The organism is Metabacillus crassostreae (assembly GCF_016908395.1).
In the GTDB taxonomy this organism is placed as follows: domain Bacteria; phylum Bacillota; class Bacilli; order Bacillales; family Bacillaceae; genus Metabacillus; species Metabacillus crassostreae.
Genome location: NZ_JAFBDU010000004.1, coordinates 115,343 through 230,685, shown reverse-complemented (window position 1 = coordinate 230,685; position 115,343 = coordinate 115,343). Strand labels below are relative to the sequence as shown.

The window sequence follows — 115,343 nt, the reverse complement described above, 5'->3', positions numbered from 1 at the left end:
ACAAAATTTAATCGATTTCCCTGAAGGAAATTCATATTACGCAAAAATCATATTAAAGAATGGAGAAACATGGTATGGCTTTCTTGAGGAAGAGCACATTCCTGAAGAAATAAAGTGATAATTAAGATGGGGTCTGACCCCATCTTATTTTTTATTCGCTTGCTTACCACTCTTTTTTTGACTTTGATGCTGACTATTACCGATTTGAAAATCGCTACCTAATTCTACTTCATTTTCTCCTTGCTGCTTTGCAATTTGCTTTGCTGTTTGTTCTTTATTTTGCATACCTTGCTTAGACATAACCCATTCCTCCTTCATTCGTGCTTTTTATACTATGCACGTAATAATTCTTTTTTATCCTCAAAACTATTAGGAAACATTCTATTGCTATGTAAATTTAAGCCCGGACAAATTCCTCATTTTTCAGTGATGAATACGATGAAAAAGAAAAAATACGAGGAGGTTGGATTACTTATGTATCAACAGTATCAATATTCTCCACAGTTTCCATATTCAGAACATGCTGCACATCAGCAGTATAATCAGCCAATGAACGCTCAATTAAAGAGCTATACATTACAACAAGTAGAACCGTTTGTTCAATATGGATTAAAGGAAGCTCAAGCTACAACATATCAGCATACTTTAAGAGAAGTTGCAGCAATAGCATATTTGATGGGTAGGGGATATGATCCACAAACAGCTTACAAAACAGTTGAGTCATGGGAATTAAATGAATATTTTTATCGTCGTTAGGGAATAGGTTTAATTTGATGTTTTAGCTTAAAAAACAAAAACACCGATCAAACAGAAATACTGTTTGATCGGTGTTTTTTCAATAAAATTAAGACGCTTGATCTTTATCCTTTTTATATTCTGTTTCCCAATAATCTGCATTTTTAATGCCTAATGCTTTAGGATCAAATACTGGATCAAGTCCTTGTTTTCTTTGCTTCTCATAATCTTTTAATGCTATTAGTGCAGGTTTTGCTAATAGTAATATCGCAATTAAATTCAACCAAACCATTAGCCCTAAACCAACATCACCTAGTGCCCATGCTAATGCCGCTTCGTTTGTCGCACCATAGAAGGTTGCGCCCAAAAGAACAATCTTTAGAACAAGCATTGCCCATTTACTATTTGTAACACGAGTTAAATATGCAACATTTGTTTCAGCAATATAGTAATATGCCATAATTGTTGTGAAAGCGAAGAAGAATAATGAAATTGCTACAAACCCAGCTCCAAATCCAGGAATAACTGACTCAATTGCAGCTTGAGTATATCCAGGACCTGGTTCTACACCTCGAAGGTTATTTGCAAGCATTGTTCCATCAGGTGCTTCTGTATTATACATACCTGTAAATAAAATCATAAATGCTGTTGCTGAACAAACAAATAAAGTATCAATATATACAGAAAATGATTGAACTAATCCTTGCTTAGCTGGATGTGATACTTCTGCAGCTGCTGCAGCATGTGGACCTGTTCCTTGTCCTGCTTCATTTGAGTAGATCCCACGTTTTACTCCCCAAGCAATTGCAGCACCAACAATTCCACCAAAAGTAGAATCTAATGAAAATGCACTACTAAAGATAAGCTTAAGTACACCTGGTAATTCACCAATGTTTGCAAACACGATGATTAATGATACAACTATATAACCAATAGCCATGAAAGGTACAACATATTGTGCAACAGATGCGATACGTTTTACTCCTCCAAAAATAATAACACCAATTAAGGCAATAAGTATAATTCCAGTAATCGTAGTATTCATATTAAATGCGTTTTCTAAGCCAACTGCAATCGAATTTGATTGGATACCTGGCATTAATAAAGCCATCGCTAAAATTGCTGCAACAGCAAATGTTACCGCAAACCATTTCCAGCCAATTCCTTTTTCAATATAGTAAGCAGGACCACCACGATATTCGCCATCCTGTTTTACTTTATAAATTTGAGCAAGTGTTGATTCTATGAATGCACTAGAAGCTCCAATAAAGGCAATTGCCCACATCCAAAATACAGCTCCTGGTCCACCAAATGCAATTGCAGTTGCTGTACCAGCAATATTACCTGTTCCTACACGACCTGATAATGCAAGAGCAAGGGCCTGGAATGAAGATACTCCAGCTTTAGAGCTCTTACCTTCAAACATTAATTTAACCATTTCCTTAATATGCCTTACCTGTAAAAAACGTGTAAGGATCGAAAATAGTAAACCTACCCCTAAACAGATGTAGATAACAGGTGTACTCCATAGCACCCCATTTAAAGCATTCACAAAATTCTCCAAAAACGTAACCCCCTTTATTGAAAAGACTGAATTTTCTTTCTAGAAGAATTATAATCAATCTATTTCGATAAAACAACAAAAATGTGAGATGATCTCACATTTTATTTTTATTCTAGTAAAATATTTAGTTTGATTATTATCTAACTATTCAATGACCTTATTTTCTAAAAAAATTTCAGGATAGTCTGTTATTATAGCAGAAACATTAGATTTTATTAAGTTGTTATATTCATTCATCGTGTTAATGGTAAATACACGTATTGGATATCCACGTTCCTGCACCTTTTTCCCAATAATAGATTGTGCAAAGCTTGCTTCACAGTGGATAGCCTTTACAGGGATATTTTCTACCACTTTTAAAATATCTACTGGAATTCCCTCGATTAGATAAGCTGTTTCAATAGAGTGATTGAGCTCATTTATTTTCTTTAGACTTGCTTTGTTAAAAGAAGACAATATACACTGACTTTGTAAATGATACAAATCAATTAATTGTAGTACCTTTTCCTCAAGCTCCGGATAATCAATAATATCATTTTTTAACTCAACATTAACTAATAAAGGATAATTTAATGTTGTTACCCATTGTAATACCTCTTCTAATAATGGCACCGATTCTCTGGAAAACTTAGGATGAAACCAGCTTCCTGCGTCAAATCTTTTTAATTGATTCCAAACAAAATCTTTTACATATCCAATTCCGTTTGTCGTGCGATCGATTGTTTCATCATGTATAACAACCACCTCACCATCCTTAGTCAACTGCACATCTAATTCGATTCCATGTGCCTTCACTTTTGCAGCAGCTCGAAAAGCAGCCATTGTATTTTCTGGATACTCACCACTAACCCCTCGATGTGCGAAGAATTGTTTAGTTTCTCCCATATCTATCCCTCTTTTCTAATTATCTATCAATCTATGTACAAAATTCTGAATGAAAAAGACCCAAGAAGGTAACTCCTTCAAGGGTCACTATGAAAATGAACATTATATCCTGTACTATCTTATTAATCACCTTCTAGATAGTCATATAACAATGGATTTGCTCAATTACTTACTTTCCTTGCTTTTTATTAGCAACCTCTAGTGCACGATTTGTTTCCTCAGCTGCTTGATCAAGTGCTTCCTGTGGATCCATACCTTGATATAAATTCTCCATTGCTGTCACGACTTTTTGACGTGATTCTGGGAAAACAGAAATCAAAGCACCTTGAGTAGCAGTACCAGGCTTTGTTTCACGTAGCTGATCAACTGTTACCTTTAATTGAGGATATTTTTCCCACTCTTCTTTTACGATATCTTGCTCATATGCAGCAGGATTAATAGCAAAATAACCTGTTTTCACATGCCAATCTGCTTGAACTTCAGGAGTTGTTAAATACTTCATGAATTCCCATGCAGCTTTTTGCTTTTCTTCTTCAATTCCGCTAGACATCCACACTGATGCTCCACCGATAATAACACCTTCACGATCTGCTTCATCTGGAACTGGTAAATATGAAACTCCCACTTCAAAATCTGCATTATCTACAATTGTTTTAACTCCTGCTGAAGAATCTAAATACATCGCCATTTTTCCAGATTGGAATGCTGCACGCATATCATCCCAGTTTTGACCTACATTATAAAACGTTCCTTCATTATACATATCGCTAATTAAGTTAAATACGTTTAAGCCTAGTTCATCATTAAATGTAGCTTTTGTTGCGTTTCCACTTCTTCCATTATCATTATCAACATAATGTCCACCTTGCTCAGCTAACATTTCTTCAAAAAACCAACCATAGTTCAAAATTGAAAATCCGTATTGACTTGTTTCTCCACCTTCTGCTTTTGTTAACTTTTTAGAAGCTTCTTTTAATTCACTATAAGTCATTGGTGCTTTTTCAGGATCTAAACCTGCTTCTTTAAATGCATCTTTGTTATAAATTAATACTGGTGTTGAAGAGTTGAAAGGCATTGAGTACTGTTCACCATCAACTGTGTAATAATTTGAGATATTTTCTTCCCACTGTGATGTATCATAATTATCTTCATCAATAAATTTTTGAACAGGTTGTACATGTCCACTATCAATCATATACTTTGTTCCAACTTCAAAGGTTTGCATAATTGTTGGTGCATCCTTCGTTCCAGCAACTGTGTTGAATTTTGTTAATGCTTCTTCATAAGTACCTTGGAAAACAGGTGTAACTTCAATATTCTCTTGTGAAGCATTAAAATCTGCAACAATATCCTTTAAAACTGTTTCAAGATCTCCACTCATTGCATGCCAAAATACTACCTCTTGTTTGCCAGCAGCTTCTTCTGTTTTTGCACCTTCTGTTCCTTTCCCTTCTTCAGATCCTTTTGAATTTGATTGGGAACTAGAACAAGCACCTAATACTAATAATAAAAGTGCAGATAAAATAATTAGAAATTTATTCTTCATTTGTAATTCCTCCTTGTTTTTTCATACATTCTTTATTCTGTCTTCATCTTATGTATTGTGAAAAGGTTATTTCAGCGCGCCTTGTGTTAATCCTTTTTGCAGGCGTTTTTGACCTAAGAACAAGAGAATGAGCGTCGGAAGTATCACTACAACTACTGCTGCCATTACCACCCCCCATTCAGTAGAAATTTCTTGAGATTGCAGCTGTTTCAAACCAATTTGAACAGTACGAACACTTTCGTTGTTTGTCACAAGCAATGGCCATAGATACATATTCCAAGTCGTTAAAAAGCTATAAATCCCTAACGTAATCAAGCTAGTTTTTGAAACTGGTAAAACAACATTCCAGAAAAAACGAAAACGACTAATTCCAGCAACTTGTGATGCTTCATATAATTCTTTTGGAATTGTTTTAAATTGCTGTCTTAATAGAAAGGTTCCAAAAGCTAAAGCGAAAAATGGAATGGTTAAGCTTGAATAAGAGTTTAGCCATCCTAATTTTTGAATGGTTAAGAAGTTAGGCACCATTGTTGCTTCCCACGGAATCATCATGGTTGAGATAAAAAGAAAGAATATGAATTCTCTTCCTTTAAAGCTAACAAACACAAAAGCAAAAGCAGCTAAACTTGAGACAATAATTTGACCAAGCATGACAACTGTTGAAACATAGAAGCTATTCCATAAATATTGAAAAAGTGGAACCTTTTCAAAAGCAGATTGATAGTTTTCTAATGTTAGTGTTTCAGGGATAATATTTCCTCTTAAAACCTCTCCACCCTGCATAAAGCTAATCATTAATGCATAAAAAATCGGAAACATCATGATTAAAAACGATAGTATTAATAAACTATAAATGACGATTTTCTTTGATATACTCATTGATAATGCACCTTCCGTTCCCCAATTTTGAATTGAAGAATCGTGACAATTAAAATACAGAAAAATAATATTGTCGCTTGAGCACTAGCTGATCCAACATTGTAGTTAATGAACGCTTCTTTATAGATGGAATAAACAATGACATTAGTAGATTCCACTGGCCCACCCTTTGTTAAGATGTCAATTTGCCCAAACGTTTGAAATGAATTGATTAATGAAACCGTAATGATGAAAAACAATGTAGGTGATAGCATCGGAATCGTTATCTTTCTTAACTTATACCAATAACTTACTCCTGCTATATCGGCGTTTTCATATAAATGCTCATCAATATTTTGCAATCCACCTAAAAGAATAAGAAAAGCAAAACCAGTGTTCATCCATACTGTAGAGATAGCAACTGATAGTAGAGCATATTTTGGATCTAACAGCCATTGAGTTTCAGATCCACCTATTGCAACTAGGATTTTATTAAAAATACCGATTGCTGGATTATACATGAACATCCAAATCACTGATGATGCTGCAACACTCATCCCCATTGTTGAAGAAAACATTGTTCGAAAAAAACCAATTCCTTTTACCTTTTCATTTGAAATGACAGCTAAAAATAAGGCCAATATTACACCAACAGGCACTGTATAAATGACAAATAAAATGGTTGCTTTTATACTTTTTTGAAAGCTTGTTGATTGTAAAAGATAGGTGAAATTTTCAAATCCAACAAATGTAATTGGTACACCCTGTCCATCTGTTAAGAAAAAGCTTAAATACAATGTGCGTAGCATTGGATAAAAAAGAAAGACGCTAAATAAAAGGATTGAAGGTAGTAAATACAATAAACCAACTACAAAGCTTGGAAGCTCTCTTTTTCCTTTAAATTCCGTTTGGTTAACATTAATCTGCTCAGTGGATAAGGATGGAGTACTACTCATAACATAGCCTCCTTAAGCGTCCGCTTCTCCTCAACTTTTTCTTTATGCCAAATACATTCACCGTTATCAGCATCAAAAAGAAGCAAATCCTCCTCTTTTATATAAAGTGGCATTCTTTCTCCAATTTCGATATTCCATTGTCCATTCCATTTCGCAATCCATTGCTTAGAACCCACTTCAAAGGTTACCAATGTTTCAGTTCCTAAAACCTCCACATTAATTGCATCTGCAAAAAAGCTCATTTCCCCTTCCTTTGCTAACTGAACACTTTCTGGACGAATACCTATCGTTATATTCGTGGAGTTCGCAGGTAGCTCATCCATCATCTCTTTACTAATTGAAATGGAGCGATTATCTCCTAGAATGAGAGCATGATCAGCTATTTGTCCATTCAATAGATTCATTGGAGGTGCTCCAATAAAGGATGCAACAAATGTATTTGCTGGATGGTTATAGATATCAAGAGGATGACCAATTTGTTGTACATCTCCGTTATGTAAAATCATCATTCGATCAGCCATCGTCATTGCTTCTGTTTGATCATGTGTAACATAGATCATTGTGATTCCTAGTTTTCGTTGAATTTGTCTTATCTCAGATCTCATTTTCGCACGTAGTTTAGCATCTAAATTTGATAGTGGCTCATCCATCAAGCAGATCGGAGATTGTGTCACAATTGCTCTAGCAAGTGCTACCCTTTGTCTTTGCCCACCAGAAAGTTGTCTTGGTTTACGTTTTAATAGTTCAGATAATCCAAGCATACTAGCAGTCTCTAAACATCGTTTCTTTTGTTCAGCTTTTGTTACTTTTTTCGTATGAAGCCCAAATGTGATATTTTGTTCTACATTCAGATGCGGATATAATGCATAGTTTTGAAAAACCATCGATAAATCACGCTGACTAGGAGATCTTTTCGTTGAAAGTAAATCTCCTATATAAAGATCACCGCTGCTAATTTCTTCAAGACCTGCTATCATTCGGAGCATTGTACTTTTTCCACAACCAGAAGGACCTACTAACACAAAAAATTCACCCGGCTCTATTGAAACATCAATACCTTTTATGACATTTGTTTGTCCATCATAGGATTTTGAGACATTTTTCAATTCAACTTTTTTCATCATTGCACTCCCTTTTATTTGTGTTAAAACGTTTTATGAGGTTAATTCGGACTGTGCTACTGTTACAACTTGTCTTTTCCAAAGCCATGGCTTTCCTGTTGAAACAGCAAGAGCACCACTTTGAAGGGCTGAATCTATATGCTCTTGATTTCTTATTAAGCCACCTGTAATAATTGGAAGATTTGTTTCCCTTTTAATCTTAGAAATCATTTCAGGTATAAGCGCTGGCATAATTTCAAGTGCATGTGGCTGAATGTCATTTACAGCCAGCAGCCCATTTTTCACTGCATCTGTATCAACTAAAAATAAGCGTTGAATTGTTAGTAATCCTTCCTTCTTAGCAAGCTGGATCAGTGAGCTTTTAGTCGTAACAATGCCAGTTGGCTTTACGTATTTTGCAATAAACTTGAGTCCTTCACGGTCATAACTAATGCCAGGGATCTTCTCAATATGTAAAAAGACGAACCGATTATGTTGTTTTAATAAATCAACATAACGTTTGATTACACTAATATTTCCTGTTAATAGAAAAGCAGATTGAATGCTAGATTCTAAAAAATGATCTAAGCTTTTTGGATCTTTTATAGAAGCGATTAAACGATCTTCACTTAATCGTTTTGTAAATTCATTTTGAGCCTCGTGGATATCCATACTATTCACTTCCTTATTAATTCTTGAAATCCTTAAGCTGTGATTAGTCATTAATAACCAAAACAAAAAACCATAAAAAAACACAGGAGCTACGTTTTCGTAAAACGCCTATTTCTTTTTATGGTTTCTCATTTTCACAACCTACTATTTATTCACTTGTCCTTCATTACTATCATCTTACTATCAAAGTTTTAAGCTAATATGAAGAAATTGTATTAATTTGTAAATCTAATGTTTACTTCTTGTAAATTAAGAAAAGCGTAAGGCGCCCGCCTATCGGCGACAAGCATAAGACGATCCGGCTGGAAGGTTGTTCTTTAACCTTCTTGACGGATTGGCTTATGACCTAGGAAAAAAGGGGGTTATTTTTTCCCTCGAGCCGATGGCGCCTGGAGCTAGACACCAAAACTACGTGCAGAATTTTATCCTTTCTTATCTTTTTTTAAAAAAGGGGTCAGACCCCCTATAAGGACCTGACCCTATTCTCTGACATATTTCTACAAAACCCGGGGCGTGACAGGCACCTAGCCAACCATTCCAGCGTAGTATCCTTTCATATCCACAAGTTCTTCGTGTGTTCCTTTTTCAAGGATTTTGCCGTCTTTTAGTACGAGAATTTGATCTGCGTTTCGAATCGTGTTTAGGCGATGTGCGATGACAAAGGTTGTTCGCCCTTCCATTAATCGCGCTAATGCTTCTTGGATTTTTAGCTCTGTTATCGTATCAATACTACTAGTTGCTTCATCTAGAATGAGGATTCTCGGATTAGCGAGCATTGCTCTTGCGATTGCAAGTAACTGCTTTTGTCCATGGCTTATTCCATTTCCATCATGATTTATTTCTGTTTGATATTGCTTTGGCAGCTTTCGTATAAACGAATCAGCATTTGCAAGCTTAGCTGCTTCCTCCACTTCCTTATCAGAGGCATCTAGTCTGCCATACCTGATATTTTCCATAATCGTTCCATGAAATAAGAAGGTATCCTGTAAAACAAAAGCCATTTGCTTTCGTAAGCTATCACGACTAACTTCTTTGATGTCTATACCATCAATAGAAATGAAGCCTTCATTTGCTTCATAAAACCTTGAGATAAGATTAATTAATGTTGTTTTCCCTGCTCCGGTAGGACCCACTAAAGCAATTGACTCACCAGCAAAAGCCGTAAAGCTCACATGTTCAATTGTCTGCTTTTCTTCACCTTCTTCATATGAAAAAGAAACATCAGAAAAAACAACTTTACCATCTATAGAGGATAGATCACTTTTGGAATGTGATTTCTCCTCTTCCTGTTCATCAAGAATATCAAACACTCTTTCAGCTCCAGCTATTGCTGATAATAACGTATTAAATTGATTGGCCAAATCATTCAAAGGACGCGTGAATTGTCTCGCATATTCAGCAAAAATCACAATCATCCCTATTGTTACTAAACCATTTAGAGCAAGAATTCCACCTACACCAGCAATAACAGCAAAGCTAAGATTGTTTAACATATTCATTACTTTAGGAATAAACCCAGTAATTGTTTGTGCCCAGAATCCTGATAATTTAAGCTTATTACCTTTCTCAGTAAACGTCTCAATCACGCGGTCTTCCTGAGAGTATGCTTTAATTAATTTTTGCCCAGAAATGATTTCTTCAATATAACCATTTAATTCTCCAATATGCTGTTGCTGTTGTTTAAATAATATACCCGTTCTGCTTGTGATCCATTTCAATCCCAACACCATTAATGGCACAATGATTAATGTGATCGCAGTTAAAAGCGGACTTAGCAGAAGCATCACAGTAACGGTCCCAACTAATGTCAGTACACTTGAAACAACCTGAATTACTGAGCTATTTAATGTAGAACTAACATTTTCAATATCGTTCGTTACACGGCTCATTAATTCTCCATGCTGCCTTTTATCAAAAAAGGCAATAGGCAGCTGATGTAAATGCTGAAATAAATCCTCACGCATTTTGTTAACAGTATATTGAGAATTCCAATCATCCAATAGTTTTGTAAAAAAAGAGAAATCGAATAAAAAACAAAAACAAGTACTAATCCTCCTAATACAAAAAGCAAGCCTTGTTCATCTTTTGTGACAAAATAGTTATCTATTGTTGTTCCAATTAAATATGGACCTAATAAGCCTAAAACAGAGCTTACTACAACCATAATTAAAACCAATGTGAATAAAAGCAGCTTATTCGATAAATAGTTCCACAATTTACCTAATGTGATGAAGGCTTCCTTAAGACTTATCTTTTGCTTCTTTTTGGAAGGAGAATATCTTTCTTTATTTCCTATTCTTTCATATTTAAAAGGATTAGTTAGCTCTCTGAACATTTGCTTCCTCCTCCATTTGAGATTGAAAGATTTTTTCGTATAGAGGAGATGTCTTCCGCAATTCTTCATGACTTCCTTCTGCAATCATTTCTCCATCGTCTAATAGTAAAATTCGATCAACCTGCTCGGCAGTAGATATTTTCTGTGTAATAACTAAGGTTGTTGAAGAATATCCTTCTAATGCCTTTAATAGACTTTTTTCAGTTTTAACATCTAACGCACTCGTACTATCATCCAATAGTAAAAGTTTAGGCTTTCGAACTAAAGCTCTAGCTATGGATAGACGCTGCTTTTGCCCACCAGATAGATTCACACCTTTTTGTCCTATTCTCGTTTCATATTTACCTGGAAGTTGCTGGATTGTTTCCTCAATTTGTGCAGCTTTTGCAGCTCTTTCAATTTCATCCATTGACGCATCCGATTTTCCCCATTCAATATTTTCCCTTACCGTACCGGAAAATAAAACAGCCTCTTGTGGTACATATCCAATTTGATTTCGTAAAACAGCTAAATCAATAGACGTTATTTCTTGATGATCAATATATATTTTTCCAAAATCCACCTCATAAAGCCTTGGAATCAACTGAAATAAAGAAGATTTGCCTGAACCTGTTCCTCCCATTATTGCAACTGTTTCTCCTGCAGAAATAGTAAAGGATACATTCTTTAACACCAGCTCATCAACATCAGGATAGGAAAAAGAAACATCCTCAAATCTTATTTCACCACGTTGAAAGCCATTCTGTGTTCCTTTTATTTCAACCTTCTCCTTCGTATCTAGAACCTCTGATATTCTTAGAGAAGAAGCACGTGAGCGTGATAGGAACATGACAATAAACGAAAACATTGATAGAGCAGCTGTTGTTCTTAATCCATAATTTACGATTGCAACAACTTCCCCTACCTGGGCATTTCCGTTCATTACCTGTGATTGCCCATTCCATAAAATAAATAAAATCGCAATATTCATCACAAATAACAAAATTGGCATAGATGCTTCGATCATCCGTAAGCCAGTAACTGTTGCATTTTTTAAAAAGTTCGTAGATTCTGAAAAACGGTTTATTTCATGATCTCTTCTTACATAAGCTTTAATTAATTTCATACCAATCAAATTTTCCCTAAGCACATCATTAACTGTGTCTAGCTTAGCTTGAACAATTTGAAATAGCTTACTTCCTCGCTTCATGATCATAATAAGAAAAACGATAACAAGTGGAATAACAACAGCAAATATACTTGCTAACATAGGGTTAACAAAGAACGACATAACTACGGACCCTAGAACTAAAAGAGGTGCTCTTAACATAATTCTAAGTCCCATAAAAAGTGTGTTCTGCAGCTGTGTAATGTCATTCGTCATTCTCGTCACAAGAGAGGCAGCTGGAAACTTCGCTAAGCTTTCAAATGAAAAGCTTTGTACCTTCACAAATATGTCCTTCCTAATATCAAAGCCAAAGCTTTGGCTAACATGTGCAGCATAAAATGAGTTGATCATTCCAGAAGCAAAGGCAAGGAAAGACAACCCAACCATGATCCCTCCCCATTTCATAACAAGAGAAAGATCTTCTTGTAGTATCCCCTCATCGATTATCTTTGCCATCAACAATGGAAGTGCAAGCTCAACAGCTAATTCTGTTAACATTAAAAATAGCGCAATTGAAACAGACACTCTGTATGGAGTAAGATAGTAACGAAACTTAAGCATATATGTGTCCCCCTAGCAAAAAACAACAATAAACTATTAAATTGAAATGCTAACCTTTGTATTTAGTGATTTTCCAGATTTTATCATTCTTAATTCCTCTTTACGATTCAATTCATCTGTTTTCGCCATCCAAGGCTCAACACAAACAAATTCTTGACCCTCCTCAGACCATAAAACAATATATGAAAACTCATCATCATACTGAAGCTTCACTTCTTTATTTAACTCTTCAAGTAAAAAGTCGACATGACCAGTTGTACTCTTCAATACATATGCTTCTTTTTGGTCAACATTAATAACATTTTCATATTGCTTGACCAATAAATCATTATAATCAAGATATTCATCACTATCTGCAGTAATTTTCAGCTGTTTGGATTTTGTCTTAAAATACGGATGAAAGCCAGGATATATCGGCATATCTGATGTGGAATGATTTTCATATGATTGTTCAATAATTAATTCATTAGAGCGTAATTTATATGTAAATAGAACAGCAAATTCAAAAGGATAGCTGCTAAATGTACCTTCATTACTTTCTAGCTTTAATGTTATCGAAGCCTCATTCTCCGCTACATCTGTTGTCACAACCGCCCATGGCAGGTCTCTGGCAAAACCATGATTTTTCATTTGATATATTTGCCCTGCCCATTCATATTCCCCATTAGTAAGCTGACCCGAGATCGGGAACAAAATAGGAATGCCACCACGAATATTTTTCCCATTATGATGAAGTGTTTCTTCATTTAAAAATAAAAGTTCTTCTCCTGCAAAACCAAGACTAGTAATAATACCACCACGCTCTGGTACTACCTTTATCCAGCTATTATGGTTACTCAATTCAACAACCGTTAAATTACCTTCTTTGTATTCCTTATATGTATACATAATGTATCAGCTCCATTTTAATAATTCCTAAATTTTACTATACAGATGTTTTAATTACTTATCTAGTGAGATGAATTTCTTATAATAGCGGGACAAAGGAATGAAGTTTTTGGGTAAAGTGTAATTTTCGTTCTAATTATGTTAATGAGTTTATATTATGACCTTTATACTGCACAAATTCTCGCTTAAGGGCTTCATATTGGTGATGACGACCTTTTTACTCACTCATTCTCTCACTTATATCCCTCATAAATGCGGAAGTGAAAAAATAAGATTAATTTGCCCGATATTTCTGTTTCAATTGTCAAGAAGTCAATGCTTGTTATCTAGAAATTAAAAATACAAGCTTAATAGATACAAATATTAATAAGGTAGCTATAAAAATGCTACTTTTCTAGAAAAGGCATCCTGCAACAACTATAAGAAATGTAAAGAAAGCAATAGTAGTTTGAACAATCGGGCATGGTTATTTGTACATTACCATTACTTAAGAAATTTTCGTAGCTAGACTTCAACACCTAAATACTGGAAGTTAATATAGTAAAGAGTTGAGGGAAGGTATACTCACATATTAAAAAATATGATTCTGAAGTTCCAATAGCCTCCACAAATCAAATAAACAAAGCCCTTCTAAGACTTTGTTTATAAGTGAATTTGAATGCTTTTGTTTTTTTCTTTAATTGTATAACTTATTTCTTCCCATGCTTTTTGAAATGGATAATAAGGAAAAGCACATTTTATTTTTTTGGTTAATGTGATATGTATGACTATTTCGCCATTTAATTTTCCAAATTCGCATTTCTCGATGTCAAAAATTGATATTTTATAGCGGTTCCATCCAAATATGGTAAGAATCAAATGATCTTCATTCAGTATTAATTTTTGACTTTTAATCGCCCAATACAAAATAAAGCAGAAAACAAGATAGATTAAACTTGTTTTAGTGAAAAAAGAAAAATTTCTCTGTGTTAACTCTTCTCTTAAGTAAAAAGTAATAGTTCCAACAGAAAATACAAAAAGATAAACCCCTAACATGAATTTTATTATTCCTTGTGTACGTGCTTTATAAAGTAACTTTTGATTTGATTTCATATAATTATGTTCACCTGATTTTTCTAAAGTTATACATGATTACTCGCAGTTATGTATGTAATCACGGTCACACAATGCTTATGGACTTCTCCTCTTTAACAAAAAAATTACTAAAATACTCAAGCACCTTGCCTCTACTAAGCATCCTGTGATAATTTTGTATCTATAATATCGATATTCGTTATTGCTTTTCGATAGCGGAATTTAGGAGGGATAATATATTGGAAGATAAAGTGTTACGAAAGCTTTTTCTTGGATTTATTCACATTCATATTCTTCATCATGCAAAGGAACAACCAATTTTCGGAGTATGGATGCTTGATGAACTTAAGGAACATGGCTATAACTTAAGCGCTGGTACTCTATACCCTATTCTCCACACTATGGAAGCAGATGGTCTTTTAATGAGAGAAGACAAAAATGTTGAGGGGAAAATTAGAAAGTACTATTCCATAACAGAAAAAGGAATCTCCATTTTAGGGGAAGCTAGAAAAAAGGCGTATGAACTATTTAAAGAAATCAATGAATAAAGGAGACCGAAGATGAACCAAAACAACTCAGTGGTCAAGACTTTACTAGAAATACTCATTGTATCAACAAGGCTAGGCTTCACTTCATTTGGTGGACCTGTTGCTCATTTAGGTTATTTCCATGATGAATATGTTAGAAGAAGAAAATGGATGGATGAAAAAAGCTATGCTGATTTGGTTGCCTTATGTCAGTTCCTTCCTGGTCCAGCTAGTAGTCAGGTGGGGATAGGAATAGGTGTGATGAGAGCTGGTGTTTTAGGTGGTATCACATCTTTTATTGGCTTTACCCTTCCATCTGTAATAGCGCTTATAGTATTTGCTATTATTTTACAAGGGCTTGATGTTGCAGATGCTGGTTGGCTTCATGGACTGAAAATTGTTGCTGTTGCAGTAGTAGCTCACGCTATTTTAGGAATGGCTCAAAAATTAACACCCGATTTAAAACGAAAAGCAATTGCACTGTTAGCTCTAGTTGGTACTTTACTTTGGCAAACAGCTTATACTCAAATAGCAGTCATTCTGCTTGCAGGATTCTTAGGTTTTCTAATGTTTAAACAACAAGCAGACGATAAACCTTCTTCATTATCCTTTCCAATCTCACGTCGATTTGCAGTTATTTGTTTAACATTATTTTTTGGCTTACTTATTTTATTACCAGTTTTAAATGCTGCAACTCAAGCTAGTTGGATTGCCCTTTTCGATAGCTTTTATCGATCTGGCTCACTTGTATTTGGTGGAGGTCATGTTGTATTACCTTTACTTGAACGTGAATTTGTTCCAACAGGATTTTTAACAGAAGAGCAATTTCTAACAGGCTATGGTGCGGCTCAAGCAGTTCCAGGTCCTTTGTTCACATTTGCTGCTTATATAGGAGCTGTCATTAACGGCTGGCAAGGTGGCTTACTTGCAACTGTGGCAATTTTCCTACCAGCATTTTTACTTATTTTAGGAACATTACCTTTTTGGCATCAACTTAGAAGCAACTCAAAGGTTAAAGGAGCTCTTATGGGTGTGAATGCTGCTGTTGTTGGAATCTTAATCGCTGCATTTTATCAGCCTATATGGACTAGCTCTATTTTAGATGCTATAGACTTTGCCTTTGCAGCTATTTTATTTAGTATGCTAGTATTCTGGAAGCTTCCACCATGGATTATTGTTTTAACAGGTGCAATTGGTGGTTGGTTGATTTCTTATTTTTAAGCCAAAGATTTTTATGGAGGTCTGCATTCTTTAACAAAGACTAATATTTAAAGGGCGGGTAGTTAATACCCGTCTTTTTTATATCGTCCTATTTTTCCACCCCTTGCTAATAAAAATTTTATAATAGTCGTATACTAAAAGAAAAATCCTAAAACATTCACGAGGTATAGTATGAGCGTTAACATAACTGAAATCTTAAGAAAGCAAGAAGAAGTTTTAACACTACGTTTGGAATATTGGAGAAACGAGGTTGTGTTCACACCTCAATGGTGGTTTCTCCTTGTCTCATTTATCATTCTTGTTATCTTCTGGCTATTCATTCTTGATAAAACAAGAGTGGTAAGCATTCTTCTATTTGGATTTGTAGCATTTAGCATTGTGTCAATTTTAGACACACTAGGTGGAGAGCTACTACTTTGGGAATACCCTAAAATGGTTTTACCCTGGGGACCAAGAATCGTAACAATAGATTTGATGATTTCAATATACTTCATGATTCTTTATCAATTTTTCCAATCATGGAAGATGTACATCATAGCATCCATTTGTTTATCAGCTATCTTTTCTTTTATCCTAGAACCTTTTGCTTCTTATCTAAATATATATATGTCGCTTCACTGGTCCCATTTTTATTCCTTCCCCATATATATTCTGTTAACTATTTTTATTAAATATGTTGTAGATAAGCTTTTGAAAATAGAAAAAACAACAGGATACTAAGAAAAGAAAATCAATTCCTTCATTAGCCTGTTGTTTCTGTATGTAGTTCAGCAGTGACTTTTATTATTGGGAGCTTAATTTTTATAACAAGCTCATTATTACTATATTGATAACTTAGCCGTCCCCGATGGATATCCACTAGATTTTTAATAATATACGTACCAAGTCCCTGATGATCTCCTTCTTTAGCTGTTGAACCAAATTTTTGTTATTTCACTAAACTGCTCCGATAGCGAAAAAGCGACTGTTCTTATTGAACACTCGCACCGGTTAGCTAAACAACGATTAATTTATTCGCAATGAACTACAAAACAGAAATACCCAAAAGGCAAATGGTCTGCTGTTAATTTCATTTCTAATTTTGCAATTTCCATCATTATGGGTAAAATTTCTCTTAAACTCTCATAATATTTCACAAGAGCATTCTTGAATGCATCTACATCTTTAGTTTGACATAAAGGATACCCTAATGGACAGAAACCTCTCGTCACCAGTAAACTCAATATTAGAAAGGTTATGGTGAATAAAACTAAAAGTGACTAATATAAACAAAGTTAATTGTCCTTTTATAGATTTAATCATAAAATCCCCCCTAAAAATAGTTGATTAAATTCTGTATAATAATACAATTTTTCATTTTTTTGTTTAGCTAAACTGCTCCGTTACTACAACAAAGAAAAGCGACTACCCTTGTTTGACATAAGTTCAATTCTTTAAGTCATTTATTAACCTCTCCCCTTTTTAACCAATAAGTTTTTATCATCTAACCTTGTAAGGTTTTTTTGTTCAACAATCCTTCTCCTTTAGTGAAAAAGCGACTGTTCTTATTGATCACTCGCAGTTTGTTTAAGTGTAATTCTTTACAAAGTTGAGAAGTGAATCGTTTATTTTATAGTAAACATTTGCATGAAAAGGATTCAATAATAATGCTTAAATATAGAATTTCATAAGATTTTAGTAAAAAATGCTTGCAGGTTACGTAACGTCACCTTTTACTCTATAAATTAAGGGGGGGAATTTGAATGAATAATTGTGAAATGTTCTATCTTAAATCACCGTGGACATGGAAAGTATTAGTTAAACTACTTATATTGGTCTTAGTGATAGTTCCAATCTTTGTAGAATATCTGTTAAAGGAATATTTGTTAGCTATATTACAAAATGATCTTTATTCAGGCACATTGATAGGACTTATAATGTCAATTATCTTTATGTTAGGGCTGTATTTTATTGCAATAAGGCCAAATAATCTTAGCTGGAAGGAAGTCGGTCTAAAAAGATTTCCTACAAATTATTGGAAAGCAATTATTGGATGGACATCTATATTAATTGTAATAAGCATCGCAATGGTTGTTGTCATAGAGATACTTTTAAGTGTTGGGCCGGATAATAGTAAGACTGATAGCCTACAGTCAAGAATGACCTTTCTTAACTTTTTGATTGGATTTGTATCAGCAGCAATTATTTCGCCGTTATATGAAGAGATATTTTACCGTGGCTTCCTTTATCGGTTCTTACGCAGCAAATTCGGAATAACTATTAGTATGTTAAGTAGTTCATTTATTTTTATGATAGTTCACATTCCAACTTTCAATACTTTACCAATAAATTTTGTTTCCGGTCTTATATTTGCATGGACATACGAAAAATCAGGTTCTATTGTTCCGGCAATTATAATACATGGAATATTTAATGGGATTGCCGTCATCCTTACTGTCCTTGGATGATGGCATAAGCCTCTTCGATAAAATCTATGATTTCCTGCTTTATTGGATATAGATTTAGTTCATTTGAAGATTCTTGAGATCGACGTACCTCCCAAAACTTTGTCATTAGGTTTTGATCCCCCTGAAACGTTTCCTCTGATAGAATCTCTATGTCTTCTATAATAAGCTTAGCCTGTTCAGACCCTGGTGATGTATCTTCCTGTATGCATAATTCAATGCGTTTAACCAGATTAATCCATTTTTTTGTGGATAAGTTATCCTTTTCTAATTTTGGCAAGCTCTGATGTAATTTTTCTTGCTCTTCAATAGAGAAAAACGAGCTCCAAGATTTATTCTTTTCTGGTTGGACTATTAGTGAGATAAGGTCTTCCCAATGAATCGTACCTTCTAAATTAAGAATGTGAAGCAAAGAAGTTGTATGTGCAATTGATGTTTTTATGTTAAATAATTGCTCTTCCAAATATGATTTATGAGCTAATAGAATGGTCTCTGTCGATTGGTCTTTTATAATCCTTTTTATTTCATCGAGTGGAAGATCAAGCGATTTAAGTAGAATAACCTTTTCAAGAATTAAGCAGTCCTCTGCAGAATAGAAACGTTTACCTCCCTCGCCTAGTTTCGATGGACGGACGAGGCCGATTTCATCGTAATATCTAATTGTCCTAATAGACACCTTGAAACGCTTTGCCAATTCCCCACTTGATATATACATTTTTCCTCTCCTTAAATTTAAATTAATTGTATTTTGTCATTTATGCTTATTTGAACCGTTAGATTAAGTTAATAACATCACAATTTCAAAAATATTCCTACTAAAATCATACCAGAAGATAACGAATAGCTGTTATTATTCCACATAAATATTGAAGTGTTTGTTGCACAGTATCTGTCTACTACGTATTAAAGATTGAGTAATTTATTCAAACCATTAATAAAAGGAGCTGCCGCCTTGACAACTCCTTATTACACTATTGCACCTGTTACTTGAAGAAGAGTTTCTACTTATTTTTCGGGTACCCTTACAAATTGTTCATTCTGATAATCTCTCCGATGTTATAGCCTATCCAAGCACCGATAAATGGAAAAGCATCGATAGGAAAGTGCAATCTTACAGTGTCAAAATCCATAACAAAAATGAAACCTGTAAGAAAAACGCTTATAACACTGATGAAGACAATCTCAGTTATTTTTCTTCGCTTCCACCTTTTCTCTCCCAAACGATTTCTGTCAAATGCCCGCACACGTCTACTCGTCTTTGTACCGATAGGTCTTCCTGTCTTTAGGGTGTACAACGTGATAGCTACTATTATCCAAGAAAGTACACAAAATGCTCCAAAGAGGAGTAATGGCTTTCCGTTCTCAGCAAGATAACCAAAAGGCACGAATAACAACAGCATTACAAGATTGCCTTGGACTAATTGCATCTTTTTTAAATACTTAACTTCTTGTATATCCCATTGTGTTTCATCCATTTTATCCCCGCTTTCAATTCGACAACTTGTTAAACTAACCTAGCCCGTTAGTTTAAGTACAAACCTTCACATACTCGTTTTATTTTAATATAAATATCCATTTTTCAATTTGATTTTTTAGGATAGTCACCAAACCACGTTACTATAAATCACCTTTCCCTTTAACTTAGTCTAAAAAAAGACTAACTCAAACCATCGTGAATTAACGACTTATTCGAGTTAGCCTCTGAAACTATCCATTTAGTATGGATTGTTTTTTCTATATAAAATAAACCTTAGATCTTCATTACTCCACCTGTACTTGCTGATGTAACAAGCTTAGAATAGCGAGCTAAATAGCCTTTTTTCACTTTTGGCTCAAAGCCTTTCCAGTTTGCTTTACGTTTTTCCCATTCTTCCTGGGCTACTTGTACATCCATTGTACGATTTTCAATGTCGATAACAACATGATCTCCATTTTCAACGAATGCAAGTGGTCCTCCTTCAGCAGCTTCAGGTGAAGCATGTCCAATTGATAAGCCACGAGATGCACCTGAAAAACGGCCGTCTGTTACTAGTGCTACCTTTGGTCCTAATCCCATACCAACAATCATCGAGGTTGGTGAAAGCATTTCCGGCATACCTGGACCACCTTTTGGTCCTTCATAGCGGATGATCACAACATGTCCTTCTTTTACCTTTCCGTTTGCAATACCGCTCATAGCTTCTTCTTGTGATTCAAACACAATTGCTGGACCTTCATGGCTCGTAATTCCGTTTTGAACTCCACCTGTTTTAATAATTGCACCATCAGGAGCAAGATTACCGAATAAAACAGCTAGTCCACCTTTTTCTGTATGAGGATTATCAATAGGTCGAATGACTTCATAATCTTGTATTTCACAGCCGGCAATGTTTTCACCTAATGTTTTGCCTGTAACTGTTAATGTATCAAGATGAAGAGCACCTTCTTTTTTAGATAGCTCATACAAAGCTGCTGATACCCCACCTGCTTCATGTAAATCTTCAATATGATGATCTGATGCTGGTGCAAGCTTTGATAAATGAGGCACACGAGCTGCTACTTCATTTATACGCTGAATTGGGTATTCAATTTCAGCTTCATGTGCTAAAGCTAATGTGTGGAGAACTGTATTTGTTGAACCACCTAGAGCCATATCAAGAGCGAATGCATTATCAATTGCTTTTTCTGTAACGATATCTCTTGGCTTGATGTCATCTTTGATTAAATTCATTAATTGTTTTGCAGAATCTCTAACGAATTCCTTACGTTTTGGATCTACAGCCAAAATTGTTCCGTTACCAGGCATTGCTAACCCAAGTGCTTCTGCTAAACAGTTCATTGAGTTTGCTGTAAACATACCTGAACATGATCCACAAGTTGGACAACCAAATTGCTCAAGCTCTGTTAAACCTTTTTCATCAAGTTTACCAGATTGGTAAGCACCTACTCCTTCAAAAACAGAAGAAAGCGAGATTTTCTTTCCATCACTTGTTACACCGGCCTTCATTGGGCCTCCACTTACAAATAATGTTGGAATGTTAATACGTAATGCTGCCATCATCATACCTGGAGTGATTTTGTCACAGTTAGGGATACATACCATTCCATCAAACCAGTGTGCAGATACAACCGTTTCAACTGAATCCGCAATGATTTCACGACTTGGTAATGAATAACGCATTCCGATATGTCCCATTGCAATACCGTCGTCTACACCGATTGTATTAAACTCAAACGGAACTCCACCAGCTTCACGAATAGCATCTTTTACGATTTTCCCAAACTCTTGTAAATGTACGTGACCAGGTACAATATCAATATATGAATTACAAACCGCAATAAACGGTTTACCAAAATCCTCTTCTTTTACACCTGCAGCTCGAAGTAAGCTACGATGAGGTGCACGGTCAAAGCCTTTTTTAATCATATCGCTACGTAATTTCATCATTCTAATCTCCCTTCACTAAACATTATTCAAGAATGATAGTAATAGGTTACTTCGAAATTTCTAAATAATCAATATATTCTTTCTTATTTAAATATCCAATTATAAACATGTGTCGTAAATATGTATTCTGTATGGAAGTAACCTATATTTATCCACCATCTATTATTTGAACACTAAGAACTTTATGAACATAATAAAGTAAGGTAAAATTAGAAGTACTATATACGATCTTTATGATTTTAGTTTGGAGGGTTCACCATTACTTTCGGTCCACGGATTTTAAAAACAGGATTAGCTGTATCCTTATCAATATACATATGCTCTTTATTTAATTTTGAACTAGCTGTTTTTGCAGGTGTTGCAGCAATTTTAGCCATACAGCCATCAATTTATCGTACATGGAAACAAATGGTCGACCAAATTATCGCCAATACAATTGGCGCGACCATTTCACTATTTTTCATCTACTTCTTTGGTGAAAATCCAGTAATCACTGGTTTCGTGATTATCATTGTTATATCGATAAGTCTAAAATTAAATATGCAAAGTACCATTCCTTTAACTCTTGTAACTGTCCTGGCAGTTATGAGTGCTGCAGGAAGTGAGGATCTTTACTTTGCCTTAGAAAGATTTTACGTCATTTTAATAGGGACATTTACGGCAATTTTAGTCAATCTACTCATTCTTCCACCAAAATATAAAAAGTCATTTATCCAGTCTGTGGAAAAAACGTTTCAAAATATGTCACTACTTATTAGAACGGCGATTTCCAATGAATTAACAGAAGCAACTTATCAGGAGCATAGCAAAACATTTAAAAAAGACATCAAAAAATTAGAAGATCAATTTCTATTGTTTGATGAAGAAAGAGCAAAGCTTGGAAGAAAAGCTAATCAATTACATGCAAGGGAAATTCTTGTTTTTAGGCAGTTATTTAAAACGTTGCAAGAAGGAGCGCAGTTATTAGAGAATATTGAGGACCACTTTTTTCAAAGTAATAAAATCGAAGAAGAAGCAGAATTTTTTGATGATCAGCTTGAACACTTAATTAAGTATCATGAATTTTTACTGTTAAAGTATCAGGGAAAAATCAAAGAAAATCATTCAGGCTTTGATCAAGAGGATTTTAAAGAAAGCTATGAGCTTAAACTAAAATTATATCTGCAAAATACAGATCAAAATGTTCGCTTACTAATTGTCGCTTCCTCAATTATTGATTATTCGTTTCATTTAAAACGACTAGATAAATTGATAAGCCAGTTGAATAGTCAGTGATTTTCATGAAATTGTAAAAAACATTAAATTACTTTAAATTCTTCTTAATAATTGAAATACTAAAAGTATCTTCTTCATAAGATACTAAAGTTGTTATAACGTTATAGCAAATCTTTTCATGTTAATAAGATCACTTCACATAGTGATCTTTTTTCATGCTGTTTTAAGTTTAAGCTATTATCGTAAACTTTGTTGCTTCATATTAATTGACTTTATCATTCTCTATACTTATATTTATATAGACCGATCTCTATAATACAATTGTAAAGGGCGTTTAGACGTGAAAAACAAAGTAAATACAAGAGATATGATATTAGAAACGGCAAGTCGCTTATTTCAGCGTCAAGGCTATAACGGTACAGGAATCAACCAGATTATTGAGGAGAGTGGTACACCTAAAGGATCTTTGTATTATCATTTTCCAAATGGTAAAGAAGAGATTGCTATAGAAGCAATCAAGCTTGTAAAAGAGAAGATCCTCGAGCATACAAAACTAGATTTAATGGCTGCCGATGATGCCATTGATGCCTTTCAACAGCATATTAACAACATTGCTGATTTTTATGATACGGAGGATTGTACAGAATGGTTAAAGATTGGGCTACTTGCCTCTGAGACTGCTTCTACACATGAAACTCTCCGACTTACATGTGAAACAGCCTTTATGGAAGGACAAATGCTTTATGCCGATACATTGGTAAAGCATGGTTATGAGACTTCTTTAGCTCAAGAGCTGGCCATCACAATCAACTCTTTGCTAGAAGGCGCAACAACGATTTCTTTAACTCGTAAAAGTGGAGATACATTACGTGTTATTGCACAACAAATACCAACATTACTTAGAGGAAAAAATTTGGGAGGAAATATAGAATGAATATAGATAGTCAAAGTAGTAGTAATACAACTCAACAGGAAATGAGCGAATTTAGAGTAGTACCTATCCTTGTTTCTTTCCTAATTGCCGGTTTTATTGGTTTGTTTAGTGAAACAGCCTTAAATATGGCACTAGGTAGTTTAATCAAGGACTTTGGTATTCACGAAACAACTGCTCAATGGCTAACAACAGGTTACCTATTAACTTTAGGTATTCTCGTGCCGGTTTCTGGACTTATTTTACAGTGGTTTACAACAAGACAATTATTTATTGTTTCAATTGCACTTTCGATTATTGGTACGTTAATCGCTGCACTTGCTCCTACTTTTGAATTTTTAATGATTGCACGTGTTGTTCAAGCAATGGGTACGGCTCTAATGCTGCCACTGATGTTTAACACGATTTTACTTATCGTCCCACCTTACAAACGTGGGAAAATTATGGGGTTGTTAGGTCTTGTTATCATGTTTGCTCCTGCTGTTGGACCAACATTATCAGGTCTTATTCTACAGTCACTTTCATGGCATTGGATCTTCTGGATCTCACTACCATTCTTGGTAATTGCACTAATCTTCGGATCAGTTTTCATGCAAAATGTTTCTACACCGACGAAGCCTAAGATCGACATTGTATCGATCGCTCTATCAACAATTGGTTTTGGTGGTGTGGTATATGGATTTAGTAGTGCTGGTGAAGGTGGCGGCTGGGGAGAACCAATCGTAATCATTTCCATAGCTGTTGGTCTTCTTTCATTAGTTCTTTTTAGCATTCGTCAAACAAAAATGAAACAACCAATGCTAAATCTTCGTGCCTTTAAATACCCAATGTTTGTTGTCGGGTTATTATTAGTTCTTGTTAGTATGATGATCATTTTATCTTCAATGATTCTTCTACCATTATATTTACAATCATCTTTAGCTTTAAGTACATTTGCAGCAGGTTTACTGCTTCTTCCTGGTGGTATCATAAACGGTCTTCTTTCTCCTGTTATGGGAAGCTTATTCGACCGTTTCGGACCTAAATGGTTAGTTATTCCAGGTCTTGTGCTTGTGACAGCCGCTTTATTTGGTTTTTCTACAATTGATTTAGAAACAACCTCTGCATTTATTGTGGCTATGCACATTGTCATCATGATTGGTGTTTCAATGATTATGATGCCTGCTCAAACAAATGGCTTGAATCAACTACCACCTGAACTATATCCAGATGGTACAGCAATTATGAACACTTTACAGCAAGTAGCAGGAGCTATTGGTACAGCTGTAGCTATCTCTATCTTATCGTCTGGAACTGAAAAATATCTACAAAATGTCACTGATTTAGCAAACCCAGCAAATCAATTGCTTGCTTTTACATCTGGTGTGCAGGACGCATTTGTTTTTGCAATTGTAGTGGCAATCGTTGGATTTATTATCGGTTTATTTATTAAACGAGTTAAAGTTGAGCAGCAAGCTTCTTAATAGTAGTTCAACTTTAGTAAAAGCTCGTTTGTGAACAGTGTTTTTGAATAAAGTATGATCATCAATGATAGCATTATAAAAACTAGTCTCCTGTTATAGCAGGGGACTAATTTTTATTTCATTTAGACTCTGTTAAACTTTGTTATTGATTTACGTTACAGCAAACATCCTATTATGCTTCTGGATCCAATCAAGACGGTGCTTTATTTAGTTACTGTGGCTGATGTTATCATGAGTTAAGTGGTTCAAATATTGCTGAGCAAGTCAGGATATTGAACCGCATATTAATTCTTTCTTATTTTCAAAAAAAGGGTATGAAACATATATAATAAAGGTGCCTTAGATAAAAAATAACCGAAAAATTGAAGATTGTTAATACGAACTAAGGAATAATACTTTATTTTCTCTGCAAAAAATGAGAATGGAAATGCAATAAAAGCATGTGCTAATGAATTGAGTAGAATAAACCGATTAAAATTTCCGTAAGCCAGTTTAAGTGTCCACAATGCTACCATTAGAAATGGACCAAGTTGAAAAGGGAATTCCCCAAATAAAGATGATTTAGGTTTATTATAAAAAACCCACCATCTTTGTTTTTTTCCATAGCGTTGATGAACCATTTCTATCAGCAAAATAAGGATTGATGCTGGAAGAAATCTCTTTAAATTTCGTAATCCTAATGCGGGTAATGTCAAAAATGACACAACTACCATACCTATATTAAGTAACCATTGATTTTTCGTTGACACCTTTACAACTCCTTTCTATCTTTAGATTTACCTATAGTTATTAAGATATTCTTCCAATTTGACCTGATCGCTTACCATAAATTCAATTGATATTTAACTTGAATTTTCTCCAGTGACTGACAATAATATGAATATTGAACTCTTTACCTTTTAAATTCAATTCCAACAAAGGGAGAATAAATAATGTCAACTGCTTCTGTTTCAAAACAATCGATACCTTCAGAACAACAAACAAAAACCGCTTATAATATTTTATTCATCATTGGTTTTTGCCATCTTTTAAATGACAGTATTCAGTCGGTTATTCCGGCGATGTTTCCAATTTTAGAAAAATCAATGGGGTTAACTTTTACACAGCTTGGTCTGATTGGATTTTCACTTAATATGGTTTCATCTGTTATGCAGCCGGTTGTGGGTTTATATACAGATAAACGCCCTATTCCATATGCATTACCGATTGGGTTAACAAGCTCTATGATTGGTGTGCTTGGGTTAGCCTTTGCACCATCATTTATCACAATCCTACTTTCTGTTATCTTTATTGGGTTAGGTTCAGCGATTTTTCATCCAGAGGGCTCACGTGTTGCCTATTTAGCTGCTGGTAATCGTCGTGGTCTTGCACAATCAATCAATCTACCAGGTTGGCGGAAATAGCGGTCAGGCACTTGCACCTGTAATTACTGCATTAATTCTTGTTCCTCTAGGTCAATTTGGTGCTATTTGGTTTACAGCTGTAGCTGGTGTTGCAGTTGTGTTTCTTTTTTATATTGCTGGGTGGTATTCTAGAAAAATTCAAGCAGCAACACCAATTAATAAAGTGTCAAAAACAACAAATACAAAACAACCTGCCATTTCTAAAGCAGTTCGCAATGCCATTCTTGTCATCATATTCCTAATTTTCGCTCGAACTTGGTACGGTAGTGCTATTGCTAACTTTTACACATTCTTCGCAATTGAGAAGTTTCATTTAACAATCGCAGAATCACAAATGTATATTTTCGTCTTTCTCGTAATGGGTGCAGTTGGTACATTTATTGGTGGTCCTTTAGCAGATCGTTTTGGAAAACGTAATGTGATTATCACTTCTTTACTAGCCACTGCCCCACTCACATTATTACTGCCTTTTACAGGTCCTATTGTTTCTATAGTTTTATTAGCTTTAATTGGAGTTATTCTCATGTCTAGCTTTTCTGTTACGGTTGTTTATGCGCAAGAGCTTGTTCCAGGTAAAATTGGCACAATGTCTGGATTAACTGTCGGACTTGCATTTGGAATGGGAGCAATCGGATCAGTCGCATTAGGAGGAATGATTGATGTTGTTGGTTTAACACCTACAATGATTAGTGTCGCATTTTTGCCACTACTAGGTTTTCTAGCATTTTTGTTACCAACTGATCACACTTTGAGAGAATGGCAACATAATAGATAATTCCACTAGTGGAAAAAGTTACCGAGAATTTTAATCTAATTGTAACCTACGGTACCCCTTTTCTATGTTATAACTATTTAAGTATAGAAAGGGGTTGCTTTATGCGAGCTTTTAAGAGAACCTTTGCCACAACACTTAGTGTACTTCTATTATCTTTATCTATTTCACATGTGGCAAATGCCGAATCTACTAAAAACACTTTAAACAGTGCCAATGAACAGCTAGAGCAAAAACAACAAACCATTCTTCAAAAGGAAAAAGAACAGCAGGCTATTTCTTCAGAAGTTGAAAGCTTACAAAAAAACATACAAGTAATGGATGCTGAAATTACAAAAAACCTAGAATCTCTAGCACATGTTGAAACAAAAATGACAGAAATTAAACAGATTATTGAACAGAAAAAAGAAGAAATTGTTCTATTACAGGACAAGGTTTATGCTCGTGAAGGAATAATGGAAAAGCGTTTAGTTGCTCTTCAGCATAGTGATCATACAACAATTGTTATTGATACTTTAATAAATTCAGAAAGTATTGGTAACTTCTTTGAACGAATTGGTGCTGTTAGCACTCTACTAAATGCAGACAAAAAGATTCTTGATGAGCAAGAAGGAGATATAAAACAAATCGAAGAAGATAAGAAAGAAATAGATAAGCAAGAACAGCTACTAGCTAGTCAACAAGCTGATCTTGAAGGTAAAAGAGCTACGCTTGAGGAAAACCGTACTCAAAGAAATCAAGCACTTATTACGATGCAGGATAAGTACACGAAAATTGCAGCTGAATTAACAGATGCTAAACAAGATAAAACGAAGATCCAAACACAAATAAGCTCGATTCAAGCTGAAATTAAGAAGGAAGAAGCTGCAGCCAAAGCAAGATCAGTTGAACTAGCAAAAGCTAAGAAAGAAGCAGAAACAGCTGTTCAACATACAGTCGCACCACCTTCTAAATCGAGTAAAGATAAACCAGCTTCAAGCAAAACTGCAGGCAAAGAAATGTATGTAACTGCAACAGCTTATAGTCATCAAGATACAAAAAATGATGTTACCTATTTAGGTTATAATATTAAAAAGAATCCACATATGAAGCTTATTGCTGTTGATCCTGGTGTTATTCCACTTGGATCGAGAGTTTGGGTTGAAGGCTATGGTGAAGCAATTGCTGGTGATACGGGTGGAGCCATTATCGGACACAAAATTGATGTATTAATGCCATCAAGTGCTCGTGCTATACAATGGGGCCGTAAAACAGTTAAGATTGTCATTTTAGATTAATCTTACAAAAAAGGGATAGATTAGATTAGTGTGGCGACTAGTTTAATCTATCCTTTTTTAGTGTTTATTAAACCTTACCCTTATGTATGAAAAACAAACGCCATTAATGATTTATCTTCTTTGAAGTTCCAATCAATAAAAATATCTTTAATACTATTGTTAAAAATTTCATCAAATTTTCCATATCGATGGAAATAGCTTTTCTCTAATTCATCCTTTGTTATTTTCAGCTCATTCGAAAATCCCTTCGCAATTAATGCTTTTTCAATTGGAATTAATATACCCTTCCTCTCAACTAAATATATTGTTTGTGATAAAGGGTAAACATGAATGATATCAGGGACTTTTTGAACTAATTCACTTATTCTTGCTATTTCTTTTTCTAATTTTTGTATAAGCATGCTATTTTCATTACAATTCTCTATTATTTCTTCATTTAATACAAAAAAGATTAATCCCGAGTTATTAGGAAAGTTCCAATCATGATAACTCTCTTCTACCTCACGATCTATAGTTACTTTAATAATTCCCTTTAGCTCCTCTATCACATGCTCAATAATCACTGCTCGTGCCTTCTCAACCTGTTCTTGTTGCCCCTGTTGAATCAAAACTTCTTCCATTGGGGAAATAAAGCCCTGTATATAGATAACAAAGTGTTGCTTGCAAATAGTAGCCTGACATGACTGGGGACCCTTACCAAAATTTTTCCTTAGTAACTTACTAGTTAGACTGCTGATCGAATTTAATCTATCCTGGTCCATGCAAATCCACCTTTTCATAAAATAAATATGATTATTCTAGCATGTTACTGTTATTTTGGCATGAATTAGTGCTCTAATGATTTTGTAATAGTATACTCAACCTTCCCTTCAAAAACACAAAAAAGCATATTTTTAAAAAATATGCTTGATAACTGAGCGTTCTGTTTCTATCTAATAAGTTCTTCTAGTAAGTAAGTTAAATACTCTAATTCATAGCTAGTTGTAATCTTAGAGTTCATTGTTATGTCTAAATTGTTCAATGTGACTTTTACATGCTCTATATATTTAGTCATTTCACTTATAATCAACACAATGCTTGAAACAATATTAATTATTAATTCCCGATCAACATCTTCACTACATATTAGCTTCATACTTTGATTTTTTAAATTTAAAAGATCCAGAAAAGAAGTTTTCAAGTGTATGTTAGTAGGTACATTCTTTTCTTCCTTTAAACTCATGGTTTTATTGATACTATTAATTATCACATTAATTTCCTCAATTGTCTGTGACCCTAGATTATTAAGTATCTTTAATGAATATGAGTACTCATATGTTAGATTCATACAACTTTCCTCAGATCTTTTCATTTGAACACCCTTTATTCATTTTGATTCGTTCTATATAAAAAACCAAAACAGCAAGATAGATAAGCTAATTTCTTGCTATTTTGGCATAATGATAGTTTAAAAGATTGCATGTACATTGCTCATTTTACACGTTAATGAAATATCGGTCATTTCTATATGACTATATATTAATAATAGTAAAAAATAGAATTATTGTAAATGAGGTTTTGTCAGGTTATCTTTTTTACCAACTATTTTATAGAAAACGAAATTAAAAAGATCAGGTAATTACAAATGAATAAACAAGAGACTTCTGTCTTTTTCATAATCCCACATTAAATACATTTGATTTATTTTTGTTTCAAAAACACGCTGTAAACTATCCTTATGCTCCAAATAACAATCTTTAATCTCAAATGATCGATCTTGTATGATATTTAAGTGGCCTTTACTAAAGAGTATTTTCTCAACCTGTAATAGTATCCCCTGACTTTCAATCATATACATATTTGGATTAATACTTACAATTTCTAATTTGTTTGGAGCCTTGTGAATCTCTGAACAGATTTGGACCATTTTATCAAAAAGCTTATCTCTTAGAATTGGATTGAGTTGTGTCTCTTCCCACGATAGTGAGCTCATATTTTCCAGCAACAACATTCCACTGTTTTCTTCATAGTTCCAATCATCAAAATACGAATTAAATGTCACACCCAAAACATTTGTTGCTTCATCTGCAAACTCTCTAAATACAGTCTCCATGACAGAAGTACGAAATAAATGTGCTAATCTTAATTGATCATTATGAACTAACACATCTTCAGCTGGAGTAATAAAGTTACGAATATGTACAATTATTTTATTTGAGTGAAAAGTCAGAGAGCAAGCCTCAGGGCCTTTTCCAAATCTTCTTTTGAGCAGCTTACTTAAAGTACTACTAAGTAGGAGGAGTTCTTCCTGGTAGTAACGATCGATTTTTTTCAATATTGTTCCCCCTTTTCAAATAGCAATCGATTTTTTGTAGATATTATATTTTATTTATTATCAAGAAAGGAAAATTTCGTGGTAACTATCTTTTTCCGTTTCATTGTCAATATAAACCTAAAAATGTAAAAAACAAAAAAGGCCTAACTCCTTGTTTAGAAGTTAGGCCATGGACAGACGAGCTATATAAAAAATAGTTTCTCACATTTACCATATTATCTTAAGTATGATTTCATTTAATTTTGTTGCTAGAGTGATCTTTAAGTAACTAATAACAGCAAGAAATTAGTCATTAAATATGATAGCATAATTCATTTACAATGACAATAATGATTGAGTTATTCTCTATCTCTGTATCAATATTTAAGAATATTTTCCTTTATGCTAACTCATCATAAGATGAACACTTTTAATGGAGATGATAGTTGTGGATAGAAGGAACCAAAATTCAGAAGTTACACCACATTCAGATGGTGAAAGAGAATCAATTATCAATGACTCCCTTTCAACAGCAGGTGCTCAAATGGGGATTAAAATGGATAAAGATAATGAATTCCACCAGGAAAAAAATCCATTTTATCACCCTATCGTCACTGATCCCTCAATGGTTGAATTTGAGAAGCTTATGAGAGGAAAAAAGGTAGAAGAAGAATAAACGAAAGGTGTGAAGCTAAGATGTCTGATTGGAATGAACAAGCAGCACCAAATAATAACTTACCTGTTAAAAATCTTCGTGCTATTAATGGAAGACTAAATAAGGAAAGCTCATTTAAAAGTAGCTCTTCTAAACAACGTTCCCAACAAAAAGATTAGAAATGCTAACATGTAACTATCGAGTTTCGTATAAATGTAAAAAATTTCAGTTTCAATAAAGAGGCTGGGACATAAGTAAAGAAGTCATAAAAAAACGAATAAATCTAAATTCAGATAAGCTGAAAGAAACAAGTTCGTTCCATTGCGCTGCAGACACTCGCTTTCCACGGGGAGGAAGCTGTGCTCCACAGCTACTCCTACGGGGTCTCAGCCTTTCCTCTATTCTAAGTAGGTGCCCTAGTGTCTTCCGCTCCATTCCACTAGTTCTTAATTAGTATACAAAGTCAAAAATTCTATTGAAGACTGCAAATAAAAACCCGTACTATTAGGCGAATGATTAATCGAAATATCACCTAATAATTCGGGTTTTTCATTAACTTACATACTTATGTCCCAGCCTCTTTTATTTTTGTCCAACATTCTGTAATAATTTCTAAGCAATTTCTGTGTTATTAAGAAAATTTAAAGGCGCAAACCACATATCTATTGTTCATGCTTTGTCATAAACTCATAAATTTCTGCCTTTGTTGGTAAAGCAGATATTGCACCTTTACCTGTTGTTGTTAAAGCACCACTCGCATTAGCATATGAGAGTATTTCTTGATGATCTGATTGTAGTATTGACTCTAGTTCAGAAAGCGATACGTTCTTCTCGAGAAGCTTATATAAAAATCCACCGATAAAAGCATCGCCAGCTCCTGTCGTATCTTGTACGTCAACTTTATAGCCATTCGATTGATAGCTTTTGTTCTGTACATAAAGCTCAGCACCTTTAGCACCACGTGTGTATATTACTGCCTTAACATCACCGGTAAATAATGAAGATATTGCTTCATCCTCATTTGCTATTCCAGTTATAAATTCCAGCTCTTCATCAGATATTTTCAAAATATGAGCTTCTGGAATAAAAGATAAAATCGTCTCACGACACTCTTCAGGAGAGTTCCATAAGGGCAATCGCACATTAGGATCAAAGCTAATTATTCCACCCTTTTCTTTCGCATATCCCATCGCTTTTTTATGTGCTTGTTTCATCGGACTTTCAACTAAATCAACAGAGCAAAAGTGAAGAATATCTCCCTCTTTAAACCAGCTCTCCTCAATTTCATCCTCTGTTAAAAGTAAATCGGCAGAAGGATTTCGATAAAAGGAAAAATCTCGTTCTCCATCTTCTTTTAAAGAAACAAAAGCTAATGCTGTATTAGCTTCATTTGTTCTAAATACATGGTCTGTGTTCACACCAACATTTTTTAATGTTTCGATAAGGAAATCACCAAATGCATCTTCGCCAAGCTTTGTAATCATTGAGGAATTTGCTCCTGACTTTGCAACGGCAGCGGCTACATTTGCAGGCGCGCCTCCTGGTGCTCTTTCAAAGGAAGTGACATCTTTTAGCGCCATCCCCTTTTGTGCTGGAATAAAATCTATTAACACTTCACCAATTGAAAACAAACTTCCCATGAAAATCATCTCTCCTTATTAAATATCCCATTTCTCAGCATAAAATGTTGTAGATCCACCATTAGAAAAGAAGCGAATTTCATCACTTTCTTTTCTAGGAAAAATTCTACTAGTAAATACCTCTTCACCATCATTTATAAATACCTCAACAGACGAAACATCAACAAATAAATGGAACTTAATTTGACCATTTGTAATCAGACACTTTCTTTGTTCACCATACTCTTTCGCCACAGGTTGTCCAGATTTACTACGATCTACTATAATCTCTTTTTCTATGCTATCAAACATAATGCTTGTATATTCATCATCACTAGCACGTATTTCGATTCCAAACTGATTACTATCAATTTCTATTAATTCACAAATTAATTCGAATGATACTCCTTTAAAAACATTTATTGTTTCATTTGAAATTGTCGCTTCAATAACTTGTTTTGTTTTCCTCAGTTTTTTTAATTCTTCTATAGGCTTTTGAATTAATTTGCCTTCTTTAATTGTTAATTCTCGTGGTAATGTTAAGCAGTGTGCCCAACCATCCTGATCTGTAGGATAATCAATTTCAGGCAATCCCATCCACCCAACTAAAATTCGTCGACCATCCTGAGCTAATGTTGTTTGTGGAGCATAAAAATCAAAGCCGCGATCAAGCTCATAAAATCGCCCATGAGCAAACTCTTTCATTTCTAAATCCAACTTTTGTCCAACCAAATATCCTGATTGATAGATATTTTGAAACTCATCACCAGATTTCTCAATTCCTTGCGGAGAAAAAATGAATATACCATGATCATTATCTTCAAAATAGTCAGGACATTCCCACATATATCCAAACTCATTTAACTGAGTTTTCATTTCCCCTAAAAATGTCCAGTCAAGAAGATTATCCGATTTATATAATACCGCACAGCCTGTTAGATTTTCTCTTTGTGCCCCAATAATCGCATAAAATAAATCACCTGATTTCCATACTTTAGGATCTCTAAAATGATCAGTGTATCCAGAAGGTACTTCAGTAATATTCGCTTGCTGTGGTTTTGTCATCCTACCTTGATTGTTCATTGTCGCAACAACCTGATAAGGATGACGTTCCCAGTTTTCGTCACGAGTATTTCCAGTATACATTAAGTATAACGTATCATTATGCTCGATTGCACTTCCAGAATAGGCACCATGGCTATCATAATCATGATTTGGTTTTATTCCCACACCAACATTCTCCCACGTAACAAGGTCTTGTGACTTTGTATGGTACCAGTATTTGAGTCCGTGAACTGGACCTAGCGGAAACCATTGATAAAACAAATGATATTCACCATTAAAAAAGCAAAAACCATTAGGATCATTTAATAATCCTGTTTCAGGCTGAATGTGAAAGTTCTGTCTCCACTCACTATTATTTACTTTCTTTTTTAATTCTTCCATTTCATTTATATCTATTTCTTCAAGTCGACGATATCTCATCTCTTTTGTCCATTCCATAAAGCTCGTTCCCCTCAAATTGAAAATATCGTGAATAATTTATTTAAGTCTCTAAAAATAAACATAGGAGAATCGTCTAAATGATTGATTCTCCTAAACTATTTGATTAGTTCTGTTCTTTTTTTAGTGCTCTTTTTCCTAAAATAAAGGTTACAGTGAAGGCTACTGCGCATGAAATAATCATACCGATTACGTAGAATGTAATTGAACCTGTTTTAATTGAGATAATTCCAGGAAGTCCTGCTGCCCCTAATGCAATTGCTTTTACTTTGAAAAGCCCTATAAATCCTGATGCTACAGCAGCTCCAACAATTGCCCCAATAAATGGATAGCGAAGCTTTAAGTTAACCCCAAACATTGCTGGCTCAGTAATACCTAGTAATGATGAAATACCAGCTGCTGATGCTATACCTTTTATTTTTGCATCACGAGTAATTAATAAAACAGCTAGTGTTGCTGCACCTTGGGCAACATTTGACATAGCTGCAACAGGGAAAATAAATGAACCACCTGTTTTCGCAATATCAGCAAGTAACTGTGTTTCAACAGCAATAAAGCTATGATGCATTCCTGTAATAACAACTGGTGCATACGCTAAACCAAATAGTGCTGCACCAATAAATCCTGTTGTATCATATAACCAAATCAAACCATCTGATAAAAGATTTCCTGCTGTTCTTGTTAGTGGACCAACTAATGTAAACGTCAATAAACCTGTAATAAAAATTGATAATAACGGTGTTAATAGGTTATCTAATGAAGACGGTGTAATCTTACGTAAATTTGTTTCAATTTTAGCTAAAATAAATGATGCTACTAATACTGGTAAAACTGTTCCTTGATAACCGATCTTTGCAATCTCATAACCTAGTATATTCCAATACGGAATTTCCCCACTTGTTAAAGCTGCACCGTAATTATATCCATTTAATAAATCTGGATGAACCATTAACATTCCAAGTGTTGCACCTAAGTATGGATTACCACCAAAACGCTTTGTAGCTGAAAATCCAATTAAGATTGGTAGAAAAACAAATGCCGCATTTGCAAATGTATTTATAAGTGCTGCTAAATCAGCTATTCCTGGATTAGCTTCTACAAGTGACATCCCATCTACAAATAAATCAGAAGCAGTTAATAGATTGTTAAGTCCCATTAATAATCCACCGGCAACAATTGCTGGAATAATCGGGACAAATATATCAGACAACATCTTAACGAAACGTTGAAGTGGATTCATTTTCTTTGAGCCTGCACTACTAACGTCCTTTGTTGACATTTCTTCCATTCCAGTAAGCTTTGATAGCTCATTATAGACATTGTTGACAGTACCTGATCCTATAATAATTTGATATTGTCCTCCAGTTGAAAATGTCCCTTTAACAATATCCATTTCATCTAATTTCTCTTGATCTACCTTTTCTTCATCATGCAAAACAAGTCGTAATCTTGTCGCACAGTGTGCAGCAGCAGAAACGTTTTCTTTTCCGCCTATTGCAGCTAAAATTTCTTGTGCTATTTGTGGATAGTTCATTTATCCTCACCCTTTACTAGTTTTAGTATGTCGCACGGAACCGGTTCCTTAAACAAATAAAAAAATATTATTGGTACCGGTTCCATTCCTATTTAAAATAAAAACCGATAAAATGGAACCGGTTTCGAATAAATTATATATCGCTTACATTCGATTGTCAACACTTTCTCTTTCAACCATTTTGACATTAGAAACAGTCAGTTTTTCTACAGCTTCTCCATTAATGAGACGAATCATTTTTTCAGCAGCAAGCTCTCCAGCATCTTTATAAAAAAACTTAACTGTTGTTATACTAGGGTGGATAATCTCGGTTACTTCATAGCCTCCAAAGCCTGTAATCGACAAATCAGTTGGTATGGATAATCCTCTAATTTGAGCAGCCTTTAAAATGCCAAGTGCAATATTATCTGTCGCACAAGCGATAATTGTTGGTGCGTGCTGATCCACAATTTCACTGAATTTCTCGGTTGCATCTTTCACACTAAAGCTTGTTTCAAAATACATCACATCAATATTGCTTGCTTCTTTTATAGCCTGTTGGAAACCTCGTTTTCTCTTAACACCAACTGCTATATCCTTCTCTGTTACACCCAAATAAGCAATCTTTTCGTGACCGTTAGTTAAAACATGTTTACCAAGTAGGAAACCTGCTTCTTCATCATTATGTATTAAGCTATAGCAATGCTCACTTTCCTGTCCAACAAGTAACACAGGCACATCTACTTTTTCAAATGCTTCTAGATGCTGATCTGTGACTTGTGTAGCAAGCAAAATAATACCGGCTATCTTTTGATTCGCTAAATTATAAATGCTCTCAATTTCCCGTTCTAAATCCTGACTTGTATTTGATATAAGTAATTGATAGTTTTTCTCTCGTAGTCTTTCATCAATTCCAATTAAGGTCTCTGCTGTAGCATACGAATTTAATCTTGGTACAATTGTCCCTATGATATTCGTTTTCTTTGCCTTTAAACTACGGGCAAATGTGTTTGGAACATAACCAGTCTCACTTATCACTCTTTCTATTTTCAAACGTGTTTCTTTTCCAACAGATCCCCCATTAAGAAATCTAGAAACAGTGCTTTTCGCAACCCCTGCAAGCTTGGCAATTTCACCAATTGTCATATTCATACAACTCCACATTCATGTACTTTGCTTTATAGTATACACCAAATTGTTGGGGGAGTTAAAATAAGTATTATTGAGTTTGTTATGTTAAATTTAGTTTAATAAACAATTTGATTTAATTTCTTTTAATTAAGCTCTTTTCTGAAAGATTGTTGCTAATTGACGTCTTTATCTGTTAGAACCAGTGTATTATCGTATAAAAGGTTCGATTTGCAGAAGAAAAGTTGCCACTAGACTTTATACAGAGTTCTTTCTATCAGGTTTCTAAAAGCAACAAAGTTTACGAAACAGCCTTTAATTAAGACTATATTCATAAACTTTGATGCTAAATAAAAAGTCTAGGGAAGGTTGATTTGCACTACAGGATGCTCGCTTTCCGCGGGGTGGGCTGTGAGCCTCCTCGGTGCACAGCACCTGCGGGGTCTCACCTGTCCCACTACTCCCGCTGGAGTCTCGTACCTTTCGTTCCAATCAATCTTAATTAGTTCAGTACGTAAGAACTATAAAAACTACAACCTTTGGAAAAACAACTTGTAAAATAGAATCTACACATACTTCTAAAATAAATGAATCCTGGAGTTAGAGAAATGTTACTAACAGGTTAATTTGTGTACACTGTTATAAATGTCCTCATACTCATATGTTTCATCGAGCGATAAACTCTTTCTCCAGTGATATTTCATGTATGAAAATTCTACCAGTTACACCTTGAATCGAACACACTCTCCCCACTCGGTATGACTTTCTAGATAATGTAAATCAAAGATTTTTTCCCAACTCTTTATTATTGATTCTGATGTTAATGTAAGTTCAGCTTCTTCTCTAGCTTCAATATTGCAGTATACTCCGTCTAATACAAAATGCCATGCTTGAAAATCTGATAAAAGAACCCTATCTTCATCAATATTGATTTTCAGCAGCACTCCCTTCTCTTTCTTATTTAAATGTCCACTTCTTCTTAAATCAGGCCTAATCATCCATAGCCATATAGGGTAATTATTTTGATCATAATTTTTTAATTTTGAATTCATTTGATTCATCATCCAAAGATAAGGCTCAATAAACTCCGGCCAGATATATTTCCTTTCACCCTCAAGATAACCTAGCCTTTTTATCTGCTCCCATTTTCCAGCTGATTGGATCGTCCAATAAATACCCATAAACACCTCTTATTTGAAACAATTATGTTAATAGACTATTAATACTAGTTCATTTTCGATAAGAACCAGAAAAAAGTAAAGTTACTGAAAATGAACTAATGAAGTTGATTACTTGCTTCACATTCCCTCACAAGTTTGTGGAAGAGTGTTAGTGATAAGTAAACTGTTGTATAATTATGACAAATGTATATGCATTATTAATTATATACAATATCTATTTACTTGAGTAATAACATTCTCGAAGTATCACTTTGATTTTATTTTCAGATTGATTTCTACATGTACATTTAACACTAAGAATAGTTAAGTAGGATAATAGGAGAATTCATATAATAATTGGGGTGTGATGATTGGAGATTAATTTGGATTTTGAATGGAATATTATCCAGGTGGTTTGCACAATCCTTGCCTGGGGATTACTTGCTTTCCTTGGGTGGCGCATATATCGTTCACAGCATGTTGATAAGCAGCCGCAGCTTTGGAAAATAATTATCATCGTGTTTATTGGAATTTTTTCTTTTTCTATTAATCTTCCATTGTTTGAAGAAATTCTTTCTTTAGCTATTCTTCCTCTTGGGGTTTGGATTTCATATGGAGTATTAAAGGGTAAAGGCCGATGGTTGACATATAGAAAATATGCTTGGTTGGGTTTCGCTGGGAATTATTTCTTTTTGGGAGCTACTATATTGGCTATCGGAATATCAGGAATTCTTTATCCGAAGAATGAAGTGGAAACATATCTTGCTGATGTTTCCGAAGTGGAGTTACTTTCTATCCATCCTTCCGGAAAAGAAGTTAACATTAGCGTTCCGAAGCTAGAAGAATCTCTATCTTCTTTTAAATGGGAACGTTCAAATGTTATTCAATGGCATGATGAAATGATAGAGCAAAAGTGGTCAGCTGAGGAGAACAAGGAGCAGGAGAAGGTTCAAGAGAAATTTCCCTACCTGTTAACTAATGTGAAAGCTAAAGCAGGCCAAAAGGTTCGTGTGTATGTGGAATCCGATGGAAAAGGATTACTTGTTACCATAAAAGACCGCCAATTCTATTTTCGTTCGAATTCAGCTTCCTTTTTGAATGAAAGGGGGAGTGACAATGAGTAAAAAGAAGATATCGCTTCTACTATTCATTGCTGGTCTTTTAGCTGTAAGTACATATGTAATGTACATATTAATGGTAGCTAAAGACTTTTATACCGAGGAAGAGCTAGTAGAGCAACTCCCACTTATAACACCAAAGAAGGAAATTCAAGATATCATTCAATTAGATGAAAAAACCTATTTTGTTCCTTTCTTATCAGATGATGGCTCTTACGGCACAAGTATTTGGGTATGGAGTTTTGGTAAATGGGAATGTGTTGGCACAAATTCTGGTTCAGGTCCAACGATTCTAGCGAATAACGGGAATTCTTATATTTATTGGAACATCCATCCTCATGATCAGGTTCGGGAGTGGGAGATCTATTTAACATCCGAGAGAAATTACTCTGTAACTAATGCCAATAGTGAGAACCGCGTGGAGGTTTATTTTCCAAAAGTTCAAGTAAAAGATACGATCAAATTAGAAAATGAAAGCTTTGGATATGCTGAACTGTCACCTAAATGGAAGGATATTATTGGATCTTTTGATTTCAATCCTACTCAATCTGGACTTTTACCTTCTAGCCACTACTATATATTTCAATATCAAGCTTATAATGATCAACAAAAAGCGATAGACCTTGAACATACATTTCGTAAAGGCGGAGGTGGCACATATACAGGAGATTATATTCATCACATGCAACAGGTGATGCTTAACGATCTAGAATAGAGGTAGTCTCTTAAAACCTAAGAAGGAATGTTTAATGAAATAGAAAGAAGTCTAATAGAATAATTGATTCCTACTAGTTAAAACAACCTATATATAAGAAAAGATATTCATAAAATCGCTTAATAGATTAAAATTTATTACCTTCTTCAACAAAGCTCCTATACCTACTAATAATTAAAGATTAAAAAAATTTACAAAATACGGGTTTTTTCTCACTCTTAGGTGGGTAGGTAATAATAGATTAGTTTACATACAAGACTCTATCAAAGGGAGCGATTTTATGAAAAAAAATGAAAATATAAATGGTAATAGCAAAAATGAGCAATTGGAACAGTTTCGTGTTAATGATGAAGGGAAAAACCTGACTACAAATCAAGGTCTAAAGGTATCTGAAGATGAATTTTCTTTAAAAGCAGGAGAACGCGGACCAACATTAATGGAGGACTTTCATTTTCGTGAAAAGATGACGCATTTTGATCATGAGCGAATTCCGGAACGAATCGTTCATGCTCGTGGTTTTGCAGCACATGGTGAATTTGAAGTATATAAATCAATGGAAAAATATACAAAAGCAAAGTTTTTACAAGATCCAGCTGTGAAAACACCTGTCTTTGTTCGATTTTCGACAGTAGCAGGCTCACGTGGCTCAGCTGAAACGGTAAGAGATGCCCGTGGTTTCTCAACAAAGTTTTATACAGAAGAAGGAAATTATGATTTAGTTGGGAACAACATTCCAGTATTCTTCATTCAGGATGCTATTAAATTTCCTGATCTCATTCATGCAGTTAAACCAGAGCCTCATAATGAGATCCCACAGGCAGCTAGTGCTCATGATACATTTTGGGACTTTGTGGCAAATAATCAGGAATCTGCACATATGATCATGTGGCATTTATCAGATCGTGGTATTCCGCGAAGCTTTCGAATGATGGAAGGATTCGGAGTTCATACATTTCGCTTTGTCAATGATGAAGGAAAAGCTCATTTTATTAAATTTCACTGGAAACCTGTACTAGGTGTGCATTCTCTTGTATGGGATGAAGCTCAAAAGATTGCTGGGAAGGACCCTGATTTTCATCGCCGAGATTTATTTGATTCCATTGAAGCAGGAAACTTTCCAGAGTACGAATTAGGTGTGCAATTAATATCTGAAGAAGATGAATTTAAATTTGATTTTGATGTGCTAGATCCAACAAAGCTTTGGCCTGAAGAGGATGTACCAGTTAAAATCATTGGTAAGATGACTTTAAATCGAAATGTAGATAATGTTTTTGCAGAGACAGAGCAAGTAGCATTTCACCCTGGTCATGTTGTTCCCGGAATTGATTTTACGAACGATCCATTGCTACAAGGTCGCCTGTTTTCTTATACAGATACACAATTAATCCGCCTAGGAGGCCCTAACTTTCATGAATTACCAATAAATCGTCCTGTTTGTCCATTCTTTAACAATCAACGAGATGGATATGGTCGCCAAACCATTAACGTAGGACAGGTAAGCTATCATAAAAATTCACTAGCTAATAATACACCTAAGCCTGCAAGTAAAGAAGAGGGTGGATATGTCCATTACCAGGAAAAAGTAGAAGGGCATAAGGTTCGAAGTCGAAGTGATAGCTTTAAAGATCATTTCTCTCAAGCTACTTTGTTTTGGAATAGTATGAGTGAGCCTGAGAAAGAACATATTGTTAAGGCATTTAGCTTTGAGCTCGGGAAGGTAAAAAGCAAATCAGTTCAACAGCAGGTAGTCGATATGTTTGCAAACGTTAACCTAGAGCTAGCATCTGCATTTGCATCTGCAATTGGTGCTAAACCACCTGAAGCAGGAGGATCAGATATAACAAAGTCCTCTCCAGCGTTAAGTCAGTTAAATACGAAGAAAGTACCGAATACTCGAAAGGTTGGACTCATTCTCGGTGCCAATTTTAAAGGTGAAGAGGTTATGAATGTTTGTAACGCTCTAAAAGAAGAAGGTATTTTAGTTGAAATAATTAGTGACAAGCTTGGTTATTTAAAAGGGGCAGATGATAAAGAGCTTGAAATTGATCATACATTTCTTACTTGTGACTCCGTTCTTTTCGACGCAATTTATGCTGGGGGCGGAAACGATGTAAAACAGAAGTTCAAACAAGAAGCATCCTCGTTTATTAAGGAAGCATTCTCTCATTATAAAGCCATTGGAGCAACCTTTGAAGGCATTGACTGGCTTCCGGAGGATGTAACTAAAGATAGTCCTGGCGTTATAATTGAAAATGAAAATATGGATAACTTCTCAGTCGATTTTGTCCAAGCCATTTCTACTCATCGTCACTGGGACCGCAAGTTCGTTCAATAATATTCTATAAGCCTATTAAAGTAAAGCAATCCGAAAGTAAGTGGATTGCTTTACTTTTTGTATCTCTAAGAAAACAAAAGGGAGCGCGATTCAAATTAGAATCATCCTCCCTTCTTTACTACTCAGTTTTACTTTTATACAGGAACCGCAACAAAAAATTCATTATAAAGTGCCTGAACCGCACGTTTTTCTTGTGGTTCTTTTACTCCGAACATCATGCTTACCTCAGATGATCCTTGGTTAATCATTTCAATATTAACTCCAGCATCTGCTAAGGCTTTTGATGCACGAGCTGTTGTTCCTACATTATGGCGCATTCCTTCTCCAACAACCATAATTAGTACAAGATCATGCTCAATGATGACCTCATCAGCTTGTAGCTCTGTCATAATACGTTCGATAATTTTCTCTTCTACCTTTTTAGTCATTTGTTTTTGTCTTAAGATAACTGTTACATCATCAATTCCAGATGGAACATGCTCATATGTTAATCCATAGTCCTCTAAAATTTGCAGTAGCTTACGACCAAATCCTATTTCTCTATTCATTAAGTATTTACTAATGTAAATGCTACAAAATCCTTTGTCACTAGCAATTCCTATTACTGGACCATTTGAATTGGCACGCTCGTTCACAATCCTAGTTCCAGGTGCTATTGGGTTATTCGTGTTTTTCACATTAACTGGAATCCCTGCACGAAATGCTGGAATCAAGGCTTCATCATGGAAAACTGAAAAACCAGCATAAGAAAGCTCACGCATTTCTCTGTACGTTAACTCAACAATCTCTTTTGGATTTTGAACAATTGTTGGATTAACAGAGTAAACAGCATCAACATCTGTGAAGTTTTCATATAACTCAGCTTTAATGCCATTAGCAAGAATAGAGCCTGTAATATCAGAGCCACTTCTAGAAAAAGTAAGCACTTCACCACTTTTGCTATAGCCGAAAAATCCTGGAAAAATGATGATTCCTTTTCGCTCACGAAGTTTATATAAATTTTCATATGACTCAGGTAACACTTGAGCATTGCCTGGTTCATCTGATACCAATAATCCTGCATCCTTAGGGTTCACATATTGTGCATCAATACCACTATGCTGGAAATAAGCAGCAATTAGTTTTGCGTTATTGTCTTCTCCACTTGCTTTTATAGCATCTAAATAGCTTTCTGGCTTGCTTTTATCACTAGCTAACAATTGTTTTAAATCATTAGTAATAGTATCTATAATATCAGAGGAAATTGATAATTCCTTTACAATGCTTTCATAACGATCAATAATGGCTTGAAAGATTGCTTCAGCATCTTCATTTTCTAGATGCTTTTCTGCACATTCAATAAGCATGTCTGTAACCTTGATATCATCTGAATGACGTTTCCCAGGAGCAGACACCACAACTACTTTGCGCGATGGATCTGAGACAACAATTTGTAATACCTTTTTTAATTGTTCACCTGATGCTAAGGAAGAACCTCCGAACTTTACAACCTTCATTTCTACAACTCCTACTATTTAAAATTTTCTGTCAAATTTTAATCCTTATTATCACCCTTTTTTCATAAATAATCAAGAGTTTTCTTCCCAGAAAGAACATTTGTATTTTTTGTATGGACACAATAATACTTCTTCACGTAAAAAAGAGACATTATATTGTCTCTCTTTTCTATTGCTATAGATATTTATTTTTTACGTTTTCAGTTCAACTATTCTTAAATACCAAATTTACTCTCTAGATTTGAATCAAGCGTTTGTTTAAGTCTGGCTTCGAAACTTTGTTGCCTTTGCAATTCAACAACATATCAATGAAAACAATAGTTTAACTGCAAAACTTGGGCAATTAGCAACAACTTTTCAAGAAAAGAGCCTTATTTAAAGAACCTTACTTAAAAAGGCCTTTGTTCGTTCTTGCTGAGGGTTATCAAATAGCTCGTTTGGGACGTTTTCTTCTACTATATATCCACCATCCATGAAAAGAACACGATCACCTACTTCTTTTGCAAAGCCCATCTCATGAGTAACGACAACCATTGTCATTCCCTCTTTTGCGAGCTGCTTCATTACTTCAAGAACTTCTCCTACCATTTCTGGATCAAGAGCAGATGTTGGTTCATCAAACAGCATAATTTTCGGTTCCATAGCCAGCGCTCTCGCAATCGCTACTCTTTGCTTTTGACCACCAGATAAGGAGTTTGGATAGGCCTGTGCTTTTTCAGCTAATCCAACCTTTTGTAGTAGCTTCATTCCTCGATCTTTAGCTTGTTCCTCACTTAGCTTTTTCACCTTCATTGGAGCCAAGATAATATTTTCAAGCACCGTTTTATGAGGAAATAAGTTAAATTGTTGAAAAACCATTCCCACATCTTCGCGAATTTTATTAAGATCAGTTTTTTTATCTGTTAAATCAACACCATCAATCAAAACTTGTCCACCTGTTGTTGATTCTAGTAAATTTAAACAGCGTAAAAAGGTCGATTTTCCAGAGCCTGAAGGACCAATAACAACAACAACCTCTTGTGGCTTAATTGTCGCATTAATATCTTTTAGTACCTGATTTTCACCAAATGATTTCTTCAATTGTTTTACCGTAATCATTCCGTCGTCAACCTTCTTTCAAGTTTATTAAGTAGGAAGCTTAGTGACAATGTTAAAATTAAATAAATAACGGCAACAGTTAAGTATGGCTCCCATACACGATAATATTGAGTTGACATCGCTCTTCCCCAATACATAATCTCAGGAGCTGCTACAACAGCTGCTAAAGAAGACTCTTTTATTAACACGATAAATTCATTTCCAAACGGTGGAATCATACGCTTAAAAGCCTGTGGCAAAATAACATGTGTCATTGCTTGAACATGGTTCATTCCAAGTGATCTTGCTGCCTCCATTTGACCGCGATCAATTGACTGAATTCCCCCTCTAAAGATTTCAGCAATATAGGCCGCAGCATTTAATGAAAGAGCTATAATAGCTGCTGCAATCCCATTTGTTTCACCAGTAAAAAGTGGTACAACCCCAAAATGAATTAATAGTATTTGCACAAATAAAGGTGTACCTCTAAAAAACGTAATATACATTCTAAAAGGAAGCGCTAGCAATTTATTGTTCATCATTTTCCCAAGTCCAATACCAAGACCAAGAAGCGTTCCAATTAGAATCCCAGCGAGAGATAAGCCTATGGTTAACAAAGTTCCCTTTAATAAAAATGGCGCATATTCAACAATAATATCAAACCTAAAATCCATTTATATTCCTCCTAAACAAAAGCATAAGCGCCTTGGTCAGCATCAATTTTCCTTTATTCTTACTTTTTTCATAAAATAATAGCTAGCGCAAAAATATTATTTTATGAAAAAAGCCTTCATGAAACACTTCTCTAAAAAGGAAAAATTGCGTATCACTACAATTCTAGTGGTACGCAAATTTTTCATTTATTGTTGTGCTTTTAAATTCTCTACATCTGGCTCAGAACCGAACCACTCATTATAAATTTCAGCATATTTGCCATTATCTAATACTGTATTGATTGCTTTATCAAAATCAGCTTTTAACTCACTACCTTTAGGAAACATTAAACCATAATATTCTGCAGCAAAGCTATCCGCATCTTCAATAACAACTAACTTTTGATCTGGGTTATTTTTTACATATTCTTCAACAACCGTATTATCAGCAACTACAGCATCTGCTCCACCACTAGTAAGCTCCATAATTGCTAAGTTATTATTTTCAAACTTTTTTATATTTGAACTGTTTTTCCCTAATAATTCATCCACAGCTTCTTGACCTGTAGTACCAGCTTGAACGGCAACAACTTTATCTTTTAAATCCTCAGCAGATTTAATATCACTACCCTCTGGTACAAGAATTTTATTTGTAGATAAGAAATAAGGTGAAGTAAAGTCATACGTTTGCTTACGATCATCATTAATCGTAATAGCAGATACAGCAAAGTCAGCAATTTCATCTTTAATTTCTACGAAAATTGGATCCCAACCAACATTGACAATCTCAACTTCATATCCAGCTTCTTTTGCAACTGCTTCAACAAAATCAATATCAAACCCAACAATTTCACCCTTGTCCATGTACTCAAAAGGTGCATAAGCAGCATCTGTAACAACTCTTAGCTTTTCTTTTTTCTCTGTTTCAGCTGCTCCATCACCTTCACCACTAGATGAACTCTGACTTGATCCACATGCAGCCAAAGCAAAAGTAAACGTCAGCACCATTAACATCATTAATAATTTTTTCATCTTTTAAATCCCCCTTTATTTCATTATAATGCAAAAATTCTGATATTTTTTTTTGTATTTTAAGTAGCTCTTATTTTTATAGATCTACTAATTAACTGGACTAGCAAACTATGTATGAAGTATATCAGAATATGAATTATAATACAATATGATGTATAAATAACTTTTATTAGAATAGAATTAATTTTCTATTAATAACGTGATATTTACTATATACCTAATATAATCCAGGATATTTAATTTTATTTCAATTGGATCGTTACATAATCTCACATTAATAAATTATAACGTTTAGTTTTAAGTGCTTATAAAATTACTTATATTTATTCACCTTTTCTTTGGATATTCCTTTTATTTTTCATGTATGGTTAAAATTTCAATTTTAAATAGAAGTTCATAAAAAATAAGATGCATCCCTGTTACGAGAAGCATCTTACTTGAGAGTTATTTTAGCTTATAATACGTCAGCGCTAGCGCAAAAGCTAGCACTGCCCCTTTTACAATATCCATTGCAAAATAAGGAACTGACATCATAACAAGTCCATTCTGTAAGATTCCAATTAATACAGCACCAACAAATGTTCCAAAAGCGTTAGGTTTACCAGCTCCTAGAACAGAAAAGCCGATAAATGCTGCTGCAACTGAATCCATTAAATATGGTCCTCCTGCATTAATTTCCGCTGTCATGACTCTAGAAGCTAAAATAATACCACCAATGCTTGCAAAGAGTGCTGAAAGTAGATAAGCAGCAACTTTATATTTATTAACAGGAATACCAGATAACCTTGCTGCCTCAATATTTCCACCAATCACATACATATACCGTCCATGCTTTGTGTACGTAAGGAATATATGAACAACTACAACAATGACAACCATAATAATGATAATCCAAGGAACCTGACCTAGCTTTTGAAATAATGGACTAATTAAGCCTGTTGCAAACGAACCGTCAGGCATGACCATGTTTTGTGAAACGGTTGCTCCTTTTGTGTATGTGAGAGCAATTCCTTGAACGATAAACATGGTTGCGAGTGTAATCAGCATATCAGGGACTTTTAGCTTGATAATAAAAAATGAATTTAATGCACCTACTAAAAGTGAGGCAACAATCGCTGAGAAGATAGCGATAAAGGTATTCTGTGAAAACCATACAAACATGGAAATGACAATTGCATTAGAAACTGATGCAACAGATCCTACTGATAAATCAAATCCATTGACTGACAGTGAGATTGTTATTCCTATCGCAATGATTGTCACGATAGATATTGAACGTAGAATATTAATAAGATTATTTCCTTGAATAAACGCTGGATTTGATAATGCGAAAACAGCTACAAGTACAACAATTGTTAAAATTGTTCCATATTTATATAAAAATTGAAAAAGATCGAAAGTATTTTTAGATGATTTTTTAGCTTGTACAGGATTTAATTCACTCATCCTTAGTTACCTCCTGTTGAATAATATAGTAAATCTGCTTCTGTTGCTTCACTAGTCTCAAGCTCTTTTACAGTCCTACCATCGTATAATACATACACACGATTAGTAATACCGATTATTTCAGCGAGCTCTGATGATGCATAAATAATTGCTTTTCCTCTACTAGCCAGTTCACAAATCAATTCAAATATATCTTTTTTAGCTCCAACATCTACACCTTTTGTTGGCTCATCAAAGATATAAATCTCTGCATCTGCTATTAGCCATTTACCAATCGCAATTTTTTGTTGATTCCCACCAGATAGGTTTTTAACAATTGCTTCCTCAGATGGAGTTTTAACACCAAGGCTTTCAATCACCTCCACCGCACGTTGTTTCTCTGCTTTTCGATTCAAGAAGCTAAACGGTCTTGTAAACGCACCTAAATTTGCTGCGGTTAAATTAGTCACAACAGATTCGTTTACAAGTATTCCTTCCTTTCTTCTTTCCTCTGGAACCAATGCTATTCCTTGTTTAACTGCATGATATGGAGATGTAAGTGTTAGCTTCTTTCCATGCAGCTTCACTTCACCTGATGTGATCTTTGTTTCGCCAAACAGTGCTTTGCATAATTCTGTTTTCCCAGCTCCAACTAACCCAGCAATGCCAACTATTTCACCCTTACGAACTGACATTGACACATTTGATAGTTTATCAGCATCATGAAGATTGCTCACTTCATAGATTACTTCACCACATTCAGAGGCTTTTTTAGGAAATTGTTCCTCAAGCTCTCTGCCTAGCATGTTTTCAACGACTTTGTTTTGTGTTGTATGTTTAATCAGCTCATGTGTAACAAGCTTGCCATTTCTCATGATTGTAATTTCCTCACAAACCTCAAAAATCTCTGGAAGTCGGTGTGAAATAAACACAATGCCAACATTCTTGTCCTTTAATTCTTTCACAATTCTAAAGAGTTCTTTCGTTTCTGCATAGCTAAGAGGGGCTGTTGGTTCGTCCAAAATTAAAAACTTACAATCTGTTGATACTGTTCTAGCAATCAGTACCATTTGCTTCTCTGCTAGCGTTAACTCACTTACTAGTTTTTTAGAGGAAACATTTATATTTAAAGTTTTCAGGATATCTGTAGCTTGTTTATGCAGCTCTTTCCAATTAATAAATTGCTTTTTCCCCATATCATTAACTGTACTTGAAAGCATAATATTTTCACCAACCGTTAAATAGGGAATTAACGCAGTATCTACTTCTTGATGAACAATTTGTATTCCATTTACTAATGCATCCTTTGGTGAACGAATATTCGTTTTCTTACTATCTAGCAAAATATCACCTGTATAGTGATCATAAGCTCCTGATAACACCTTCATTAATGTTGATTTACCTGCACCATTAGCACCAATCAGGGCATGAGTTGTTCCACTCTTCATCGTAAAATCCACACTATCTAAAGCTTTTACACCGGGGAATTCAATTGAGATATTAGTCATTTTTAAAACAGATTGCATTTAGTTGTTCCTCCTCTCTATTTTTAAAAGCTGTATTTTTGTTGTTTCGCATAGCTTTTCTTTCACATGGAATTGTTTAATGAGGGGTTCGTATACATTTGAGGAATAAAAGGTAACACTCTCTATAAGAAATAGAGAGTGTTACCTTCGTTTTCTACTTCAAAACTTTATTTTTTATAATATTCTTTTAACGTTTTCATCCACTCTTCTTCAAATGCAGTAGATTGTCCCCAGCCTTCAATTGTATCTGCTAGGTTAACCATGTTAATTGGTTCACTAGATTGTAATAAAGCTTCTTGTGAAATTAATGAAGCCTCTAAATTATAAGTTGGAGGTGTTTCTTCACCAGCTAATTTTTTTGCTAATAATCTCATATCAACAGCTCCAATTAACTTTGGATCAACTGCTGCTGTATATTTCCATGAGCTTTCTTCTGTTTGAATTTCTTGAAGATCTGCGTTAGATACATCGATACCATAGATTTTAATTTCATCTCGACCAGCTTCTTTAATCGCACGTGCTGCACCAATTGCAAAAGCATCCCATGTTGCAAAAATCGCATCAATTTCACCTTTAGGATGTTTGTTAAGCATAGAAGCTACAGCATTTTGTGTTTGAACAGATGTATCCTCAGCTGCCACTCCAAATCTCTCAATCTCTTTAATACCTGGGTTTTTATCTAAAATTTCTTGATATACTTTATTTCTTCTAACCATTGGAGGAAATCCATCTACCCAAAGATACGCTATTTTGGCCTCACCATTAAAATCCTTCACTAACTGATCTAACGCTAGTTTTGCAAGTGCTTCATCATCCTGTGAAGTTAATGTTACTCCGTCAATCGTTGATAGCTTGTCATTTGAATCAAATGTCACAACACTCTTACCTGCATCAACTAGCTTTTGAACAGCCTCAACTGTTGCATCATCATCACCATGTGAAATAATAAAACCATCATAATCTTCTGTTAAGCCTTGTGCGATTGCATCATGGAACTTCGCTGTATCACCATTTGCAGTGAATACATCAACTGTAAAGCCAAGTGCTTCTCCTTCTTCTTTCGCACCAGCTAAAAATTGTGCCGTGTGATCGTCTCCACCAATTTTACGAATAACTTTAATTTTCGCACCTTCACCCTTTGCAAAGCGTTCTGGTACATTTTCTAATGAAACATCTGGATTACCTTTACTAGCTGTTGATTCAGCAGAATCTCCACTTGAAGAACAACCTGTTAGTAGTAAAGTAAAAGCTAAAATGAAAATAAATGCTGAATTGAAAAATTTGTTTTTCATGTTAGTTAACTCCCCTTTTCTCTTTTTAAAATTTTTGTTTACTTATAAAAACATCAAAAAACCTCTCTAAGATAGAGAGGTTTCACCGTAAAAAATATAGGGATCGCCTCTCTTATCTTCCAAAACCTTTACGGTTCTGCAGGATTTAGCACCAATTCTAATTTGTATAGAACGGTTGCCGGGCGTCATCGGGCCAGTCCCTCTGCCACTCTTGATAAGAGATTAGTTTATGAATTTAAGTAATTTAACAATATGTCTACTTTAATAGGGGATCGCATTAATGTCAACCACTATTTGAAATTTTCTAATTTATTAATTTTTATTTTTAGTTGGAAATCAATGTTGTGAGGTGGGCTTACAGCTTGATGTGTGACGGTTTTTGTCGAATGATGGATTAATTGAAAAAGTTGATGGAATATCAATAAAAGTTGAATGATTAACGCCTAAAGTTGAAGGAATCTCATGAAAAGTTGACGGATTAACGTCTAAAGTTGATGGAATAACAATAAAAGTTGACGGATTAGCGAACAGGTAAGCATCATATAGTGCTTACCTGTTTAAATTATTTTCTTTTTTGGCTTTTCAGTTTGTTCATTTCAAGTTCTGCTGCATATTCTTCTTGTGATTTGCCTTGCTTCTGGCTTTCTGACTGGATTTTTCTGAATTTGTTATCATTTAAGTTCGGCATATTTCCACCTCCTTATTGATTTGCTTATTTTCTACATTTTCTTCCGGATTTATCCCAATGTGACATTTCGCTCTATTTTTTTATGATCATTAGTATACAGATTCCATGTTTCTGCAATTATATATACTATTAACAAAATATGGCCTGTACGAAAATTGCAATTCCTAAATATTTGAAAAAATTCATGGTTGATTAAACTTTTTATCGTTTTACCTAGAAAATTACCTATGTAAAATTAACCTTTTGCTTATCTATTGGTATAATGGTTGGAAGGACTTATTTTACATATAAAAGAAAGGTTTGATTTAACTTGGAACACAATTCCTCAAACTTTATTAGAAGTATTATTAAAGAGGACCTAGAGACCGGAAAACGTGACAATGTATATACTCGATTTCCACCTGAACCGAATGGCTATTTACATATCGGTCACGCAAAATCAATCGTTATTAACTTTGGATTAGCTGATGATTTTAAAGGGAAAACCAACCTAAGATTTGATGACACAAATCCTTTAAAAGAAGATACAGAATATGTTGAAGCGATTAAAGAAGACGTAGCATGGCTCGGGTATGAATGGGATGGTATGTTCTTCGCTTCTGACTATTTTGAAGAAATGTACAACCGCGCAATCCTTCTTATTAAGAAAGGGAAGGCATATGTTGATGACTTAACTGCTGATGAAATCAGAGAATATCGCGGAACCTTAAAGGAGCCTGGCAAAGAAAGTCCACATCGCAATCGATCTGTTGATGAAAATCTTGATTTGTTTGATCGCATGCGTAAAGGTGAGTTTGCGAATGGTGAGAAGGTCCTTCGTGCCAAAATTGATATGTCCTCACCAAATATCAACCTACGTGACCCTGTTATCTACCGTGTTGCACATGCATCACACCATAATACAGGAGATGCTTGGTGTATTTATCCAATGTACGCTTTTGCTCACCCTCTTGAGGATGCAATTGAAGGGATCACACATTCATTATGTACAACAGAATTCGAAGATCAACGTCCATTATATAACTGGATTGTTGAAGAATGCGAAATGGAAAATAAGCCACAACAAATTGAATTTGGTCGCTTAAATATTACAAATACTGTTATGAGTAAGCGAAAATTAAAGCAGCTTGTTGATGAAAAATATGTTGATGGCTGGGATGATCCTAGAATGCCAACGATCTCTGGATTAAGAAGAAAAGGATACACTCCAGAATCCATTCGTGAATTTGTTAAAGAAACAGGTGTTTCAAAAGGATCTGGTTTAGTAGATGAAGCAATGCTTGAGCATTTTGTTCGTGAAGATCTTAAGCTAAAAGCTCCACGAACAATGGGAATTTTAAAGCCACTAAAGGTGGTCATTACAAATTATCCTGAGGATCAAGTGGAAATGCTAGATGCAGAAATTAACCCAGAGAATCCTGATATGGGAACAAGACAAATACCTTTTTCTCGTGAAATTTACATTGAACAAGAAGACTTTATGGAGGATCCTCCAAAAAAATATTTCCGACTATTCCCAGGCAATGAAGTCCGCCTAAAGCATGCATACTTCATTAAATGTGAAGATGTGATTAAAGATGACGCTGGTAATGTTGTAGAAATTCATTGTACGTACGATCCTGAAACAAAGAGTGGCACTGGTTTTACAGGTCGTAAAGTAAAAGGAACTCTACACTGGGTCGATGCAAAACACTCACTACCAGCTGAATTCCGTTTATACGAGCCACTTATTCTTGATAAAGAAGAAACAGAAGATGAAGCAGATCAATCAGAGGAAAAAACATTCCTTGATTATGTAAATCCAAATTCATTAGAAATTTCTCAAGGCTTTGTTGAACCAAATATGGAAAATGTGCAAGCACACGACAAATACCAGTTTTTCCGTCATGGCTACTTTAATGTAGATCCTAAGCATACAACAAAGGAAAAGGTAGTTTTCAATCGCATTGTTTCATTGAAAAGCTCTTTTAAATTAAAATAAATGTAAAAGGGATGGCAATTGGTTTTGTCATCCTTTTTGTGTTTGGGTGTTAATTAGAAAGATTATTGGTGCTTATGACGACCTTTTGCTCGGGGTTTTCTCTTGCTTATGGGCTTTATCGGCTTTTTGATGGACTTTTGAGTGCGCTATCCTCTCGCTTTTGTCCTTCATAAGCTCTATGATGACCTTTTTCTCATGCTATCCTCTCGCTTTTGTCCTTCACCTACTCTAAAATGAACGTAATATCATCAAACACAAAAAACGTGAATTCAATATGAATCCACGCCACATTCCTGCTATATTCTTTTCATCATCCAACTTTCAAATCAGCCCTTATTTCAAAGGCAAACTGATTAAGAAGGTTGTTCCTTCTGTAGACGTTTCATGTAACTCTATATGTCCATTGTGGTTTTCAATAACTCTTTTCACGACCATTAATCCCAGACCTGTTCCATTTTCCTTATTGCTTGTAAATGGTTCATAGAGATTATCAATAATGTGTTTAGGAATTCCTTGGCCACTATCCTTTATAAAGATGTGATAAAAGTTATTTTGCACAACTGAAAAAATAGATAAATTTCCTTTACCATCCATTGCTTCAATACTATTACGTATCAAATTATGAAAAACCTGTTTTATTTGTTTAGCATCTATATTTAGCGGCATTCTGTTCAGGTCAATTGAAAAGTTGACATTCTCAGTTGCTTCAATAATAAGTGGTAAAAAGTCTTTAAGAACATCCTCCAAGAAAACTTCCTTTTTATTTGGAGCCCCTGGCTTAGATAAAAGAAGCATCTCTTCGATTATCGTGTTGATTCGTTCTACTTCCTTCATAAGGAGAGGGATATGAAATTGTTCTTTATTTTCATTTGATATGGATTGTTCCATCAACGAAAGAAAACCATGAATAACAGCGAGCGGATTACGAATTTCATGTGCAGCTCCTGCTGCTATCTCACCGACAACAGCTAACTTCTCTGATTTATGCATTCGGTTCTCCAATACTTCTGTTTCTGTTATGTCCACAAAATTAACTATTCTTCCTATAACTTGCTGCTGTTGATTTTTAAGCTCTGCCTGAGAAACTAGTAAGTGTTTTGCTCCCTGCTCTGTTACAAAAAGTACTTTTGTATGAGATGTTATTGCCTTTGTCGAGAGAATTTTCCAGAATTCCTCATTTAATTCCTCGATATTCTCTAAGCATTTATTATCGATCTCTTTGTTATCCATGTTAAGTATATTAGCAGCTGTAGAATTACTCGTCATTTCTTGTGGATCATCTGTGATCCTGATAATTCCAACAGGTAATGAGTTTAATATTTGTTCACGGTAAACTTTATCATTCACAATCGTGTTAAACGATTCTCTTAGTTTTACTGACATTTGATTGATTGAATTTGTTAGATGGTTAAATTCAGTTTGTTCTGTAGAATCGATAGTTAGCCCATATTCTCCATTGGCTATTTTATCTACTTTGTTTACAACCGTTTCAATCGGTTTTGTTAAGCTTGAGCTTATTCGGTATGAAACAATAATTGACATTAAAATAGCTCCAGCTGTAACTAAGATGAGTAGCCATAACGAGCTTTTGATAATTGTAGAAAATTGGTTAGAGTGACCATCAAACTGTGAGATTGTTTGTTTTTTTGAAGTCTTTATATCTTGTTTTAACTCATTAAGCTGTGGCAAAAAGGTTGAGTGAAAATACTCTCTAGTAGCAGGCTTATCATCAAAAGCGATGAGACCTTGAATATTATTGATAATCATAAAATCTAGCAGATCTATTCTTTTCTTAATATTACTCAATGAATCTGGAATCGTGTCAGAGTCTTTCATGTTTTCTTCCATATCTAAAGTATATGCTTGGTACTCTTCAACAAGATTACAGCATAGGTTATTTTCTAGATAATCATTAACAATATATTCTTTTACTCCAAGTTCTTTTTCCCACTGATTTAATAAATAAAGCTCTGGTATATTTGTTCGCTTAATTTTATTACTTACTTGGGTGATTTCTTCGATCGATTGCACAAGAATTAATGAAAAGCCACTTAAAATAATCGTTAGTATTAGAAGGATTGTAAGAATTTTTGTACGGAAAGACATAGTTTTTAATAATTTTTTCATCACAATCCTCCTATCTTTTCTTGTATAGAGTGCTAGATTTATCGTTAACTCTATGGAAAGATTAACTCACCATTATCGTATTGCTTCATTTCATTTTCAATAAATTTAATATCTTCATTAGAAAACATCGGACCAAAAGGTGCCAAGCTGTATACTCCATCTTCTTTAGTTAACAACACTTTTCCTTTAGGTACTCCCTTTGAACTAAAGTAATCTTCCATTATCGAAACATATGCTTGTGGCACATCATTTGTCACACTTGTCAAAACAAGATTCTTCGCCATATATGATTGATCATCTAAATAACCAATAACATATATCCCTTCTTTTTTAGCTAAATCTATAATATCACGATTAAATGAATTTCCTTTACTATAAACAACGTCAACACCTTGCTCAATCAACTTTTTAAATAATTTCTTAGCAGTAACACCATCATCTCTGCTTCCAACAGCTTCATAAAAGAACTCTATCTCAGGGTTATAATGGGTGAGAGCTGCTTCAAATTCAGGGTTTTTTTCACGTGCGTAATCAGCATCTATTAGGGCTACTTTATTTGTTTTTGTAGCAAGAACAGCAGATAATGCAGCGAAATATTCCACTTCTCCTTGATCGAATGTATAAACAGATTGATTACTATATTTAGATGAACCATGAATTGTAATAAATTGTACATTTTTATGTTTTTTTGCAGCTACAGTAAAGGTGTCTGAAAATTCTCGACCATGACCAATAATAAGCTTTGATCCTGCATTAATTGCTTCTGAAATTGTAGCTTTCATTTCCTTCTCTTTGTCTATTTCACTATAAAACGTAACATTTACTGGATATTGCTCTTCTATCTTTAACATCCCTTTATAAGCAAGACTTCCCCAGCTTTGATCAACGACAACATCTGATGTTATAATCGCTACCTTTGTTTTACCACTAAATACATTGGATGTAGTTTGTAAGATTATTCCCCTAGATTGAAAGATAATTGTCCCTAATATAACAATAACAACAATCCCCGTTATTATACTAATCATCTTAAGCTGACTAGATTGTTGCATCTATTTTTCTCCCCTTAAAATTAGTTCTATATTCTTATATCATTATAGCGAACAATTCTCTACTAGGCTATAATTTTCTAAAAATATCTACATTATTCGACATATATTGCAAGCAATTGATTAATAGGAATTAGTATAATTCCTATTAAAGCTCATATATTACTAAAGGAAATATTTCCAACCCTAAAACCATGTCGAATTACACCATTATTCTAGTGTAGCTATCTTTCTGTTCTTATATAAGAACAACAAAAATGATTTTATGAAAAAAGGGTAGCTGCGGCATCTAATAATTAGAGACTTTCTTCCCATAAAAAAACTACTTACCTTATTTTTGTAAGTAGTTTGCATGTAACCATGTAACCAACTCTTCTTTTAGTTGAAAGTGAATTGGATCAGTTGCTTCTTTTTTATACTGTTTCATAATATTTAAAATGGTTTTCTCACCTGTATACTTCTTTAACATATGATCCATATCTTTTATACCCACTACCGTAACATCTTTTTTATCAAGCTGTTGAAGTCGACTTAACTCTGCAATATCCATTTGAACATCTTTCTCACCAGTAATAGCTAATATCGGACAATTAGCTCTCTCCAAAGAATGTAATACTTGTTCACTTTTATAAGCAAAATGCTCTCGGAACCATTTTGCTGGTATTTTCCTCATACTCATTCTAATGTAATCACCTGATGTTTGTTCTAATTTATTATGCAGCTGCTTTGTTTGCTTGTTTATTTTCTCTTTCGTTACTAATCTTCTTAGTAACTTACCCTTTATTCCCTTCATTCGCTGAATTTCTTCTAATAAAAGCTGATTTTGGTAATCCATTGGTTCTGCTAAGCTTGTTCCAGCACCACCTAATAAAATTAAGCCAGCTAGATCCTCAACCTCTTCACTAACTCTTGTTGCTAATATGCACCCTTCACTATGTCCAAGGAGTATAATTTCTTTCCCTCTTACTTTTGGGTGCTGTTTCAAGAAAGTAATCATACTTTTTACATCTGTTACTAAATCCTCCATTCCTGATGTAAATGGATTTCCTTCACTTTCACCTACTGACCTTTTATCATAAAGAAGAGTTATGAAGCCTAGATTTGTTATGAAATGAGCTAGCTCTTTATATAAATTCGTGATTAGCTTTGGTTTTTTCATATTACCATCTCTGTCTGCACTGCCTGATCCATTAATCATGATGATTGCAGGAAATTGCTCCTGATCAATTTGCGGTATTGCTAAGGTTCCTTTTAAGGTAATATCGTTTTTAACTGAAAAGAACTCCTCTTTTAACGATAGCATAAAATTCACTCCTTTTCATTATAACCATTATCGATAATGATAACATTATTTTAAAAAAAGTTCATCCCATTTTACTGAAATGACCAATAAATTTTTGCATTTATCTAACAAAAATAGAGAGTAAACTTTTCCTGTACTCCTTTGATATCCCTAAACTTAAAATGAACAATATAGTGGCATGTCTTCTTCATTAAAAGGTACCTTTTATTGGGATTTAATCTTCATCCTTTACATCTGGATCCTCTGGAATTGGTTCCTTCATATATTCATCAATTAACTCTTTGTACTTTTCTAGTTGTTCGAAATGAGTTTTAAATTGATCTTTATTAATTAGATACTCATCACCATCATAAAGAGCTCTTATTTTCTTCTCTAAAATAAGACTTTTTACCTGTTCCTCTGAGATTGATAAATACTCGGCCGCTTCATTTAATGTTAAATACATTTTTTTCACCTACACAGTTTTTTATAGTCACATCTATTATAGATGAAAATTCTATAATTATAAGCTAATTATAGAATTTCTCATTCACAATGCTCTAGGGTCTGATCAAATGCGAACGTATTAGACACCCTACAGACTCTTTTTATTCTAAATCATAATTTTACCTTTCAAATCACTAAATAGGTCAATTTCTATATTGAATATATCAGATCAATAACTTATAATTACTTACAATAAATCATAAATACTTACAAACACTTACGAAGAGGTGTGTTTACATGTTCCAAGAAGAAAGATTACGTGCCATTGTTGATTATTTAAAGATTTCAAAACGAATATCTGTTGATGAAATCTGCAGTCTTTACGATGTTTCAAGAGATACTGCAAGAAGAGATTTAGTCAAACTAGAAGAAGATAAACTAATTATTCGTACAAGAGGAGGGGCAATTTTACCGTCTCTACATAATGAAGTTAAAAATTATTCCAATCGATTACAGGTTGTTTCAGCTGAAAAGCAAAGTATAGGACAAAAGGCTGCAACACTTATTCAGCATGGCGACTATATTATTTTAGATACATCAACAACTGTGCAGGCCTGTGCCGAACATTTGGGAGATATTGACTGTACTATCATTACAAATTCGATCAACCAAGCTGATATTTTATCTAAAAATTCAAAAGCCAATATTCACTTATTGGGTGGAGAATTTCAAAAGGAGCATCGATACGTTTATGGTACCTCAGTAATCGAAAGGCTTTCACACTATCATGTGGATAAAGCATTTATAGGTGTTATTGGGATTTCTGAATGTGGTCTCACTGTTGCTCATGAAGAAGACGGTGCTGTGATGAAGAAAATGATGGAACAAGCTAAACAAGTTATTTTACTTGCAGATCATACAAAATTGGGTGTGACCGGATATTACCGGTTTGGCATGATAAAGGATATTGACTTGCTTATTACTGATAAAGAGCCCACAGAGGAATTTCAAAAACTGTTGAATCAAAATGATGTTGAGGTAGTTGTAACTTTACACGATACAACCGAAGGAGGAAACTAATTTGGCTAAATTAATTGCGATAGATTTGGATGGTACCTTATTAAATAGTAAAAATGAAATTAGTAGAGAAAACATTGATGCTATTATTCGTGCCCAACAATCAGGTATTGAAATTGTCATTGCAACAGGTCGAGCACATTTTGATGTTATGAATATATTCAAGCAAACAGGTATTACAACATGGGTCATCGCAGCAAATGGTGCCACAATTCATACTCCTAAAGGAGAACTTTATCATTCACAACCTATCGATCCAAAAACAGCTTATGAAATTCTTAATGTACTAGAAAATGAAGATTATTATTATGAAGTATTTAGTAATGATTATATTTATACACCTCTAAACGGGCGAGAAATTTTACATATTGAAATGGACCGTTTAATAAGTTCTAATCCTCATACAAGAATTGAGCTCTTGGAACATGCATTAGAAAAACAATTTAGTCAAACTGGCTTTCATTTTGTTGAATCCTATAAGGAAATCAAACAGCTAGGTATTGATATCTTTAATATTTTAGCTTTTTCTTTTCATGAGGAAAAACTTGCTGATGGATGGAAAAGGTTTGGTAAAATGGAAGATATAACGATAGTTTCTTCTGCTAATCATAACTTTGAGCTTGAACATAAAGATGCATCAAAGGGAATTGCCCTCAAGAAACTAACAAAAAAACTGGGGATTCCCCTAGAGGATTGTATAGCAATTGGAGATAGTATGAATGATATGTCAATGCTACAAATTGCCGGAACTAGTGTTGCAATGGGCAACGCTAGACAAAAGGTTAAAGCTTGTAGTGATAAAACTACCCTCACTAATGATGAAAATGGGGTAGCCGCTGTTATTATAGAAGCTATTAAAAACATCTAAAGCTACTCTTATTTATTCATCATGTTTATACCAAGCAGGTATTAAAGTCAAAAAGCTAGAATTATTAATAATCAACACCCAATCAACTCGGCGTAACACCTTAAAAAATGGTGGCGTAACGACATGTGATAGGGTGTTTGGTATAAGAAGTATTATTTTTTATTCTTCTTCAGCATTTGGGATATCAGACAAGAAGCTTTTATTTTTTATGCCATTTCGTAATAGATGCATATCAACATGTACTTCTACTTCTCCCTTAATAAATTCCTCGTTCCATTTGTTTTCAACTTCTTTAAATTTCTTAGGCTGTGATCGATTTAATGCATCACCAAAACCGAAAATATCAACACCTTGCTTTTCTTGTACTTTTTGTATCGTGTTTGTTACTTCCTTTTTAATATGGTCTTCCATATTTTTTTCGTATTCTAGGAATACATCTAGCTTTGTTATATCTTTTCTGCACTCCGTTCCCTGCAATCTTCCTTCTCCGTTTATATCGACATGAAGGATCGGCTTTCCGTTTTTATAGCTTGTTCTCAATTTACTGTGAGAATGAATAATTCTCACATCAAAGTTTTCCATAGATGCTTCATCTTCACAAGGTATTGTTAAGCTTGTTTTTTTAAGATTTTGGGTCCAAAGATAATTCCTAGCATCTTCAAGCGATATTTTACCTACCAATTTTTCATTATCAAAGATTGCTATTCCATCCATTTCTACCCTTGCTCCAACTTCTATTTCCTTATTATTTTCGATAGAAGCTCCTTTCTTAGGGTCTCCATTAATGATAATAGCTGAAGCCACAGGACTTCTACCTTTAGAAATTATTGCTTCAATAAAATCTGTTAACTGAATATGTGGATCTCCTCCCCATTCATTCAGTAATGTCTTAATTTGTTGATGGACCTTTAATGATGGACTTTTTTGAACAGGATATGTGATCTTTGTATAATCTGAAGCAGGTCCTTCAGTGATCAGGATATTAAAATCATTTCGAAAATGACCACTTCTTTCTAAATAATCTAAAAATCCTAATATCCCTTCTTTCGCAACTTCCTCATTTATATATAAGACCCTTGTATGTGAATAAACCACCTCTCGTATTAATCCAACATTCATTTTATTTGAAAGCTCTGATAAAGAATTTCCTTCTTGGGAAAATGTCACAACAGGGGCGTTTCCTTCAGCACCTTGCTTTGAGAATTCAGAAGAATTAACAACCTCAACTGTTAGTTTGTACTTCTTTTCTTCTCCTTTATCAACTGCAATTCCAGTTGCAATTGATACATCATTTAACTCTGTTTTATCCCAACATCCAGTTAATAAAAGCAAAGAAAATATTGAGAGTATAAAAGGATTCTTTTTCACTTAACTTTCCTCCCCAGAGTCTTGTTTTGGAGGAGATGGTGGCTTACTTTCCTCATTTTTAACAGGAGCTTTTGTCATCAAATAAGAGGGTCGTTTATTATCAGCCCAAATAGGAAAGCGCACAAAAATGTCTGTTTGATCACCAACTTTAAACGGAGCAACAGGAGTTAAATATGGTATCCCAAAAGATCGTAAGCTCACAAGATGGATAACCATCATTATGAGTACCCAAAGCACCCCATATAAGCCAAACATAGCAGCAACTAATATCAATAAAAATCGAATTAACCTTGCAGCAATCGCAAAATTATAAATAGGTGATACAAAGCTAGCAATCGCTGAAAAAGCAACAATAATAACTAGTACATTTGAAACTAAACCTGCTTCAACAGCAGCCTGTCCGATAACAAGTGCACCAACTATAGATAATGTCTGCCCAACAACCCTTGGCATCCTTACCCCAGCTTCTCGTAATACCTCAAATGTTAATTCCATCACTAAAATTTCTATAACAGCTGGAAATGGTACACCTTCTCTTTGTGACTGAACACTTATCAAAAGCTGTGTTGGTAACAGTTCATGATGATATGTTGTGAGAGCTACATATAGTGATGGCAATACAAGTGTAATCATAAAGGATATATATCTAATTATTCTTATAAAACTAGTCATAAAATAAGGCTGATAATAATCTTCAGCTGACTGGAAAAAGTCAGTGAAAACTGTAGGTGCAATTAAAACAAAAGGTGTGCCATCTAGAAAAATCGCAATTTTCCCATCTAATATATTCGCACTAACACTATCAGGTCTTTCAGTATTGTATATAAGTGGAAATGGAGTAAAATACTGATCAGTTATAAACTCCTCAATATTTCCAGTATCTAATACAGCTGAAGTGTTGATTTTTTTTAATCGTTTCTTCAGTTCATCCAGAATATCTTGGTTAACAACATTTTTTAAGTATCCAATAGACAATTTTGTATTTGAATCACGCCCAATATAAAAGTCTTCAAAAACTAACTGTGGATTTTTTATTCGGCTTCGAACTAAGCCTATATTTGTATCGATACTTTCTATAAAACCATCTTTTGGTCCACGGATAATCGTCTGTGTACTTGGCTCTTCTATCGAACGTTTATCTCCTCCACCGACTTCTAAAGCTATTGCTTTATCATGTTGATCCACAATTAAAACAGCGTAGCCATTTAAAATTTGCCAAACAATCTCATGAAGTGTTTTAGCATATTTATAGGAAATGACAGGAAAATACGCTTCTCTAACTTCCTCAATATCTTTAAAATCTTTCTCTTTAAAAGCCTGCCTTAAAGAATCTAGCACTTGAAGATTGAGGTCATTTTTATTAAGCATCGTTCCTAAGTAAAACACACAGCCGTTTTTATTACCTATTTTCACTTCAATTTTCTCAAAATCCGAGCTATCATTAAATAGTTCTTCTAGACATTTTGAGTTTTTATCTAAGCTTTGATAATATTTCTTAGGCACCTCAGCACGATCAAAAAGCTCTTTATCTGTTTTATTTCCACTTTTCTTACTTTTTCTCCGATAAAATAAATCAGTAAGTATGCTCAAAGAGATGTCTCCTTTTTCTGCTTCTTTTTCCTCGTCTTCCACAAGAGAATTGGTAAAATAAGAAGAGGTATAACAAATTGAAAAGGCAGATGTAAATAGAAAGGAACAAAAATAAGACCTTCCTCTATATGCTCAACAAAGTTATCACTTATAATAACAGCTAAAAATGCAATAATGGTTCCCATTGGAAGTGTCATCGTTCGATATGGTTTATTAGTAATTAACTCAAGCCCTTTAAGACCTCCATAAAAGAAAACAGTAACCTTAACAATAATTCCAAACATAACAAAGAATACAATAACTAAATCAACTCTCTCTATAAAATTAAGCAGAGAGATTTCTCTTGACGCACTAAGTAAAGGGAAATTCGCTCTTTCCTTCAGAGTTGCTCCTAGTGTCGTAATTTGTACAAGTGCTCCATACGTTAATAAAAAACCACTAGTAAATACAGCAGCTGAAGCTACCTTTCCTACCTTTTTCACATTACCGACATAGGGGATAATAATTGTAAAAGCAATAATTTCACCAAAAGGGAAGGTCAGTAACCCAGGAAAAACTGCCTTCAGGATCGGACCAAAACCTTCAGATAAAATGGGCTGGAGATTTTTAAATTCAATGCCTCCTGATAAGAAGATAGCAATTCCTATCGTTACTATAAAGGTAATCACATAAGGGAAGAATATCTCACTCGTTCTTCCTAATACCTCTAAACCATGCTGTAGCATATAAATCACAATAAACATCATTGTAATAGCTATCACTTCAATAGGTGTATATTCAAAAATGGATGAAACAAGCAGCTCACAAAAATCTCTTAACACTCTTGCTGCAATGTAAAAAAAGTAGACCACATATATAAAAGTAATGGATTTCCCAACCCATTTCCCAAAGCAAAATACAAATATCTCAAAAAGGTTTTTATCAGGAAGCTTTGATAAAAAGAATATATAGAAAAGAACAATAGCTATACCCAATATTGTTGCGGTGATCACTGCAATCCAAGCATCCTGCTTTGCATCATTTCCAATTCCAACTAAAGCAGCACTACCAATTTGAAAGCAAATGATAATAATATATAATTGCCAAAGCGAAATCTGTTCGACAAGCTTCTTCATTTAAGATCGTTTCCTAATTTTATCTAGCTTTTCTTTTATACCAATCCAGATGCTAAACAAAAATCCAATACATAGAAAAAGATAGACCATCCAAAGATTCGTTCCTGGCTGAAGCCTTGTTATTCGCTTAAGTTCAACAAAAAGATAGCTCTTATATATAACTGCATCCACTTGGGCAATTAACAGTATCAGAAATAAAAAGACGACTAAAAACATAATTGTTCTCATAATCTCAACTTCCATCCCAACAGACATATTTTTAACTGTAAAACCAGTATATGGAATAGTATGTACAGCAAACTGCATTTTTAGTGATCTTTTTTTCGGGCGGTGCCTGTCACTCCCCGAATTTTGTCACAAAAAAACATCTACGAATTTCGCAGATGCTCTTTTTCTACTATTCCCCATCAAGAGAAATACGGTATATTAAAAAACGTTCATGTTGATTTTTCTCAAACAGATTCGGAATAGGTATTTCTTGTTTCAGCTTTATTAATGAATGATTTTCTAAATAATAGATATAGTCTTCAGACACATAATATAATACTAGCTCTATGTCTCGATCGAACTTTTCTAAGGATTTAACAATATTGTTAACAACCTTAATAAAAATTTGGATTGAGAAAGGATTAAAGAAATAAAATCGGTTTTCTAAAGCCCTAATTTCATATTTCTCAGCTAAGCAGTTTTTAAAATCAATATTATCAATTGGTTTACTCGTACTCTTTGAATAAGAAACAAGGTTTTCAATGGCATCTTCATATAGCCCTTCATTCATTTCTATCCCTACTACAGTTACACCAAATAAATAATGAATGAAAAATGCCAACCTCCCTTTACCTGATCCAAAATCTACTACTTTATCACTACTTTTTAATTCATAAAATTGAAATAAGTATGTTAACCCCTCATATGGTGTTGGCTCATAACGGTTATAATGGACAGATTGAACAAACCCTTTATAGTCCTCTTCTGTTCTAATGCTTAGCAATTTATCATAATCTCTCTCTATCATCTATATACTCCTGTATAAAAGCAATTAATACTGCTAAAATAATTTCTTTTCATAATTACCTAAAGTAACAAAACTAACCAAGCTAATGTAACAATCTTTCTAAACGAAACACATTACTACTCCCTATGAACATGATATGATAAATATAAGATGAACTAGAGAGGATGGGTGATCATGAACCATGAACTGGGTATCAACGTCTAAAAAAAGTGACTTTCTTAATTGGTTTTTACAGCATCATCAGCTAAAAAATCCAGAAGCACGAAGACTGCTTCAATTTATACAAAAAAACAATCACATCCTCACGAATCTTTCCTTCTCAGATACGATTCACCGACATGAACGAAGCATCATGATTTCAAGCGTAAATTCAGATGAAGCTGGATTTCTTTTTAATTATAACAATATGAAAACAGAAGATGTATCTAGAGCCTTTGGTACGTTAATGAGCTCTCCAACTGAAAAAATATATCTTGTTCTTAACTATTTTGGAAAACAATCCGATTTTCGTTATACACAGCTTATTGAACCAACAAGAATTCAAGCTATTAAACAATATGAACAATCTGAAAAAGATGCAAAAGCAACAGATAAAGTAGTAGAAATTGCATTGTTAAAAAGTCGAATCAATAAAGCTTTAGATGATCGAGACGAGGAACTCTTTAAACAGCTTGTGACCAAGCTAAAAGAAATTCAATAAAACCTTGGAAAGAAAGGTGTACTTTCTGTCTTTCTTTCCGCTTTACTTCATCATTCTTTTAATCTATGGACCATTTCCTGTCCTGCCGTTACTCCAGAGAGAAAAGCACTTTCAATTCTTGTTCGTCCTGAAGGGTCATCTTTCCTTAAAAAAGCATCACCTGCAACTAAAAATGGCTTTTCTAGCTTCAAGTCTAAGAAAGGCTCAGAAACTGTGGAGATTGCCTCTGAATATCTCCATCTTTTAAGCTGAATGTCTATAATATGCTCATCACTTATAATCCCTTTCGTTTTTTCAAGTAATGTTTTGCGAACTTCTTCTTCGGTTAATTCATAATGCTTCTTCGCCCATTCTCCTGTTGAGTAGACACAAACTGTTGGTAACGAAGAAATCCCTTTTTTCTGATGATCAACAATGCGTTCAATTCCATCTGGAAGCTCATCAATCATATATCCTGATTCTGGTAGCTTTGAAGATTGATTTAAAGTGATAAGTAAAACAAAGCATGGATTAAAATGAATAGCTTCTAACTGTTGTTTTTCATAGTCTCCAATTTCTAAGTGCTGAATCATATCAAGTGATTGTGGAGCAGGGGCAGTCAAAATAACCCCTTGAGCTTCTATCTTTTCTCCGTTATCTGTTAGCAAAAGATAATTGTCTTTCTCCTGCTGAATACTTACTACTTTTGTATTTAGCTGTACCGGAAGCTGTTCTGCTAATTTTTTTACAATACTATTCATACCTTCATTGCCTTTATATCTTGGATAAGGATCACCAAACCACGTACTAACTAAATTCTGATTTTCCCACTTTTCAACATAAGATTTAAAAATCTCCGTTCTTACTGTCAAAAACTGTGCCCCATGGTCTACTTTTCCGTTATCAATTCTACGAGTGGCCATTCTTCCGCCAACACTTCTACTCTTATCTAAAACAACGAGGTTATCGATTCCATTTTCCTTTACTATTGAAGCTGCCATAATACCTGATATTCCAGCTCCGATCACAACAACAGGCTTTTTCACTATAAACACCAACCAATCAATTATTGGGATATCTTTTGATAAGGTAGAGTGACTTAAGCACAAGCCACTCACTTACTAACGTTTTTCCACCTTCACCTTTAATCCCTCTTTTATCCTCAGAGAAACCAATGGATCTGGAGTCACCGTTTCTTGTTCAACCTTGAATTTATATCTTTTTACTAATATTGCTAAAATAAGGGTTGTTTCCATTATTGCAAATCTAGAGCCAATACAGCTTCTAGAGCCACCACCAAAAGGAAGATATGCAAATTTAGGAACATCTTCTCCTTTTTGATCAGCGAACCTCTCTGGTATAAACTTTTCAGGCTCTGGGAAAACTTCTTCATTGCGATGAATGGCATACGAACAAATCATAAATGTACTACCCGCTTTAAACGTCTCACCTAATAGCTCCACTTCTTCTTCAGATTCTCTATAAATAAGCCATGCTGGAGGATACATTCGTAGCGCTTCTTTAATAACAAGCTGTGTATAGTGAAGCTTATTATATAGCTCAAACGGTGATTGTTCTAAATCGATCATCTCAATTTCTTCGTAAAGTTTTTGTTCTACATCTGGATTTTGATTCAGTCCATAGAAAATCCATGTTAATAAGTTGGCTGATGTTTCATGTCCTGCAAGTAGCATTGTCATCATCTGGTCACGAATTTCCTCATCATCAATAGCAGAGCCTGTATCATCTTGTGTATCTAAAAGCATTCCCACCATTGTCATCTTGTATTGATCAGGATGCTGCTTTGCATCATGTAATATGCTATAAATCATATCCTCTAGCTTGTTTATTGCCTTCTTATGAATCTTATTTCCTTTTGTCGGAAGTGCTAATGGTAAAATAATTGGGGTAAACAATGTTTGTGCAGTTTGCTCAATTGTGTCACTAACAGCTTCTGCAAGCTGTTTCTTATTTTCCTCTACATTTGTGGCAAACATCACCTTCGCAATAATCGCTAAAGTTAACTGCATCATTTCATCATTTAATTTGCAGTATTCAACATCCTTTAATGAGGTTACAAGACTCTTGGTTTCTTCAACAATTGTTTTTGCATAGCTATTCAGTCTTTCTTTATAAAAAATCGGTTGATAATAGCTTTTCTGTCTCTTATGATCATGTTTTTCTGCAGTAAGTAGTCCATTATGTATTGTTCTTCTTAACACTTTATCAGTTCGACCCTTTTTAAAAGAAGCATCCTTTGTAACAAGAATTTCTCTCACAAAATCTGGTGAATTCACGATAAAGGAAGGCTGTAAACCTGTGCGTAATGAAACAACTTCACCACCATTTCGCATCTTCATAAAAAAAGCGAGAGGATCATTCCTAAAATCTAAATAATTTTGCATCCTTGAGGTTGTTACATCTTTTACTCTACTCATGAACATTCTCCTGACATATAGAGTTTCGATACAGATTTTTCAAACTATCATGATTGATTAACAACAAAATTCATATGGATGTTCTTCTGATGTTTCTGACCAACACCATGTTGGTTGTTTTGTTTCATCTATCCAGTGCCATGCTACTAAAGCTGCAGCACACGCATCAATTTCATGTGAGGTATCAACCAATTGATCAGGCAGGTTTACCAACTTCTTTGTTCGTAGCCATTCGAAAATGACTTTTCGAGATTGAAGTTCTTTTTTATATAAAAGAGCATGTTGTATTTTTGTAGATTCAATACGTGTACCAATCGCTGCACCAGGATGTACTTCAACAATTCGGATACTATTTTCAGATTTCATTGATTGTATTCTCCGTGTGAGTGAAATACCACGAAGAGTTAAATAAACCATTTTTGTTAAGGTTGGTGGCATTATTGAGCTACCAGATAGTCCATAGCTTTTTATAAATTGACGAATACTTTTATCCTGCGGTCGATCTCCTCCACCATCTTGATAGGAAAGCGGTGCATCTATGCCAATCACAACATCATCTTCTAACGAGGCTTCAAAAATAGCTGAAATAACATCATGATCACTACCATGTTTCATCATGCCTTCAAAAATCAGCTCAGATTGATTTTGTTTAAATACTGTTAGAACAGTATCTTTATGATTAGCTGGTCCTGACAGATCAATTCCAATTATTTTCAATATATGAATATCCTCCTGAATTACTATAGATCAAATCTTAACTGTTCAAATTCACGATCATTAGACTTTTGATTATTTGAAGATTGTTCATTTTGATTACAAGATGATTTTTTCTGATTTTCTAAAAGTTTATTTGTTTCAACATTTTTCTTCATAGAATTCAATACTTCACGTGCTTTTTTATTAGCTTTTTGGATATCAACGATAGGTGTAGCATAGTTCAATGAATAAAACCCTGGATACATCCATGGCTCATGAATATATTTTTCTGGAATATTCGCTAATTCAGTTACATACCTTCGCACAAAAGCACCCTCTGGATCTTCGTCCTTACCGATTTTAACTGGATTAAGAAATTTAATAGCTTGTGTACCAGTTGTTCCCACCTGCATTTGAATTTGATTGTAATGAATTCCCGGCTCATAATCTAAAAACAGCTGTGCTAAAGCAATAGCTGGACGTCTCCAATCAAGAAGTAGCGTATTACATGCAAATGAAACAACCATTGCTCTTGATCTATAATTTATCCAGCCCGTTTTATGTAAACATCTCATTGCTGCATCCACTAAAGGAATTCCCGTATTGCCCTTATACCAACGTTGGAAAGCCTCTTCATCCCAATTTTGCCGAATGTGATCATATTCATCTTTGATAGACTTTGTCATGATGTCAGGTTCATTTTCTATTTTTTGAACAAGCTGACAATGTAATTGTAGGTTGCTCAAAAAAGTCTCTAGCTGCTTTTTACTATCTATATTTTGTTCCATTGCTTCTCTTGTTTTAGTAACTACATACCGAAGCGAAATATTCCCCCAAGCAAGATACGGTGATAATCGACTACAAGATGCGGTTGACTGTAATGGCTTTGAAAGATTACTATTATAATTTTTATGGCGATTTTCTAGGAAGCTCTCTAATGTTTCAAGTGCCTTGGATTCTCCACCTTGCTGCCCAAAGCGAATAGGCTCACCTTGTATATGATATTTAGCTAGCTTCTCAACTGAATTTGATAAAATTTCTGGTATCTCTTCTGGTATCATTAATTGTCTTGGAGTAGGAACCAATCCTTGTGCTATAAATGACTCCCAGTTTTTTTGAAAACTGCTTCTTGGTTGAGGTCCACGTTCAACACCAAAATTCTGGTATTCTAGAAAAGATAACCCTCGTTTACTCATCCATTGGCGAATCTGATTATCTCTAAACAATGTGACAGATGTACCGTGTTCTTCATGAGCAAGCAACCGAAAGTCACCTAATGTCTCATATATAGAATCTAAAACATCCTCCATTTCAGCAATCGCAACAAAAAGCTTACCTCCTACATCACTTAACTCACGAGAAAGCTCTACTAAGCTCTCTTGAACAAACTGATAGTGACGTAGTGACATATCTTCCTTTTCCCAAAAAGACGGCTCCACTATATAAATAGGAAGTACTTCACCTAACTTACTTGCTTCAAATAATGGACGATGGTCATGAATGCGTAAATCTCGCTTAAACCAAACGACATTAATCATTAAATCACTCCAACATTTCTAACCTTTATCTTTATTGTAAATGACCCTACCTTAAATGTGTAATCTGAACCTTCTGAAATAGCATATTCAGCTTGCCTGACTTGTAAAAGAAGCATAATTTTAAAACAGAATGGTCCATTACAACAGGTGATGCACTTAAAACTTAACTATTCTAAATTTTTTTGGGGGAATCATTCAACTTTGGATGATAATCATTCAACTTTACCCAATAATCGTTCAACTTTTGATAATAATCATTCAACTTTCACTAATATTCGTTCATTCGACAAATTCCACCACTTTAGCAAACAAAACAAAATAAATTTCTATAATTAAAAATCAAAAACCTGTGGATTGTCCACAGGCCTTTTGTCAACTTCCATTTCTATTCTCTATCATGTATTACAGCTTAAATTCCTCTACAATATCATGCAGCTGCTGTGCTCTTGAACTTAATTCATTAGCTGAAGACGTAATTTCTTCCATAGATGCTAACTGTTCTTCGGTAGAAGCAGCAACAGATTGTGTACTATCTTCGGTAATTTCTGATTGCTTCGCAGCTTCCATAATAGATTTTGATAATTGATCTATTTGTGAAAGCATTAATTTTGCTGAGCTAGCTACTTCATGAACTTCATCTGCTACTTTTTGCGTACTAGTAAAGATATTCGAAAAAGAAGTACCTGTTTTTTCAACTAAGTTCATTCCTTCATTTGTTTCTAAAGAAACACGATCCATAGAGCCCATTGATTGCTTCGTATCAGTTTGAATCTCCTCGATTATTTCACGTATTTTATTAGCAGATAAAGATGATTCCTCTGCAAGCTTCTTTACTTCACCTGCAACAACTGCAAATCCTTTGCCATGTTCACCAGCACGAGCAGCTTCTATAGCAGCATTTAAGCTCAGTAGATTTGTTTGCTGAGCAATTGATGTGATAGCATCTAAGATCGAACCAATTTCATTTGATCTTTCACCTAATCTTTGAATGACAGCAGATGTTCTTTTTACTGCATCTTGAATCACTTTCATTTGTAAAACCGTTTCATTGACATTCATGTTTCCTGATTCTGTTTCTTCTGCTGATAAGGTTGACTTTGCTGAAACCTCAGCTGTAATAGCAGATATAGCTGATAACTGCTGTGTTAATTGTTCTGCGAGTTGAACATTTTCCTTTGATTGTTGATTTTGTTGCTCAGCAATCATTGCGACTTCTTCAACTGCTGAGGTAATCTGATTTGTAGCTTGAGCTGACTCTTCTGTAATAGCCAGTAGCTCCTGACTTGATGAAGCAACTTCTTGTGATACTTGTTGACTACTATTAATAACTTCTCGAACAGAAAAAATCATCGTGTTAAGTGATTGAGAAATTTGACCAAACTCATCCTTTGAAGATACAGTCAATTCCTTGGTTAAATCCTTCTTAGCAACCTGCTGTGTAGCTTCTTGAATCCTTCTCACCTGATCTTGTACACCAAAGTAGAATCCCATTAAAAGATAGATTAAAAGAAACAGTACAAAAACTACAATGCTAATTAAAATCACTCTCTCGGAGCTTAACGAGCTTACCTTTTTGTCTAAAAGCTTGTCTAACGTTTCTGTTTGATAAGCAAGTAATTCATAGATACTATTAATTGTGTTTGTTGTTTTTTCAAAATAATCCTTAGGCTGAATCGTTATATTTGTTACACCTAATAAATCTTGATTAATGATTTCCACTATATTTTTTGCTTCACTAATAGATTTGCTCACATAAGGCCCAACTTCATCTTTTAATGTTGGTTGTAATGCAAAGGCTGTATCATATGTTCTTTCAGCTGTTATGATATATTCATCCATCATTTTCATTAAATAGATCAGCTCTATACGCTCATCCTCTGTCATTCTTTGTTTTGTTGCTACCCCCACTCCTACAGCTCTTGATTTCCCCATGAATTCTGTAATTTGTGGCAATGTATTTACAAGTAGATTATTTATATGGTTATTAACTAAATCAGAATCTAGCGTTAAATTCGTTTCATCTGCAATATCTAGTAACATACTAAACATCATTGCTATTAAATGATTATGCTGTGTAACAGAATTCTTCACAGACATAGAAATTGTTTCTTCCTCTGTTGTTTTCCATTCAGAAATAACATCTTTATAGCCTTCATTTACATGTAGAAGCGCTACGTTTTCTTTCTTTTCTAGCTGTTGCTGAACTTTATCAAGCTGAAGGTTTATATGTTTTCTCACTTCTTGTAAATCAGATTCAGCACTTTGATCACCAGATATCACGTTAACTGTTAGTCCGCGATGTTTTTGGGTTAATTGAATGAGTGGATACAATTCCGAAAGCAGCTCTGTTCCTGTTTGTTCTTTTTTTACAAAAGCTAGCTCGCTATTAATCTTTAAAATTACATTTCCTACTAACATACCTACTGTAAGAAAAATCACTGAAAATAATAACAAAAACTTCTTTGAAAAGGTTAATCGGTTCATTAACTTAATAGCTGGAAATAATAATTGCTTCATCACTTTTTCTCCTTTGATGTCATGGTTCAATGTACGTGAACCTTCTAGTTGTTTTTAATTTTCTTGCTTTATGTACTATATTTATAACAAATTCATTTCATTTTCACAGTGAGAAAAATCACTGACTTTCTCGAGTAAGTTAAATTCTTGAACTTCTTATTAGGAAAAATTCTATAAATTTACAAAAACTTATCTTTTTTTACCAAAACTTAACATGATTTTACACTTTGTAAGTGCCTTATACATTATTATTAAGTAGTATCCTAATTTTCGATGTCGAAAGGCGGTAGTAATGTGAAAAGAAAGATTAGAAGAAATATGAAGAGGCGAATGCTTAATAGTACGTTAGCAGTAAGTTTAAGCTTAAGCATTATGGCACCTTCATTCGCTCAAGCTGCACCAACTGCTGGAACTGGAACTGACGCAGCTGTAAGTGAAACAACAAATGCAGCAGCACCTGTTAAGCTTCGTATCATGGAAACAACTGATCTTCATGCAAACATGGTAAACTTTGACTATTATTCTCTTAAAGAAGATAATTCAGTCGGTTTTGCAAAAACAGCTACCCTTATTAAACAAGCAAGAGCAGAAGTAGATAATAGTTTACTATTTGATAATGGAGATTTACTTCAAGGTAATCCACTCGGTGATTATATTGCAAAAGTAAAGCAATGGGGTGCTAATGACACTAACCAAATTTACGATGCAATGAATTTACTAAACTATGATCTTGCGACATACGGAAACCATGAATTTAATTATGGGTTAAGCTTTCTAGAAAAAAGTATTAAATCTGCTAATTTCGAGTATGTTAACTCAAATATTTATAAAAAAGATAACAATAACGATCCAACTGACGATGTTAATTATTTTGATCCTTATGAAATTATTGATAAAGTAGTGACCGATTCTGCTGGAAATCAGCATACAATTAAAGTTGGTGTCATCGGGTTTGCTCCACCTCAAATAACACAGTGGGACAAAACCCATCTAGAAGGAAAAGTTATCACACATGATATTAAAGAAACAGCTGAAAAATTCGTTCCTAAAATGAAAGAAGAGGGTGCTGATATTATTGTTGCATTATCACACTCAGGTTTAGGAGATACAGAATATAAAAAGGGTGATGAAAATCAATCCTATCAGTTAAGTCAGGTAGAAGGCATTGATGCTATTCTATTGGGTCATACACACTCTGTTTTTCCAGGAGCAAGCTTTGAGGGCATGCCAAATGTTGACATCAGTAAAGGTACAATTAACGGCGTTGCAGCTGTACAGCCAGGAAACTGGGGCAGTCATTTAGGAGTTATTGATTTATCTCTTGAAAAAGATGCCAATGGTAAATGGAAGGTTGTTAATTCCATTTCTACAAATCGAGCAATTTTCGATAAAGCTTCAAAAACTCCTTTAGTTGATGCTGATCAACAAGTACTTGATGCTGTTAAAGAAGATCACGAACAAACAATAGAATATGTAAGTGGTCCAGTTGGAAGTACAACTTCTGATATTTATAGCTACTTTGCTCAAGTAAAAGATGACCCTTCTGTTCAAATTGTTGCTGATGCACAAAAGGTATATATCGAAAATGCGATTAAGGGTACTGAATTTGAAGGACTACCTGTTTTATCTGCTGCAGCACCTTTTAAGTCTGGTCGTGACAGTTCAGCAGATTATACGGAGATTCCTGCTGGTGATATCGCCATTAAAGATACAGCCTCTCTTTATAAATACCCGAACACAGTTATGGCACTTAAATTAACAGGTGCTGAAGTGAAAGAATGGTTAGAGTGGTCTGCAGGACAATTTAATACAATTGATCCTTCATCTACTGATGAGCAACAGTTGGTTAACAAAGATTTTCCTAGCTATAATTTTGATATTATTGATGGAGTTACATATGAGATCGATGTGACTAAGCCTGCGCGTTATGACAAAGATGGGAAAAATATAATCAACAACTCAGAGAGAATTGTTAATCTTCAATACAATGATAAGCCAATTGATCCTAACCAAGAATTTATTATTGCATCTAATAACTACCGTGCATCTTTCACACCAATTGCAAATCCTGGTGGAGATAACATCGTCATTGAGTCTCCTGATGAAAATCGTCAAGTGTTAGTTGATTATATCCGTAATAACGGAGTCATTAATCCAGCAGCAGATAGTAACTGGACATTCTCTCCTATTAATGACGATATAAATGTTGTTTTCAATTCAGCACCAGGCGGGGAGAAATATACAAAAGATACAAACAATATTAAATATATTGATACATTAGAATCTGGATATGCCAAGTTCTCAATTGATCTTGCATCAACTGAACCTGTGCCAGAATCAGATTTTGACTTAACATTAATGCATACAAATGATACTCATGCACATTTAGAGAATGTAGCTCGTCGTGTGACAGCAGTGAATGATGTTCGCTCACAGGTAGAAAATTCAATTCTTCTTGATGCTGGTGATGTTTTCTCTGGAACTCTTTTCTTTAATCAATATAATGGCCTAGCTGATGTACAATTCATGAACATGATGGGCTATGATGCGATGGTTCCTGGTAATCATGAGTTTGACAAAGGTACTAAAACATTAGCAAACTTTGTTAAGGAAGCTGACTTCCCAATCGTTAGCTCTAATATCGATTATAGTAAGGATGAAAACATTAACACTCTTTACAAAGATGAAATTGGACAACCTGGTCAAGGTGGAAACATCTATCCTGCTACAATTTTAGAAGTTGATGGTGAAGAAGTTGGGGTATTCGGCTTAACAACAGAAGAAACAGCTATCTTAGCAAACCCAGGTAAGAAAATCGTATTTGAAAACTACCTTAAAAAAGCAGAAGAATCTGTTTCAGCTCTTAAAGAAGCTGGAGTAAACAAAATTGTGGCTCTTACTCATTTAGGATACACATATGATAAAGTTCTCGCTGAATCTGTTGACGGAATTGATGTTATTGTTGGTGGCCATTCTCATACATTATTAGATGAAGCTACTGTATATAACGAAGATAGTGAGCCAACATTAGTTGTTCAAGCTCAAGAATATAGCAATTACTTAGGTCGTCTGGATCTTTCATTCAATGATGAAGGTGTACTTGAAGCTTGGAATGATGAATTAATAGATTTAAATGCAAAAGATAGCAATGATAACTATGTTATTGCTGAGAATGAAGAAGCAGCAACACTTCTTGATAGTCTTTCAGGTCCTATTGAAGAGTTAAAACAACAAAAAGTAGGAAAGTCTTCTGTATTTCTTGATGGAGATCGTAACAGTGTTCGAGATAGTGAAACAAACTTAGGAAATCTAATTACAGATGGTATGCTTTCAAAAGCAAAAGAATTTATTAAAACAACAACAATTGCCATACAAAATGGTGGGGGAATTCGCGCTTCAATCGAAAAGGGTGATATCTCATTAGGTGATGTTTTAACAACAATGCCATTTGGTAATACACTTGTTACACTTGATTTAACAGGTGCTGAAATCGTTGAATCATTAGAAAATGGTGTAAGTAAAATTGAAGAAGGTGCGGGCCGCTTCCCTCAAGTATCTGGCTTACATTATTCATTTAACCGCAGTTTACCAGCAGGCGAACGTATTCTTGATGTAATGGTTGAAACAGAAGATGGTTTTGAACCTATTGATCTAAAGAAAACGTACACAGTTGCTACAAACGCTTATATGGCTGATGGCGGAGATGGCTATGAGTCTATGAAAAAAGCAAAAAATGAAGGTCGAATGAAAGAATTATTCTTAGTAGATTATGATGTATTCACTAGTCATTTAGAAAAAGTAGGCACAGTTAACGCTGAGATTGAAGGGCGAATCATGGAGGTTATTGATCCTATCAAGCCAACGTTAAACACTGAAGGAAGCACAACTACTGTAACTGTTACGTTAGACGATGTTAAAAAGGCCCCTGTTAATGGTGCATTTCCAATTGACTTATCGGAAACTCAAGATTTAGAAACAGTTGAAGTATTTTTAACAGCTGAACAACTTGCAGAATTAAAAGCTCTTAATGTTACTTCAATTCAATTGATTCGCGATGATGTATATTTAGACATTCCTGTTGCGAATTTTGGTGAAGGTGATGCAACAATCACAATCGACAATCTTGGCTCTGATGAAGATACATTAACGAATCTTTATGACTTTACAATCCAACAAAACGGAGAGCTTATTACTACGTTTGAAGAAGGTAATGAAGTAACCATTGGATTTGGCGTTGATCCTGAAGTGGCAAAAGACCCACGTATATTCTATTTAAATGAAGAATCAAATGAGTGGGAAGAACAAGAAAGTTACTATGAAAGTGAGTCTGGAGAAGTTTATGCTTTCGTCAACCATTTCAGTGTGTACACTGTGATGGAAGATGAAAATAAACCAGAAGACCCTGAGACTGATCCTATCACTGATAACCCAGATGATAAGGATAACAATGATGACAAAGACACTCCACCTGGAGATAACAACTCCGACAAAGGTGACAAATCAAACGATAACACTAATAGTGACAAAGATGGTAAATCATTACCAAACACAGCAACAAACAGCTTTAACATCCTATTAGCAGGATTATCTGCTCTTGTAGCTGGAGGCTATGTCTTTATCACTCAACGTAAAAAGAAGATACAATAATTCATAAAGAGGCATGCCGAACCCTGGCATGCCTCTTTCCATATCTTTTAAACTAATCTATAGATCTATAGCTTATTTCCTTCTACCGGTATTGGATGTTCATCTAGAAGTCTAGCAAAATGGATCAAATTATAAGACATGGTCTTTGTTTTTTTCTTGGTGAAATCACTATCTTTTCCCTCTTCAATATATGAAGGACCAGGGCCTGCCTCACCTACCCAATAGGCGTCTACATTTGGAGGAATCGTAAAACCAATATGCTGTAATCCATATATGATAGATTTAGCAGCATCCTTTGCTCCATCTTCATTACCAGTCATAATGGCTCCGCCAATCTTGTTATAGAAGATTGATTGTCCTTTATCATTTTCTTCTGAACTAGATGCATATAGCCGCTCCATAACTAAAGTGGCAATACTACTTTTTTCTCCCAGCCATATAGGTGTTCCAATCACAACAATATTAGCTTGCTTCACTTTTTCAAAAATCGCAGGCCATTCGTCACCATCTCCCAGATCTGAATCCATTCCAAAAGCAATATTATAATCTGCCATTCTTAATTCTTCCGACTCTATCCCTTCTTTTTTAAGCCACTCTCTCGACTCTTCTATAAGTGCACTTGTGTTAGATTCTTCCGTACCTTTTTTTAATGATGTGTTTAAGTATAATGCTTTCATTATGATCTCCTCTCTATTTGTAAGCGTATTAATCTATTTAATAGGTTTATTCCTATAAGAAAAAAGGAATATTGAGTATAGTGTTCTATTCCTCATCTTACTAAATATAAAACATGTAACAAAAAATTAGATCAATTGCTCTAGCAAGATTATGTATCTAGTAATACTCCTCATGCTTTGCAAAGAAAGGTGTATAAAGTGATTACTTTTAATTCTGTAACAAAAACGTTTGAAGATCATACTGTTGCTGTTAATGATGTTTCATTAACAATTGAAAAGGGTAACTTAGTTACGTTAATAGGTCCAAGTGGCTGTGGGAAAACAACAACAATGAAGATGATCAACAAACTGATCCCAATCACATCAGGGACAATCACAATTGATGGAAAAGATATTTCTGAGGAGAATGATGTAGAGCTACGAAGAAATATTGGATATGTGATTCAACGAATTGGATTACTACCACATATGACAATTGAAGAAAATGTCTCATTAGTTCCTAGATTGAAAGGCTGGAAAAAAGAAAGCTATGAAAAAAGAGTTGATGAACTACTAGATTTAGTAGGACTTGAGCCGAACTTGTACAAAAAAAGATATCCGTTAGAGCTAAGTGGAGGACAACAGCAACGTGTTGGTGTCATAAGAGCACTAGCAGGGGAACCACCGATTATTCTTATGGACGAGCCGTTTAGTGCGCTAGATCCAATTAGTCGTGAACAGCTACAAGACGAGTTAAAGTCACTTCAGAAAAGCATTCAAAAAACCATCGTCTTTGTTACACATGACATGGATGAAGCTTTAAAGGTTGCTGATGAAATTGTTGTGATGAAGGATGGGGGAATACAACAAATTGCTTCACCTACAAAACTTATCCAGAATCCTGCAAATGATTTTGTTCGGTCGTTTATCGGGGAGGAACGAGTTAATCAGGCGTCTAACAATAAGAAGGAATACTTAGCTTCGACTATTATGAAGCCTTTAGTACAAAATCAACATCTAACTGAGTTACCGAAACTATCACAAGAAACATCACTACAGGAGGTAGCTCGTGTTATTTTGATAAATCAATCAGACGCTGTTATCCTTTGCGATAAAGTTGGAAAACCGGTCGGAATCATCGAAAAAAACCACTTACTTCATGAACTAGCCGGAATATCAGAGGAGGTTTGATATGATGAATGCCTTTTCTATGTTTCTCGATACAATTTCCACAAGACAAGAGCTTATTTTCGAAAGTGCCATTGAGCATTTATACATATCATTTTTGGCTATCTTTATTGCTGTTGCGATTTCATTACCTCTTGGCATTTATATTTCTCGTAAAAAGAAAGTAGCTGAATTTTACATAGGAATAACAGCTGTCCTACAAACAATACCAAGTCTTGCGTTGTTCGGATTTCTTGTTCCGCTATTAGGTATTGGAACACCGACTGCTCTTGTTGCACTTATTGTTTATGCTTTATTACCGATTCTCCGAAATACATATACCGGAATTACTGGAGTAGATGAAGGAATTGTTGAAGCTGGAGAAGGAATGGGAATGACACCAAGGCAAATTCTTTGGAAAATTCAATTACCACTTTCCCTTCCCTTTATGATGGCTGGAATTAGAACCGCAACAGTTCTAACAGTAGGGGTTGCTACTCTTGCAACCTTTGTAGGAGCAGGTGGATTAGGAGATGTAATTTGGAGAGGACTACAATCCTGGGACAATAGCCTAGTATTAGCAGGTGCAATTCCTGTTGCATTATTAGCTCTAACCTTCGATTATATTTTAAAGCTAGTAGAGAAAAAAGTAACACCTAAAGGAATTAAATCTAAATAAAGGAGCGTTTTATAGTGAAAAAGAAAATACAGTTATTAGCAATACTTACAGCAATATCTCTTATACTTAGCGCATGTGGCGGAGATTCAAATGAAAGCGAAGCAGCAGCATCAAAGGAACCTCTTGTTGTTTCAGGTAAAAATTGGACAGAGCAATATATTTTATCAGAGGTGTTAGCTGTTTATATTGAAGAAACCACAGACTATGAAGTTGATCTTCAGGATGGTCTTGGCGAGGTTGCCATTTTAACACCTGCACTTGAAAATGCAGAAATTGATATGTACGTTGAATACACTGGTACAGGATTAGAAGCTGTTTTGAAAGAGCAAGCAGATCCTGGAGAATCTAGTGAGAGCATTCTAGAACGAGTGAGAAATGGCTATGAAGAAAATTATCAAGCAACATGGTTAGAGCCACTTGGTTTTGAAAATAATTACACATTAGCATATTCAGCAGATGCTGATTTTGAAGCAGAAACGTATTCAGATATAGCGGCAGTTTCCAAAGATCTTTCCTTTGGTGCCCCACATGCCTTTTATGAACGTGAAGGTGATGGGTATGATGCTTTCTCAGAAGCCTATGAGTTAGAATTTCCTAAAACTGAAAGCTTTGATCCAAATGTCATGTATCAAGCATTAAAGCGTGGAGATGTTGATGTGATCCCTGCATTCACAACAGATGGAAGAATTCAACGTGATAACATCCAAACTACAACAGATGATCTTGGCTTTTTTCCTAAGTATGACGCAGCTATTGTTATCAGACAGGAAATATTAGAAAATTACCCAGACCTAGAAGAAGCTCTTAATGGTCTAGCTGGGAAAATTTCCGAGGAAGAAATGCAACAAATGAACGCTAGAGTTGATATAGATGGAGAGCAAGCTGAAGTTGTCGCAAGAGAATTTCTTGCAGAAAAAGGATTAATAAACGAATAATAGAAGCATCATAGAAAGACCAATCAGAATTTGATTGGTTTTTTTCTTATGAATACGGATTGGAGAATTTACTAAAACTAAATATAGAATGTAATCTTAGTGAAAGCACGAGGAAAATGACTTGCTAGAAACTAAATTAGACCTCTATTTACCTTCCATCTTATCTTTAAACTCAAACAAAACTCTAACAAAAGATGATCTACTCACTGATAAGCTTTTAATTGCTAAAGAAGACCAATTAAGTATGTATTACTCACCCCATAATGAATATATAAACAAAGCTGCTAAAATTGTGATTGTCGGTATTACCCCAGGCTGGGTACAAATGAAAGAAGCATACACACAAATAATCAAAAGCATAAATCAACACCATCCTATAGAGCAATCATTAAAAGAAGCAAAGATTGCTGCCAGTTTCTCTGGAAATATGAGAAAAAATTTGATAGACATGCTTGATCAATGCTCCATCAATGAGATTAGTCAGTCAAATAGCACTAGCTCACTATTTCATGAACAAAGACATTTATTACATACCACATCGATTATGAAATACCCTGTTTTTTATCAAGAAAAAAATTATACTGGGCATAAGCCTAGTGTCATAAGCTCTCCGTTATTATCTTCATATGCTTTTCATGAATTTTCAAAAGAACTGGAGCAAATTCAGTCACCTGCTCTGATCATTCCACTAGGCAAAACAGTAGAACATTTGATTAAACAACTACTTTCTGAAGGTAAACACTTAGAGCATACTTATTTACATGGCTTCCCACATCCTTCAGGTGCTAATGGACATCGAAAAAAGCAATTCGAAGAGCAAAAACAAACACTTAAAAACCTTGTAGAAGATTGGTTGGAGAAAAATGAGGCTGGGAATTAAGTATTTAAGCTTATGATAAACCCGAAATATTAGGAGATATTTCAATTAATTATTCGCCTAATATTTCGAGTTTTTATTTGCTGTCTTCAATAGATTTTTTGATCTTGCATACTCTTTTTAAGAACTAGTGGAACGGAGCGGAAGACATTTGACTCCTGCGGGTGCAGAGGAAAGGCTGAGACCCCACAGGCGCTTGCGCCGAGGAGGCTTAGCTTCCTCCCCGCGGAAAGCAAATGTCTGCAGCGCAGTGGAACGAACTTGTTTCTTTCAACTGTGTGAATTTAAATCCCAACCTAATTCCTTCTACTTATTGTAATGGCTGATTACTCATTTGATTTGGCTCCATCTTTCCAGCACCTTGCATCATTCTCATATCCATTGGATTTGTTCCATGAATATAAGCTGGTCCTGGTTGTAGACTTGGCTTTTGTCCCATTGCTTTAGGATTTTGAATGTATTCAAAGTTTGCTTGTCCATCAAATGTTGGACCATTCGCCCATCTACCTGAACTACTTTCTTCACCTTCAGAGTAATTCATGAACGAGTACGAAACCTCTTGTTTTTCATATTCCTGGTTAAATGTACTTGGAACAATTGCTCCTTGAGTTTGTTCAAGCTCCTCAATAGCAGCCATCCACTGATTTTGATGCATTGTATCACGAGCAATTAAAAATGAGAGCATATCCCTAACACCAGGATCTGTTGTCATTTCATATAAACGACATACTTGAAGTCTTCCTTGTGATTCAGCATTTAAATTGGCTCTAAAATCTGCTAATAAGTTTCCGCTGGCAATTGTATAGCGTGCTGTCCATGGAAAGCCAACACTATCGTTAGGCTGTGCACCTAAGCCATTATCGTTAGGCTGTGCACCTAAGCCATTAACAATTGCATGCTGTGGATTCATTCCTCCAAGCACAGCTTCTACTGCAGGATCCTTTGCTCCTTGTTCCTGATCATTTGCAGGAGCTCCATCTAATAATTGTGCAATCATTGTTGCAATCATTTCAACATGTGCTATTTCTTCTGTTGCTATATCTAAAATCATATCACGATATTTACCTTCTGCACGACAATTCCAGCCTTGAAAAAGGTACTGCATCATAACTGACATTTCACCATATTGCCCACCAAGAATTTCTTGTAGCTTTTTAGCATAAACAGGATCCGGATGACTTGGTTTCGCATCATATTGAAGCTCTTTTACATGATAAAACATTCGTTAAATCCCTCCTATTTATTAAGCAACTACATCTTTTAGTGTGGATTAGATTTAGTAATATATCTACTCCATAAAAACCCATTTAAGATTATGGTTAATCCACAACAATTAAGACATATTAAAAAATAAATATAGCCTAAGAAAGGAGATGTTTTTCCATGGACAATAACAGTCGAGAATCAGTTATAAACGAGCTACAAAACTCATTTGAGCACCTCATGACTAAATATAATATTGAGGATATTGGTGTATTTGAAGAAGAAGGTGCTAAGGATCTTTATCATATGGGCTATACAATCCGCAAAGACGGAAAGTCGTACATGATACATACCCCGTATATAAAAAAAGACGATGGACGCTTAGAAAACGGAAATTCAGAATGGACAATTGAAACAGATGAACCAAATTCTGAGGATGTTAGTGGATTTAAAGGGCTGGATGAGGCTTTGAATTCGATTTAACTAAATTTAGAAAAGGTTGGGACATAAGTAATTAAGTTATTGAAAAACCCAAATTATTAGGTGATATTTTCAGTTAATTCGCCTAATAGTTCGGGTTTATATATATCGTCTTCAATAGATTTTTGACTTTCCATACTATTTTTAAGAACTAGTGGAATGGAGCGGAAGACACTCGACTCCTACGGGAATTGAGGAAAGGCTGAGACCCCGCAGGCATGCCGAGGAGGCTCAGCTTCCTCCCCGTGGAAAGCGAGTGTCTGTAGCGCAATGGAACGAACTTGTTTCTTTAAAAGCTTAACTGATTTTAGATTTATTCGTCTTTTTGTATGACTTCTCCAATTATGTCCCAGCCTCTTTATCATTTTATGCCACTAGGATGTTGATCACTCACTAAGCTAAGATCAGCAGCCTTTGCATTTGCTTCTACTTGTTCAGGATTTTTACACCCTGGAATAACAGTTGTGACAGCAGGATGCTGCAAGCACCATGCTAAAGCCCAGGTTGCCATATTAACTCCTTCTGGCACTTCTTCACGCTTGATTTTTTCTACTAAGCGAAGCTTTTCATCAATAACTTCCTGCTGATGTCTTTTACGAACAACATCCTTAAAAGATGCACCAGGTTGGTATTTACCACTCAAAAATCCACTTGCTAATGGAACTCTAGCTAGAACTCCTAAATCCTGTTCCATACATGAAGGAAACACCTTTTCCTCAGGTACTCTATCAAGTCTGTTATACACAACTTGAATGGCTTTTGCATTTACCTCGGTAGCTCTTGAGGTTTGGTAAATATTATCGTTTGCACCAATGGAAATTCCTAAGTTGCGAATTTTACCAGCTTGCACTTGTTTATCAAGCATTGTCCACAAATCATCATGATTAAAAACATCATCAGATCCTGAATGAAATTGATAAAGATCAATATAATCTGTTTTCAATGCTTGTAATGATTCCTCTAACTGTACAAGAATATCATCCACATTCCATGATGGTTCTCTTTGATCATGCCATTTATGACCGAACTTAGAAGCAACAATCCACTCATCTCTATTATGTCTTGATAAATAATCACCAATAAATTTTTCAGACATATGATGTGGTCCATAACATTCTGCCGTATCAATTAAATTGATACCTAAATCTTTAGAATGTGAAAAAATTGCATCTACTTCAGTTTGTGTAAAATCCTTTCCCCATTCGCCTCCAAATTGCCATGTGCCAATACCAACAACTGATACCTTTAAATCTGTTTTACCTAGTCTTCTATATTTCACGGTTACACCTCTTATTAGCTATTTTTTTTAATATATTTTGCAAGCTTAACATATTAATTTCTCATTAGAATGTAAGCCATATACACGATATAAGAAATTATGAGGAATACACCCTCGCGTTTTCCTATTCTAAATCCTGTTCTTGAGAACACAAGTAAAACAACAGTGATGATGATCATCAGTAAAACATCGATAAAAATCTTACTATCAACCGCTAATGGAGATACAACAGAAGCTGCTCCTAAAACAAATAAAATATTAAAGATATTACTTCCAACTATATTTCCTAAAGCAATTTCACTTTCCTTCTTAATGGCAGCAGTTATGGAAGTAATCAACTCTGGAAGTGATGTACCGATTGCAACAATTGTTAATCCTACTAATGTTTCACTCATGCCAAAAGAAAAAGCAATTGTTGTTGCATTATCAACTACAATGTCACCACCAAAGATAATGGCAGCCAAGCCACCAATCGTGAATACAGTATTCTTCACTTTCGATGAAGACTTAGGAGTATCTGCACTTTCCTCCTTGACCTTGTCACGACTATGTCTTGCAACTTCAAAAATGTAATACAAGAAAATGGCAAAGAAAAGTAACAAAATGAACCCGTCGCTTCTTGTAATAAAATTAGCATCTAATGCTTGTAATGAGATATCACTAATTAAAACAAATAACACAGTACTTGCGAGTAACGTATAAGGAATTTCCTTCCGTATCGTTTCACTTTCAACCTTTAACGGATTTAACAATGCTGTTATCCCAACAACAAGTGTAATATTGAAGATATTACTTCCTACAACATTACCTAACGCCACTCCAGCATTTTCCTCTAGAGCTGCAATAATACTAACTGTTGCCTCAGGTGAACTTGTTCCAAAAGCAACGATCGTCAAACCAATCAGCAAAGGTGATACATTTAATGACCGTGCAATACTTGAAGCACCTTCAACAAAATAATCAGCCCCCTTAATAAGTAAGGCAAGACCAACAAGTAATAAAATATAAGACAATGACTATTCCCCCTTTTTTTCACATACTAGAAAATCTTATGTAAATTCAATGATACATAGTATAAGTATAACCCTTCTTATCTATTGAGAAACTAGCTCTTCATCTCTCAATCTATACTGCCTAGTGGTACCCTTTTATACAATAAATTACACTGATTCATGGAAAATTAATTAGCGGAAAGTGGCTTATTATAAGAATTCCCTTTTGAGCTAAAATTCTAAACAGGTTTTTATTCCTGAACATATTCATTATTTAATGATTAAGAAAACAAATCAAGCTTAAACCATAGGTTTTGTACTAGTTTTTTATAAATGAGCTACAAAAGATGCATCAATTGGGTTCCAATTGGCTTTTGAAGAGATGGTTTAGTAGCCTTGTTCTTTGAATATTGACGTTATCAGCGATTTTTTGGATTTATCAGCGATTAGACTATTTTCGACAAAAATCGCACAACACAACATCACCCAGCTCAAGCAAAATAAAAAAGCACCTTCCCCATATAGAGAAAGTGCCATCATATTATCCTTTTAAAATCCCAAGTGTGCCTAAAAATACAACAATAATGGTCACAGGAACAACCCACTTCATCAAAAAGCTCCAAAGTGTGAACATCCCAGGTGATAATTTGTTGCTTAAAGTAAATTCATCCTTCACTAGCTGCTTATTCATTTTTAAAAAAGTAAACATAGTGATCAGTAAGCAGCCTAGTGGCAGCAAAATTCAAGCTTAAATCCTAGGTTTTGTACTAGTTTTTTATAGTTGAGCTACAAATGATGATTCAAATGGGTTCCAAGTGGCTTTTGAAGAGATGGTTTAGTAGCCTTGTTCTTTGAATATTGACGTTATCAGCGATTTTTTGGATTTATCAGCGATTCTTGAGAAAATATCAGCGATTTTTCGGATTTATCAGCGATTCTGAGAATTTATCAGCGATTAGACTATTTTCGACAAAAATCGCACAACACAACATCACCCAGCTCAAAGCAAAATAAAAAGCACCTTCCCCTTAGAGAGAAAGTGCCCACATATTATCCTTTTAAAATCCCAAGTGTGCCTAAAAATACAACAATAATTGTCAGAGGAACAACCCACCTCATCAAAAAGCTCCAAAGTGTGAACATCCCAGGTGATAATTTGTTGCTTAAAGTAAATTCATCCTTCACTAGCTGCTTATTCATTTTGAATGTAATAAATAATGCAATCAGTAAACAGCCTAGTGGCAGCATAATATTACTTACGAGAAAATCAGTTGCATCAAAAACGGTTTTACCGAAAATTTTAAAGCCTTGTAGATGACTAAAGGATAGAGCAGCTGGAATGCCTGCTATGAACACAATGAATCCTGATATCCATGTAGCCTTCTTTCTTGAGCGTTTTCCACTTTCCGTAAATGCCGATACTATGATTTCTAGCAAACTAAAAGAAGATGTTAAAGTTGCAAATAAGAATAACACTAGAAATACCGCTAAAAAGAATTCTCCAGCTGGAATTTGTGAAAAGACAGCTGGTAATACCATAAATAGCAAGCCTGGTCCTTCTGCTGGTTCAAAGTCAAAGGCAAATACAACTGGGAAAATCGCAAGTCCTGCAAGAATTGAAACAAAGATATTCATCAAAACAACAGAGCCTGCTGAAGATGGAATACTTACTTTCTTATCTAAATATGAGCTATATGTGACCATACATGAAAAACCAACAGCTAAAGCAAAGAAAGATTGTCCAAGTGCATACAAAACAGATCCACCAGTAATTTCTGAGAAGTCAGGTTTTAAGAAGAATTCGATTCCTTCCATTGCACCTTCTAAAGTAAGTGATCTTACAACTAAAATGATAAAAAACACAAACAAAAGTGGCATCATATATTTACTTGCTTTTTCAATTCCATTTTTGATGCCAATTGAGATAACAAGAATATTGATTAGTAAAAACACTGCTAAGCCAAGTAATGTTGTTGTAGGTGTTGCTGTAATACTTCCAAATAAATCAGGATAGCTTACATTTGCTTCAATAACATTCCCACTAATCGCCATGATGCTATAAATTAAAACCCAGCCACCTACAACTGCATAAAAAGATAACAACAGAAAGCAACCAATTACCCCTAATGGTCCTGTTATTGTCCATAAGCTATTAGCTGCTAGCTTGCGGTAGGCAGAAACAGCTTCTTTTTGTGCACCTCGTCCGATGATAAACTCAGAAATTAACATAGGAAGTCCAATAAGAATGGTGAAAGCAATGAACATTAATAAAAATGCTCCCCCACCACTCATGCCTGTTACATACGGAAACTTCCATATTGCTCCAAGACCGATCGCAGCCCCGGCTGATGCCATGATAAAACCAAATTTAGAAGACCACTGCTCTCTATTTTTACTCAATTGATCCATCCCCCTCTATGTCCATGACCAGTCAATATGCATGATTTCACTTACTAACTTTTCAAAACGATCTTACTTAAAAAGTTTTCACTCAATTTATAATTCAGTTCGGATATCCCATAATTCAGGGAAAAACCTCTGATCTAATACCTTTTTCAAATAACCAACACCAGATGATCCGCCTGTACCAATTTTAAAGCCGATCACTCTTTCTACTGTTTTCATATGACGGAAGCGCCATTGCTGTAGCCAATCCTCAAGATCTACTAGCTTTTCTGCTAATTCATATAGCTCCCAGTACTTTTCAGTATTTCGATAAACCTCTAGCCATGCTAAACGTACAGATTCATTATCCTTATACGTTTGTGTCACATCACGATTTAGAACCTCATCATCTATAGGTAGTCCCGCTCTATGTAGTGCTGCGATTGCCACATCATATAAGCTTTGAGCTTCAAAAGCTTCTTGTAATCTATTATGTAATTCAGGATCTTTTTGATAGATTTTCAATACATGATCTGTTTTATAGCCAAGTGCGAATTCGATCATTCGATATTGGTAAGATTGAAATCCTGATGCTTGCCCTAATGCATCGCGGAATTCCATATACTCTGATGGAGTCATTGTTGAAAGAACATCCCATGCTTGAATGATTTGAGATTGTGTTTTAGACACTCTTGCCAAACGTTTTTGCGCAGTTGATAAATCATCATTTTCAATCGACTTTATAGCTGCCTGTGTTTCATGAAGAATTAGCTTCATCCATAATTCACTAACTTGATGAATCACAATAAACAGCATTTCATCATGATGACCTGATAATCTATTTTGGGCTGATAGAATTTTATCTAAACTCAAATATTCACCGTATGTCATATTGTTCGTAAAGTCAGTATGAATATGTTTTTCTGCGCTTGTCGCATTCACTTCTTGTCGTTTTTCAATCATCTTTTTATCCTCCTCTAAAACTGCAATAAAATCAATCTATTCTTTTAAATTTGTCTTATAACGGCACGTACAGGACTTCCGTCACCACCTTGAATCGGTAGTGGCAGGGCGATTAATTCGTAGTTTCCCTCTTCAACATGATCAACAACAATGTTTTCTAAAATATGAATATGATGCTCGTATAAAGCATGATGTGTTTCCATATCCTTGCTATCTAAGGGATCAACAGAAGGTACATCAACACCTAATAAACGGATTCCTTTTTCATTTAAAAAAGGAGCAATATCCTCTGATAAATAAGGAATTTCATTTGGAAATAATTCCGAGTTACTACTTTTTACAGTTTTTAATAGTAACCTTGAAACACCTGTTAACTCAAAATTCCCTAATACTTCAGCATCGATTTTTTTATATCCTGACACATCGATCAATTTAGCAGAACCAACATATATATTAATATCTAAATCAAGTACCTTTTCACCATCATTTTTAAAATGAAACGGTGCATCAATATGGGTTCCAGTGTGTAAGCTAGTTGTTATTTTTCCTATATTCACAGATCCTGTCTGTTCCTTTGTAAATGTTGTTTCATAGGAAAAAGGTGTATCACCAGGCCAATGTGCAATATCATTTGTTAAAGGCTGTGAGATATCAATCCATTTATTTGATGTCATGAGCTATGCAACTACTCCTCGCTTATTTTCAAATTTTTTATATTTTTCTTCTTTCATAATACTTTTTAAAATTTGAACTGCATTCCAAATATCTTCATATGTGTTATACAAAGCAACTGGTGCTAAACGAATACCATTTGGTGTACGAAAATCTGGTACTACTCCATCAGCTTTTAGTGCTTTACAAATTCTTGCTGCTTCAGGATGCTCAAGATAAATATGTCCACCTCTTTTATGATCCTCGATCGGATTACGAATCTTCAACCCAAATCCAGCTAGCTCAACATTGATTAAATCCATAAAATAGCTTGTCAATTTAAGAGATTTCTCGCGAATTTGCTTCATGCCAACTTCATTAAACATCGAAAGTGCTCCAATGATTGGCGCCATGCTGAAAATATTAGGTGTGCCTATTTGATAGGCTCCTGCATCATCAGCTGGTGTTAACTCATGATCCATATCAAATTGCTTATCTTTTCTTGAACTGAACCAACCTGCTAAACCTGGCTCTGAACCGAAATGACGTTGATTCACATACAATCCACCAGTGCTTCCTGGTCCACCATTTAAATGCTTATAATTACACCAAAAAGCAAAATCAACATCCCATTCACTTAATTCATGTACAATTGAACCAACTGAGTGACAGAGATCAAAGCCTATTACAATATTTCGTTTATGAGCTTCTTCTGTTAACCTTTTCATATCTAGCACTTGCCCGCTACGATATAAAACACCTGGTAAAACAATAAGTGCAATATCCTCTGTCATGGCGGCAATAATATCAGCTTCGTTAAGTGTATGACCATCATCACTTTTCACTTCAACAAGATTTTCTTTAGGATCATAACCTTTTAACTTAAGCTGACTTTTAAGTGCATAGATGTCACTAGGAAAATTTAATTCATCAGCTAAAATCTTTGTTCTTTGATTTTCCGGTTTATAAAATGTTGACACTAATTGGTGAAGATTTATCGTGGTGGAACCGCTTACAACTACCTCTTTAGCATTAGCTCCTACAATCGGTGCCATTTCTTCCCCTAATTTTTCTGACAAATAGAACCATGGATTTTCTCCGTTTGTCCAACCATCAATACCATATCTTTTCCATGAATCTAATAAATCCAACAGTGATTTTTCAGCTCTTTTTGAAAGAAGTCCAAGTGAATTGCCATCAAGGTAAATTCCTGTTTTATCTGTATAAAATTCTTCACGATATTGTGCCAAGTTATCTAGCTCATCTAGCTTTTTTGCATAATTCTTCGTATGATCAAATTTAGCCATAATAACCAACCTTTCCAACTATTTTTCTATTACAATTAGTATATATCTCTGAGTGACACCAAGTCAATGACATAATGTCACTTATATAATATGATACAGCAATCACTATTATGATCGCATCCTCAAAGTTGTCAGAACTTTTATTACCCTGTACACTAAGGATATAATTAATAGCTAAATGTACTTTTACATATAAAAGATTGTTGTCATTTTGAAAGGAATGAAATCATGACAAATTCAATTGACAAGCTTTCTCCAAGAAAACAGCAAGCCCTGCAAACTAGGAAAAAACTGCTTGAAGCAGGTAAGGAAGCTTTTCTAGAAAATGGCTTCCAAAAAGCTACCATTTCCCAAATAATAAAGAAAGCAAATACTGGTTATGGCACAGCCTATGTTTATTTTAAAAATAAAGATGACTTGTTCATGATTTTGATGGAAGATCTAATGAATCAATTCTATGAAATCGCAGAAATACCATTTAAGCCTCAATCTAAGGATGAAGCATTTGATTTGATTCAAAAACAAGTAAGACTATTTCTGTCATTAGCAGTAAAAGAAAAAAACATGATGATTATCGTAAAAGAAGCAATCGGAATCTCCCCTGAAATTGACCAAGCATGGTACAAAATTAGAGAGCGATTTATAGATAGAATCTCAATTGATATTAAATATGCACAAGAAAACTCCCTTGCAAGAGCTAATTTAGATCCATCTCTTGTTGCTAGGGGCTGGTTTTATTCAAATGAGATGTTTATGTGGGAGCTTGTCCAAAACGAGGGAAGCTTTTCGATGGATGAGATTATTCATAACCTTGTGAGCATTTATGCGAATGGTTTATATGAGTGAAGGATACTTACTTAAAAGGGGCTGGGACATAATTGAAGAAGACATACAAAAAGACGAACAAATCTAAACTCAGTTAAGCTGAAAGAAACAAGTTCGTTCCATTTCGCTGCAGACACTCGCTTTCCACGGGGAGGAAGCTGAGCCTCCTCGGCAAGCCTGCGGGGTCTCAGCCTTTCCTCAATTCCCGTAGGAGTCGAGTGTCTTCCGCTCCATTCCACTAATTCTTAGAATTAGTATGCAAAATAAAAAATCTATTGATGACAGCAAATAAAAACCCGAACTATTAGGCGAATGGTTAATTGATATATCACCTAATGATTCGGGTTTATTATTAGCTTAAATACTTATGTCCCATCCTCTTTTCTAATTTTTATCAAACACCTATAGGTAACAAACGATAGCTTCTCTCCATTCATTAGAAATGAATCATCACTTGAACTTACTCTCTCAAACCCATTCTTCTCCAAAACCTTTTGAGAGGCAATATTATTAGTAGTTGTCTTTGCCCTAATTTCATTAATACCTTCTTCACTGATAGAATTCAATAACACTTGCAGAGCCTGACTAGCAACACCTTTGCCAGTGTATTTCTTGCCCACCCGATATCCCAGGTGACCAGTTGTTTTTATACCTCCATCAAGATCAACAATATTCATCCGACCACAAATATGACCGTTTAGATCTATTATTAAATAGAACAAGGACTTTCCTTCTTTTTGTTCATTTAATAGATCTTCATGCTTTTTGAGAAAATAATCAAACTGATAATAATCATCACCTCTTGAAGGCACCATCTTTTCGAAAAATGCTCTATTTTCAAGCTCGAATGCAAATAAATTCTGTGCATCATGTAAATCTAATTTTTTCAGTGATATGTTCATATAAGACCCCTGCTTTTTCAAAGTGTATATCTAAGACTTCATTCCCAATTCCAATAATCCAATTCCCCAAGACTTGGACTCCTTAGCTGCTTAACATCCTTCAGCTTTAAAAGCTCCTTCACAGGTCCTGTCACAACAGCTCCATATACTTGAAATCCGTTTTGTTTTAAATAGCTGTAGCGTTCTTCTAGAAAATATAAACCAAGAAAGTTTTCATAATAGCTTTTTGATTCATTTTTTAATAAATCATCCATATTCGTAAGCATCATTTTTTTACTTTCCTCGAGAGTTTCTTCCGTAAGATTCTGCATTTTACCTTCTGACATATAATCATCTTCTGTTTCTCTTCCACCGGTTAAGCCGTAAGTATCGAAAATCGAAATTGAATTTCCACCACCACCATAACCAGAAGGTTCAAATTCTCTAAATTCCCCTGTATATAAAGGAGCCCACAGGATATCAAGATCAAATGGCTCAAGCAAAGAGACTAATTCCTCTGCTGTCATAAAGTCCGTTGTTGAAAAAGAGACTTCAGCAACTGTACCTTCATGAATTTTCTCAAGCTTGGTCCACACTCCATTTTCACCTTCTGCGGATAAAGTTTCACCTGTTTCTGGATGCTCAGGTAAAAAGAACCGATATCTTTCTTCAAGGTTATTTTGGTAATAATCGATTGATTTTGTTGAGAAGAAAGGAAATAAAGTTTTATTTACGTTAACTTCACCAACCATCTTGCTTTCCTTCCCGACCATTTGTGAAACTGGATATGATATTTTCTGTGTTAAAAATGGTGTGATTTCAGAATGAGCCGGTTCACCAAATTCCTCGTACAAATTCGGTATTGTCCAATCAGTTGCTAATTTACTATAATACGTGTGTTTGCGGTCTGATTGAGTAAAGGAAAAACTGATATTCACAATACTCATATATATCCAAAATATAAATAAGCAGGCAAAAATAATTTTGATGATTTTTATTGTTAATGTAAATCGATATTTCATTAAAATTTTCTTTTCTCTCTCTTTATTCCATTCTGACATCTATTTCACCCACCCTTTGTTATTTGCTAGCTGAGCTAATCTTTTTCTGGCTCGATGTAGTGTTACCTTTACTTGATTTTCCGTTAAATCCAGTGCTTCTTGAATTTCTATATAACTAAAGTTTTCGTATTCTTTTAAATATAAAATACTTCGATATTGCTCAGGTAAATAGCTTAATAATCTTAATAAATCTTGATTCTCTTCCGCATTAATCAGCTCTTCTTCTGGTAAACCATATGGACTTATCATTTCTTCTGCTCGGAATAAAGAAGCCACAAAAGGAAATCTCTTTCTCCTTTGCTGTCGACGCCATTCATCTAAATATGCATTTCTAGCAACCTTAAAAAGCCATCCCCGAACATCTCCCTGATCGTAAAACGATAATGAAACTGTAGCTCGAACAAAGGTCTCCTGTGTTAGGTCTTCTGCTAAATGACTCGATCCAGACATTTTAAGTAAAAAATAATAAAGGGGTTTTGCATACTCTCTATACAATTGATCTAATTCACTTTTTTGACCGAAATTCATCCCTGTGCCCCTAGTCGGTATATTTATTATGTTTGCTTTTTAACAGCATCTATAACCTCGTGAAAATCTCCTTCCTTTGAAGGAGCTATCACATTAAGATATCAACGCTTATTAATAACACGTCTTTATACGATAAATGTTACACATAAATTTAATTTTTTCATATATACCTATCTAATCTCATCTCTATATTGTAAATTAATGGTAGAATTTAATTAACGAAAAGGAGGATAATTTATGAAAAAACTACTAACTGGTTTATCACTAGTATTAATTTTTGGATATACCTTTTTCTTTACTTCGTGGACTGCTAGCTATTTAGCATATGAAGATGATTGGAAAAGCAAGCTAACCTTCACCCCAACAACAGTGACAGATCCACAAAAAATTTATGTAATTGATCAATTTCTTTATGCCTTTAAAATTCAACCTATAATATCATTAATATTTCTCTTTACGACTCTATGTTTAGTGAGTTTACTAGGAATATATTTATATAAATATGTGATTATAAAATTCTTTAAGGTAAGCAAGCTCACTTAAGCAAAATAAATAAACCAGCCTTCCCAAGTCATTTTAGGGCAAGCTGGTTATATTGTGTGTTTATGAAATAATTTAATTAATACCATGTGTATCACAAAATTAATTGAGAATTTCTTTTACTCTTCCTACAGTTCCAGACTCTAACATCACTTTGATACCATGTGGATGATTAGGTGAATTTGTCAGTATCTTTGAAACAACACCTTCAGTTAACTTTCCTGATCTTTGGTCCTGTTTTTGTACCACCTTCACTTTTACACCAATGTTAATGTTTTCGCGTTTTGTACCAGGCATTCATTACTCTCCTTTCATTTTAAGAATTTAATCTCCACCTTAATCCTTTGGTTTATCAAGAGCTTGGTATGCTAATTGGTATTTACCACCTTCAGCTACTTCTGAATGATAAAGTGCTTTTAGCGCAAAATTTTTCTCGAGACTATGCTCTTCTCTTAACTTATCTAACTTTGCTTGTAGCTCTTGATTATCTTTAATCAATTGCTTCATTTGTGACTTTAAATATTTCATCTAATCAGGTCCCTTCATGTTGATATGCCCAGTAATAAGGCTGTTTATTATATATGATATCCAAATATCCTAGTTAGTTAATTTTGAAAATGAATACTATAAAAAAGCATAATAAAAAAAGGACTCTAAAAAGAGTCCTTTTCTATAAGCTAATTACGCTTTGTTAACGTTAGTAGCTTGAAGTCCACGTTGACCTTGCTCAGTGTCAAAAGTCACTTTTTGGCCTTCGTCAAGAGATTTAAATCCTTCGCCTTGGATAGCTGAGAAATGTACGAATACATCTTCTCCTCCTGCTGTTTCGATGAAACCGAATCCTTTTTCTGCGTTAAACCATTTTACTGTACCTTGTTGCATATGTGTTACCTCCTGGTGTAGATATAATCCACAACTAATGTGCAGATTCTCTACTAAATATTACTATAATTGCTCAATTAGATATCAAAGGCGAAAAGTTTAAATACTCTTTCCCTACAGACCGAACAAAAATAATTCTTTCTAAGAATATCAGATAAAGCGTGAGAAAGCAAATTTTTTCTATTTTTTGTGAAAATCGGGTGTCGTTTCATGGTAAATTAGCTTTACATCACCAATCAGTGAAATGAAGTTTAACAAACAATTCATACATCTATATAAACCGGTTATCCATAACTTTAAGCAAGTTATGTCATTTTTACTCCTCAACTAAAAGTGTGTTGCTATAGTAATAACAGGGAAGGAGGAAAACTATTGAAGCTGAACATTGATATCAATGAAAAATATGAAGAAACACATGTGACGATTCATGCAAAGGTTTGGACAAAAGAGGTTGAAGATTTAGTCAAGAAGCTAAACCAACAGTCACTAAGACGAATTGTAGGGGTAGAGAATGAGAAGTCTATACTTCTCTCCCCAGATGAAATTGATTATGTATATGCTCGAAATCGTAAGGTATTTGCTTCAATACACAAGCACTCTATTGAAGTAAATATGAAGTTATATGAATTAGAACAGCTTTTGGTAAACCATGAGTTTTCTCGTTTTTCAAAGTCGGCAATCGGTAACCTTAACAAGATTGCACGCTTTGAGTTAGCTTTTAACGGAAACCTTTGTGTTTTTTTTGAATCTGGAAGTAAGGAATATGTTTCTAGAAAATATGTCCATGAGATTAAACAAAAAATAATTTTAGGAGCTGATCGACATGATAATTGAAGGATTAAGGCGAAGCTTTTTTGGATTAGGCTTTTCTGCATTTTTCATCTTCATAGCCTTAACAATAATGATGTTACAAGGAATTGAAGCCTCTGTGCCGATAATATGGAGCAATATGTTAGGAAGTATTGTAATGGGTATTTATTTTGGTTCAGCTTCACTTATATTCGATATTGAAACATGGAGTCCACTAAAACAAACGATTATACACTTTCTATTCTCCATCATGATTTGGCTTCCATTAGCCATATTTATTGGTTGGCTTCCTCTTGAACCTCTCCCACTTACACTAGGTATTGGTAGCTTTGTAATTGTTTATCTTATTTTTTGGTATGGCATTCAAATGTACTTTAAAAGATTAGAAAAAGAAATGAACAATTCCGTAAAAAAGCCATAGATTTTTCAATGACCTTAAAAAACAGGTAACTTCCTTAATGAGAAAGTTACCTGTATATAATGACGAATCACTCAATTCCAGCAGTTTTAAAGAATGACTTCAGCTTTTGTTGATATTTCATTTCATCCACTGTGTATGCTTCTGTATGACCTGCTCCTGGGACAATCCAGAGATCTTTTTCACTTTTAGCAGCTGCATAAAGTTCATTTGCCATTGCTGTTGGAACGAGATCATCTTGATCACCATGAATAAGTAACAATGGTAGATCATTTTTCTTTACTTGCTCTATAGCAGAGGCCTCTGTGAACGTGTAACCAGCTCGGACCTTTGTCACCGCACTCGTTATCTCCATAAGAGGAAATGCTGGTAAATTATACAGATATTTTAGCTGATGTGATAGCTCTTCTTTAACAGATGTATAACCACTGTCAGCAATTACTCCCTTCACTTCTTGAGGAAGATCTTCACCACTTGTCATGAGAACTGTTGCTGCTCCCATTGAAAATCCATGAAGGAGAATTTGACTCTTACCTTTTTCATTTATTAAGAGCTTAATCCACTGCTCATAATCTTTACGATCATGCCAGCCATAGCCAATGTAATCTCCTTCACTTTCACCATGTCCTCTTGCGTTCGGCTTTAGTATGTCAAATCCCTGCTCATAATAAAACATTGTCACACCAGGCATTTGCTCACTATTCCCTTTATATCCATGAGCAAGAATAACTGCTTTACCGTTAGGCTTCTCATTTGCTAAATAGTCAGCTTTAAGACTTAAGCCATCTCCTGATTTCATTTCAATCGTTTCAAAGGTTTGTTTTTCTGTCCATTCCATTATTTCTGCTAATCTTTCCTGCTGTTGCTGCTCTTCTTCAACAGTAGTACTTACAGTCTCAGCTCGATCCTCACTGCCACCATGTAGTTGAATAGATTCCTTAGAACGATTGACTGCAACATTATAAAAATAATTACCTGCTCCAACAAGGAAAATCAAAACAAGCAATGTTAAACCAGACACAACCCAAACGATTCTTTTTCTCTTTTTCATAAACTAGCCCCTTCTTCCCTATATACCTCAAATCTTATCTATCACTATCTATAACTATTTTACTAGAAAATAAATGGTTCTGTCACTTAGGAGATTACTGGGGTCTGTCCCCCAGACTTTTACTGCGATAAAGCACCGAGGGACTGACCCCAAAAAGACTGTTTAACCTCTATCCAAATAAGGAATGATAAAGGTAAAGCTATACGAAAGGGGAAGTGTGGATGTTTTTAAGTAGTTTTGCTGATCTTTGGAGAATCATAGTCGTTGGTTTTTTTGGCTATCTGTCTCTTATTCTTGTTTTACGGATTGCAGGTAAAAGAACACTATCTAAGATGAATGCCTTTGATCTTGTGGTTACGGTTGCACTTGGCTCTATTCTAGCTACAACCCTTTTAAATAAAAAGGTTTCATTATTTGATGGCATCACCGCATTTGTTACCTTATCCATTTTACAGTTTATTGTCGCCTGGCTTTCAACTAGGTCGAAAACGTTCAGCAACTTTATTAAATCACAGCCACAGCTCTTATATTTCAAGGATGATTATCTAAAGCAACCAATGAATAAAGAAAGAATTACAGAAAATGAAATCCTTCAAGCTACCCGTTCTCAAGGTATTTCATCAATGGAAGCTGTTAAGGCAGTTGTGCTTGAATCAGATGGTAGCTTGTCTGTTCTTAAGAAAACCCAAGAAGAAACTGAGCAAGCACTGAAAAATGTTCGTAAGTAGGACGTAAGACAAAAATGGGGTCAGTCCCTTAGCACAGTAAAGTGCAAAGGGACTGACCCCATTTTAAACACACTAACTACTACAACCCCCGCCACAACTAGAACAACTGGAGCCACCGGAGTCTCCTCCTGAGTCAGATGAACCACTACAGGAATAGCCAGAGCATGAAGCTCCTCCTCCATGATGGTGGTCCTTATTATATTCTGTTGGTAGAACTTCACTTATATGCTCTTGATAATGCTCTTCTTCATAAAGTGAATAAAAAACAGCTGCACCAAGTGCCATATTAAAAATTTGCATATCAGAAGTTGTGCTAGAGATTGCAGGCTTATCTTGATCAAGCTTCAATCGATCAGCTTGTGTTATTTCATTTTTCATTTTAACAATCAATTGACGTTTAACATCAACCCAATCTTCTCCTTTTCGGAAATATTTCATAAGTAATTCATCTTCTGACAGCTTCTTAAAATCATCAAGAATTTCGCGTTTAATCGGATGCTGAAGAAACCTTCCCCAGATTGCTTTACTGTTTGGTGTTAATTCAAATAAGCTTAAATATACCCAATCAAAAAATGCTCTTTCTCCTGGTATTGGTGTACTTTCCATATTTGGCATGTGATGAAGTGTTTCTTTGTAGAACCCCTTTGAAAATGTCTCATATTCTCTTGTGAACATGAGCATTTCATGCCAAATCACATCAACTCGATCACTAAACATTGGTACAGATTTTAGTAAGCTATTCATAAAGAAGTATCGCTTTAATTCAAAAAATACCCAGTCAACCTCATGCTCTGGCCATTTAGAGTGTTCTAACAACACGCGATTTTTCACATTTTCTTCATATGATTTTGATAAAGCTTTATCAAGAGATTGAACAATAGGCATACCACCCTCTATTTGTAAGCCCAATTTCTCTGGAATAGGATCATTTCTTAGATTTCTTTTTCTTATAGCATTAGGTTTCACCAATACTTTTGCTATAAAAACCATAATAATTATAAAAAGTGCAATAACAATAATGAATTCACCCATTATATTTCCTCCCTCTTCACTAATAGAAAATTAGATTACTCTCACCTATATTTTAACATTTACTACCTCATAATTAACCTATGAAACTGCTGAACATGTTTATGTAAAAGTTAGCGCAATCCTCATTAACGATAAGATCGTACCACAAGAGTAAAGAGATAACAGGTTAAAAGTCATACCGAAGCCAATTAATTCAAATGCACCTGTAAAATATGTAACGTCTTGACTATTAATGTATGCAGACTAATCATAGCAGTTATATGGTTTGTTTCATATAAAAATTTCCAATTATGATATGATCACACACTCACATCCCCGCATAAAAATTATCCATGCTGTAGATTTTATTATCCATTTTTCCAAACTGATTAATGCCATGGAAAGTAATTTTTACGTGTGCATTTTGGGAGCTTATCCACCGATCATCATTGAGGATTCCTTTCATAGTGGAAATAAAAGCTAATCATCGGCAGGCTTTACTTGTTTCAAATATTCTCTTACTCATCAAATTTCACATCAATCTTTTGAAATAAAAGTTGAGTTTCCAGTAGATATCCTATCTTTCATATCTAGATGAATAGTTCACATTATCTATGATAATTATCATAACTGCATAGATACGGTTCCTTTTTACTGTTTTTCTTTGTTCACCAAATATTTACTTTATTTTCACATTCCGTTTACGTAAGCCTGTTAGCTTGTATATAGATAGACAACACCAATGAACTGACTCAAAAATTATGGGGAGGGAATATCAATGACCGAAAACAAAGAGTTTAAAAGTATGAACCGTCGTGATTTTCTAAAAGTTGGAGGAATGAGTACAGTTGCATTATCTTTAGGAACTACTGGGCTACTATCTGTAGGCAATGCTACAACAAGTCAAGCTAAAGGAAATTCTACATCTGGATTTCGTGGTTTTGGAGATTTAGTTCCGGATCCAAATGGAATCCTCGATTTACCAAGAGGGTTTCATTACAAAATTATTTCCAGACAAGGCGAACTGATGACAGATGGAACCCCCATTCCAGGAGCATTTGATGGGATGGCTGCATTTGAAGGACCAAACAATACAACTATTCTTGTTCGTAACCATGAATTAAGTACAGGCAAAGCATTTGGAAAGAACCCTTATGATGCAAATGCTCAAGGTGGTACTTCAGCTCTAGTTGTAGGTCCTAATCGTGAAGTAGTCAAAGAATATGTTACCTCTTCAGGTACAATCCGAAATTGTGCTGGTGGAGCGACTCCTTGGGGTACATGGTTAACTTGTGAAGAAACACGTAGTGCCACACACGGCTATGTGTTTGAAGTAGATCCACAGCAACCGGAAAACGAATTGTCAAGAACCCCAATCAAGGAAATGGGACGTTTTTCTCACGAAGCTTGTGCGATCGACCCTTCAACAGGATATGTTTATTTAACTGAGGATGCAAGTCCAAGTTACCTTTACCGTTTTATTCCTAATGACTTGAGCCAGAAAACAGGTTCGTTACAAAAAGGCGGTACTCTTTATGCAGCAGCAATTGAAGCTGTAACTGATCCATCAGCAAGCACATTTAAAACAGGACAAACATTTAAGCTAGTTTGGAAGAAAGTAGATCCTCATTTATGTCGCGAGGACGCTAAAGCACAAAACTGTATTGAATTCAGTAGACTTGAGGGGGCGTTCTTCCAAGAGGGTGTTTTCTGGTTTGATGACACCTCTGCCGGTGACAAAAAACTTGGACGTGTTTATCGTTATGTGCCTCATACTAATACATTGGAGCTTTTCTATGAAGGAAACGATGCTCAGTATATGGAATATCCAGATAATATCTGCTGTACTCCTTGGGGTGACCTTTGGTTTGTTGAAGATGGAAAAGGACAAGATCGCATCATGGGAATTACTCCAGAAGGCAAGGTTTATCCTTTTGGTGCAAACCGTTTAAATGATAATGAATTTGCTGGTCCAATCTTCTCACCAGATGGAAATACGTTATTTGTCAATATTCAAAGTCCAGGTATAACCTTTGCGATTTGGGGACCATTCCCACGCAGAAACTCTGCCCGCGCTAGGGAAATGTCTTATTCTTCCCCTGCAAATCTTGCACCGAAAATTTCGGAAACAACTGCTAAGGTTGCCAAGGCACAAGGTATGTCTGTTCTAGAGGCAGCAGCATTTGAGCGCCACGGAATAAAATTAAATTCATGATCATTGGAGGAAGATAAATGCTACAAAATATTGGGATTCCCGGCTTAATTCTTATTTTAGTCATTGCGCTAATTATTTTCGGTCCTTCAAAACTCCCTGAGATTGGACGAGCCTTTGGTTCAACTCTTAAGGAATTTAAAAAAGCCACAAATGATCTAGTTAACGGTGATAATAAGGAAAATGATAAAACAGAAGAAAACTCAAAGATACAAGCTGTTGAACGACCTACTAGTAAAACAGGTAGTTAATTAATATAAGAAATAAGCAGGTCAAAAACCTGCTTATTTCTTTAACATTTAGATAAATCAAGAAGCTTCTTGAAAGGAGTTGTTTAACGTGGATGTAACTGAAAAGAATGTAATTGATCATTTAAGCGAGTTAAGAAAAAGAGTAATCATTACTTTGGCTTCCTTTCTCCTATTTCTTATTATCTCTTTCCTTTTTGTTCAAGATATACATCATTTCTTAGTTAAAGATCTAAATGATAAGTTAGCTGTGTTAGGTCCTGGTGATATTCTTTGGGTTTACATGGCTATTGCAGGATTTAGTGCCATTACATTTACCATTCCTATTGCTGCCTTACAAACTTGGCTTTTTGTTAAACCTGGTCTAAGAAAAGAAGAGCAAAAAGTGACATTAGCTTTTATTCCCGGAATTTTCATTTTGTTCATTTCAGGAATTTCATTCGGCTATTTTATGCTATTTCCAATCGTTTTATCTTTTCTCCAAACACTTGCAGGTGATCAGTTTGAAACATTTTTCACCGTGGATAAATATTTTAGATTCATGATTAACCTTACATTACCCTTTGGCTTTTTATTTGAGATGCCTGCTATCATCATGTTTTTGACAAGGCTCGGGATAATTAATCCACAGAGGCTTGCAAAATCAAGAAAAATCTCTTATTTTCTTTTAATCGTTATATCTGTACTAATTACTCCTCCAGATTTCATATCTGATATTCTGGTGATCGTACCGTTAGTTTTGCTATATGAAATTAGTATCACATTATCAAAAGTAGTTTATCGAAAAAAACTCACTCTTGTTTCACATCATGCGGTTCAGTAAAGATAGAGGTACATATAAAAAAGCGAAAGCGCCTTGGTCATCACCGTACAAACTAGAGTAGCATCGTCTAAAGAGAGGAAACACGGTAAGAAAATGAACCGATGTTAACTTTACGTAGGGAGAAGATCTGAGGTTAAGCTATAGGTAAATGACCTTTTTCCAAAAGTATACCGCTAGAGCTAGACATTAAAAAGAAGATAAAACTTTTATGCTTTCCGACCTTTTTAAAAGACAACCGAGAGATGTTATTCCTCTGTTCATAACATTTACATCAACAACTCCATTATTTTTATATATTTTCATTTAATCAAATATAGAAATTTTAATAAAAAAATCACCCTTGGCAGAAATTTATCTGACAAGGGTGATTGTATATTAACTGTTTTAGCTTTTTATTATCTGTTGTTTCCACGAACATTTTCAGGGTACGTATGAGTATTTAACGCATTGTTGTAAGTGAATTTCTCATAAACTCGGTCTTCACGTTCTTCGTCTGCTTCAACCAATACAACAATATGCCCTTGATTTAAGTGTTCTTCATACTCTTTTGCATGTTCTTCAGGAATTCCTGCCCCAGTAAGTGCACCTACTAGACCACCACTACCGGCACCAATTGCTATACCACTTAATGTTGTTGCTAAAGGACCTGCTGCTGCTAATACGCCAATTCCCGGAATCGCCAATAACCCTACCTCAGCAATTAGTCCTGTTATACCACCAAGCACTCCACCTGTTCCGGCACCAATACCAAAGCCTTTTCCTGCATTCTTCCCTCGACCACTGCTTGTCTCTGTTACATTATTGTTCGTTTCTTGTTGAATTCCTTCAACATCATCACTGTCTTTCGCAAAGATAGAAATATCATTCTTTTCGTATCCCAAATCATGAAGGGCTTTAATTCCATGAACCGCTTCATCTTGGTTTCTAAATACTCCACCAATAATTGTCGTTCTCATCAAGATCCCTCCTATTATTTGTGTACATTAGGGTTGTTTCCCTTTGTGAAAAATAGTAAACATTCAATAGATTTTTCCGTTTTGATCATATTAAAAAGGCTTGGATAAAATACATCCAAGCCAATCATATTATTTAGCATTATTATCTTGTTCATTTCCTAATGAAAATTGCTCTGTAATCTTTTGTAATACTTCACTTAATTCATTAAGATTTTCAGCAGATGCTGTGATTGTTCCTATTACACTTGTTTGTTCTTCAACAGAAGCAAGAACTTCTTCAGAAGATGCAGCTGTTTCCTCAGATACAGCTGCAATGCTTTGTACTGATTCTAAAATACTATTACTATGATCTGTTACGACAGATATTTCCGTATTTAGAGTGTTAACAGCTTCAATGATTTGATTCATTGAAAGAGATATCGAATTAAATTGTGTTTGAGTATCCTTAACAGCATGATCAAGTTTTGTTGTAATTTGAGTTGAGTTGGCCATCTCCATTACAGTAGCTTCAGTTTCTTGCTCAATATTATTAATCATCTGTTGAACTTCACTCGTTGCTTTATTTGTTTCTTCAGCCAATTTGCGAACCTCATCAGCAACAACCGCAAAGCCTTTTCCATATTCTCCTGCTCTGGCTGCTTCTATACTAGCATTCAAAGCCAATAAATTAGTTTGTTTTGAAATAGAATCAATAGATGTAACAATTTGAGAAATTTCTTGAATACTTCCATACAACTTTGTGATACCTATACTAATTTGATCTGATGCTGTCATTGATTCATTATTTGAGTCTTGAAGGATCGTAACCTTTTGCTTGCCTAGTTCAATTGCTTTAGTAGAATCTCCAGTTAAAGTCGTCATTAACTGACTTTGTTGATTCATCTGAGCAATAGCATGACTAAGATTCTCTGTTTTTTGATTTGTTGAATCAATATCAGCAGCCTGTGATACAGATCCTTTTGTAATTTCATTCATCGCACGCCCAATTTCTTCACTTGTTGCATTTGTTTCTTCTGTTAATGCCGAAAGCTCTAAAGCTGATTGCGACATATTCATGCTAGTTGATTGCATCTCTGAAACGATTGACTTTAGTTGCTTTGACATTCTATTGAAAGCTCTTCCTAATTGTCCAATCTCATCATCTGACTCAGGTAAGGTAGGTACATTTAAGTTTCCTTCAGAAATTAGTAGAGAAGACTCCGTAATTTTTTCCATTAGCTTAAGTTTTCCTCTACTCATTAAGTAAAACACTACTAGTCCGATAACCGTTATTAATACTGAGACTCCCAGAATTAAATACAAAAGTGTTTTTAGTGATTCATAAAATTCATACTCATAAGCACCGACACCAATATTCCAGTCCCAGGGTTCATAATAAGATGCATAAACAATTTTATTTCTCTCTTCTGTCTCACCAGGATTTTTCCATCCATATTCATAAAATCGATCTTCAACAGCAGTAGCTTTTGCAGTAGTTACTATATCTTGTATAACAAACTTCCCTTTAGAATTTTGTAAATCTGTTTTATTATCACCTAACGGAAGCATAGGGTGAAGCTCAACAATTTGATTTGAGTCAAAGGCCATAATATAGCCCTCTTTTTTATATACAAACGACGATTGTGAAAAATCATATTTAGTAGCTCCGTCCACAGTTACAGGAGGTCCAACTAAAATAACACGTGCCTTTTCTTTCGCTTCTTCAATTGTAATCGTTCCCGCTTCTACTTGCTCATTAAGAACTTCTATAGTAGAAATGGCATTATGCACAATATGCTGCAAATCCAACTTTCCACTACTAACTAATTCTTTTTTAGAAAAATTGTAGCTTAACAGACCAAGAGTGGTAGTAGCAATTAAGATTAAAGCCGTGATACCTAACAGTAATTTGGTCGAAATTTTGTTGAATTTCATAATTTGTGCTCCTTTTTTGTAATCGTTTTCCTATACTCTTTATATCGTCAAGTTTTAATGTGTTATGAAGTACTTTCGAAAAAAGAGTTTAAGAGAATTATTACCAATCATGATTACAAATAGAGCTTATTATCTGTTTTTATACCAAGTGACTAGCTCCTCTTCGATAAGCGGGCGTGAAAAATAATACCCTTGAATATGAAGTGCTTCTGAAACAGATGTAATGAAATCAATTTGTTCCTTTGATTCAACACCTTCTATAACAACTTTCAGATGCAATGAGTGACAAAGTGTAATGATTGCTTTTAATATATCGGAATCTTTTTCAGATAAAGGAACATCATCAACAAACGATTTATCAATCTTAATTGTTGAGATCGGAATTCGCTTAAGATAAGACAAGGATGATAATCCTGTTCCAAAATCATCCAATGCTACAGATAAGCCCATACCTCTTAATTTCCCAACAGCAGAAATTGCATTTTCAATATCATGAATAACACTTGTTTCTGTTATTTCCAGCTCAATCATGCTACTGCTAATTCCGTATTCTGATAGACTTTTTGTCATAACATTTAATAATCTAGCTGACGTTACATATGCACCTGGAATATTTATAGAAACTTGTGAAAACGGGAAAGAAGCTTCTTTCCAAATAGAAACCTGTTTAAATACCTCGCGAATAATCCAATCAGTGACATCAAAGATCTTTCCATTATCCTCAAGAACCGGTATAAAAATTCCTGGAGAGATCATTCCTTGCTCTGGATGCTTCCAGCGTAATAACGCCTCTAATCCTGTTACCTCCATCGACTTCGAACATACCTTTGGTTGATATGTTAAAAATAGTTCATTGTTCGTCATTGCACGATTAATATCTTGAACAATTTGTCTTTCAAAACTATACGTATGAACGGCAGGGTCATATTCTATTACCTTATTTTGTTCACTGATAGAAGGATGCAAAAGAACAGCCATTGCATTAGTAAATAAGTCTCTTACATTTTTATTACCAGTTGAGTAATTAACTGTACATACAGTATGAACGGGTATTGAATTATCACCAACCATGATTGGCTTTTGAAACGATGATAAAATACTCTCTAATGACCTTTTGACTTCTTCATTTTTTGATCCATCATAAGTAAGTAATGCAAAGCGATTTGCCTCTATACGAAATAAGCTTGTAGAAGCTTGAATTTGACTTTTGATCATATCTCTTACAATTTTTATAATTTCATCACCTAAAGAATATCCATGGAAACCAATTAGATTTTCAAGATTATGAATCTGAATAATTGCTAAGCTACCGCTAACGTTGTTGCTATTATTTATACTATTTTCAAACTGCCTTTGATTAGGCAAAAGTGTTAAAGCATCAAAATTATGCAATCGATAATCAACATAACGATCTAGCAAACTAGTTAAAGCAGAAACAAACAATAAAATAAAAATCCCAATAGTCACAACCAAAATGAGAAGCGACATGTCCATTTGATGGAATTCATGAGAAACCATCGTACTAGAATGATCAACATAAACATCAATTGCAAGCATGCCTGTATAATGCATACTAGCTATTCCGAGCCCCATTATAATGGCGGTAATTACCTTAATATATTGATTTCCGATAAATCTTTTTGAATTTGAAAAAATAAACAATGCCACATAAGAAACCACAATAGCAATGACAATTGATAATAAAAACACCCATGGTTTATACACATATTCTGCATCCATTTTCATCGCAGCCATCCCGATATAGTGCATGGATGAAATACCAACACCCATCGTAATTCCTGCAAGAATATATGGCCAATGATTACGATTAGCGCGACTTGCAATATAAAAAGCTAAAAAAGAGGCAAGTATAGCAGGTAAAACAGAAATTGTTGTTAAGATAAGGTCATACTCCATCGGAATTGGCAGCTTATGAGCACTCATTCCAATAAAATGCATGGACCAAATCCCTAATCCCATCGCAATTGATGAGAGGACTAACCAAAAATATTGATGAAAAAAGCTATTATGCTGAATCCTCTGATTCAAAGACAGAGCTGTATATGAAGCACAGCATGCAATAACAATAGAAAGAATAACAATTGGAGAAGAATATTCCCCACTTAGTTTAAGAAGATCTTGTGTGTGTGACATAGTAGCAACAACCTCATTACATTAATAATTTGTATACTACTTATATCGGCACAATCTTCTTTATGTCTAGTATTCAAGTGACTTTATACTAAAAATACCTGCCGAGCCCATTTAAATCGGAGCTCGGCAGGTATTTTATTTAACCTTCTAATGGAATTTTTACACATACATGATATTCTTCAGTAGAATTCAAGTCTTTAAGTATCCCATCTTCCACCATTTCATTGTTCACATACACTTCAATTTTGCTAACAGTTTCATCTCTCTTCATATCAATTTGTAGCTCTGCTCCTCTAAATGTACGTTTAACAGAAGCTTCTTGCCAATCAGAAGGAAGCTGTGGATTGATTCTAAGTCCCTCTTTTTGACCCTTTATACCAAATAAACCGTCAATTAAGCAACGATAAACCCATGAAACTGTTCCAGTATTAAACAAGTGACTTGAGCGCCCGGCTGTACGTGGAATTTGCTTATATGCTCCACGGTAATAATTTGGAATAAACACAGGCAATTGACCTCTTTGAAGAATGTCATTCAAATCAGGACCAGGAATCATTTTTCTAAGCAAACGGTAGGCATTATCCGTTTCTCCTACTGTGTAAAGAGAGTAGATATAAAACACAGCCGCATGATTATAAACCGAGCCATTTTCCGCTGAGCCCGGATGTTTTTGTGTGACCCGTCCCACATCCTCCCTCATAGCTGTATAAGCCGGAGCGAGCATTTCTACACCATATGGTGACTCTAATTGATCAGTAACGGTAGCTAATAATGTTTGTTTCTTTGTTTCGTCTGCAGCACCACTTAAAAGCGCCCATCCTTGAGAGTTAAGGAAAATTCGTCCTTCCTTATCCTTACTAATACCAAATACCACATTATCATCAGTAATGCCTCTTGCGTACCACTCACCATCCCACAGGTACTTATTAATCACTTCATTTGTTATATCTGCTTGCTGCCTGAATTCTTTGCTAGTTGAGATCTGTCCATTTTTCTCACAAATATCTGCCCAAATTAGAAAAGCATATGCTGAAGCTGTTGTTAGCCATCCAGATACACCCTTTCCTTTATATCCAACCATATTCATGGGATCACACCAATCTCCTTGATTGATATAATTTAGACCTCTTTCATCTCGATCATTGATCAGCCAGTACATCGCTCGGTTAATGTGCTCAGAAACAGTTGCTGCCTCTTCGGCTTCACCAGCAAACGGTACGATTTCTTCGAGAATCGTATAGTCATTTGTTTCATCTAAATAAGTACTCAAGCAAATCGGCAGCCATACACAATGATCTGTATGAGGTACTTGATTGATATATTTTAACTCTGCATCTTTGTGTAAAATGATCCCATCAGGCATTTCTCCATTTGCTTTTTGCTGACTTAATGCCAAAAGAAAAGCATTTCTAGCAATTTGTGGCTTAATATAGCTCATGCCCATATTGTCTTGAAGATAATTCCTCGTCTGCGGATCGGTTGATAAACGATTTGTACTACCATGATAGTACATTTGACGTGGTAGCCAAGTATTCACAAAATTATCGAAATCAGCATCTGGGGTTTTGATTTTTATACAACCCTGACCTTCTGCTATATATTTTTCATATTCTGATAGGGCTAAATCAAATCCAGTTACGAAACCGGTTTCCTTTTTAGTTAAAAAATATCGTTCTCTTATGTTAGCAATCTCTTCCTCTGTTTTTGCTGCTCCAAATAAAAATCGGTATTCCTTCTCTTCATCATGATTCATCTCCAATTTGTACTGAAAAACAGCAACAGGCATTTCATAACGAGAATCCCCTTTTTCTAATTCATCCTGTTGTATTGCTGATGGTAAGGTTATTCCACCTTCACCTTCAAAAGCTTCTTGGTTAACTTCCCATGATAATGGCTCATGATCACCTAATAAAAACGTTTTATCTTTTAAATTTTTAATCTTTTCATAATCCTGGTATTTTTGATAAGGTGTAATCGCAGAACAAACAATTCCTTGTAATTCCTTCTTATATTCACCTGATTGATTCATCCATGACATGTACCCCACTGTAAAATATGGGTAAATACTCAGTTTTCTCTTTCTTTGTGAAGTATTCTTCACCTTTACTTTCCATAGCTCCATTGCTTCATCTTTAGGTAAACTCAGTGTCATTTCAATTAATATTCCTTGATGCTCAACCTTCCAGACAATATCATTTTTCCCTACAGAGAAAGTATAGTGGTCAGTAGAAACACGAACCGGTTCATACGGTGCTGAAAAAACTTCACCTGTTTCTTCATCCTTTACAAAAACAAAACGTCCAGGATGATGAGCATAATATGGCTGTTCAGGCTGCATAAATGTTTTCGCTTCCAAATTAGGTGCATACGAATATTTCGCAGGCTCTGGCTGCATAAACTGCGCAACAACATATCCACGACAATTCACATGAATCATCATCTTATCATTCCAAAGAAATCCTGAAGCCTTTGGCATACTAGTAGGACTAGAAAGCTCATAATACTCGTTATTTTCTGACGCTCTTATCACAATAATCCCCTCTTTCTTTAGCAATCCACTATAAAGATATACTTATAATTATATGCTTGAACAGGTTTAGTATATCAAAAAACAATCCATTAATTGATATATTTTAGAAATTTATAGAAAAAAATAAACCGGTTTCTATAACCCATAGTTCAACGATTTGTTTTATCCAAATGATATAGGGAATTGTTTAGTATTAATGATGTTTTTGCAGAAAGTAAGGAGGTTAACTATGAGTGCTGAGATGGTAGGCTTAAGCATTATCTTAATTGGGATTTTATTATTAGTAGGGAAGTGGATAAGAGTACGCTTTTCAGTCTTCCAGAAATATTTTCTACCAAGCTCAATTCTTGGTGGTTTTATTGCCCTACTTTTAGGGCCTGAAGTATTTGGAAAATTGATTGGACAGTTTCAAGGAAATAGCTCTTTGCTTTCTAACGGTGTTTTTCCAGAAGATGTGCTTAGCTCATGGCTAACACTTCCTGGTTTATTAATAAGTGTGATATTCGCTACACTTTTTTTAGGTAAAAAAATACCGAACATAAAGGATATTTGGCTTACAACTGGTCCACAGGTTTCATTTGGACAAACTGTTGCATGGGGGCAATATGTTTTTGGACTTTTATTAACCATTACTCTCCTTACACCTTTTTTCGGGATCAACCCTATGGCAGGTGCATTAATTGAAATCGGATTTGAAGGTGGACACGGAACAAGTGCAGGTTTAAGTGAAACGTTTCAACAATTAGGCTTTGCTGATGGAGCAAATCTTGCTATTGGTCTTGCGACTGTAGGAGTTGTTTCAGGAGTAGTAACAGGGATTATTTTGATTAACATTGCTGTAAAGAAAAATAAAACAAATGTACTGAAAGACCCAAGTAATTTACCGGAAGATAAACTTCGTGGAATCATAAAGCCTGATGATCGACCTTCAGCCGGTAAAATGACAACACAACCAGAATCAATTGAGCCACTTGCCCTTCATATTGCCATAATTGGAGTAGCTATTTTTGTTGGTAAGATTTTGTTAGAAGCATTGATATATGTAGAAAGCATTACATGGGGAGCAGATACAGAAATTTTTACACATCTCCCATTATTTCCTCTTGCAATGGTGGGTGGAGTTATCTTACAGACTTTTATAGATAAAAGCGAAAAGTTCAATTTAATAGACCGAAAAATGATTCTACGAATACAAGGATTGGCTCTAGATTTCCTGATCGTTAGTGCCATTGCTACTTTATCTCTAACAGTTATCGGAGAAAACTTCCTACCATTCTTACTTTTAGCTTTAACAGGTATTTCATGGAATATTGTTGCATTTATCTTTTTAGCACCACGGATGATTCCAGAGAATTGGTTTGAAAGAGGAATTGGTGATTACGGTCAATCAATGGGCATGACAGCAGCTGGATTAATGTTAATCCGTATCGCTGATTCAAAAGGAGAAACCAAAGCACTTGAAGCCTTTGGTTACAAGCAATTGATGTTTGAACCATTGGTTGGTGGAGGACTGTTCACAGCTGCATCTCTTCCACTTATTTACGAATTTGGCCCTGTACCAATCCTTTTTCTTTGCTTAGCAATCATGATTGTGTGGTTGATTGTAGGTATTTTTTATTTTGGGAAGAAATAATGTTGTTGTTGTTTCACAGAAGTCTTTTGTTAGATATATACTATATAAAAACAGCTTTTAATACAAAAAGAGAACCTGAGCAAGTAGAAGGCATTGATCTTCTAACTTTGTGCAGGTTCTCTTTTTTGCTGATTTATTTCCCAAATCTTTTTCGATATCCACATTTACGACAAAGCTCTTCTACTGCAACTCTTTGTGAAAATCCTTCTACAAGCTTGTTCGCGCGTTCTCCCTCAATAATATCTGAAAAATTGGCATCATTAATATTTCCAAGATTAATGACTCCTTCTCCATCTAAGCAACAAGGAATAACTGTTCCATTTGCCAGAATACCAGCTTGATTTCGAAGACCATAACAAAATCCTTTTCCATCATCTTCTTCTTCATGTAATGCAGGCCATTGAAACTCGATATCCTGGTTAATAAAAATTCGTTCTGCAACCTTCACTCCACTACCAGGAACAACTTTTTCTTCAATTTTATAATCTAAATCAAATTCTTTCTCAATAATCTCAAGAACCTCACGATTTTGCTCTTTGACAACATTCTCACTATTATCTTCAGTAAGGTTCCATAATCTTAGCGATACAATTAAATTTGATTGACTTGTTGCTTCTTTAATAAACGAAAGCACACTTGTCACATACCCTAGCTTATCCTTTGAACCTGCATGTCCATCAAAGCTATGCAGTGAAAAATTCATTTGTCTAAGTGCGGGCTTATTTAATAACTTATGCTTATTTTTATTTATTAGCGTTCCATTTGTCGTAATGTTAACTTTAAAACCTTTTTCATGTGCTATATCTAATAACTTGTCTATTTTAGGATGAAGCAAAGGCTCACCTTTTACATGCAAATAAATAAAATCTGTATGAGGTTTAATTTGATCTAACCTTTTAGTAAAATCCTCAATCGAAATAAATTGTTTCACTCGCTCTGTCGGTGGACAGAAGCTACACGCAAGATTACAAATACTCGTAATCTCCACATAAAATTTCTTAAACTTTTTCAACTGCTTTATCCTCACTTCTCTCACAACTTAGAACAGAATCTAAATGCTCCCTCTCTATTGAAGCATAATTTCCCCAGAATGCAAACATCCTTATTTTAGTATGCCGCTTTAAAGAACTGGGGGACAGTCCCCAATTTTTAATTTTTTTAAATAACACGCTACTCTTACTCCCCATTTCCCTATATAAGAATTGAGGGTAATCCAATCCAGTCATTCACTTATCTATTAATTGGGGGAGTTAACGTGGAAAAGTTTGATTATGAAAGTATTCGAAGCTATCAATCTTTCTGTACAATTGAGGAAATGGACCAAGCTGTTCGTGGATTTTTATATAAAAACAAAGCAGCACTTTCTGAAGGAACATTTAATGTTCTAAAATTTATTTGGAAACATTCTGTGAAAGTAGTCGGTGTTTCATTTGCAAAGCACGACACCATTGCAGAGGCAGTACAGCTTAGTAGAAGAACCGTTATTCGTGCGGTTAGAAAACTAGAGGACCTTGGAATACTAAAGAAAATTCCTACTGCAAGAATGAATGGTAAACAAGGTGTGAATATCCTATTTCTTCAACCATTTGAAGAACTTGATCATCAATTAAATAAAATGTCACCCCAGGATGTCACTGTACCTGTCACACCTATTAAAGCAAGAAATAAACAAAGCTCACTCTGTGAGAAAAATAATAATAAACCTAATAACGTAATAAACTCGGAAAATAGTGATTCCACAACAGGAGAAGCTGCTTCAACCCAACCACAGCAACTTGATATCAGTATCGAAGCTAATACCGCTTGGAAAATGGATACAAGCTTTATCCCTGCTTCTGTGAATAAAGAATTCGTCCAAGCAACACAGCCTTTCTTAAATCCAATCGAAATCTATAAGCTAT

General features: G+C 34.8%; 102 protein-coding genes, 2 pseudogenes and 1 riboswitch (2 of these 105 running past the window's edge). Of the genes and pseudogenes, 36 read left to right on the top strand and 68 right to left on the bottom strand.

The genetic code is table 11. From position 1 onward, the window contains the following. Nucleotides 1-118: the 3' end of a hypothetical protein gene (locus tag JOC75_RS14550; protein ID WP_204954762.1), read on the top strand. 1,913 nt of this gene lie to the left of the window's left edge; 118 of the gene's 2,031 nt are visible here — the last part of the coding sequence; its start codon lies beyond the left edge, outside the window; it ends in the stop codon at nt 116-118. Nucleotides 119-144: 26 nt separating this feature from the next. Here the strand turns inward: JOC75_RS14550 and JOC75_RS14545 are convergent, their stop codons facing one another. Beyond that, nucleotides 145-300 carry a hypothetical protein gene (locus JOC75_RS14545; RefSeq protein ID WP_168714490.1) on the bottom strand — a complete coding sequence of 52 codons (156 nt, stop codon included), beginning with the start codon at nt 298-300 and terminating at the stop codon, nt 145-147. A 138-nt stretch (nt 301-438) separates the two neighbouring features. Between JOC75_RS14545 and JOC75_RS14540 the strand changes: the two genes are divergently transcribed. Beyond that, nucleotides 439-756: a hypothetical protein gene (locus JOC75_RS14540; protein WP_239589483.1), complete on the top strand. Its 318-nt coding sequence runs from the start codon at nt 439-441 to the stop codon at nt 754-756. An 88-nt stretch (nt 757-844) separates the two neighbouring features. On the opposite strand, the gene JOC75_RS14535 is transcribed toward JOC75_RS14540, so the two are convergent. From JOC75_RS14535 to JOC75_RS14485, 11 genes and pseudogenes are all read right to left on the bottom strand, one after another. Continuing rightward, entirely contained in the window at nt 845-2,299 is a 1,455-nt protein-coding gene (locus JOC75_RS14535) for an alanine/glycine:cation symporter family protein (protein WP_204954761.1), read from the bottom strand. A gap of 144 nt (nt 2,300-2,443) precedes the next feature. Next, nucleotides 2,444-3,184, bottom strand: a complete 741-nt coding sequence (locus tag JOC75_RS14530) for a glycerophosphodiester phosphodiesterase (RefSeq protein ID WP_204954760.1) — start codon at nt 3,182-3,184, stop codon at nt 2,444-2,446. A gap of 169 nt (nt 3,185-3,353) precedes the next feature. Beyond that, nucleotides 3,354-4,730, bottom strand: coding sequence for an ABC transporter substrate-binding protein (locus JOC75_RS14525; RefSeq protein WP_204954759.1), 1,377 nt, complete (start codon nt 4,728-4,730; stop codon nt 3,354-3,356). A 66-nt stretch (nt 4,731-4,796) separates the two neighbouring features. After that, entirely contained in the window at nt 4,797-5,609 is an 813-nt protein-coding gene (locus JOC75_RS14520; RefSeq protein WP_204954758.1) for a carbohydrate ABC transporter permease, read from the bottom strand. Further along, a complete protein-coding gene (locus tag JOC75_RS14515; protein ID WP_204954757.1) occupies nt 5,606-6,544 on the bottom strand; it encodes a carbohydrate ABC transporter permease in 939 nt (312 codons plus the stop codon). The genes JOC75_RS14520 and JOC75_RS14515 overlap by 4 nt, the downstream gene beginning before the upstream one ends. After that, nucleotides 6,541-7,665, bottom strand: coding sequence for an ABC transporter ATP-binding protein (locus JOC75_RS14510; protein ID WP_204954756.1), 1,125 nt, complete (start codon nt 7,663-7,665; stop codon nt 6,541-6,543). Before JOC75_RS14510 ends, JOC75_RS14515 begins: the two co-directional genes overlap by 4 nt. A gap of 33 nt (nt 7,666-7,698) precedes the next feature. After that, on the bottom strand, nt 7,699-8,316 hold the full coding sequence (locus JOC75_RS14505; RefSeq protein WP_204954755.1) for a glycerol-3-phosphate responsive antiterminator: 618 nt from the start codon (nt 8,314-8,316) through the stop codon (nt 7,699-7,701). A 524-nt stretch (nt 8,317-8,840) separates the two neighbouring features. Next, a pseudogene (locus tag JOC75_RS14500) lies at nt 8,841-10,651 on the bottom strand (ABC transporter ATP-binding protein). Further along, complete coding sequence (locus JOC75_RS14495; RefSeq protein WP_204954754.1) at nt 10,632-12,359, bottom strand: ABC transporter ATP-binding protein; 1,728 nt, start codon at nt 12,357-12,359, stop codon at nt 10,632-10,634. The pseudogene JOC75_RS14500 and the gene JOC75_RS14495 overlap by 20 nt, the downstream one beginning before the upstream one ends. 36 nt (nt 12,360-12,395) lie before the next feature. Continuing rightward, entirely contained in the window at nt 12,396-13,247 is an 852-nt protein-coding gene (locus JOC75_RS14490) for an aldose epimerase family protein (protein WP_204954753.1), read from the bottom strand. 642 nt (nt 13,248-13,889) lie between these two features. Then, entirely contained in the window at nt 13,890-14,339 is a 450-nt protein-coding gene (locus JOC75_RS14485) for a hypothetical protein (protein WP_204954752.1), read from the bottom strand. A gap of 221 nt (nt 14,340-14,560) precedes the next feature. On the opposite strand from JOC75_RS14485, the gene JOC75_RS14480 reads away from it, so the two are divergent. From JOC75_RS14480 to JOC75_RS14465, 4 genes are all read left to right on the top strand, one after another. Next, nucleotides 14,561-14,869, top strand: coding sequence for a PadR family transcriptional regulator (locus JOC75_RS14480; protein WP_146949947.1), 309 nt, complete (start codon nt 14,561-14,563; stop codon nt 14,867-14,869). A gap of 12 nt (nt 14,870-14,881) precedes the next feature. Then, entirely contained in the window at nt 14,882-16,069 is a 1,188-nt protein-coding gene (locus tag JOC75_RS14475; protein ID WP_204954751.1) for a chromate transporter, read from the top strand. A 171-nt stretch (nt 16,070-16,240) separates the two neighbouring features. Further along, entirely contained in the window at nt 16,241-16,789 is a 549-nt protein-coding gene (locus JOC75_RS14470; protein WP_204954750.1) for a CBO0543 family protein, read from the top strand. A gap of 1,022 nt (nt 16,790-17,811) precedes the next feature. Further along, on the top strand, nt 17,812-18,516 hold the full coding sequence (locus JOC75_RS14465; protein WP_204954749.1) for a CPBP family intramembrane glutamic endopeptidase: 705 nt from the start codon (nt 17,812-17,814) through the stop codon (nt 18,514-18,516). On the opposite strand, the gene JOC75_RS14460 is transcribed toward JOC75_RS14465, so the two are convergent. The 4 genes from JOC75_RS14460 to JOC75_RS24000 form a co-directional block, all read right to left on the bottom strand. Then, nucleotides 18,500-19,228 (bottom strand): MerR family transcriptional regulator, encoded by a 729-nt coding sequence (locus tag JOC75_RS14460; RefSeq protein WP_204954748.1) that lies wholly within the window; start codon nt 19,226-19,228, stop codon nt 18,500-18,502. The two genes, JOC75_RS14465 and JOC75_RS14460, sit on opposite strands and share 17 nt — an antisense overlap. 307 nt (nt 19,229-19,535) lie before the next feature. After that, nucleotides 19,536-19,988 (bottom strand): hypothetical protein, encoded by a 453-nt coding sequence (locus JOC75_RS14455; RefSeq protein WP_204954747.1) that lies wholly within the window; start codon nt 19,986-19,988, stop codon nt 19,536-19,538. A 275-nt stretch (nt 19,989-20,263) separates the two neighbouring features. Beyond that, complete coding sequence (ilvD, locus tag JOC75_RS14450; RefSeq protein WP_204954746.1) at nt 20,264-21,940, bottom strand: dihydroxy-acid dehydratase; 1,677 nt, start codon at nt 21,938-21,940, stop codon at nt 20,264-20,266. A 239-nt stretch (nt 21,941-22,179) separates the two neighbouring features. Then, a complete protein-coding gene (locus JOC75_RS24000; RefSeq protein WP_239589482.1) occupies nt 22,180-22,317 on the bottom strand; it encodes a hypothetical protein in 138 nt (45 codons plus the stop codon). On the opposite strand from JOC75_RS24000, the gene JOC75_RS14445 reads away from it, so the two are divergent. The 3 genes from JOC75_RS14445 (at nt 22,256) to JOC75_RS14435 (ending at nt 25,549) form a co-directional block, all read left to right on the top strand. Beyond that, nucleotides 22,256-23,215 (top strand): FUSC family protein, encoded by a 960-nt coding sequence (locus JOC75_RS14445; protein WP_338036593.1) that lies wholly within the window; start codon nt 22,256-22,258, stop codon nt 23,213-23,215. The two genes, JOC75_RS24000 and JOC75_RS14445, sit on opposite strands and share 62 nt — an antisense overlap. A 280-nt stretch (nt 23,216-23,495) precedes the next feature. Beyond that, nucleotides 23,496-24,089, top strand: coding sequence for a TetR/AcrR family transcriptional regulator (locus tag JOC75_RS14440; RefSeq protein WP_338036589.1), 594 nt, complete (start codon nt 23,496-23,498; stop codon nt 24,087-24,089). After that, nucleotides 24,086-25,549: a DHA2 family efflux MFS transporter permease subunit gene (locus JOC75_RS14435; protein ID WP_204954745.1), complete on the top strand. Its 1,464-nt coding sequence runs from the start codon at nt 24,086-24,088 to the stop codon at nt 25,547-25,549. The genes JOC75_RS14440 and JOC75_RS14435 overlap by 4 nt, the downstream gene beginning before the upstream one ends. Before the next feature lie 284 nt (nt 25,550-25,833). On the opposite strand, the gene JOC75_RS14430 is transcribed toward JOC75_RS14435, so the two are convergent. Next, nucleotides 25,834-26,298 (bottom strand): hypothetical protein, encoded by a 465-nt coding sequence (locus tag JOC75_RS14430; RefSeq protein WP_204954744.1) that lies wholly within the window; start codon nt 26,296-26,298, stop codon nt 25,834-25,836. 183 nt (nt 26,299-26,481) lie between these two features. Here JOC75_RS14430 and JOC75_RS14425 point away from each other — a divergent pair. Both JOC75_RS14425 and JOC75_RS14420 read left to right on the top strand, forming a co-directional pair. Next, a pseudogene (locus JOC75_RS14425) lies at nt 26,482-27,727 on the top strand (MFS transporter). A 101-nt stretch (nt 27,728-27,828) separates the two neighbouring features. Further along, complete coding sequence (locus JOC75_RS14420) at nt 27,829-29,001, top strand: 3D domain-containing protein (RefSeq protein ID WP_204954743.1); 1,173 nt, start codon at nt 27,829-27,831, stop codon at nt 28,999-29,001. 80 nt (nt 29,002-29,081) lie between these two features. On the opposite strand, the gene JOC75_RS14415 is transcribed toward JOC75_RS14420, so the two are convergent. From JOC75_RS14415 to JOC75_RS14405, 3 genes are all read right to left on the bottom strand, one after another. Then, nucleotides 29,082-29,762: a Na-translocating system protein MpsC family protein gene (locus JOC75_RS14415; protein WP_204954742.1), complete on the bottom strand. Its 681-nt coding sequence runs from the start codon at nt 29,760-29,762 to the stop codon at nt 29,082-29,084. A gap of 167 nt (nt 29,763-29,929) precedes the next feature. Further along, on the bottom strand, nt 29,930-30,328 hold the full coding sequence (locus JOC75_RS14410; RefSeq protein WP_204954741.1) for a hypothetical protein: 399 nt from the start codon (nt 30,326-30,328) through the stop codon (nt 29,930-29,932). 291 nt (nt 30,329-30,619) lie between these two features. Next, nucleotides 30,620-31,315 carry a Na-translocating system protein MpsC family protein gene (locus JOC75_RS14405; RefSeq protein ID WP_204954740.1) on the bottom strand — a complete coding sequence of 232 codons (696 nt, stop codon included), beginning with the start codon at nt 31,313-31,315 and terminating at the stop codon, nt 30,620-30,622. A gap of 427 nt (nt 31,316-31,742) precedes the next feature. On the opposite strand from JOC75_RS14405, the gene JOC75_RS14400 reads away from it, so the two are divergent. Both JOC75_RS14400 and JOC75_RS14395 read left to right on the top strand, forming a co-directional pair. Beyond that, entirely contained in the window at nt 31,743-31,970 is a 228-nt protein-coding gene (locus JOC75_RS14400) for a hypothetical protein (protein WP_204954739.1), read from the top strand. Between the two features lie 20 nt (nt 31,971-31,990). Then, nucleotides 31,991-32,128: a hypothetical protein gene (locus tag JOC75_RS14395; protein WP_204954738.1), complete on the top strand. Its 138-nt coding sequence runs from the start codon at nt 31,991-31,993 to the stop codon at nt 32,126-32,128. Nucleotides 32,129-32,611: 483 nt separating this feature from the next. Here JOC75_RS14395 and JOC75_RS14390 read toward each other — a convergent pair whose 3' ends face one another. The 5 genes from JOC75_RS14390 to JOC75_RS14370 form a co-directional block, all read right to left on the bottom strand. Continuing rightward, nucleotides 32,612-33,589 (bottom strand): carbohydrate kinase family protein, encoded by a 978-nt coding sequence (locus JOC75_RS14390; RefSeq protein ID WP_204954737.1) that lies wholly within the window; start codon nt 33,587-33,589, stop codon nt 32,612-32,614. Between the two features lie 18 nt (nt 33,590-33,607). Then, nucleotides 33,608-35,071 carry a sucrose-6-phosphate hydrolase gene (locus JOC75_RS14385; RefSeq protein WP_204954736.1) on the bottom strand — a complete coding sequence of 488 codons (1,464 nt, stop codon included), beginning with the start codon at nt 35,069-35,071 and terminating at the stop codon, nt 33,608-33,610. Nucleotides 35,072-35,177: 106 nt separating this feature from the next. After that, nucleotides 35,178-36,605, bottom strand: a complete 1,428-nt coding sequence (locus tag JOC75_RS14380) for a sucrose-specific PTS transporter subunit IIBC (protein WP_204954735.1) — start codon at nt 36,603-36,605, stop codon at nt 35,178-35,180. A gap of 144 nt (nt 36,606-36,749) precedes the next feature. After that, nucleotides 36,750-37,736 carry a LacI family DNA-binding transcriptional regulator gene (locus tag JOC75_RS14375; RefSeq protein ID WP_204954734.1) on the bottom strand — a complete coding sequence of 329 codons (987 nt, stop codon included), beginning with the start codon at nt 37,734-37,736 and terminating at the stop codon, nt 36,750-36,752. Between the two features lie 698 nt (nt 37,737-38,434). Further along, nucleotides 38,435-38,893 carry a DUF3841 domain-containing protein gene (locus JOC75_RS14370; protein WP_204954733.1) on the bottom strand — a complete coding sequence of 153 codons (459 nt, stop codon included), beginning with the start codon at nt 38,891-38,893 and terminating at the stop codon, nt 38,435-38,437. A gap of 350 nt (nt 38,894-39,243) precedes the next feature. Between JOC75_RS14370 and JOC75_RS14365 the strand changes: the two genes are divergently transcribed. The 3 genes from JOC75_RS14365 to JOC75_RS14355 all read left to right on the top strand — a co-directional run bounded on the left by JOC75_RS14365 (nt 39,244) and on the right by JOC75_RS14355 (nt 43,040). Beyond that, the gene (locus JOC75_RS14365; protein ID WP_204954732.1) at nt 39,244-39,996 is read left to right on the top strand and encodes a hypothetical protein; all 753 of its coding nucleotides are present in this window, start codon (nt 39,244-39,246) and stop codon (nt 39,994-39,996) included. Then, nucleotides 39,989-40,705, top strand: a complete 717-nt coding sequence (locus tag JOC75_RS14360) for a hypothetical protein (RefSeq protein ID WP_204954731.1) — start codon at nt 39,989-39,991, stop codon at nt 40,703-40,705. The genes JOC75_RS14365 and JOC75_RS14360 overlap by 8 nt, the downstream gene beginning before the upstream one ends. Before the next feature lie 280 nt (nt 40,706-40,985). Beyond that, entirely contained in the window at nt 40,986-43,040 is a 2,055-nt protein-coding gene (locus JOC75_RS14355) for a catalase (RefSeq protein ID WP_204954730.1), read from the top strand. Between the two features lie 134 nt (nt 43,041-43,174). Here JOC75_RS14355 and JOC75_RS14350 read toward each other — a convergent pair whose 3' ends face one another. From JOC75_RS14350 to JOC75_RS24270, 8 genes are all read right to left on the bottom strand, one after another. Beyond that, nucleotides 43,175-44,536 carry an aspartate kinase gene (locus tag JOC75_RS14350; protein ID WP_204954729.1) on the bottom strand — a complete coding sequence of 454 codons (1,362 nt, stop codon included), beginning with the start codon at nt 44,534-44,536 and terminating at the stop codon, nt 43,175-43,177. Between the two features lie 375 nt (nt 44,537-44,911). Then, nucleotides 44,912-45,634: an amino acid ABC transporter ATP-binding protein gene (locus JOC75_RS14345; protein ID WP_204954728.1), complete on the bottom strand. Its 723-nt coding sequence runs from the start codon at nt 45,632-45,634 to the stop codon at nt 44,912-44,914. After that, nucleotides 45,631-46,287 (bottom strand): amino acid ABC transporter permease, encoded by a 657-nt coding sequence (locus JOC75_RS14340; RefSeq protein ID WP_204954727.1) that lies wholly within the window; start codon nt 46,285-46,287, stop codon nt 45,631-45,633. The genes JOC75_RS14345 and JOC75_RS14340 overlap by 4 nt, the downstream gene beginning before the upstream one ends. Nucleotides 46,288-46,473: 186 nt before the next feature. Next, nucleotides 46,474-47,298, bottom strand: a complete 825-nt coding sequence (locus tag JOC75_RS14335) for a basic amino acid ABC transporter substrate-binding protein (protein ID WP_204954726.1) — start codon at nt 47,296-47,298, stop codon at nt 46,474-46,476. A gap of 444 nt (nt 47,299-47,742) precedes the next feature. Beyond that, nucleotides 47,743-48,744, bottom strand: coding sequence for an ABC transporter permease (locus JOC75_RS14330; protein WP_204954725.1), 1,002 nt, complete (start codon nt 48,742-48,744; stop codon nt 47,743-47,745). 2 nt (nt 48,745-48,746) lie between these two features. Next, nucleotides 48,747-50,249, bottom strand: coding sequence for a sugar ABC transporter ATP-binding protein (locus JOC75_RS14325; protein ID WP_204954724.1), 1,503 nt, complete (start codon nt 50,247-50,249; stop codon nt 48,747-48,749). A gap of 167 nt (nt 50,250-50,416) precedes the next feature. Next, nucleotides 50,417-51,541, bottom strand: a complete 1,125-nt coding sequence (locus JOC75_RS14320) for a sugar ABC transporter substrate-binding protein (protein ID WP_204954723.1) — start codon at nt 51,539-51,541, stop codon at nt 50,417-50,419. A 109-nt stretch (nt 51,542-51,650) separates the two neighbouring features. Next, nucleotides 51,651-51,762: riboswitch (SAM riboswitch) on the bottom strand. 341 nt (nt 51,763-52,103) lie between these two features. After that, a complete protein-coding gene (locus JOC75_RS24270) occupies nt 52,104-52,229 on the bottom strand; it encodes a hypothetical protein (RefSeq protein WP_264191567.1) in 126 nt (41 codons plus the stop codon). 310 nt (nt 52,230-52,539) lie between these two features. Between JOC75_RS24270 and JOC75_RS14315 the strand changes: the two genes are divergently transcribed. Then, complete coding sequence (locus JOC75_RS14315; RefSeq protein WP_204954722.1) at nt 52,540-54,210, top strand: glutamine--tRNA ligase/YqeY domain fusion protein; 1,671 nt, start codon at nt 52,540-52,542, stop codon at nt 54,208-54,210. Nucleotides 54,211-54,543: 333 nt separating this feature from the next. Here the strand turns inward: JOC75_RS14315 and JOC75_RS14310 are convergent, their stop codons facing one another. The 4 genes from JOC75_RS14310 to JOC75_RS14295 all read right to left on the bottom strand — a co-directional run bounded on the left by JOC75_RS14310 (nt 54,544) and on the right by JOC75_RS14295 (nt 59,134). Continuing rightward, entirely contained in the window at nt 54,544-56,337 is a 1,794-nt protein-coding gene (locus JOC75_RS14310; RefSeq protein WP_204954721.1) for a sensor histidine kinase, read from the bottom strand. A 50-nt stretch (nt 56,338-56,387) separates the two neighbouring features. Beyond that, complete coding sequence (locus tag JOC75_RS14305) at nt 56,388-57,389, bottom strand: BMP family ABC transporter substrate-binding protein (protein ID WP_204954720.1); 1,002 nt, start codon at nt 57,387-57,389, stop codon at nt 56,388-56,390. Between the two features lie 328 nt (nt 57,390-57,717). After that, nucleotides 57,718-58,689, bottom strand: coding sequence for an alpha/beta hydrolase (locus JOC75_RS14300; RefSeq protein ID WP_204954719.1), 972 nt, complete (start codon nt 58,687-58,689; stop codon nt 57,718-57,720). Nucleotides 58,690-58,903: 214 nt separating this feature from the next. Further along, complete coding sequence (locus tag JOC75_RS14295; RefSeq protein WP_204954718.1) at nt 58,904-59,134, bottom strand: excisionase family DNA-binding protein; 231 nt, start codon at nt 59,132-59,134, stop codon at nt 58,904-58,906. Between the two features lie 278 nt (nt 59,135-59,412). On the opposite strand from JOC75_RS14295, the gene JOC75_RS14290 reads away from it, so the two are divergent. Next, entirely contained in the window at nt 59,413-60,195 is a 783-nt protein-coding gene (locus JOC75_RS14290; RefSeq protein ID WP_204954717.1) for a DeoR/GlpR family DNA-binding transcription regulator, read from the top strand. Nucleotide 60,196: 1 nt separating this feature from the next. Further along, nucleotides 60,197-61,060 carry a Cof-type HAD-IIB family hydrolase gene (locus tag JOC75_RS14285; protein ID WP_204954716.1) on the top strand — a complete coding sequence of 288 codons (864 nt, stop codon included), beginning with the start codon at nt 60,197-60,199 and terminating at the stop codon, nt 61,058-61,060. Between the two features lie 159 nt (nt 61,061-61,219). Here the strand turns inward: JOC75_RS14285 and JOC75_RS14280 are convergent, their stop codons facing one another. From JOC75_RS14280 to JOC75_RS14260, 5 genes are all read right to left on the bottom strand, one after another. Further along, nucleotides 61,220-62,428: a Ger(x)C family spore germination protein gene (locus tag JOC75_RS14280; protein ID WP_204954715.1), complete on the bottom strand. Its 1,209-nt coding sequence runs from the start codon at nt 62,426-62,428 to the stop codon at nt 61,220-61,222. Continuing rightward, on the bottom strand, nt 62,429-64,018 hold the full coding sequence (locus tag JOC75_RS14275; RefSeq protein ID WP_239589481.1) for a spore germination protein: 1,590 nt from the start codon (nt 64,016-64,018) through the stop codon (nt 62,429-62,431). It abuts the gene before it with no gap. Then, nucleotides 64,015-65,133, bottom strand: coding sequence for a GerAB/ArcD/ProY family transporter (locus JOC75_RS14270; RefSeq protein ID WP_204954714.1), 1,119 nt, complete (start codon nt 65,131-65,133; stop codon nt 64,015-64,017). Before JOC75_RS14270 ends, JOC75_RS14275 begins: the two co-directional genes overlap by 4 nt. Then, nucleotides 65,134-65,439, bottom strand: coding sequence for a hypothetical protein (locus JOC75_RS14265; RefSeq protein WP_204954713.1), 306 nt, complete (start codon nt 65,437-65,439; stop codon nt 65,134-65,136). It abuts the gene before it with no gap. A gap of 91 nt (nt 65,440-65,530) precedes the next feature. Further along, nucleotides 65,531-66,148, bottom strand: coding sequence for a class I SAM-dependent methyltransferase (locus tag JOC75_RS14260; RefSeq protein ID WP_204954712.1), 618 nt, complete (start codon nt 66,146-66,148; stop codon nt 65,531-65,533). Between the two features lie 181 nt (nt 66,149-66,329). Between JOC75_RS14260 and JOC75_RS14255 the strand changes: the two genes are divergently transcribed. Beyond that, the gene (locus JOC75_RS14255) at nt 66,330-66,848 is read left to right on the top strand and encodes a YpiB family protein (protein ID WP_204954711.1); all 519 of its coding nucleotides are present in this window, start codon (nt 66,330-66,332) and stop codon (nt 66,846-66,848) included. Between the two features lie 50 nt (nt 66,849-66,898). Here the strand turns inward: JOC75_RS14255 and JOC75_RS14250 are convergent, their stop codons facing one another. The 5 genes from JOC75_RS14250 to JOC75_RS14230 all read right to left on the bottom strand — a co-directional run bounded on the left by JOC75_RS14250 (nt 66,899) and on the right by JOC75_RS14230 (nt 74,016). After that, nucleotides 66,899-67,873 (bottom strand): FAD-dependent oxidoreductase, encoded by a 975-nt coding sequence (locus JOC75_RS14250; RefSeq protein WP_204954710.1) that lies wholly within the window; start codon nt 67,871-67,873, stop codon nt 66,899-66,901. Nucleotides 67,874-67,948: 75 nt separating this feature from the next. After that, nucleotides 67,949-69,265, bottom strand: coding sequence for a cytochrome P450 (locus JOC75_RS14245; protein ID WP_204954709.1), 1,317 nt, complete (start codon nt 69,263-69,265; stop codon nt 67,949-67,951). 57 nt (nt 69,266-69,322) lie between these two features. Further along, on the bottom strand, nt 69,323-69,982 hold the full coding sequence (locus tag JOC75_RS14240) for a DUF429 domain-containing protein (RefSeq protein WP_204954708.1): 660 nt from the start codon (nt 69,980-69,982) through the stop codon (nt 69,323-69,325). 23 nt (nt 69,983-70,005) lie between these two features. Next, nucleotides 70,006-71,499, bottom strand: coding sequence for an FAD-binding domain-containing protein (locus JOC75_RS14235; protein WP_204954707.1), 1,494 nt, complete (start codon nt 71,497-71,499; stop codon nt 70,006-70,008). A gap of 402 nt (nt 71,500-71,901) precedes the next feature. Further along, complete coding sequence (locus JOC75_RS14230; RefSeq protein ID WP_204954706.1) at nt 71,902-74,016, bottom strand: methyl-accepting chemotaxis protein; 2,115 nt, start codon at nt 74,014-74,016, stop codon at nt 71,902-71,904. A 294-nt stretch (nt 74,017-74,310) separates the two neighbouring features. Here JOC75_RS14230 and JOC75_RS14225 point away from each other — a divergent pair, with 294 nt between their 5' ends. Further along, nucleotides 74,311-78,663, top strand: coding sequence for a bifunctional 2',3'-cyclic-nucleotide 2'-phosphodiesterase/3'-nucleotidase (locus JOC75_RS14225; protein WP_204954705.1), 4,353 nt, complete (start codon nt 74,311-74,313; stop codon nt 78,661-78,663). 65 nt (nt 78,664-78,728) lie between these two features. Here JOC75_RS14225 and JOC75_RS14220 read toward each other — a convergent pair whose 3' ends face one another. Then, nucleotides 78,729-79,340: a flavodoxin family protein gene (locus tag JOC75_RS14220; protein WP_204954704.1), complete on the bottom strand. Its 612-nt coding sequence runs from the start codon at nt 79,338-79,340 to the stop codon at nt 78,729-78,731. Between the two features lie 198 nt (nt 79,341-79,538). Between JOC75_RS14220 and JOC75_RS14215 the strand changes: the two genes are divergently transcribed. The 4 genes from JOC75_RS14215 to JOC75_RS14200 all read left to right on the top strand — a co-directional run bounded on the left by JOC75_RS14215 (nt 79,539) and on the right by JOC75_RS14200 (nt 82,980). Further along, entirely contained in the window at nt 79,539-80,510 is a 972-nt protein-coding gene (locus JOC75_RS14215; RefSeq protein ID WP_204954703.1) for a betaine/proline/choline family ABC transporter ATP-binding protein, read from the top strand. Nucleotide 80,511: 1 nt separating this feature from the next. Continuing rightward, on the top strand, nt 80,512-81,165 hold the full coding sequence (locus JOC75_RS14210; protein WP_239589480.1) for an ABC transporter permease: 654 nt from the start codon (nt 80,512-80,514) through the stop codon (nt 81,163-81,165). 14 nt (nt 81,166-81,179) lie between these two features. Continuing rightward, complete coding sequence (locus JOC75_RS14205; protein WP_204954702.1) at nt 81,180-82,100, top strand: glycine betaine ABC transporter substrate-binding protein; 921 nt, start codon at nt 81,180-81,182, stop codon at nt 82,098-82,100. 121 nt (nt 82,101-82,221) lie between these two features. Next, nucleotides 82,222-82,980 (top strand): uracil-DNA glycosylase family protein, encoded by a 759-nt coding sequence (locus JOC75_RS14200; RefSeq protein ID WP_204954701.1) that lies wholly within the window; start codon nt 82,222-82,224, stop codon nt 82,978-82,980. Between the two features lie 307 nt (nt 82,981-83,287). On the opposite strand, the gene JOC75_RS14195 is transcribed toward JOC75_RS14200, so the two are convergent. Beyond that, complete coding sequence (locus JOC75_RS14195) at nt 83,288-84,199, bottom strand: manganese catalase (RefSeq protein ID WP_204954700.1); 912 nt, start codon at nt 84,197-84,199, stop codon at nt 83,288-83,290. A 161-nt stretch (nt 84,200-84,360) separates the two neighbouring features. On the opposite strand from JOC75_RS14195, the gene JOC75_RS14190 reads away from it, so the two are divergent. After that, nucleotides 84,361-84,663 carry a DUF5634 family protein gene (locus tag JOC75_RS14190; RefSeq protein WP_204954699.1) on the top strand — a complete coding sequence of 101 codons (303 nt, stop codon included), beginning with the start codon at nt 84,361-84,363 and terminating at the stop codon, nt 84,661-84,663. A gap of 358 nt (nt 84,664-85,021) precedes the next feature. On the opposite strand, the gene JOC75_RS14185 is transcribed toward JOC75_RS14190, so the two are convergent. The 6 genes from JOC75_RS14185 to kynU form a co-directional block, all read right to left on the bottom strand. Further along, entirely contained in the window at nt 85,022-85,939 is a 918-nt protein-coding gene (locus JOC75_RS14185) for an aldo/keto reductase (protein WP_204954698.1), read from the bottom strand. Nucleotides 85,940-85,992: 53 nt separating this feature from the next. Then, nucleotides 85,993-86,952, bottom strand: coding sequence for a calcium/sodium antiporter (locus tag JOC75_RS14180; RefSeq protein ID WP_204954697.1), 960 nt, complete (start codon nt 86,950-86,952; stop codon nt 85,993-85,995). A gap of 1,029 nt (nt 86,953-87,981) precedes the next feature. Then, the gene (locus tag JOC75_RS14175) at nt 87,982-89,331 is read right to left on the bottom strand and encodes a sodium-dependent transporter (protein ID WP_204954696.1); all 1,350 of its coding nucleotides are present in this window, start codon (nt 89,329-89,331) and stop codon (nt 87,982-87,984) included. A 96-nt stretch (nt 89,332-89,427) separates the two neighbouring features. Further along, nucleotides 89,428-90,279 carry a tryptophan 2,3-dioxygenase gene (kynA, locus tag JOC75_RS14170; RefSeq protein ID WP_204954695.1) on the bottom strand — a complete coding sequence of 284 codons (852 nt, stop codon included), beginning with the start codon at nt 90,277-90,279 and terminating at the stop codon, nt 89,428-89,430. A gap of 44 nt (nt 90,280-90,323) precedes the next feature. Next, nucleotides 90,324-90,953, bottom strand: a complete 630-nt coding sequence (gene kynB, locus JOC75_RS14165) for an arylformamidase (protein ID WP_204954694.1) — start codon at nt 90,951-90,953, stop codon at nt 90,324-90,326. Between the two features lie 3 nt (nt 90,954-90,956). Then, nucleotides 90,957-92,237 (bottom strand): kynureninase, encoded by a 1,281-nt coding sequence (gene kynU, locus JOC75_RS14160; protein WP_204954693.1) that lies wholly within the window; start codon nt 92,235-92,237, stop codon nt 90,957-90,959. Nucleotides 92,238-92,465: 228 nt separating this feature from the next. On the opposite strand from kynU, the gene JOC75_RS14155 reads away from it, so the two are divergent. After that, nucleotides 92,466-93,083, top strand: coding sequence for a TetR/AcrR family transcriptional regulator (locus tag JOC75_RS14155; protein ID WP_204954692.1), 618 nt, complete (start codon nt 92,466-92,468; stop codon nt 93,081-93,083). 344 nt (nt 93,084-93,427) lie between these two features. Here the strand turns inward: JOC75_RS14155 and JOC75_RS14150 are convergent, their stop codons facing one another. The 3 genes from JOC75_RS14150 to JOC75_RS14140 are packed head-to-tail and all read right to left on the bottom strand — an operon-like array spanning nt 93,428 to nt 95,532. Beyond that, nucleotides 93,428-93,964, bottom strand: coding sequence for a GNAT family N-acetyltransferase (locus JOC75_RS14150; RefSeq protein ID WP_204954691.1), 537 nt, complete (start codon nt 93,962-93,964; stop codon nt 93,428-93,430). 38 nt (nt 93,965-94,002) lie between these two features. Further along, nucleotides 94,003-95,004 (bottom strand): anti-sigma factor, encoded by a 1,002-nt coding sequence (locus JOC75_RS14145; RefSeq protein WP_204954690.1) that lies wholly within the window; start codon nt 95,002-95,004, stop codon nt 94,003-94,005. Next, a complete protein-coding gene (locus JOC75_RS14140; protein ID WP_204954689.1) occupies nt 95,005-95,532 on the bottom strand; it encodes a sigma-70 family RNA polymerase sigma factor in 528 nt (175 codons plus the stop codon). Between the two features lie 237 nt (nt 95,533-95,769). Between JOC75_RS14140 and JOC75_RS14135 the strand changes: the two genes are divergently transcribed. Continuing rightward, nucleotides 95,770-96,075 (top strand): DUF4306 domain-containing protein, encoded by a 306-nt coding sequence (locus JOC75_RS14135; protein WP_204954688.1) that lies wholly within the window; start codon nt 95,770-95,772, stop codon nt 96,073-96,075. 99 nt (nt 96,076-96,174) lie between these two features. On the opposite strand, the gene JOC75_RS14130 is transcribed toward JOC75_RS14135, so the two are convergent. From JOC75_RS14130 to JOC75_RS14120, 3 genes are all read right to left on the bottom strand, one after another. Beyond that, complete coding sequence (locus JOC75_RS14130) at nt 96,175-96,369, bottom strand: YwbE family protein (protein ID WP_204954687.1); 195 nt, start codon at nt 96,367-96,369, stop codon at nt 96,175-96,177. 39 nt (nt 96,370-96,408) lie between these two features. Further along, nucleotides 96,409-96,600 (bottom strand): hypothetical protein, encoded by a 192-nt coding sequence (locus JOC75_RS14125; protein WP_146950015.1) that lies wholly within the window; start codon nt 96,598-96,600, stop codon nt 96,409-96,411. Nucleotides 96,601-96,753: 153 nt separating this feature from the next. Next, nucleotides 96,754-96,954, bottom strand: a complete 201-nt coding sequence (locus JOC75_RS14120; RefSeq protein ID WP_146950016.1) for a cold-shock protein — start codon at nt 96,952-96,954, stop codon at nt 96,754-96,756. 372 nt (nt 96,955-97,326) lie between these two features. Between JOC75_RS14120 and JOC75_RS14115 the strand changes: the two genes are divergently transcribed. Both JOC75_RS14115 and JOC75_RS14110 read left to right on the top strand, forming a co-directional pair. Beyond that, nucleotides 97,327-97,788, top strand: a complete 462-nt coding sequence (locus tag JOC75_RS14115; RefSeq protein ID WP_204954686.1) for a LytTR family DNA-binding domain-containing protein — start codon at nt 97,327-97,329, stop codon at nt 97,786-97,788. Further along, nucleotides 97,778-98,185, top strand: a complete 408-nt coding sequence (locus tag JOC75_RS14110; RefSeq protein ID WP_204954685.1) for a DUF3021 domain-containing protein — start codon at nt 97,778-97,780, stop codon at nt 98,183-98,185. The genes JOC75_RS14115 and JOC75_RS14110 overlap by 11 nt, the downstream gene beginning before the upstream one ends. A gap of 67 nt (nt 98,186-98,252) precedes the next feature. On the opposite strand, the gene JOC75_RS14105 is transcribed toward JOC75_RS14110, so the two are convergent. Next, complete coding sequence (locus tag JOC75_RS14105; protein ID WP_204954684.1) at nt 98,253-99,233, bottom strand: alpha/beta hydrolase; 981 nt, start codon at nt 99,231-99,233, stop codon at nt 98,253-98,255. Between the two features lie 221 nt (nt 99,234-99,454). Between JOC75_RS14105 and JOC75_RS14100 the strand changes: the two genes are divergently transcribed. Next, on the top strand, nt 99,455-99,961 hold the full coding sequence (locus tag JOC75_RS14100) for a DUF421 domain-containing protein (protein ID WP_204954683.1): 507 nt from the start codon (nt 99,455-99,457) through the stop codon (nt 99,959-99,961). Nucleotides 99,962-100,033: 72 nt separating this feature from the next. Here the strand turns inward: JOC75_RS14100 and JOC75_RS14095 are convergent, their stop codons facing one another. Further along, nucleotides 100,034-100,993 (bottom strand): glycine-rich domain-containing protein, encoded by a 960-nt coding sequence (locus tag JOC75_RS14095; RefSeq protein WP_239589479.1) that lies wholly within the window; start codon nt 100,991-100,993, stop codon nt 100,034-100,036. A gap of 757 nt (nt 100,994-101,750) precedes the next feature. Between JOC75_RS14095 and JOC75_RS14090 the strand changes: the two genes are divergently transcribed. The 3 genes from JOC75_RS14090 to tatC all read left to right on the top strand — a co-directional run bounded on the left by JOC75_RS14090 (nt 101,751) and on the right by tatC (nt 104,255). Continuing rightward, complete coding sequence (locus JOC75_RS14090) at nt 101,751-103,187, top strand: alkaline phosphatase PhoX (protein ID WP_204954682.1); 1,437 nt, start codon at nt 101,751-101,753, stop codon at nt 103,185-103,187. Between the two features lie 17 nt (nt 103,188-103,204). Next, complete coding sequence (locus tag JOC75_RS14085) at nt 103,205-103,435, top strand: twin-arginine translocase TatA/TatE family subunit (RefSeq protein ID WP_204954681.1); 231 nt, start codon at nt 103,205-103,207, stop codon at nt 103,433-103,435. An 88-nt stretch (nt 103,436-103,523) separates the two neighbouring features. Next, a complete protein-coding gene (gene tatC, locus JOC75_RS14080; protein ID WP_204954680.1) occupies nt 103,524-104,255 on the top strand; it encodes a twin-arginine translocase subunit TatC in 732 nt (243 codons plus the stop codon). 395 nt (nt 104,256-104,650) lie between these two features. On the opposite strand, the gene JOC75_RS14075 is transcribed toward tatC, so the two are convergent. From JOC75_RS14075 to JOC75_RS14060, 4 genes are all read right to left on the bottom strand, one after another. Then, nucleotides 104,651-105,211 (bottom strand): general stress protein, encoded by a 561-nt coding sequence (locus JOC75_RS14075; RefSeq protein ID WP_204954679.1) that lies wholly within the window; start codon nt 105,209-105,211, stop codon nt 104,651-104,653. Nucleotides 105,212-105,340: 129 nt separating this feature from the next. After that, nucleotides 105,341-107,125, bottom strand: coding sequence for a methyl-accepting chemotaxis protein (locus tag JOC75_RS14070; RefSeq protein WP_204954678.1), 1,785 nt, complete (start codon nt 107,123-107,125; stop codon nt 105,341-105,343). A gap of 129 nt (nt 107,126-107,254) precedes the next feature. Continuing rightward, complete coding sequence (locus JOC75_RS14065; protein WP_204954677.1) at nt 107,255-109,279, bottom strand: bifunctional diguanylate cyclase/phosphodiesterase; 2,025 nt, start codon at nt 109,277-109,279, stop codon at nt 107,255-107,257. Between the two features lie 139 nt (nt 109,280-109,418). Continuing rightward, nucleotides 109,419-111,809 carry a GH36-type glycosyl hydrolase domain-containing protein gene (locus tag JOC75_RS14060; RefSeq protein WP_204954676.1) on the bottom strand — a complete coding sequence of 797 codons (2,391 nt, stop codon included), beginning with the start codon at nt 111,807-111,809 and terminating at the stop codon, nt 109,419-109,421. Between the two features lie 229 nt (nt 111,810-112,038). Between JOC75_RS14060 and JOC75_RS14055 the strand changes: the two genes are divergently transcribed. Then, on the top strand, nt 112,039-113,442 hold the full coding sequence (locus JOC75_RS14055; protein ID WP_204954675.1) for a sodium/glutamate symporter: 1,404 nt from the start codon (nt 112,039-112,041) through the stop codon (nt 113,440-113,442). Nucleotides 113,443-113,575: 133 nt separating this feature from the next. Here the strand turns inward: JOC75_RS14055 and JOC75_RS14050 are convergent, their stop codons facing one another. After that, complete coding sequence (locus JOC75_RS14050) at nt 113,576-114,454, bottom strand: radical SAM/SPASM domain-containing protein (RefSeq protein ID WP_204954674.1); 879 nt, start codon at nt 114,452-114,454, stop codon at nt 113,576-113,578. Between the two features lie 243 nt (nt 114,455-114,697). Between JOC75_RS14050 and JOC75_RS14045 the strand changes: the two genes are divergently transcribed. After that, nucleotides 114,698-115,343 carry the 5' portion of a helix-turn-helix domain-containing protein gene (locus JOC75_RS14045; RefSeq protein ID WP_204954673.1) on the top strand. Its footprint extends 236 nt past the window's final position, so only the first 646 of its 882 coding nucleotides appear in the window; it begins with the start codon at nt 114,698-114,700; the stop codon falls past the right edge of the window.

What these genes read in the sequence shown, in the direction of transcription:
- JOC75_RS14300 (WP_204954719.1), bottom strand. Translation starts at nt 58,689, where the DNA reads ATGCTATCGTTAAAAGAGGAGTTCTTTTCAGTTAAAAACGATATTACC.
- JOC75_RS14125 (WP_146950015.1), bottom strand. Translation starts at nt 96,600, where the DNA reads ATGAAATATTTAAAGTCACAAATGAAGCAATTGATTAAAGATAATCAA.
- ilvD (WP_204954746.1), bottom strand. Translation starts at nt 21,940, where the DNA reads ATGATGAAATTACGTAGCGATATGATTAAAAAAGGCTTTGACCGTGCA.
- JOC75_RS14525 (WP_204954759.1), bottom strand. Translation starts at nt 4,730, where the DNA reads ATGAAGAATAAATTTCTAATTATTTTATCTGCACTTTTATTATTAGTA.
- JOC75_RS14190 (WP_204954699.1), top strand. Translation starts at nt 84,361, where the DNA reads ATGGACAATAACAGTCGAGAATCAGTTATAAACGAGCTACAAAACTCA.
- JOC75_RS14055 (WP_204954675.1), top strand. Translation starts at nt 112,039, where the DNA reads ATGAGTGCTGAGATGGTAGGCTTAAGCATTATCTTAATTGGGATTTTA.
- JOC75_RS14505 (WP_204954755.1), bottom strand. Translation starts at nt 8,316, where the DNA reads ATGGATATCCACGAGGCTCAAAATGAATTTACAAAACGATTAAGTGAA.
- JOC75_RS14475 (WP_204954751.1), top strand. Translation starts at nt 14,882, where the DNA reads ATGAACCAAAACAACTCAGTGGTCAAGACTTTACTAGAAATACTCATT.
- JOC75_RS14075 (WP_204954679.1), bottom strand. Translation starts at nt 105,211, where the DNA reads ATGAGAACGACAATTATTGGTGGAGTATTTAGAAACCAAGATGAAGCG.
- JOC75_RS14195 (WP_204954700.1), bottom strand. Translation starts at nt 84,199, where the DNA reads ATGTTTTATCATGTAAAAGAGCTTCAATATGATGCGAAACCAAGTCAT.
- kynU (WP_204954693.1), bottom strand. Translation starts at nt 92,237, where the DNA reads ATGGCTAAATTTGATCATACGAAGAATTATGCAAAAAAGCTAGATGAG.
- JOC75_RS14455 (WP_204954747.1), bottom strand. Translation starts at nt 19,988, where the DNA reads ATGGATGAAACACAATGGGATATACAAGAAGTTAAGTATTTAAAAAAG.
- JOC75_RS14310 (WP_204954721.1), bottom strand. Translation starts at nt 56,337, where the DNA reads ATGAAAAAATTATTAAAAACTATGTCTTTCCGTACAAAAATTCTTACA.
- JOC75_RS14110 (WP_204954685.1), top strand. Translation starts at nt 97,778, where the DNA reads ATGATAATTGAAGGATTAAGGCGAAGCTTTTTTGGATTAGGCTTTTCT.
- JOC75_RS14305 (WP_204954720.1), bottom strand. Translation starts at nt 57,389, where the DNA reads ATGCAACAATCTAGTCAGCTTAAGATGATTAGTATAATAACGGGGATT.
- JOC75_RS14380 (WP_204954735.1), bottom strand. Translation starts at nt 36,605, where the DNA reads ATGAACTATCCACAAATAGCACAAGAAATTTTAGCTGCAATAGGCGGA.
- JOC75_RS14155 (WP_204954692.1), top strand. Translation starts at nt 92,466, where the DNA reads ATGACAAATTCAATTGACAAGCTTTCTCCAAGAAAACAGCAAGCCCTG.
- JOC75_RS14230 (WP_204954706.1), bottom strand. Translation starts at nt 74,016, where the DNA reads ATGAAGCAATTATTATTTCCAGCTATTAAGTTAATGAACCGATTAACC.
- JOC75_RS14350 (WP_204954729.1), bottom strand. Translation starts at nt 44,536, where the DNA reads ATGAAGGTTGTAAAGTTCGGAGGTTCTTCCTTAGCATCAGGTGAACAA.
- JOC75_RS14540 (WP_239589483.1), top strand. Translation starts at nt 439, where the DNA reads ATGAAAAAGAAAAAATACGAGGAGGTTGGATTACTTATGTATCAACAG.
- JOC75_RS24270 (WP_264191567.1), bottom strand. Translation starts at nt 52,229, where the DNA reads ATGCCGAACTTAAATGATAACAAATTCAGAAAAATCCAGTCAGAAAGC.
- JOC75_RS14545 (WP_168714490.1), bottom strand. Translation starts at nt 300, where the DNA reads ATGTCTAAGCAAGGTATGCAAAATAAAGAACAAACAGCAAAGCAAATT.
- JOC75_RS14090 (WP_204954682.1), top strand. Translation starts at nt 101,751, where the DNA reads ATGACCGAAAACAAAGAGTTTAAAAGTATGAACCGTCGTGATTTTCTA.
- JOC75_RS14340 (WP_204954727.1), bottom strand. Translation starts at nt 46,287, where the DNA reads ATGGATTTTAGGTTTGATATTATTGTTGAATATGCGCCATTTTTATTA.
- JOC75_RS14515 (WP_204954757.1), bottom strand. Translation starts at nt 6,544, where the DNA reads ATGAGTAGTACTCCATCCTTATCCACTGAGCAGATTAATGTTAACCAA.
- JOC75_RS14415 (WP_204954742.1), bottom strand. Translation starts at nt 29,762, where the DNA reads ATGGACCAGGATAGATTAAATTCGATCAGCAGTCTAACTAGTAAGTTA.
- JOC75_RS14345 (WP_204954728.1), bottom strand. Translation starts at nt 45,634, where the DNA reads ATGATTACGGTAAAACAATTGAAGAAATCATTTGGTGAAAATCAGGTA.
- JOC75_RS14100 (WP_204954683.1), top strand. Translation starts at nt 99,455, where the DNA reads ATGTTTTTAAGTAGTTTTGCTGATCTTTGGAGAATCATAGTCGTTGGT.
- JOC75_RS14320 (WP_204954723.1), bottom strand. Translation starts at nt 51,541, where the DNA reads ATGAAAAACAAATTTTTCAATTCAGCATTTATTTTCATTTTAGCTTTT.
- JOC75_RS14235 (WP_204954707.1), bottom strand. Translation starts at nt 71,499, where the DNA reads ATGATTAATGTCGTTTGGTTTAAGCGAGATTTACGCATTCATGACCAT.
- JOC75_RS14435 (WP_204954745.1), top strand. Translation starts at nt 24,086, where the DNA reads ATGAATATAGATAGTCAAAGTAGTAGTAATACAACTCAACAGGAAATG.
- JOC75_RS14260 (WP_204954712.1), bottom strand. Translation starts at nt 66,148, where the DNA reads ATGATAGAGAGAGATTATGATAAATTGCTAAGCATTAGAACAGAAGAG.
- JOC75_RS14265 (WP_204954713.1), bottom strand. Translation starts at nt 65,439, where the DNA reads ATGCAGTTTGCTGTACATACTATTCCATATACTGGTTTTACAGTTAAA.
- JOC75_RS14245 (WP_204954709.1), bottom strand. Translation starts at nt 69,265, where the DNA reads ATGAGTAGAGTAAAAGATGTAACAACCTCAAGGATGCAAAATTATTTA.
- JOC75_RS14270 (WP_204954714.1), bottom strand. Translation starts at nt 65,133, where the DNA reads ATGAAGAAGCTTGTCGAACAGATTTCGCTTTGGCAATTATATATTATT.
- JOC75_RS14105 (WP_204954684.1), bottom strand. Translation starts at nt 99,233, where the DNA reads ATGAAAAAGAGAAAAAGAATCGTTTGGGTTGTGTCTGGTTTAACATTG.
- JOC75_RS14095 (WP_239589479.1), bottom strand. Translation starts at nt 100,993, where the DNA reads ATGGGTGAATTCATTATTGTTATTGCACTTTTTATAATTATTATGGTT.
- JOC75_RS14085 (WP_204954681.1), top strand. Translation starts at nt 103,205, where the DNA reads ATGCTACAAAATATTGGGATTCCCGGCTTAATTCTTATTTTAGTCATT.
- JOC75_RS14420 (WP_204954743.1), top strand. Translation starts at nt 27,829, where the DNA reads ATGCGAGCTTTTAAGAGAACCTTTGCCACAACACTTAGTGTACTTCTA.
- kynB (WP_204954694.1), bottom strand. Translation starts at nt 90,953, where the DNA reads ATGACATCAAATAAATGGATTGATATCTCACAGCCTTTAACAAATGAT.
- JOC75_RS14375 (WP_204954734.1), bottom strand. Translation starts at nt 37,736, where the DNA reads ATGAATATGACAATTGGTGAAATTGCCAAGCTTGCAGGGGTTGCGAAA.
- JOC75_RS14385 (WP_204954736.1), bottom strand. Translation starts at nt 35,071, where the DNA reads ATGGAATGGACAAAAGAGATGAGATATCGTCGACTTGAAGAAATAGAT.
- JOC75_RS14465 (WP_204954749.1), top strand. Translation starts at nt 17,812, where the DNA reads ATGAATAATTGTGAAATGTTCTATCTTAAATCACCGTGGACATGGAAA.
- JOC75_RS14335 (WP_204954726.1), bottom strand. Translation starts at nt 47,298, where the DNA reads ATGAAAAAATTATTAATGATGTTAATGGTGCTGACGTTTACTTTTGCT.
- JOC75_RS14220 (WP_204954704.1), bottom strand. Translation starts at nt 79,340, where the DNA reads ATGAAAGCATTATACTTAAACACATCATTAAAAAAAGGTACGGAAGAA.
- JOC75_RS14470 (WP_204954750.1), top strand. Translation starts at nt 16,241, where the DNA reads ATGAGCGTTAACATAACTGAAATCTTAAGAAAGCAAGAAGAAGTTTTA.
- JOC75_RS14355 (WP_204954730.1), top strand. Translation starts at nt 40,986, where the DNA reads ATGAAAAAAAATGAAAATATAAATGGTAATAGCAAAAATGAGCAATTG.
- JOC75_RS14530 (WP_204954760.1), bottom strand. Translation starts at nt 3,184, where the DNA reads ATGGGAGAAACTAAACAATTCTTCGCACATCGAGGGGTTAGTGGTGAG.
- JOC75_RS14370 (WP_204954733.1), bottom strand. Translation starts at nt 38,893, where the DNA reads ATGGGTATTTATTGGACGATCCAATCAGCTGGAAAATGGGAGCAGATA.
- JOC75_RS14495 (WP_204954754.1), bottom strand. Translation starts at nt 12,359, where the DNA reads ATGCTTAAGTTTCGTTACTATCTTACTCCATACAGAGTGTCTGTTTCA.
- JOC75_RS14330 (WP_204954725.1), bottom strand. Translation starts at nt 48,744, where the DNA reads ATGAGTGAATTAAATCCTGTACAAGCTAAAAAATCATCTAAAAATACT.
- JOC75_RS14460 (WP_204954748.1), bottom strand. Translation starts at nt 19,228, where the DNA reads ATGTATATATCAAGTGGGGAATTGGCAAAGCGTTTCAAGGTGTCTATT.
- JOC75_RS14325 (WP_204954724.1), bottom strand. Translation starts at nt 50,249, where the DNA reads ATGCAATCTGTTTTAAAAATGACTAATATCTCAATTGAATTCCCCGGT.
- JOC75_RS14130 (WP_204954687.1), bottom strand. Translation starts at nt 96,369, where the DNA reads ATGCCTGGTACAAAACGCGAAAACATTAACATTGGTGTAAAAGTGAAG.
- JOC75_RS14140 (WP_204954689.1), bottom strand. Translation starts at nt 95,532, where the DNA reads ATGAATTTCGGTCAAAAAAGTGAATTAGATCAATTGTATAGAGAGTAT.
- JOC75_RS14490 (WP_204954753.1), bottom strand. Translation starts at nt 13,247, where the DNA reads ATGTATACATATAAGGAATACAAAGAAGGTAATTTAACGGTTGTTGAA.
- JOC75_RS14290 (WP_204954717.1), top strand. Translation starts at nt 59,413, where the DNA reads ATGTTCCAAGAAGAAAGATTACGTGCCATTGTTGATTATTTAAAGATT.
- JOC75_RS14070 (WP_204954678.1), bottom strand. Translation starts at nt 107,125, where the DNA reads ATGAAATTCAACAAAATTTCGACCAAATTACTGTTAGGTATCACGGCT.
- JOC75_RS14360 (WP_204954731.1), top strand. Translation starts at nt 39,989, where the DNA reads ATGAGTAAAAAGAAGATATCGCTTCTACTATTCATTGCTGGTCTTTTA.
- JOC75_RS14255 (WP_204954711.1), top strand. Translation starts at nt 66,330, where the DNA reads ATGAACTGGGTATCAACGTCTAAAAAAAGTGACTTTCTTAATTGGTTT.
- JOC75_RS14065 (WP_204954677.1), bottom strand. Translation starts at nt 109,279, where the DNA reads ATGTCACACACACAAGATCTTCTTAAACTAAGTGGGGAATATTCTTCT.
- kynA (WP_204954695.1), bottom strand. Translation starts at nt 90,279, where the DNA reads ATGATTGAAAAACGACAAGAAGTGAATGCGACAAGCGCAGAAAAACAT.
- JOC75_RS24000 (WP_239589482.1), bottom strand. Translation starts at nt 22,317, where the DNA reads ATGGCTAAAATTGCTGCAACACCTGCAAAAACAGCTAGTTCAAAATTA.
- JOC75_RS14210 (WP_239589480.1), top strand. Translation starts at nt 80,512, where the DNA reads ATGATGAATGCCTTTTCTATGTTTCTCGATACAATTTCCACAAGACAA.
- JOC75_RS14295 (WP_204954718.1), bottom strand. Translation starts at nt 59,134, where the DNA reads ATGTATTTAACATTAAATGAAGCGGCCGAGTATTTATCAATCTCAGAG.
- JOC75_RS14120 (WP_146950016.1), bottom strand. Translation starts at nt 96,954, where the DNA reads ATGCAACAAGGTACAGTAAAATGGTTTAACGCAGAAAAAGGATTCGGT.
- JOC75_RS14145 (WP_204954690.1), bottom strand. Translation starts at nt 95,004, where the DNA reads ATGTCAGAATGGAATAAAGAGAGAGAAAAGAAAATTTTAATGAAATAT.
- JOC75_RS14520 (WP_204954758.1), bottom strand. Translation starts at nt 5,609, where the DNA reads ATGAGTATATCAAAGAAAATCGTCATTTATAGTTTATTAATACTATCG.
- JOC75_RS14410 (WP_204954741.1), bottom strand. Translation starts at nt 30,328, where the DNA reads ATGAATCTAACATATGAGTACTCATATTCATTAAAGATACTTAATAAT.
- JOC75_RS14395 (WP_204954738.1), top strand. Translation starts at nt 31,991, where the DNA reads ATGTCTGATTGGAATGAACAAGCAGCACCAAATAATAACTTACCTGTT.
- JOC75_RS14135 (WP_204954688.1), top strand. Translation starts at nt 95,770, where the DNA reads ATGAAAAAACTACTAACTGGTTTATCACTAGTATTAATTTTTGGATAT.
- JOC75_RS14510 (WP_204954756.1), bottom strand. Translation starts at nt 7,665, where the DNA reads ATGAAAAAAGTTGAATTGAAAAATGTCTCAAAATCCTATGATGGACAA.
- JOC75_RS14485 (WP_204954752.1), bottom strand. Translation starts at nt 14,339, where the DNA reads ATGAAATCAAATCAAAAGTTACTTTATAAAGCACGTACACAAGGAATA.
- JOC75_RS14150 (WP_204954691.1), bottom strand. Translation starts at nt 93,964, where the DNA reads ATGAACATATCACTGAAAAAATTAGATTTACATGATGCACAGAATTTA.
- JOC75_RS14390 (WP_204954737.1), bottom strand. Translation starts at nt 33,589, where the DNA reads ATGGGAAGTTTGTTTTCAATTGGTGAAGTGTTAATAGATTTTATTCCA.